Annotated in this window: 87 protein-coding genes (1 of these 87 cut by a window edge); 51 read left to right on the top strand and 36 right to left on the bottom strand. The window is 64.5% G+C overall.

Annotated features, from left to right (window positions below):
• The first annotated feature begins 139 nt into the window (after positions 1–139).
• Positions 140–1,894, top strand: coding sequence for a glucan ABC transporter ATP-binding protein/ permease (locus tag RM190_RS05775; protein WP_311758457.1), 1,755 nt, complete (start codon positions 140–142; stop codon positions 1,892–1,894).
• Between the two features lie 8 nt (positions 1,895–1,902).
• Here the strand turns inward: RM190_RS05775 and RM190_RS05770 are convergent, their stop codons facing one another.
• Positions 1,903–3,111, bottom strand: a complete 1,209-nt coding sequence (locus tag RM190_RS05770) for an MFS transporter (protein WP_311758456.1) — start codon at positions 3,109–3,111, stop codon at positions 1,903–1,905.
• 33 nt (positions 3,112–3,144) lie between these two features.
• Positions 3,145–3,591 carry a VOC family protein gene (locus RM190_RS05765; RefSeq protein ID WP_311758455.1) on the bottom strand — a complete coding sequence of 149 codons (447 nt, stop codon included), beginning with the start codon at positions 3,589–3,591 and terminating at the stop codon, positions 3,145–3,147.
• A 125-nt stretch (positions 3,592–3,716) separates the two neighbouring features.
• Here RM190_RS05765 and RM190_RS05760 point away from each other — a divergent pair, with 125 nt between their 5' ends.
• Positions 3,717–4,175, top strand: coding sequence for a MarR family winged helix-turn-helix transcriptional regulator (locus tag RM190_RS05760; RefSeq protein ID WP_311758454.1), 459 nt, complete (start codon positions 3,717–3,719; stop codon positions 4,173–4,175).
• Here RM190_RS05760 and RM190_RS05755 read toward each other — a convergent pair.
• From RM190_RS05755 to RM190_RS05740, 4 genes are all read right to left on the bottom strand, one after another.
• Positions 4,172–4,687, bottom strand: coding sequence for an isoprenylcysteine carboxyl methyltransferase family protein (locus RM190_RS05755; RefSeq protein WP_311758453.1), 516 nt, complete (start codon positions 4,685–4,687; stop codon positions 4,172–4,174). The genes RM190_RS05760 and RM190_RS05755 overlap by 4 nt on opposite strands.
• Entirely contained in the window at positions 4,687–5,757 is a 1,071-nt protein-coding gene (locus tag RM190_RS05750) for a type III polyketide synthase (RefSeq protein WP_311758452.1), read from the bottom strand. Before RM190_RS05750 ends, RM190_RS05755 begins: the two co-directional genes overlap by 1 nt.
• 90 nt (positions 5,758–5,847) lie before the next feature.
• A complete protein-coding gene (locus RM190_RS05745; RefSeq protein ID WP_311758451.1) occupies positions 5,848–6,237 on the bottom strand; it encodes a cupin domain-containing protein in 390 nt (129 codons plus the stop codon).
• 15 nt (positions 6,238–6,252) lie between these two features.
• Positions 6,253–7,083, bottom strand: a complete 831-nt coding sequence (locus tag RM190_RS05740) for a hypothetical protein (protein ID WP_311758450.1) — start codon at positions 7,081–7,083, stop codon at positions 6,253–6,255.
• Between the two features lie 96 nt (positions 7,084–7,179).
• On the opposite strand from RM190_RS05740, the gene RM190_RS05735 reads away from it, so the two are divergent.
• Positions 7,180–8,229, top strand: coding sequence for a linear amide C-N hydrolase (locus tag RM190_RS05735; RefSeq protein WP_311758449.1), 1,050 nt, complete (start codon positions 7,180–7,182; stop codon positions 8,227–8,229).
• A 28-nt stretch (positions 8,230–8,257) separates the two neighbouring features.
• Here the strand turns inward: RM190_RS05735 and RM190_RS05730 are convergent, their stop codons facing one another.
• Complete coding sequence (locus tag RM190_RS05730) at positions 8,258–9,913, bottom strand: flavin monoamine oxidase family protein (protein WP_311758448.1); 1,656 nt, start codon at positions 9,911–9,913, stop codon at positions 8,258–8,260.
• Positions 9,914–9,986: 73 nt separating this feature from the next.
• Between RM190_RS05730 and RM190_RS05725 the strand changes: the two genes are divergently transcribed.
• The 8 genes from RM190_RS05725 to RM190_RS05690 all read left to right on the top strand — a co-directional run bounded on the left by RM190_RS05725 (position 9,987) and on the right by RM190_RS05690 (position 18,757).
• Positions 9,987–10,766 carry a carbon-nitrogen hydrolase family protein gene (locus RM190_RS05725; protein WP_311758447.1) on the top strand — a complete coding sequence of 260 codons (780 nt, stop codon included), beginning with the start codon at positions 9,987–9,989 and terminating at the stop codon, positions 10,764–10,766.
• 338 nt (positions 10,767–11,104) lie between these two features.
• On the top strand, positions 11,105–12,688 hold the full coding sequence (locus tag RM190_RS05720) for an ABC transporter substrate-binding protein (RefSeq protein WP_311758446.1): 1,584 nt from the start codon (positions 11,105–11,107) through the stop codon (positions 12,686–12,688).
• Between the two features lie 117 nt (positions 12,689–12,805).
• Positions 12,806–13,735: an ABC transporter permease gene (locus tag RM190_RS05715; RefSeq protein WP_311758445.1), complete on the top strand. Its 930-nt coding sequence runs from the start codon at positions 12,806–12,808 to the stop codon at positions 13,733–13,735.
• Complete coding sequence (locus tag RM190_RS05710) at positions 13,735–14,625, top strand: ABC transporter permease (RefSeq protein WP_311758444.1); 891 nt, start codon at positions 13,735–13,737, stop codon at positions 14,623–14,625. The genes RM190_RS05715 and RM190_RS05710 overlap by 1 nt, the downstream gene beginning before the upstream one ends.
• A gap of 4 nt (positions 14,626–14,629) precedes the next feature.
• Entirely contained in the window at positions 14,630–15,643 is a 1,014-nt protein-coding gene (locus RM190_RS05705; protein WP_311758443.1) for an ABC transporter ATP-binding protein, read from the top strand.
• Positions 15,640–16,650 carry an ABC transporter ATP-binding protein gene (locus tag RM190_RS05700; protein WP_311758442.1) on the top strand — a complete coding sequence of 337 codons (1,011 nt, stop codon included), beginning with the start codon at positions 15,640–15,642 and terminating at the stop codon, positions 16,648–16,650. Before RM190_RS05705 ends, RM190_RS05700 begins: the two co-directional genes overlap by 4 nt.
• Positions 16,651–16,661: 11 nt before the next feature.
• Positions 16,662–17,177 carry a L,D-transpeptidase family protein gene (locus RM190_RS05695; protein WP_311758441.1) on the top strand — a complete coding sequence of 172 codons (516 nt, stop codon included), beginning with the start codon at positions 16,662–16,664 and terminating at the stop codon, positions 17,175–17,177.
• Between the two features lie 11 nt (positions 17,178–17,188).
• Positions 17,189–18,757, top strand: a complete 1,569-nt coding sequence (locus RM190_RS05690) for a D-aminopeptidase (RefSeq protein WP_311758440.1) — start codon at positions 17,189–17,191, stop codon at positions 18,755–18,757.
• Positions 18,758–18,761: 4 nt separating this feature from the next.
• Here the strand turns inward: RM190_RS05690 and RM190_RS05685 are convergent, their stop codons facing one another.
• The 3 genes from RM190_RS05685 to RM190_RS05675 form a co-directional block, all read right to left on the bottom strand.
• Positions 18,762–19,310 (bottom strand): GNAT family N-acetyltransferase, encoded by a 549-nt coding sequence (locus RM190_RS05685; RefSeq protein WP_311758439.1) that lies wholly within the window; start codon positions 19,308–19,310, stop codon positions 18,762–18,764.
• Between the two features lie 81 nt (positions 19,311–19,391).
• Positions 19,392–20,315, bottom strand: coding sequence for an MYG1 family protein (locus RM190_RS05680; RefSeq protein WP_311758464.1), 924 nt, complete (start codon positions 20,313–20,315; stop codon positions 19,392–19,394).
• A gap of 410 nt (positions 20,316–20,725) precedes the next feature.
• A complete protein-coding gene (locus RM190_RS05675) occupies positions 20,726–21,334 on the bottom strand; it encodes a TetR/AcrR family transcriptional regulator (RefSeq protein WP_311758438.1) in 609 nt (202 codons plus the stop codon).
• Positions 21,335–21,531: 197 nt separating this feature from the next.
• Here RM190_RS05675 and RM190_RS05670 point away from each other — a divergent pair, with 197 nt between their 5' ends.
• Both RM190_RS05670 and RM190_RS05665 read left to right on the top strand, forming a co-directional pair.
• Complete coding sequence (locus RM190_RS05670) at positions 21,532–23,280, top strand: CocE/NonD family hydrolase (RefSeq protein ID WP_311758437.1); 1,749 nt, start codon at positions 21,532–21,534, stop codon at positions 23,278–23,280.
• A 320-nt stretch (positions 23,281–23,600) separates the two neighbouring features.
• Complete coding sequence (locus RM190_RS05665; RefSeq protein ID WP_311758436.1) at positions 23,601–24,761, top strand: TCR/Tet family MFS transporter; 1,161 nt, start codon at positions 23,601–23,603, stop codon at positions 24,759–24,761.
• Between the two features lie 117 nt (positions 24,762–24,878).
• On the opposite strand, the gene RM190_RS05660 is transcribed toward RM190_RS05665, so the two are convergent.
• Complete coding sequence (locus RM190_RS05660) at positions 24,879–26,009, bottom strand: FAD-dependent oxidoreductase (protein WP_311758435.1); 1,131 nt, start codon at positions 26,007–26,009, stop codon at positions 24,879–24,881.
• A 76-nt stretch (positions 26,010–26,085) separates the two neighbouring features.
• On the opposite strand from RM190_RS05660, the gene RM190_RS05655 reads away from it, so the two are divergent.
• Complete coding sequence (locus tag RM190_RS05655; RefSeq protein WP_311758434.1) at positions 26,086–26,745, top strand: TetR/AcrR family transcriptional regulator; 660 nt, start codon at positions 26,086–26,088, stop codon at positions 26,743–26,745.
• A gap of 102 nt (positions 26,746–26,847) precedes the next feature.
• Here the strand turns inward: RM190_RS05655 and RM190_RS05650 are convergent, their stop codons facing one another.
• Both RM190_RS05650 and RM190_RS05645 read right to left on the bottom strand, forming a co-directional pair.
• The gene (locus tag RM190_RS05650; RefSeq protein ID WP_311758433.1) at positions 26,848–27,426 is read right to left on the bottom strand and encodes a nuclear transport factor 2 family protein; all 579 of its coding nucleotides are present in this window, start codon (positions 27,424–27,426) and stop codon (positions 26,848–26,850) included.
• Between the two features lie 721 nt (positions 27,427–28,147).
• Positions 28,148–28,459, bottom strand: coding sequence for an ETC complex I subunit (locus tag RM190_RS05645; protein ID WP_311758432.1), 312 nt, complete (start codon positions 28,457–28,459; stop codon positions 28,148–28,150).
• Between the two features lie 150 nt (positions 28,460–28,609).
• On the opposite strand from RM190_RS05645, the gene uvrB reads away from it, so the two are divergent.
• Positions 28,610–30,796: an excinuclease ABC subunit UvrB gene (gene uvrB / locus RM190_RS05640; RefSeq protein WP_311758431.1), complete on the top strand. Its 2,187-nt coding sequence runs from the start codon at positions 28,610–28,612 to the stop codon at positions 30,794–30,796.
• Here uvrB and RM190_RS05635 read toward each other — a convergent pair.
• The 3 genes from RM190_RS05635 to RM190_RS05625 all read right to left on the bottom strand — a co-directional run bounded on the left by RM190_RS05635 (position 30,793) and on the right by RM190_RS05625 (position 32,239).
• Positions 30,793–31,083 carry an I78 family peptidase inhibitor gene (locus RM190_RS05635; RefSeq protein ID WP_311758430.1) on the bottom strand — a complete coding sequence of 97 codons (291 nt, stop codon included), beginning with the start codon at positions 31,081–31,083 and terminating at the stop codon, positions 30,793–30,795. The two genes, uvrB and RM190_RS05635, sit on opposite strands and share 4 nt — an antisense overlap.
• A 105-nt stretch (positions 31,084–31,188) precedes the next feature.
• The gene (gene parA / locus RM190_RS05630) at positions 31,189–31,824 is read right to left on the bottom strand and encodes a ParA family partition ATPase (RefSeq protein WP_311758429.1); all 636 of its coding nucleotides are present in this window, start codon (positions 31,822–31,824) and stop codon (positions 31,189–31,191) included.
• A gap of 91 nt (positions 31,825–31,915) precedes the next feature.
• Positions 31,916–32,239: an antibiotic biosynthesis monooxygenase family protein gene (locus RM190_RS05625; protein WP_311758428.1), complete on the bottom strand. Its 324-nt coding sequence runs from the start codon at positions 32,237–32,239 to the stop codon at positions 31,916–31,918.
• A 110-nt stretch (positions 32,240–32,349) separates the two neighbouring features.
• Between RM190_RS05625 and RM190_RS05620 the strand changes: the two genes are divergently transcribed.
• Entirely contained in the window at positions 32,350–33,399 is a 1,050-nt protein-coding gene (locus tag RM190_RS05620) for a dipeptidase (RefSeq protein WP_311758427.1), read from the top strand.
• Between the two features lie 239 nt (positions 33,400–33,638).
• Here RM190_RS05620 and ppx read toward each other — a convergent pair whose 3' ends face one another.
• The 4 genes from ppx to RM190_RS05600 all read right to left on the bottom strand — a co-directional run bounded on the left by ppx (position 33,639) and on the right by RM190_RS05600 (position 39,481).
• Positions 33,639–35,180 (bottom strand): exopolyphosphatase, encoded by a 1,542-nt coding sequence (ppx, locus tag RM190_RS05615; RefSeq protein WP_311758426.1) that lies wholly within the window; start codon positions 35,178–35,180, stop codon positions 33,639–33,641.
• Positions 35,181–35,249: 69 nt separating this feature from the next.
• Positions 35,250–37,415, bottom strand: a complete 2,166-nt coding sequence (locus RM190_RS05610) for an RNA degradosome polyphosphate kinase (RefSeq protein WP_311758425.1) — start codon at positions 37,413–37,415, stop codon at positions 35,250–35,252.
• A 34-nt stretch (positions 37,416–37,449) separates the two neighbouring features.
• Positions 37,450–38,148 (bottom strand): DnaA ATPase domain-containing protein, encoded by a 699-nt coding sequence (locus tag RM190_RS05605; protein ID WP_311758424.1) that lies wholly within the window; start codon positions 38,146–38,148, stop codon positions 37,450–37,452.
• Positions 38,149–38,152: 4 nt separating this feature from the next.
• Positions 38,153–39,481, bottom strand: a complete 1,329-nt coding sequence (locus tag RM190_RS05600; protein ID WP_311758423.1) for an AI-2E family transporter — start codon at positions 39,479–39,481, stop codon at positions 38,153–38,155.
• 127 nt (positions 39,482–39,608) lie between these two features.
• Here RM190_RS05600 and proS point away from each other — a divergent pair, with 127 nt between their 5' ends.
• The 13 genes from proS to mnhG all read left to right on the top strand — a co-directional run bounded on the left by proS (position 39,609) and on the right by mnhG (position 53,465).
• Positions 39,609–40,961 (top strand): proline--tRNA ligase, encoded by a 1,353-nt coding sequence (proS, locus tag RM190_RS05595; RefSeq protein ID WP_311758422.1) that lies wholly within the window; start codon positions 39,609–39,611, stop codon positions 40,959–40,961.
• A 152-nt stretch (positions 40,962–41,113) separates the two neighbouring features.
• Positions 41,114–42,289, top strand: a complete 1,176-nt coding sequence (locus RM190_RS05590) for a lipase (RefSeq protein ID WP_311758421.1) — start codon at positions 41,114–41,116, stop codon at positions 42,287–42,289.
• A 98-nt stretch (positions 42,290–42,387) separates the two neighbouring features.
• Positions 42,388–43,431 carry a glycosyltransferase family 61 protein gene (locus tag RM190_RS05585; RefSeq protein WP_311758420.1) on the top strand — a complete coding sequence of 348 codons (1,044 nt, stop codon included), beginning with the start codon at positions 42,388–42,390 and terminating at the stop codon, positions 43,429–43,431.
• An 81-nt stretch (positions 43,432–43,512) separates the two neighbouring features.
• Complete coding sequence (locus RM190_RS05580) at positions 43,513–44,052, top strand: serine O-acetyltransferase (protein WP_311758419.1); 540 nt, start codon at positions 43,513–43,515, stop codon at positions 44,050–44,052.
• A complete protein-coding gene (locus RM190_RS05575; protein ID WP_311758418.1) occupies positions 44,045–45,628 on the top strand; it encodes an AMP-binding protein in 1,584 nt (527 codons plus the stop codon). The genes RM190_RS05580 and RM190_RS05575 overlap by 8 nt, the downstream gene beginning before the upstream one ends.
• 10 nt (positions 45,629–45,638) lie before the next feature.
• Complete coding sequence (locus RM190_RS05570) at positions 45,639–45,875, top strand: acyl carrier protein (protein ID WP_311758417.1); 237 nt, start codon at positions 45,639–45,641, stop codon at positions 45,873–45,875.
• The gene (locus RM190_RS05565; RefSeq protein WP_311758416.1) at positions 45,856–47,109 is read left to right on the top strand and encodes a type III PLP-dependent enzyme; all 1,254 of its coding nucleotides are present in this window, start codon (positions 45,856–45,858) and stop codon (positions 47,107–47,109) included. Before RM190_RS05570 ends, RM190_RS05565 begins: the two co-directional genes overlap by 20 nt.
• A gap of 172 nt (positions 47,110–47,281) precedes the next feature.
• The gene (locus RM190_RS05560) at positions 47,282–50,158 is read left to right on the top strand and encodes a monovalent cation/H+ antiporter subunit A (protein WP_311758415.1); all 2,877 of its coding nucleotides are present in this window, start codon (positions 47,282–47,284) and stop codon (positions 50,156–50,158) included.
• Complete coding sequence (locus RM190_RS05555; RefSeq protein WP_311758414.1) at positions 50,158–50,502, top strand: Na+/H+ antiporter subunit C; 345 nt, start codon at positions 50,158–50,160, stop codon at positions 50,500–50,502. The genes RM190_RS05560 and RM190_RS05555 overlap by 1 nt, the downstream gene beginning before the upstream one ends.
• Positions 50,499–52,223: a monovalent cation/H+ antiporter subunit D gene (locus RM190_RS05550; protein ID WP_311758413.1), complete on the top strand. Its 1,725-nt coding sequence runs from the start codon at positions 50,499–50,501 to the stop codon at positions 52,221–52,223. Before RM190_RS05555 ends, RM190_RS05550 begins: the two co-directional genes overlap by 4 nt.
• Positions 52,220–52,708, top strand: a complete 489-nt coding sequence (locus RM190_RS05545; RefSeq protein ID WP_311758412.1) for a Na+/H+ antiporter subunit E — start codon at positions 52,220–52,222, stop codon at positions 52,706–52,708. The genes RM190_RS05550 and RM190_RS05545 overlap by 4 nt, the downstream gene beginning before the upstream one ends.
• Entirely contained in the window at positions 52,705–52,989 is a 285-nt protein-coding gene (locus RM190_RS05540) for a K+/H+ antiporter subunit F (RefSeq protein WP_390907989.1), read from the top strand. Before RM190_RS05545 ends, RM190_RS05540 begins: the two co-directional genes overlap by 4 nt.
• Positions 52,986–53,465: a monovalent cation/H(+) antiporter subunit G gene (mnhG, locus tag RM190_RS05535; RefSeq protein ID WP_311758411.1), complete on the top strand. Its 480-nt coding sequence runs from the start codon at positions 52,986–52,988 to the stop codon at positions 53,463–53,465. The genes RM190_RS05540 and mnhG overlap by 4 nt, the downstream gene beginning before the upstream one ends.
• 7 nt (positions 53,466–53,472) lie before the next feature.
• On the opposite strand, the gene aroB is transcribed toward mnhG, so the two are convergent.
• Both aroB and RM190_RS05525 read right to left on the bottom strand, forming a co-directional pair.
• Positions 53,473–54,579, bottom strand: a complete 1,107-nt coding sequence (gene aroB / locus RM190_RS05530; RefSeq protein ID WP_311758410.1) for a 3-dehydroquinate synthase — start codon at positions 54,577–54,579, stop codon at positions 53,473–53,475.
• Complete coding sequence (locus RM190_RS05525) at positions 54,576–55,112, bottom strand: shikimate kinase (RefSeq protein ID WP_311758409.1); 537 nt, start codon at positions 55,110–55,112, stop codon at positions 54,576–54,578. Before RM190_RS05525 ends, aroB begins: the two co-directional genes overlap by 4 nt.
• 190 nt (positions 55,113–55,302) lie before the next feature.
• Between RM190_RS05525 and RM190_RS05520 the strand changes: the two genes are divergently transcribed.
• Genes RM190_RS05520 through RM190_RS05505 form a run of 4 tightly spaced genes read left to right on the top strand, consistent with a single transcriptional unit; the run spans position 55,303 to position 59,551 of the window.
• Positions 55,303–55,551 carry a hypothetical protein gene (locus RM190_RS05520; protein ID WP_311758408.1) on the top strand — a complete coding sequence of 83 codons (249 nt, stop codon included), beginning with the start codon at positions 55,303–55,305 and terminating at the stop codon, positions 55,549–55,551.
• The gene (locus tag RM190_RS05515) at positions 55,538–57,175 is read left to right on the top strand and encodes a hypothetical protein (protein WP_311758407.1); all 1,638 of its coding nucleotides are present in this window, start codon (positions 55,538–55,540) and stop codon (positions 57,173–57,175) included. Before RM190_RS05520 ends, RM190_RS05515 begins: the two co-directional genes overlap by 14 nt.
• Positions 57,176–57,182: 7 nt before the next feature.
• Positions 57,183–58,193, top strand: coding sequence for a site-specific tyrosine recombinase XerD (locus RM190_RS05510; RefSeq protein ID WP_311758406.1), 1,011 nt, complete (start codon positions 57,183–57,185; stop codon positions 58,191–58,193).
• Complete coding sequence (locus tag RM190_RS05505; protein ID WP_311758405.1) at positions 58,190–59,551, top strand: HlyC/CorC family transporter; 1,362 nt, start codon at positions 58,190–58,192, stop codon at positions 59,549–59,551. Before RM190_RS05510 ends, RM190_RS05505 begins: the two co-directional genes overlap by 4 nt.
• On the opposite strand, the gene RM190_RS05500 is transcribed toward RM190_RS05505, so the two are convergent.
• Positions 59,545–61,038: a nucleobase:cation symporter-2 family protein gene (locus tag RM190_RS05500; protein ID WP_311758404.1), complete on the bottom strand. Its 1,494-nt coding sequence runs from the start codon at positions 61,036–61,038 to the stop codon at positions 59,545–59,547. The genes RM190_RS05505 and RM190_RS05500 overlap by 7 nt on opposite strands.
• Before the next feature lie 337 nt (positions 61,039–61,375).
• Here RM190_RS05500 and tkt point away from each other — a divergent pair, with 337 nt between their 5' ends.
• The 6 genes from tkt to aat all read left to right on the top strand — a co-directional run bounded on the left by tkt (position 61,376) and on the right by aat (position 67,966).
• Positions 61,376–63,394: a transketolase gene (gene tkt / locus RM190_RS05495; protein ID WP_311758403.1), complete on the top strand. Its 2,019-nt coding sequence runs from the start codon at positions 61,376–61,378 to the stop codon at positions 63,392–63,394.
• A gap of 110 nt (positions 63,395–63,504) precedes the next feature.
• Entirely contained in the window at positions 63,505–64,431 is a 927-nt protein-coding gene (locus RM190_RS05490; RefSeq protein ID WP_311758402.1) for a DMT family transporter, read from the top strand.
• A gap of 10 nt (positions 64,432–64,441) precedes the next feature.
• Positions 64,442–65,338, top strand: a complete 897-nt coding sequence (locus RM190_RS05485; RefSeq protein WP_311758401.1) for a lysophospholipid acyltransferase family protein — start codon at positions 64,442–64,444, stop codon at positions 65,336–65,338.
• A 101-nt stretch (positions 65,339–65,439) separates the two neighbouring features.
• Positions 65,440–65,961: an acetyl-CoA carboxylase biotin carboxyl carrier protein gene (gene accB / locus RM190_RS05480; RefSeq protein ID WP_311758400.1), complete on the top strand. Its 522-nt coding sequence runs from the start codon at positions 65,440–65,442 to the stop codon at positions 65,959–65,961.
• A 7-nt stretch (positions 65,962–65,968) separates the two neighbouring features.
• Positions 65,969–67,324, top strand: coding sequence for an acetyl-CoA carboxylase biotin carboxylase subunit (accC, locus tag RM190_RS05475; RefSeq protein ID WP_311758399.1), 1,356 nt, complete (start codon positions 65,969–65,971; stop codon positions 67,322–67,324).
• A gap of 6 nt (positions 67,325–67,330) precedes the next feature.
• Positions 67,331–67,966 carry a leucyl/phenylalanyl-tRNA--protein transferase gene (gene aat, locus RM190_RS05470; protein ID WP_311758398.1) on the top strand — a complete coding sequence of 212 codons (636 nt, stop codon included), beginning with the start codon at positions 67,331–67,333 and terminating at the stop codon, positions 67,964–67,966.
• Here aat and RM190_RS05465 read toward each other — a convergent pair.
• The 5 genes from RM190_RS05465 to RM190_RS05445 form a co-directional block, all read right to left on the bottom strand.
• Positions 67,930–68,430, bottom strand: coding sequence for a DUF2155 domain-containing protein (locus tag RM190_RS05465; protein ID WP_311758397.1), 501 nt, complete (start codon positions 68,428–68,430; stop codon positions 67,930–67,932). The genes aat and RM190_RS05465 overlap by 37 nt on opposite strands.
• Positions 68,427–68,897 carry an outer membrane lipid asymmetry maintenance protein MlaD gene (gene mlaD / locus RM190_RS05460; RefSeq protein WP_311758396.1) on the bottom strand — a complete coding sequence of 157 codons (471 nt, stop codon included), beginning with the start codon at positions 68,895–68,897 and terminating at the stop codon, positions 68,427–68,429. Before mlaD ends, RM190_RS05465 begins: the two co-directional genes overlap by 4 nt.
• Before the next feature lie 3 nt (positions 68,898–68,900).
• Positions 68,901–69,275: an NADH:ubiquinone oxidoreductase subunit NDUFA12 gene (locus tag RM190_RS05455; RefSeq protein ID WP_311758395.1), complete on the bottom strand. Its 375-nt coding sequence runs from the start codon at positions 69,273–69,275 to the stop codon at positions 68,901–68,903.
• A gap of 192 nt (positions 69,276–69,467) precedes the next feature.
• Positions 69,468–70,733, bottom strand: coding sequence for an ATP-dependent Clp protease ATP-binding subunit ClpX (clpX, locus tag RM190_RS05450; RefSeq protein ID WP_311758394.1), 1,266 nt, complete (start codon positions 70,731–70,733; stop codon positions 69,468–69,470).
• 161 nt (positions 70,734–70,894) lie between these two features.
• A complete protein-coding gene (locus RM190_RS05445) occupies positions 70,895–71,524 on the bottom strand; it encodes an ATP-dependent Clp protease proteolytic subunit (RefSeq protein WP_311758393.1) in 630 nt (209 codons plus the stop codon).
• Between the two features lie 197 nt (positions 71,525–71,721).
• Here RM190_RS05445 and pth point away from each other — a divergent pair, with 197 nt between their 5' ends.
• Both pth and RM190_RS05435 read left to right on the top strand, forming a co-directional pair.
• Positions 71,722–72,447 (top strand): aminoacyl-tRNA hydrolase, encoded by a 726-nt coding sequence (gene pth, locus RM190_RS05440; RefSeq protein WP_311758392.1) that lies wholly within the window; start codon positions 71,722–71,724, stop codon positions 72,445–72,447.
• A gap of 67 nt (positions 72,448–72,514) precedes the next feature.
• Positions 72,515–72,883 carry a DUF2237 family protein gene (locus RM190_RS05435; RefSeq protein ID WP_311758391.1) on the top strand — a complete coding sequence of 123 codons (369 nt, stop codon included), beginning with the start codon at positions 72,515–72,517 and terminating at the stop codon, positions 72,881–72,883.
• On the opposite strand, the gene RM190_RS05430 is transcribed toward RM190_RS05435, so the two are convergent.
• Both RM190_RS05430 and RM190_RS05425 read right to left on the bottom strand, forming a co-directional pair.
• Entirely contained in the window at positions 72,880–73,251 is a 372-nt protein-coding gene (locus RM190_RS05430) for a YigZ family protein (protein WP_311758390.1), read from the bottom strand. The genes RM190_RS05435 and RM190_RS05430 overlap by 4 nt on opposite strands.
• The gene (locus RM190_RS05425) at positions 73,248–73,670 is read right to left on the bottom strand and encodes a Fur family transcriptional regulator (protein WP_311758389.1); all 423 of its coding nucleotides are present in this window, start codon (positions 73,668–73,670) and stop codon (positions 73,248–73,250) included. Before RM190_RS05425 ends, RM190_RS05430 begins: the two co-directional genes overlap by 4 nt.
• Before the next feature lie 237 nt (positions 73,671–73,907).
• Between RM190_RS05425 and RM190_RS05420 the strand changes: the two genes are divergently transcribed.
• The gene (locus tag RM190_RS05420; RefSeq protein ID WP_311758388.1) at positions 73,908–74,639 is read left to right on the top strand and encodes a VIT1/CCC1 transporter family protein; all 732 of its coding nucleotides are present in this window, start codon (positions 73,908–73,910) and stop codon (positions 74,637–74,639) included.
• On the opposite strand, the gene RM190_RS05415 is transcribed toward RM190_RS05420, so the two are convergent.
• The 5 genes from RM190_RS05415 to RM190_RS05395 all read right to left on the bottom strand — a co-directional run bounded on the left by RM190_RS05415 (position 74,636) and on the right by RM190_RS05395 (position 79,903).
• Positions 74,636–75,394 (bottom strand): ABC transporter ATP-binding protein, encoded by a 759-nt coding sequence (locus RM190_RS05415; protein ID WP_311758387.1) that lies wholly within the window; start codon positions 75,392–75,394, stop codon positions 74,636–74,638. The genes RM190_RS05420 and RM190_RS05415 overlap by 4 nt on opposite strands.
• 47 nt (positions 75,395–75,441) lie before the next feature.
• The gene (locus RM190_RS05410; protein ID WP_311758386.1) at positions 75,442–76,311 is read right to left on the bottom strand and encodes an ABC transporter ATP-binding protein; all 870 of its coding nucleotides are present in this window, start codon (positions 76,309–76,311) and stop codon (positions 75,442–75,444) included.
• A complete protein-coding gene (nikC, locus tag RM190_RS05405) occupies positions 76,308–77,216 on the bottom strand; it encodes a nickel transporter permease (RefSeq protein ID WP_311758385.1) in 909 nt (302 codons plus the stop codon). Before nikC ends, RM190_RS05410 begins: the two co-directional genes overlap by 4 nt.
• Positions 77,213–78,205: an ABC transporter permease gene (locus tag RM190_RS05400; protein ID WP_390908008.1), complete on the bottom strand. Its 993-nt coding sequence runs from the start codon at positions 78,203–78,205 to the stop codon at positions 77,213–77,215. The genes nikC and RM190_RS05400 overlap by 4 nt, the downstream gene beginning before the upstream one ends.
• Before the next feature lie 108 nt (positions 78,206–78,313).
• Entirely contained in the window at positions 78,314–79,903 is a 1,590-nt protein-coding gene (locus RM190_RS05395; RefSeq protein WP_311758384.1) for an ABC transporter substrate-binding protein, read from the bottom strand.
• A 187-nt stretch (positions 79,904–80,090) separates the two neighbouring features.
• On the opposite strand from RM190_RS05395, the gene RM190_RS05390 reads away from it, so the two are divergent.
• The 3 genes from RM190_RS05390 (at position 80,091) to eda (ending at position 82,673) form a co-directional block, all read left to right on the top strand.
• A complete protein-coding gene (locus tag RM190_RS05390; protein WP_311758383.1) occupies positions 80,091–81,314 on the top strand; it encodes a glutathionylspermidine synthase family protein in 1,224 nt (407 codons plus the stop codon).
• Positions 81,315–81,317: 3 nt separating this feature from the next.
• Positions 81,318–81,920, top strand: a complete 603-nt coding sequence (locus tag RM190_RS05385) for a DUF1190 domain-containing protein (RefSeq protein WP_311758382.1) — start codon at positions 81,318–81,320, stop codon at positions 81,918–81,920.
• A 111-nt stretch (positions 81,921–82,031) separates the two neighbouring features.
• Complete coding sequence (gene eda, locus RM190_RS05380) at positions 82,032–82,673, top strand: bifunctional 4-hydroxy-2-oxoglutarate aldolase/2-dehydro-3-deoxy-phosphogluconate aldolase (protein WP_311758381.1); 642 nt, start codon at positions 82,032–82,034, stop codon at positions 82,671–82,673.
• Between the two features lie 62 nt (positions 82,674–82,735).
• Here eda and xseA read toward each other — a convergent pair whose 3' ends face one another.
• On the bottom strand, positions 82,736–84,316 hold the full coding sequence (gene xseA / locus RM190_RS05375; RefSeq protein ID WP_311758461.1) for an exodeoxyribonuclease VII large subunit: 1,581 nt from the start codon (positions 84,314–84,316) through the stop codon (positions 82,736–82,738).
• Between the two features lie 104 nt (positions 84,317–84,420).
• Between xseA and purD the strand changes: the two genes are divergently transcribed.
• The 6 genes from purD to mrdA all read left to right on the top strand — a co-directional run.
• A complete protein-coding gene (gene purD, locus RM190_RS05370; RefSeq protein ID WP_311758380.1) occupies positions 84,421–85,683 on the top strand; it encodes a phosphoribosylamine--glycine ligase in 1,263 nt (420 codons plus the stop codon).
• Between the two features lie 330 nt (positions 85,684–86,013).
• Complete coding sequence (locus RM190_RS05365) at positions 86,014–87,576, top strand: 2-isopropylmalate synthase (RefSeq protein WP_311758379.1); 1,563 nt, start codon at positions 86,014–86,016, stop codon at positions 87,574–87,576.
• Between the two features lie 339 nt (positions 87,577–87,915).
• Positions 87,916–88,950, top strand: coding sequence for a rod shape-determining protein (locus RM190_RS05360; protein WP_311758378.1), 1,035 nt, complete (start codon positions 87,916–87,918; stop codon positions 88,948–88,950).
• A 13-nt stretch (positions 88,951–88,963) separates the two neighbouring features.
• A complete protein-coding gene (gene mreC / locus RM190_RS05355; RefSeq protein ID WP_311758377.1) occupies positions 88,964–89,926 on the top strand; it encodes a rod shape-determining protein MreC in 963 nt (320 codons plus the stop codon).
• Entirely contained in the window at positions 89,919–90,449 is a 531-nt protein-coding gene (locus RM190_RS05350) for a rod shape-determining protein MreD (RefSeq protein ID WP_311758376.1), read from the top strand. The genes mreC and RM190_RS05350 overlap by 8 nt, the downstream gene beginning before the upstream one ends.
• A gap of 1 nt (position 90,450) precedes the next feature.
• On the top strand, positions 90,451–92,316 hold the 5' portion of the coding sequence (gene mrdA / locus RM190_RS05345; RefSeq protein WP_311758375.1) for a penicillin-binding protein 2. It continues 78 nt past the right edge of the window; 1,866 of the gene's 1,944 nt are visible here — the first part of the coding sequence; it begins with the start codon at positions 90,451–90,453; its stop codon lies beyond the right edge, outside the window.

The following is a 92,316-nucleotide window of genomic DNA, read 5'->3' as shown; positions in this document are numbered from 1 at the left end:
AACCGACGCAGACTACCAGGACATGAGCGCTTTCCTCATGGGAATGAGGTGGAAGTTCTGAGCGGGCGCGGCGCGAGTTCCCGGCCGCATCCTCCGCTGCGCCGCGCGGTCCCATCCGTCTGAGCGGAGGATATCGCGCATGTCCCAGCCAGGAATGAGCACGGCGCAGGTCTATCGGCGCACCGTCGGCCTGCTTGGCGGGGAAAGGTGGCTTGCGACCGGGCTTTCGGCAACCGGTGTCGCGATTGCGATCGTGCAACTTGCAGAACCGGTCCTGTTCGGTCGCATGGTCGACAGCCTTGCCCGCGGCACCGGGGCATTTGCACTGATCGGCACCTGGGCCGCATTCGGGCTGGTCGGGATCTTTGCGTCGGCCATCACGGCGGTTTCAGCGGACCGGCTGGCCCATCGGGCGCGGCTTGCGGCGCTGGGGGCGGCATTCAGCCGGGCGATCACGCTGCCCATCTCATACCATGCCGAGCGCGGCACCGGCTCGGTCACGCGCGCGATCCTTGCCGGGACCGATGCGCTGTTCGTCCTGTGGCTGGGCATCCTGCGCGAGCAGCTGACCGCGCTGGCCGGGATCCTGTTGCTGATCCCGACAGCGATCAGCATCGATCCGCGAATGGCCGCGATCCTGGCCTTGCTGGGCGTCGTCTATCTGGCACTGAACATCCTGGTCATCCGCAAGACCCGCGAGGGGCAGGCCCGCGTCGAAAGCCATTCCGGCAGGCTTTACGGCCGCGTCGGAGACGTGCTGGGCAATGTCACCGTCGTGCAAAGCTATTCCCGCCTGGCGGGCGAGATGCAGGCGATGCGCCAGATGACCGCATCCCTTCTGGCCGCGCAATATCCGGTGCTGACATGGTGGGGGCTGCTGACGGTCCTGACCCGCGCGGCGGCGACCGTGACCATGGTCATCATCTTTGCCGCCGGGGCCTTGCTGGCGCAGAAGGGCCAGATCACCGTGGGCGAGATCGTATCATTTGGCGCCTTTGCGGGGCTGATGGTCGGGCAGCTTGACCGCCTGTCCTCGTTCGTCGGCAGCATCTTTCGTTCGACCCCCACGATCCGCAGCTATTTCGAACTGCTGGACGCGCCTGCCGAGGTTACGGACACCCCTCGCGCGGTGCCGCTGGTCCAGCCGGTGCTGGGTCACGTCGAATACCGCGAGGTAAGCTATCGTTTTCCGGGCAGCGAACAGGGGGTGTTCGACCTGTCCTTTACCGCCCTGCCCGGCCAGACCATCGCGCTGGTCGGCCCGACGGGTTCGGGCAAGACCACGACACTTGCCCTGTTGCAACGCCTGCGCCAGCCGGATCAGGGCAGCATCCTTGTCGATGGGCACGACATTGCCGGATTGACGCTGGCCTCGCTGCGCGACAATATCGCCGTCGTCTTTCAGGAAGCGGGGCTGTTCAACCGCTCGATTGCGGAAAATATCCGCGTCGGACGCCCCGAAGCCACGGATGCCGAGGTCGAACAGGCCGCGCGGCTTGCCGAAGCGCATCAGTTCATCCTGCGCAAGCCCGGCAATTACAGCTTCGTCATCGGCGAACGCGGCAATGCCCTGTCGGGGGGCGAACGCCAGCGCCTTGCGATTGCCCGCGCCGTGCTGAAACACGCCCCGATCCTGATCATGGACGAGGCGACCTCGGCCCTTGACCCCGCGACCGAGGCCCGCATCAAGCGCGCCATCGACAAGCTGCGCGCGAACCGCACCACGCTGATCATCGCCCATCGGCTTTCGACCGTGGCCTCGGCCGACCAGATCCTGGTGCTGGACGCGGGCCGGATCGTCGAACGCGGCAACTTTGCCGAACTGACGCGACAGGACGGGCTTTTCGCGCATCTGGTGCGCGAGGGCGAAATCGTCGAACCCAAGGCCGACTGACTCTGACTCTAGGCTGCCGCCATCTGCATTCCGCGTCGGGGGAACGGGCGGAAAGTCATCAGGATCAGCATCGCCGCCAGTCCCATCGCGCAGGAGCCGATATACATCAGCGCATAGCTGTCGAAGCGGTCATAGACCAACCCACCCAGCAGCGGCCCGGTCGACATGCCAAGGCTGCCCGCCATCGCGCTGCCGCCGATGATCGTGCCCATCATCCGCAGCGGAAAGTTCTCGCGGATGATGACGGCGTAAAGCGGCATGGTCCCGGCATAGACGAAACCCACCGCCATCGCCACGGCGTAAAAGCCCGCCAGCCTGCCGACGAAGACATAGGCCAGCACTGCGAAGGCCTGCGCAAGAAGACCAAGGACAAGCACGCGCTGTGCGCCGAAACGGTCGCCGGCGATGCCAAAGCCGATCCGGCCGAACATTCCTGCCAGCCCCTCGACGCTGTAGATCGTCACCGCCGCGATCATGGGAATACCGCAGGTCACGGCATAGCTGACCGTGTGGAAGATCGGCCCGGAATGTGTGGCGCAGCAGAAGAAATTCGCAAGCATCAGGACTGCGAACTGGGGCGAGCGGACGGCCGTGCTGACCGACATGCCACCCTGCGGGCCGCCATCCTCGGGTTGTGTATCGTCATGGGCCAGCGCAGGTGCCCGCCGCACCAGCAGCGAGGCGGGGATCATCAGCGCGGCAGCGATGACCGCCAAGGTCAGCATCGCCCCTCGCCAGCCCTGCCCCGTGACCAGCCACGCCGCCAGCGGCGCCATGGTCATTGGCGCCATGCCCATGCCAGCCGAAACCAGCGAGACCGCAAGGCCACGCTGCGTTTCAAACCAGCCGGTGACGCAGGCCATGATCGGGACGAAGACGGCGGCCGTTGCCGTTCCGACCAGCAGCCCGAACAACAGTTGAAACCCGATCAGCGTCTCGGCGCGACTGGCCAGCGCAAGGCTTGCAGCCAGGATCACGGAACCCGCCAGCAGAACCGGGCGCGGTCCGAAGCGATCCGACAACCCTCCCCAGACCATGCTGGCCAGGGCCATCGCCAGAAAACCGATCGTCATCGCCGTCGAGATCCCGGTGACTGACCAACCCGTCTCCTGCGCCATCGGGCGCAGGAACACGGGCAGCGAGAACATGGATCCGGCCGCGACGCAGCCCAACAGGCCGCCAGCCGCGACAATTACCCAGCGATAGGGATGGTTCATGGCATGCTCCTGTCAGACCGCGAGGACCGGGGATCACCCTTGGGATGGAGTCCAGCCCGCCGAAGGGATCGTGTTGATCATCCAGGGCACACCAAAGCAATCGACCAGCGAACCGAAACCCGGCGACCAGAAGGTTTCGGAAAAAGGCATGACCTGCCGGCCCGCTTCGGACAGATCCTCATACCAGCGCCGCGCCTTGGCGATGTCATCGGTATGCAGGGTGACGTCGAAGCCATTCTTCGGCTTGCCCACGTTCGGTGCCCAGGCGGAATCCATGTCCGCACCCATCAGCGCCTGATCCCCGACCTCAAGCCAGCAATGCAGAAGCCAGTTCTTGTGCTGCTCGCCGCTGACCGGCATGCCGGGGGGCGCATCGCTGTAGGGTATCGCTGCGGTGACCTTGCCGCCAAGCACCCTGGCGTAGAATTCGAACGCCTCGCGGCACTGGCCCTGAAAACTCAGGCTTGTCACGATCTTCATCGACCTCTCCTCTCTGGTCTGGCTTCAACGCGCATCGACGGATCGGATCGGGACCCTGGTACGGTTGACGCCGGGGTATCTATGTTGATATCAACTTAATTGTCCCCTACCTGTCAAGCACGACGATGCCCCCGCCCGATCCCACCCATGCCACGACGCTGATGGTCCGCGACACCTGCCTGTGCCTTCATGCGCAGCGCGCGGCGCGCGCCTTGGCACGCAGGTTCGACATCGCACTGAAGCCTGCAGGGCTGACCAGCGGGCAGTTTTCCTTGCTGATGTCCCTGAACCGCCCCGCCCCGCCCAGACTGGGAGAGGTGGCGGGGGTTCTGGCGATGGACCGCACGACCGTGACCGCAAACCTGAAACCGCTGGAGCGGCGCGGACTGGTTGCGACCGGCCCCGATCCCGAGGATCGGCGCAGCCGCCTGCTTCACCTGACCCCTTCCGGGCGCGAGGTTCTGGCCAGTGCCCTGCCCATCTGGCGACCGCTTCATGCCGAGATCGAGGCCGGGCTGTCCGACCCCACCCAGTTGCGCGACGATTTGCGGTTGCTATCCACCGTTCCTGAGTCCGCGGTCTAAGTGGGGCGCGCATGGCGCAATCCGGCAAGCGCGCGGTTCTCGGCCCGGATGCGGACGCAAAGCATCAGACCGTTCAGCACGGTAAAGACCAGTGCGACCGGCCACAGACCCAGGACCAGCGGCGCGACCGCGATCTCGGCCACGACGACGGCATAGTTCGGGTGGCGCAGCAGGCGATACGGTCCCCGCGCGACCAACGGCCGGTCAAGCACGATGATCCGCGTCGTCCATCGCGGACCAAGGCTTGCCAGCACCCACAGCCGCGCCAGCTGCAAAAACGCGAAGATCGCCAGCCACGGCAGGTGCAGGGGCTGGCCCCATCCGAAAACCGCAATGGCCAGCAGCCATGCGCCGTGCAGCAGAACGATCAGCGGATAATGCGCCGCGCCGTATTCGATCGCGCCCTGCGCCAAAAGCCGCGCAGTATTGCGGCGTGCCAGCACCAACTCGCCCAGCCGCTGAAGAAGCAGGAACGCGATGAAGGCCAACGCCCCAGCATCCGGCGCGGACATCATGGCACCTCCAGCGGCAGGGTCGACAGGGTGAAGCCCGGCCCCAGCGCCATCGTCAGCAATCGACCGCGCTGTCCCGATGCCAGCACATCCTGCAGGACGAACAGCACCGTCGGCGCGGACATGTTCCCGGCCCGCGCCAGGACGTCACGCTCGACCTGCAGGGTCCCCTCGTCCAGATCCAGCGAGGTTTCCAGTGCGGTGATGACCTTGGCCCCGCCCGGATGGCAGACGTAGCGGTCAAAGCGCCGCCCGGCAGCATTCCGATCCGGCCAAAGCGCATCCAGCGCGGGGCGCAGTTCCGTTTCGGCAAAGCTGGGAATGGCGCGGTCGAAGATCACTCCCAGCCCGGTTTCCTCTACGGACCAACCCATGATGGCCAGGGTATCGGGCCACATGTGCTGGCGACCGGGACTGACCTGCGCAAGCGCACCCTCGGTCTTGCCGGTGCGCAGCACGCAGGCGGCGGCTCCGTCACCGAACAGGGCCGTCGCGATGATGTCGGCCTTGGTCAGCCGATCCAGCCGGAACAGCAGGGTGCAGGCTTCGACCGCGACCAGCAACACGACCGCGCCCGGCCGCGCCGCCGCAAGGCTGCGCGCCACGGACAGCCCCGAGACACCGCCCGCGCAACCCAGCCCAAAGACGGGCACCCGCATTACGTCCGCGCGAAACCCCATGCGCCGCGCAACCAGCGCCTCAAGCGTCGGGGTCGCCACCCCGGTCGACGAAACGGTCACGATCACGTCGACCTGATCTGTCCGCAGCCCGGCGGCGTTCAGCGCCGCGTTGGCCGCATCGCAGAACATCGCGCTGGCCCCCGCGACATAGGCCGCGCTGCGGTCGGTCCAGCCATGCGGCTCGCGAAACCACGAAAAGGGCACGACCGAGTGGCGCTTGACGATGCCGGTATTCTCAAAGGCCGGGGCTAGCCGGTCGAACTGCGCGAAGCGGGGTTGAAGCACCGCGCGGGCTTCGGCAAGCACTTCTTCCTGCGTCAGGATATGTTCGGGCTGCGCGCTTCCGAGGCCAAGAAGCTGCACCGCCTGCCCCGGAATGTCGCCTGCCATGATCCCTCCCGATCACGAACTGCCCAGTCGATTGTAGCGCGTCGAATTCCCGATGGGGTCACGATCCCGGCACCGGGCGGATATTGCCTGCTAGTCCAGATCGGTCTGAATCCAGCGCGGTGAATGGTGAATGTCGATGGTCTGCAACCTGCCGGGACCAAGATTTTCGAACCGGTGTGGCACGCCCTTTGGACCAAGCACCACCTCGCCCACGCCCGCCTCGATCACCTCGTCCCCGACAAAGAACCGCGCGCGGCCGGCAACGACGACAAAGGTCTCGTCATAGGGATGGACATGCAGGCGCGGCCCCTCTCCGGGCGTGTCGTTGCCATAGGCCAGCACCGTCACCGGGCCATCAAGCGCCTCGCCCGGAACCGAGCCACGCCACGCCCCCGGCTTGGCCGGATCGAACAGGACGGCGCGGGCGGGCGGACGCCCGTCCGGTTGCACGGTATCAGGATCGAAATCCTTGCGGGCCATATCCCTTCCTCCGCTTCAGAAACGCCAGGTCGCGCCGATCACGGGCCCCTGCAACCGGGCATCGAAGACATGGCCGTCATCGTCGTAATCCACGTCCATGATCTTGTAGCCGAACGAGACCGAGCCATTGTCGGTAATGATGTAGTTGAAGGTGCCGAGCGCCGACCATGTCTGGTCGGATCCCATGCCGAAGCCCCCGACATCGGCCTGCGCCTGGAATGACCAGCGCTCGCTGATCCGGGCAAGGGCGCGCATGCCGATCACCGGGTCGACCCAGCTGAAGCTTTCCTTGAACCCGCGGGATTGTCCCAGGGCGCGCACCGTCAACTCGTTCGAGATGTGCCAGAACCGCAGCCCCGCCAGACCGTCAACCGTCAGCCCCGGCGCGTCGTGGAAACGATACCCGCCCTGCACCGTCGCCATGAACTGCGTGGTGTCGACATCGCCGCTGACCGGCAGGCCTGCGGGCAGTCCCGGCAGCGCGGGAAGTGTGCCCGCCTTACTGTCCGTGGTGTCGACGAACATCATGTCCCCCGAAAGCACGAACCTGCCGTTCCGCGCCCAGAAGTTGATGAATCCGCCAAGGTTCAGGCTGTCCATCACCTCCGAGAAGTCCTTCTCGATGCTGACGGTCGGCCCGCTGCGAAACGGAGAGACATCGCCATCCAGCCCCGTCGCCCAAAGATAGGGCGAGATCTGGACGATCCAGCCATCGGGACTGTCCTGCGCGATTGCAGGCGCAGTCCACAAAGCGGCCAGTCCCAGGAAGGGCAAAGCAATGAATTTCAAACCGTCCCCCATCTTCGCGTAATGCGGGTGCTTGTCCTGCCAGCATCCCGCACGCATAGTGCCGTCATTCGATCGGATTGTCTTGGCGGAAATTCGGCACCCGAACCTCGGCAACCAGCAGAATTCGTGGCGATTTCAACTGATGAGGCTGGCGTGAAACTGAACCGACCGATGATTTCCCTGATTGCAGCCGCGTGCCTGCTGCAGGCCGGGATTGCCGATGCCTGCACCCGCGTCGTCTATCTGGGCACGAACGATCAGATCATCACGGCCCGTTCGATGGACTGGAAGGTGGATGTGGGAACGAACCTCTGGGTCATGCCCCGAGGCATCCAGCGCAGCGGAGAGGCGGGGCCGAACTCGATCGAATGGACCGCGAAATATGGCAGCGTGATCGCCACTGGCTATGACGTCTCCACCACTGACGGCATGAACGAAGCCGGGCTGGTCGCGAACATCCTGTGGCTCGTCGAATCCGAATATCCTGAATATGACGGCAAGACACCGGGTCTTGCCATATCGCTTTGGGCGCAATGGGTGCTGGACAATTTCGCAACCGTGAATGAGGCCGTCGCTGCACTGGAGCAGGAACCCTTTACCCTGGTCACCGACAGCGTGCCGGGCGAGGACAGGCTTGCGACCCTGCACCTGTCGATTTCGGATTCCACCGGCGACAGTGCCATCGTCGAATATATCGATGGCAAGCAGGTCATCCATCACAGCCGCGACTACCAGGTGATGACCAACTCGCCGATCTTCGACAAGCAGCTGGCGCTGAACGAATACTGGAAAGAGATCGGCGGCACGGTGATGCTGCCCGGCACCAACCGTGCCGCGGACCGCTTCGCGCGGGCCTCGTTCTATGTGAATGCGATACCCAAGACCGAAGATGCCGTCGAAACGCTGGCCAGCGTTTTTGGCGTGATCCGCAATGCCTCGGTTCCGTTCGGGATCACGACGCCGGACCAGCCGAACATCTCGTCGACGCGATGGCGGACGGTCGCCGATCACAAGCGCAAGCTTTACTTCTTTGAATCCGCGCTGACCCCCAACACGTTCTGGGTGGACCTGAAGACGCTCGACTTTGCCGAAGGGGCCAAGGTGATGAAGCTGGATCTTGGCCCGAACCAGATCCACACCTTTTCGGGCGTCGCGAATGACGAGTTCAAGGAAGCCGAACCCTTCACGTTCCTGGGGCTTTAGGCATGCGTTTCGTGGTCCCCGCCCGCCCCTAATCCGGCAGGGCCACGGGACCAAGATCGGCCCACAGATCGCCCGGTCCCGGATTGTCGGCAGAGCTGGCGCCACCCAGATGGGTCATGATCCCCCAGACAGCGTTCAGCGCAGTCTGGACCGCGCCTTCGACCCAGGCGGGGGTCCAGCTGATACCGTCACCCGCCAGGAAGATGCCCCGCTGCTCGGACGGCATCGTGGCTTGCATGAAATGACCGTACATGCGGTGGTTATAGCGGTAATGGCCGGGCAACGCGCCCTTGAAGGCGCCCAGGAAATTCTCGTCCGATTCCCAGCTGACGCAGATCGGGTTGCCACGGATATGCTGGCGGATATCGACGCCGGGATAGACGCGCTCCAGTGCCGAAAGCGCCAGCTCGACGCGTTTCTCGGGGCCATAGGGCAGCACCTTCAGCGCGTCGGTCATCCAGCTGTAGGACAGGCAAATCACTGCCGGCCGATCCGGACCGTTGTCGAAGAAATAGGTACCGCGCGTATGCCGGTCGGTCAGCGTCATCGACAGAAGTGGACGCCCGGTGGCAGGGTCGATGTCATTCCAGAACGGCCGGTCCACCATGACGAAGGTCTTCGCCGCCTGCATATAGCGGGTGCGATCCAGCGCCATCCACAGCTTCTGGTCGAAAAGCGCTTCGTCCACCGCAACCGAGGTGGTCAGCAGGTGGCTCTGGCAGGTGACCAGCACCGCCGCATAGTCCCGCGACACGCCCCACAGGTCTGTGATCGTCAGCCCGCCCCCGGCATTGCGGCCGATCTTGACGGCCCGCCCCAGCGTCGCGCCTCCGTTCAATTGGGCCAGCGTCGTTCCCTGTGGCCAATGCGCGCAGGCGGCAGGCTGTCGCCACAGCCGGTGCAGGACATTTTCCACGCCGCCCACGACATAGCGCTGGTGGTCGTCCAGCTCGAGCAGGTTGACCCGAAGGATTTCGAGCATCGAGTTCGGAAAATCGCTGTCCCACCCCCCGGTGCCGAAGCCGACCTGCCCAAAGACCTCGCGATGGCGGAAGCTGAGATTGCGGAACGCCTGCGACGAGACGACAAAGTCATAAAAGGTCCGCTCGTCCCATTTTTCGACGAGGGGATCCCAGATCGCTTTCAACCGATGGGCGTCGCGGTCCCGAACCGCCTGCGTCAGCGCTGAAAAATCGGCGTGCTCCTCCAGCGCGGCGCGATAGGCGAAGGCGACCTCGTGGTAAAGCTGCGGCAGATCGCCGAGACCGCGGGCAAAATGGGTCTCGCCCTCAAGGTCGATCACGGTCGAGCCGGCGGCCGCTGTCAGCGGGTTCGGAAAGGGCCGCGTCGTCAGGCCAAGGGCGTCCACATAATGATAGAAGGCCCGCGACGAGACGGGAAAGCGCATCCCGCCCAGTTCGGCGATCACGTCCTCGGTCCCCTCGAAAAGCTCCGAGCGCAGGCGTCCGCCGAATTTTCCTGATTCATAGATCACCGGGCGCAGGCCCATCTTCATCAGCTCGTGCCCCGCGATGATGCCGGCGGCCCCTGCCCCGATCACTGCCACCGCCTGTCCGTGGCACTTTTCGGGTATGCTGCCCAGCCCGGCCGGATGGGCCAGCCAGTCGTCATAGGCAAAGGGAAAGTCGGGGCCGAAGGCGGTGACGGGACGGGACTGGCTCATGATCGACAGGGCTTCCTTGGCGGCGGGAAAAGGCGCAAACCTGTGGCTGATAATGCTTTTTGCGGAGGCAGGAGTGAAGCTGGCACTGTGGCAGACCGCGCCGACAAATGGACGGATCGAGGCCGGATTCGATGCACTTTGCATGCAGGTGCAGGCAGCAGCAGCAGCCGGGGCAAAACTGCTGCTGGCACCCGAACTGTTCCTGCCCGGTTACAACCGGCCCGATCTGCATGCCGCGCTGGCCCAGCCTCTGGATGGAGAATGGATGGGACGCCTTCGCGAGGTGGCGGCGCGGACGGGTTGCGGGATCTGTATTGGCTGGGCCGAACGCGACGGCGCGGCAGTCCATAATGCCGCGACGACGATCGGGCCCGATGGCGCGATCCTTGGCCACTACCGCAAGATCCAGCTTTACGGCGCAATGGAACAGGCAAGCTTTGCCCCCGGCGACCGCCTGTGCGCTCCATTCCGGCTTGAGGGACTGCGGGTGTCGATGCTGGTCTGCTATGATATCGAATTTCCCGGCCATGCGGCGGCGCTGAGCCGCGCCGGGATCGACCTGATCCTTGTTCCGACTGCGAACCCGGTCGGGTTCGAACATGTCCCCCGGCGACTGGTCCCTGCGCGGGCACATGAGAGCGACGCCACCGTGGCCTATGCCAACCTTGCCGGGGCCGAAGGCGACGTGACCTTCGGCGGTCTTTCCGTGATAGCCGGCCCCGACGGAGAGCCGCTGGCCAGCGCGGGTGCGCGCGGTGACGCGCTGCTGATCGTCGATCTGGCCGCCACCGCATCCATCCCGTCCCGGCTTCGTTCCGGCGGGGGACGTGATTACCGGCCTGCTCTGAAATGAACGAACAGCGCGCATTCCATCACAAAATCAGAACGCTGGCACCAGTATCCAAGAATATTTCTGGCTTCATGAGAGGTTCGCAGACAACGTGCCGCCACGTCGACCGTCCACAATTCGGGGGATAAGAGTCCGTGGGTCTGGTGGACCAAGGGCACTTCCGGTAATCCGCCCATATGTGGACATCCGCGAGATGCTGCGGCCGAAGCAGGTCGGTCCCGGCCCATGGGATCGACGAGGAGTGAGGAACGTCCGGGCTGTGCGACAGGCCCTGCCGTTGCAACGAAAGTCGCAGGGTGCCGTCCGACGGCAGAACCGCCAAACCGACATCGAGGTGTCACGTGACCAATAAAATGAAACTGCTTCTGGCTTCCGGCCTGGCCAGCCTCGTGCTGATGTCGCCGGCAATGGCCGAGAACATGCTGCGCGTCTCGTATCCCGAGGATCCCAAGACCGCCGATGTCCAGATGACCACGGATGCCTATACGCTTCCGCTGAACGTCTTCGACCGCCTGATCGAATCCGAAACCACCGGTCCCGGCCAGTCGGCGCTGGTTCCCGGTCTGGCCGAGAAATGGGAGGTTTCGGCGGACGGCCTGACCTATACCTTCCATCTGCGCGACGGCGTGAAGTTCCATGACGGCGCGGTGCTGACCGCCGATGACGTCGTCTATACCTTCGACCGGATGCTGAACCCGGCGACCAAGGCGCTGAACACCGACATCCTGACCTTCATCGCGGGTGCGCAGGACCGGCTGGACGGCAAGGCCGACAGCGTGTCCGGCCTCAATGCGGTGGATGAGCATACGGTCCAGATCACCCTGACGCAGCCCTATGCGGCTTTCCTTGCGCTTCTGGCCTCGCCCGGCGCGTCGATCTACAACCGCGCATTCACCGAGGCTGCAGGCGATCAGTTCGGCCTGACGCCTGAAACGACCAACGGCACCGGCCCGTTCATCCTGCGCGACTATACGCTGAACGACAGCCAGATGCTTGAGGCGAATGACGACTACTGGCGCGGCCGTCCCAAGCTTGACCGCCTGCTGATCCGCGTTGTCACCGATTCCGAGACGCTGCGTATGCTGTTCGAATCCGATGAGCTGGACGTTTTCGATCTGGACTATGCCCCCACGCAGACGCCCTATTTCTATGGCAGCGACCAGTGGAAGGCTCAGGTCCGCTCGGGCCCGCGCGTCGGAATGTATTACTACAACATCAACCAGGCGAAGAAGCCCTTCGACGACGTGCGGGTCCGCAAGGCCTTCCAGATGTCGATCGACCGGCAGACCATTCTGGACAAGAACTTCTACGGCAAGGGCAAGCTGGAAGACGGCGTGATGCCGCGCGGCCTGGCATGCTATGCCCCGGCGACGCCCATCGAATACAACCCGACCAAGGCCAAGGAACTGCTGGCCGAAGCCGGATATCCCGACGGGGTCGAGATCACGCTGCAGCAGGCATCGAACTGGTCGCAGCGCTGGTCGGACATGAACCAGATCATCCAGGCCCAGGTGGCCGAGGCCGGGTTCAAGGCCAACATCGTCACCAGTGACGAAGCTGCCTTCATGGCCGCCCGCAAGGTCGGCGACAGCGACAACTATACCCAGGTCTGGTCCGCGGATTTCAACGATCCCGACAACTTCTTCTATACCTTCTTCTCGGAATCCGGGACGAAGGTGCGCGCCTATAACAACAACGACCCCGAAGTCTTTGCCGCCATCGACAAGGCGCGCGGCATGACCGACCAGGAGGCGCGCTGCAAGCTGTACCAGGATTTGACCAGCCGGATCGTCGATACCGACGCCGCCTGGGTTCCGCTGTTCAGCCTTGACCACAGCTATGTCGTCCAGTCCCGCGTGAAGAACTTCACCGTTCCGTGGAACGGCTGGAGCGACATGAGCTATTACAAGGTCGAGGTCGAGTAAGGCCCCTGGACCGGGGCGTGCCCAACCGCGCGCCCCGGTCCCGCTTTGATCGACCGCCCTTCCGCCACGCCCCCCGCGCCACGCGGGCGCCGCAGAAAGAGCATCCCGCCCATGTTGATGTTTGCGCTTAGACGCATCCTGGTTTCGATTCCGGTCCTGATCGGGATCACCCTCATCCTGTTCATCATGCTGAACGTGGTCCCCGGAGACCCGGTCGCGCTGATGATGAAGGAACACGCCAGCGCCGAGGTGATCGCCCGCGTCCGCGCCCAGATGCATCTGGATGACCCGATGATCACCCGCTATTTCAGCTTCCTGTGGAATGCGGTGCAGGGCGATCTGGGCAATTCGATCAAGCTGAACCGGCCCGTCACCGACCTGATCCTGAAGGCGTTCCCGAACACGCTGATGCTGGCGGTCTGCGCCGCACTGGTGTCCTGGATCATCGGCATCCCGGCCGGAATCCTGTCGGCCGTGCGCCGCGACAGCCTGCTTGACCGTTTTTTCATGGGCTTCTCGCTTCTGGGCGTGTCGATGCCGATCTTCTGGTCGGCGCTGCTGCTGCAATATGTCTTCGCGATGAAGCTGAAGCTGCTGCCGGTCTCGGGTTTCTATGGCTGGAAATACATGATCCTGCCGGCAATCGTGCTGGGCTGGTCCTCGGCCGGGGTGATTGCACGACTGACGCGGTCCAGCCTGCTTGAGGTCATGCGCCACGACTATATCCGCACGGCGCGCGCCAAGGGTCTGCGGGAAACCGGCGTCATCAGCCGCCACGCACTGAAGAACGCCCTGATCCCGGTTGTGACCATCATGGCAATCCAGGTCGCAAGCCTGCTGTCCGGCGCGGTCATCACCGAGGCGATCTTCTCGATCCCCGGCGTCGGCCGCATCACCGTGAACGCCATCTCCTCTCGCGACATGCCACTGCTGCAGGGCGCGGTGTTGTTCGCGACGGCGTTGGTGATCCTGGGGAACCTGGTCGCCGATATCCTTTACGCGGTGCTTGATCCCCGCATCCGCGAACAGATGAAGAAAGCGTCGTGATGACCCATTCCCCCGACATCGCGGCCCCCGCCCCCGAGGCCATCGAGGAAGCTAGCTTCCTGCGCGACACCTTGCGCGCCTTCCGCAAGAACCGGATGGCGATGGTCGGGCTGGTCTTTGTCACGGTTCTGGTGCTGGCAGCCGCCTTCGCGCCCTGGATCAGCCCGCACGACCCCTATCGGGTCGCATTGGACGAACAGCTTTTGCCATCCTCGACGACCTACTGGCTTGGCACGGACAACTTCGGCCGCGACGTGCTGACGCGTATTCTTTACGGCGCGCGGGTCTCGCTGGTCGTGGGCATCGTCCCCAGCCTGATCTCGCTCAGCATCGGGACTGTTCTTGGCATCCTCAGCGGGTATCTGGGCGGCAAGACCGATTTCGCGATCATGCGCCTTGCGGACATGATGATCGCCTTTCCCTCGCTGCTGCTGGCGATGGTGGTGATGTACACGCTTGGCGCGAACCTGCTGAACATCTTTCTGGCGCTGGCGCTGGTTGGCTGGGCGTCGGTCGCGCGGGTGGTCCGCTCGCAGACGCTGGCGCTGCGCGAAAAGGAATTCATCGAGGCCGCCCGCGCCAATGGCACCAAGCGTGGCGTCATCATGTTCCGCCACATCTTTCCCAACGTGATCCCGACGCTGATCGTCCTGTTCTCGCTGTCGATCCCCGAGGCCATCATGTGGGAATCCAGCCTCAGCTTCCTTGGCGTTGGCGTTCAACCCCCCGGCGCAAGCTGGGGCCTGCTGGTCGCCAAGGGCAAGGAATACATGTTCCAGGCCCCGGCCGTCGCCATCGCCCCGGGCATCGCGATCCTGTTGACGGTGCTGGCCTTCAACTTCATCGGCGACGGGCTGCGCGATGCGCTTGACCCGTCGATGAAGGACTGACCCCATGACGGCATCTTCCGATACCATCCTTTCCGTGCGTGGTCTGCGGACCGAGTTCAAGGGCGACCGCGGCCATGTCCGGGTGCTGGACGATGTGTCCTTTGACGTGGGCCGGGGCAAGATCGTCGGACTGGTGGGCGAATCCGGTTCAGGCAAAAGCATGACGGCCCTGTCGCTGATGGGGTTGGTCCCAAAGCCGCAGGGCCATGTCAGCGCAAGTTCGATCCTGCTGGACGGCACCGACATATCCAGGCTGGACGCCGCCGGGATGCGCCGGATCCGGGGCCGCGACATCGCGATGGTCTTCCAAGAGCCGATGACATCGCTGAACCCTGTCCGTCGAGTCTGGGAACAGGTGGGCGAGCCGCTGGCAATCCACAAGGGCCTTGGCCGACGCGCCATCCGTGCCCGCGTGCTGGAGATGTTCGAACTGGTCGGCATTCCGGAACCCAAGACGCGGCTTGACGCCTATCCGCACGAACTGTCGGGCGGGTTGCGCCAGCGCGCGATGATTGCAATGGGCCTGATCTGCGAACCGAAGCTGCTGATCGCGGACGAGCCGACCACTGCGCTGGACGTGACCACGCAGGCGCAGATCCTGCGGCTGATGCGCGACCTGCGCGACCGCGTCGGCACCTCGATCATCATGATCACCCATGACCTGGGGATCATTGCCGAGATGTGCGACGAGGTGAACGTGATGTATGCGGGCCAGATGGTCGAGCAGGCCGATGTCTTCGACCTGTTCGAGCGCCCCTCGCATCCCTATACGCGCGGGCTGCTGGCCTCGATCCCGCGCGCGACCGAGCCGCGGACGGCGCGACGGATGCCCAGCATTCCGGGCATGGTACCGAACCTTGCAAAACTGCCGCCGGGCTGCCGCTTCAGCCCGCGCTGCGGTGACGTGATGCCCATTTGCCAGCGCGCCCCGGACCTTGTCGGGATCGGCAGCGGCCATGCCGCGCGCTGCTGGCTGCACGCCCCACAAGACGCCCTGCCGCAGGAGGGGACATCATGACCATGACCGCACAGAAACAGCCCGATTCCGGCGACCGGGACATCGTGCTGTCGACCCGTGACCTGACGAAGCATTTCCAGGTGGGCGGAGGTTTCCTGAACGGCCCGCCCCGAACCGTGCGCGCCGTCGACGGCGTGTCGCTGGACATCCGTGCCCGCGAAACCTTTGCGCTGGTGGGCGAATCCGGTTGCGGCAAGACCACGCTGGGTCGCGTCATGCTGCGATTGCAGGAGCCGACCTCGGGTCAGGTGCAGTACCGCGGCACCGAGCTGACCGATCTTGGCGAGGACGCAATGCGCGGCCTGCGCAAGAAGCTGCAGATCGTGTTCCAGGACCCCTATGCCTCGCTCAACCCCCGGATGCGGGTTGAGGAGATCCTGGCCGAGCCCCTGCGCAGCCACGGCTTCGGCAGCCCCGCCGACATCCGCGACCGTTGCGCCGAGCTGCTGGAAATGGTCGGGCTGCGCAAGCAATACCTGCGGAACTATCCCCATCAGTTCTCGGGAGGTCAGCGCCAGCGCATCGGCATCGCGCGGGCCTTGGCAAACAAGCCTGATTTCGTGGTCTGCGACGAATCCGTCTCGGCGCTGGACGTGTCGATCCAGGCGCAGGTGCTGAACCTGCTGACCGATCTGCAGGACCAGCTGAAGCTGACCTATTTCTTCATCACCCATGACCTTGCCGTGGTGCGCCAGTTCGCGGATCGGGTCGGCGTCATGTTCCTGGGTCGGCTGGTCGAGGTCGGCACGACCGAAGAGATCTTTGCCCAGCCGCTCCACCCCTATTCGATGCTGCTGATGTCCGCCGTGCCGCGCCCCGATCCGCGCCAGCGCGGGCGTGATCGGCCGATGATGCAGGGCGAGATTCCCAGCCCGATGAACCTGCCAAAGGGGTGCCGGTTCCACACCCGTTGCCCTTTCGCGCGGGATATCTGCCGGATCGAGGATCCGGCCCTGCAAAGCCGCGGCGACCGCGCCGTGGCCTGCCATTTCCCACTGGACGGCTGAAGAGGACAAGCATGGACCTGATCGTGAAGCGCCAGGGCGAAACCTGGCAGGCGAGCTTTGGCGGCAAAACCTGGCGCTCGGCCGTGGGTCGCAGCGGCATCGCGGTGAAGCAGGCCGAAGGCGACGGGGTCAGCCCGATCGGCTGCTGGCCGATCCGGCGCGTCCTGTATCGCGCCGACAAGCTGGGGGCCGCCCCCGCCACCGTCTTTCCGACCGCACCGATCGCGCCCGATGACGGCTGGTGCGATGCCCCCGACCATGCGGATTACAACCGTCCGGTGAAGCTGCCCTTCGATGCCAGCCACGAGGAAATGTGGCGCAAGGACGACCTTTACGACGTCGTCGTCGTCTTGGGGCAGAATGACGACCCCGTTGTTCCCGGCGCCGGCAGCGCGGTTTTCCTGCATGTGGCAAGCGAGGGGTATGGCTCTACCGCCGGCTGTGCCGCCCTGACGCGGGAAGACCTGCTGGAGTTCCTGTCGCTGGCGCTGCCAGACACCCGGCTTTGCTTTCAGGACGGCGAATAGGGGCACATCTTATGGCCGCGATCGACATGCAGGCGCTGGAACGCGCGCTGGACCTTTTGCCCGACCAGTATCGCGGTCCCGCCGGTGTCGCTGGCGTGGTCAAGGATGGCCGCGTGATCGCGCGGCGTGCCTGGGGCTATGCCGACATGGCGCAACGCGTTCCGATGACCCCGACGCGGCGAATGCCCATCTGCTCGATCTCGAAGCAGATGACCTGCGCCCTGCTGCTGGACCTTTTCGACGCCCCGGAGGCCCTTGATCCGCTGCTGCCGGAACTGCTGCCGCATTTTCAGGGCCCCCTGCCCAGCGTCTCGCAGCTTTGCCACAACCAGTCGGGCCTGCGCGACTATTGGGCGTTGACCGTCCTGCACGGCGCGACGCCCGAGGGACGTTTCACCGAAAGGGACGGCCTTGCCCTGCTGGGTCAGGCGCGTTCGGGCCAATTCGCGCCGGGCGCGCATTATTCCTATTCGAACGGCAATTACCGGCTGCTGGCCGAGCTGATCCGCCGCGCCTCGGGCCGCGATTTCGCCGAGCTTCTGCACGAACGGATCTTCCAGCCCGCCGGTATGCCCACCGCCCGCCTGGCCGCCGACACGCGCGAGCGCATCGACGCGGTGATCGGCTATGAGGGGAATGACGAGGTCGGCTTCCTTCCTGCCGAAAGCGCGATCACCTGGTTCGGGGATTCGGGCATCGCGGCCTCACTTGACGACATGCTGGCCTGGGAAAGCCATATCGACGCGACGCGCGACGACCCGGCCGGGCTTTACAACCGCATCTCGGCCCCGGTCAGCTTTGGCGATGGTCGACCCGCACCCTATGGCTATGGCCTGCGCCGCTATTGCCTGAAGAGCCACGCCGTGACGGGACATGGCGGGGGTTTGCGCGGTTTCTGCTCATTCCGGCTGCATGTCGCAGCCGAGCGGCTATCGGTGGTCGTGATCTTCAATCACGAAGCCAGCGCCATGCGTGCGGCCGAGGGCCTGATGACCGCCGCCCTTGGCGCGACCGCCGCCACGCCGGCAGCTCCTGGACAGGGTTGGGACGGGCTTTGGCTGGACCCCGAGAATGACCTTTTCCTGCGGACACGCGACGTGCCCGGTGGCGTGCGCCTGCATTACGCGGTCTCTCCGACGGTCCTGCCGGTGATCGACGAAAATCGCGCCGGAACCGTGGATCTTGACCTTCGGCGCGAAGGAGACGTCCTGCTGATGGATCGGCGGGCCGAAAACCTGAGCGTCCGCGCCGAGCGGCTGAAGCCGCTGGACCGCGCCGACGGGCATGCCATTGCCGGACGCTATCATTCGGACGAGATCGGCGCTGCGCTTCAGATCGAGGCCCGCGACGGCGCCGCCTATATCGGTTTCGAAGGGATGCTGGGGGCCGGTCCGATGGAACGGATGTATCCCTTGGCCCAGGATCTGTGGACCGTGACCTGTCGCCGCGCGATGGATGCGGCCCCGCCCGGCGAATGGACGCTTCGCGTCCTGCGTGACGATGCGGGCAAGGTCCGCGGTCTGAAGCTGGGATGCTGGCTTGCGCGCGGGATCGTTTACCACGGCCCCGAAGCAAAATGATCCTTTACCGGACTTTCGCGTAAAGGTAGCAGTCCCGCGGTTCATCCGAAACGGCTGGAGAGATCAGGCGGCGACGAAGCACCCCTTCGCGGACCATTCCCGCCTTCTCCATCACGCGGGCCGATGCAAGATTGTCGACGTCGCACAGCGCCTCGGTGCGATAGATCCGGGGATGCGCAAGCGCGTGGGCAATCTGCCATGACAGGATTTCGGTCATGCAGCCCTGCCCCCAGGCGGCCCGGCACAGGACATAGCCATAGCCGACCAGGCCGGCCCCCAGGCGCGCGTCGATCATCCCCAGAATCCGCCCCTCCTCTGCCCTGGGCGTGATGACCGAGGCAAAGCGCGTCCCCTGATCCCAATCTGCGCCGCATTGAATGACGTTGCTGCGCGTGTCCTCGGGGCTGGTCGCGGGCAGCCAGGTCAGGAAGCGGGTGACGACCGGGTCCGTCGCATAGCTGTGAAAAATCGGCTCTGCATCCGTCTCGCGAACGCGCCGGACAACATAGCGGTCAGTTTCAAAGATATCGGGGACGCGGTAAGGTTCGGTCATGGCACAGGTCCGGGCTGGATTGATGCGGTGCAATTTCAATAGTTTCGCCGAAAAGGCGAGTCCAGACCAGGGCCAAGGCTCTTAGCCCTCGGCCTCACGAACGGCCAGTTCCGCCATCTTCAACGCCGCATCACGCGTCGCTGCGACGGCGATGAAGCGGCCATTGTGGCAGAAGCGCGCGCCCTGGACGCCGGATGCGGCCTCCAGCGCCGCGTCGGTCAGGCCAGCCCATGCCGCGGGCAGATCGGCGCGCAAAGCAAAACCATCCTCGTCACGGCGAATGCCGGTCAGGGTCCAGTCCGTGTCGCGTGGATGGACGACGAACAGCAGGTGATCGGCCCCCGCCCGCACGACGGCCGAGCGAAAAGGCATGCCCATCGGCAGTTCCAGCACCCGGCCATCGCCCGCGGCGGCAATGGCGGTCTGGACCACAGCCTCTGCCCGGCGCTTCGCGGCCTTGCGATTGATCGAGGCCTCGACAAAGGCACGCGCAACCTCCATCGCCCGGTCAAAGGCGCGATCATCGGCATCGGGCGAGCGGTCGTCGAAAACCGGCTTCAGGCTTTCCAGCAGCATCGGCAAGGTCAGGTCAGCCAGCAGCGGTCCCGCTTCGGAGGGGCTGAGCGCACCGTTATCCATCAGATCGACCGGCAGGACGAATCCCGCATCGAACGAGGCATGGATGGATTCGACATCTGCCGCCGGCACGTCCAGCGCCCGCAGGTAGTCGCGCCCGAAATGTCGCCAGATCAGCCCGAACGAACTGTAGGGCTGGCCATCATCGCGTAGCGGCGGATTTTTCTGGTGGTGGTCAAAGATCAGGCCTGCCGCGTCGAAGTCCCGACCGACATCATAGATCACCCGGTCCCCGGCGGGCGTGATCCAGTCGGCCTCACGGGTGCGAACCAGCCGCGCATGCGGATAAAGGCGAGTCAGGACGACCGAGGACAGAAGTTCATCGGCGTGGAAACCACCGGAATGGGTGACAAGAAACTGGATGGCCATCATGGCGGTCTCCCGGACATGGCATGACCGCTCAGCGGGGCGGCCACGGTAATTCAACAACTTGCCAAACCATTGCGCCTTGCGGCCGAAAGCTGCATGACGATCCGACCACAGTTGCCGCCTAGGATCGAAAATTTCCAAACAAAATCAATGTCTGAAATTCGTTTCGGAGCAAAGGTTCGAACGGTTCGGGGCAATGGATTCGCAGCCCGTCTGTAGCCGGTTCGTCCGCCTACGGCAATGGAAAGGGCCCGCTATCGCAGGGTCCGTAATATATGGCATCGATAAGACGAAACCTAACAGCAGCTTGGCATCGATGCCCTTTCGGGGCCAGTGAACGGCGAGGGCGGAAAGAATACTAAGGGCACTGCTGCTGCGGCCGGGATACCGCCCCGTCCGAGTTTCTGGTCTCAGCGTCCCCGCAGCACAGCCTGAATCGACGGGCCGACGGACCGGGCAAGCTCTTCGCGGGAAATGCCCGCAACCAAAGGGATCTGGACCATGCTCCGCGAGAGCACCAGGCCCATCAGCATCGACACCACGATCCCCGCACGCTGTGCATTCCCAACGCCTTCGCCCAATTTCGGGCCTATGACCGACAGCAATCGAGCCTGGACAAATTCTCTCAATTGGGCGGCAGCGACTTCATTCGACGCGGCACCGCGCAGTGTGGCCATTAGTGGCTCGGCATCGGCGCCCTCTTCCCAGAGGCGGAGAAAGTTGTAGGTCAGCGTTTCTCCCATTCGGTCGGCAGGGCCATCAAAAGCCGCAGCGATGTGGCCCAGGCAGTCCTCCGACAGGGCGAGGCTGGCGGCGAACAGCCCATCCTTCGACTTGTAGAACTGCATGACCAATGCGGGGTCTACCCCCGCATCCGCGGCCACCTTGCGGATCGAAGTCGCCGTATAGCCGTCATGCGCGAACCGCTTCTTGGCCGCGTTCAGCACCGTTTCGCGCGTGCCGCTGTAACCTGCCCGTCTGCCGCGGCTGGCGTTGGCCGATGGCGAATTTGAACTCAATTGGCACCTTGCAAGTTTTATCAACGAACGTTGACATGTGGGGAGGCGCTAAATATATCAACACTCGTTGACATAAACAAGGACCAGACCCGAACCCTGCGCTCGCGCATGGACCGTTCCTGTCCGCGAGACCGGCTCCAGCATCACCTGATCGTTGCACACGTGGTCGGACCCCGTCGAATGAAAGGCCAGATACCATGAAAGATTACACTTTCGCTCTTCAGCCCGCACTTGCGGACGAGCCGGGCCGCCAAGGCCTGTTCAGTGGCTTTGCTCCGGGCACCGTCACACTGCCCAAGGGCTTTCGTGTCAGCGGGAAATTCAAGCCGCTGCCGGTCGACATCATCCTGGAAAAGGATGTCGCCGTGACCATGCGCGACGGCGTGACCATCTATACCGATGTGCTGCGCCCGGTGACCGATGAGCAGGTTCCCGTCATCGTCGCATGGAGCCCCTATGGCAAAAGCCGCGGCAACGCGCCGCAATACGATGACCTGTTCCGCCTGTTGGGCATGGACACCAGCGTGCTTTCGGGCCTGCATAAGTTCGAGGGACCGGACCCGGCCTATTGGTGCGCCAAGGGCTACGCCATCTGCCATCCCGATCCACGCGGAACCTACAACTCGGAAGGCGATGCCCGCTGGTGGAACCGCCTTGAGGGTGAGGATTTCCATGATCTGGTCGAATGGTGCGGTGTGCAGGACTGGAGCAACGGCAAGGTCGGCGCTTCGGGAAACTCTTACCTCACGGCCTCGCAATGGTTCATGGCGGCCGAGCGCACCCCGCACCTTGCGGCGATCGCGCCATGGGAGGGGATGTCCGACATCTACCGCGATCTTATCATGCGCGGTGGCATCCCAGACTACGGCTTCGCGGAAACGCTGCGCTATGCTTACATTGGCAAGAACCAGCGCGAGGATCTGATCCTTGACGCCAAGGCCCATCCGCTGCGGGACGAGCTGTGGGAACAGCGGGCACCGGAGTTCGCGATGATCGAAGTGCCGGCCTATGTGGTCGCAAGCTATTCCAATTCCATCCACACGCCGGGAACGTTCCGGGGCTGGCGCGAGATCGGCTCGACCCGCAAATGGCTGCGCGTCCACGCCACGATGGAATGGCCCGACTACTATGTCGAAGAACATCAGGCCGATCTGCTGCGGTTCTTCGATCGCTTCCTGAAGGACATTGACAACGGCTGGGACAAGACGCCGGCGGTGCGCTACACGCTCCACGATCTGGAGGGCAATGACCGCGTGAACCTGACCGCGACGCAGTTCCCGCCCACCCAGGCAGTCACGACGCAGTTCTACCTCGACGCGGGGACGGGCGCGATGGTGACCGGGGCTCGTCCGGCGGCCAAGGCCAGCTACGACGCCACCGCCCGGGACGGCAATGCGCAGTTCACCCTGACCGTCGACAGCGAGACGGCGTTCATCGGCTATCCCGGGCTGCGGCTTTTCGCTGAAGCAGAGGGCGCCGACGACATGGACATCTTCGTGCTGCTGCAAAAGCTGGATGCGGACGGGAACGCGCTGGGGCAGATCACGATCCCCAACAAAAGTCCCCAGATGCAAGCCATGACCCGCGAAGGTGCGTCGATCCTTCACTACAAGGGATCGAACGGACGGCTGCGGGCGTCGATGCGCCATCTCGACGACGAGAGATCGACCGAGGACCTGCCGGTGCACAGCTTCGACCAAGTGGAAAAGCTGGCCCCCGGCGAGATCGTCGCGCTGGATTTCGATCTTTTCCCCATGGGTATGCTGCTCTATCCCGGCCAACAACTGCGGCTGACTGTCGGCGGATATAACACGCTTGGCGGCGCGATGCCGGGAACCGAGAATCTAATGCCCGACAACCGGGGCCGGCACGTGATCCACACCGGCGGCGATCACGCGTCGTTCCTGCGGATGGGCACGATGCCGGGGCGAGCCGCTCTCGGCTGAAGCTGCCTCACGAAAATCCCGTGCGCGGAGTTGCTGCGCACGGAAGAAATCCGCGCAGGTTGTCACTCGCCACGACCGATGAGTTTTCATACCTCAAGACTTGCCGCGGCGCCTTATCCGTCTTAAGTGACCGGGATCGCGAAAAGCGACGGCTTCCCTGTCGAGAATTCAGACGGACGGGAAAGAAAGTCGAATACACGCCAGCGCGCATCTCAGCGTGGCTCGGTCAGCGTCTCCCTGAAATCGCCCCGCATCGGCTGGGCACCAGCGCCAATCGTTCGCGCCAAAAGCTGCGGGCGTTTTGCGTGGATCGGACGCAAATGAACAAATCACTCGTCATCATTTTCATCACCATCATGCTTGATGCCATTGGCATCGGGCTGATCTTCCCCATCCTGCCAGCACTGCTGCGCGATGTGACACATGCCGAAAACGTGGTGCCCTATATCGGTGCCATGGTCGCGCTTTATGCCGTCATGCAGCTTGTCTTTGCACCCGTGCTGGGCGCAATCAGCGACCGGATCGGGCGGCGCCCCGTATTGCTGGTCTCGCTTGGCGGGGCGGCCATCAACTATATCCTGATGGTTTTGGCGCCCAGCCTTTGGCTGCTCTTTCTTGGCCGCGCCATCGCAGGCCAGACCAGCGCCAACGTTTCCGTCGCAATGGCCTACATCACCGACATTTCAGCCGAGGATCAGCGCGCGCGTCGCTTTGGCCTGGTCAGCGCCATGTTCGGCATTGGCTTCGTCATCGGCCCGGTTCTTGGAGGTGTGCTGGGGGATCACTGGCTACGTCTGCCCTTCATCGTCGCTTCCGTCCTGAACGGCTGCAACCTTGCACTGGCGCTTTTCATGCTGCCGGAATCGCGCAAGCCGGGTGGTGAGAAAGTGGCACTTTCCACCCTCAACCCGCTGCGGCCACTGATGTGGGCGTTCAGGATGAAATCGGCTTTGCCGATCCTGCTGCTGTTCTTTCTGTTCAGCGCCACGGGTGAGGCTTACGCAATTTGCTGGGCGTTATGGGGCAGCGATACCTTTCACTGGAGCGGCCTGATGATTGGTCTTTCGCTTGGCACCTTCGGGGCCTTTCAGGCCCTGGCGCAGCTTTTCCTTCCCGGTCCCGCAGCCATGCTGCTGGGAGAGAGGGGCGCAATCCTTGCCGGAGTCGCCTGCGCCTGCACGGCCCTGACCACAATGGCTCTGGCCACGCACGGTTGGCTGGTCTTTGCAATCCTTCCACTTTTTGCGCTTGGCGGGATTGGAACGCCTGCGCTGCAGTCTTTGGCAACCCGGCAGGTCGATGATGCTTTTCAGGGGCAATTCCAAGGGGTGCTGGCCTCGGTGGTCAGCTTCGCCTCGATTGTTGCTCCGCTGGTGTTCTCCAGCGTGTATTCCGCCGTTCAGGCCCAATGGCCGGGCGCCATCTGGTTGGCCGTCACTGCCATCTACGCCCTGACCGTGCCGCTGGTCGTGCGACTGTGACCGGACGGCAGCCCAAGGATCGATGGTCCCGATGGACTGGGGTCGTCGCGGCCGCCCTTGGTGGTGCGATTTTGCGCGCGGGCGAAGCTGGCGTTCGCCCGCGGATCATCCGTCAAACTACACGCCAGATGCGGTGGCACCGGAGAGGAAGTCTATCAGGCCGAATGGCGCGCGTTGCCCCAGGCACAGGTCGACCACTTCCCGCGCGTCCCTGGCTAAAATCTCACTGCGCGAGAACATGTCATCCTCATACTGGGCGAATGCCGCCTCAACGTCGTCTGGATGCGCCGCGATGGCCAGCGCCAATTCGGCGCCGTCCAGCATCGCGAGGTTTGCGCCCTCGCCACCCGGTGGCGTCAAATGCGCCGCATCCCCCAGCAGGGTGACGCCGGGCACGCGTGTCCAGCGATGCCTGTCCGGCAGGCGGTGAATCATGCGCTTGACGGGGGTGGTCTCGCTTTCGGTAATCAGCGCGGTCAGCGCAGAGGACCAACCCTTGAAATGGTCCGCGACCAGCGACACGGAGCGCCGATCGTTCAGGTCGAGCTGGCTCGCCCAGGACTCGTCACAGACCAGCTGGATATAGGCGTGCAGAACGTTTCCAGCCTCTCGGTGAGCGACGATTCCCTTTCCCGGCGTCAGTGCATACATCGCCCCGGGACCCACCGCCTGCGCCGAAGCAGGATGCAACCGGTCGACGTCCCGCAGATAGGTTTCCACGAATATCATGCCAGCGAATTCCGGCCGCGCATCTGACAGAAGCGACCGGACTTTGGACCAGGCACCGTCGGCTCCGACGATGATATCAGCACTCGCATGCGTGCCATCCGCGAAGGTCAGCCTGTGTTGTCCGTCACCTGATTTGGCAATGTGGGCAAGCTTTTTACCCCAGTTCACCGTCCCTTCGGGAAGCGAAGCTATCAGAATGCGCCGAAGATCGCCGCGCAGCACTTCGGGGCGGGTGTTCATGCCGTCGTCGGCTTCCTCGAAAAGCACGACGCCTTGTGGATCAAGGACACGGGTGGCGGCGGCCCCATGATGAATGATGTCTTTGAATTCATCCAACAGGCCAGCCGCTACAAGCGCGACCTGCCCGTTATGGACGTGAATATCGAGTTGCCCTCCCTGGCCGCGCATATCGATCGAGGCCTCGGCTTCGAAAATCTTGGAGGGAATCCCGTGCAGGTGGAGGACGCGGGCAAGGACAAGGCCGCAGAGCCCCGCACCAATGATGGTTACGTGTTTCATGCTATCTCCTGACGGTTGGAATGTCGTTCCAAGCATTGGAGTTGGAACGATGTTCCAAATATGTCAAGATAGGGCTATGGAGAAAAAAGACGGCAAACGGCGCGACAAGGCTCTTTCACGCGATCAGGTCATCTCGGCGGCAATCGCCATCCTGAACGAGAGCGGAGAGAGCGGGCTGACCTTTCGAACCCTCGCACAGCGTCTGGCGACCGGGCCCGGGGCAATCTATAACCATGTGCAGAACAAGCAGGATCTGCTGGCCGCCGCCGCCGACGTGATGATCCAATCCGCCCTGTCCGTGAATCGGGACGAGCTTGCGCCGGGTGCCGCGATCCGGGCTGTCGCACTGGATGTCTTTGACATTATCGACGCACATCCATGGGTAGGCATGGAGCTGTCCCGAGCACCGTGGCAGCCCGCCATGCTTCTCATCTTCGATCGAATTGGGGCAAACCTTCAGGCACTCGGGGTGCCTGATATGGCGCAATTCCATGCGGCCTCGACTGTGACGAATTTCATCCTGGGCGCTGCGGCGCAACAAGCGGCGGCCATTCGCCTTCACGCCGACGGAGCCCAACGCGCCACGCTGTTGTCAGCGGCTGCGAGGGCGGCAATCCATCAGGACAAAAAGAGTTCCCCTTTCCTTCAGCGCATGGCGGGAAATCTGACGGAACATGATGACAGGGAGCAGTTCTCTGCGGGCGTCGATTTGATCCTCCGCGGGATCAGAGGGTAGGAACAGAAATTCCTCATGTCTGCCGACCATGCTCAAACTCCTGATGAGGATCCTCAAGCGAACCTCCCGTCGGGTGTCTTTCCGGGATATGGCCGAAGCGAGTTATGAGGGGTTCAGCCAAGCGGTGCCGGCGGACTTGATCTGGGTTTCCAGATCACTGCCGCGGGTGGGGAATTCGCGGACGATAGGAAATCCAGATTTTTCCAGCAAGTAGGCCAAGGCGGCATACTCGCGCGGATAGCGACGGACAGTCGTCTCGTCGACCTCCTGAACTTTGGCAAGAAAATTGAAATAGCTCATGTCGTAGATGCTCTGCCGCCGGGCGATGCGCCAGATACCGTCACGCTTTTCAACCTGATCCCAGAACCGGTTATGCGTGGTCGAACCTAGGTCGAGCGCGACATTCTCGGCGAAGACCATCGCGTTCGTCTGCACCAGTGCACGGTCGCCGTTGAAGGTGATCGAAGGATTCCCCACGAAGTGCTTCGTACGCAGATCGGACTCGCCCATGCGGGCAGAGCCCTCGACAAAATCGGTGGCCAGGCCGTCGAACCATGTGATTTCGATGGTGGCATCGGCGTGGAACAAGGCCCGAAGCTGGTCCCACTCGTTCAGGTCGCGGTGGATCCAACCGTTCATCAAGTCGGTGATCGCGATCCGGTCCTCGATGCGTGCGGCCATTGCGTGACTCCTGAGGAAGGATCCTGCTTCGCATTGGATCATACAGCCTTTCCCGCCAGGGCGCGAGCCGTCGACCGGTGTATCATGCAAGTGCCAGATCCCCCCTGCCGCTTCAAAACCGCCGCCAGCCGACGCCGATACGCATCGCGGGCTTCATGACCAGGACGATGGGTCAGCCATTCTGGACGGGATTCTCGGGCTTTGATGTCGAGAGTTGTCGATCCGCGGCGGGTTGAAAGCCTGACCAAGGGGGCACGACCGCCGCCAGCTACTCCGCAGCTGCAACTATGCGGCGCGCGCAGCCAGGGCGTCTCGGGAGAGTGTCGGCTTTGGGGCTAAAGCGACAGCGCTCGACTTCCGTCGGGGGGCACACATGTTCGTCGCCGTTGATGCTGACTGGACGATCTCAGGGACATCCCGTGCTGGGCGGCGGCGCAGTCTAGCCGGGCTACAGGTGAATCTAGTGTTGGCGACATTGTCGCGCCCAGCAATGCGGATCGCACGGTGCGCGGCCAAAGTGATGCGCTCCGCCTGACTGGCACTCTTCTGTCGGTGGGCGTCAGTGGAAAGATCAGTCCACCTGAGAAACGACATGACCGCCCACGCAGACGGTCATGGAAATTCAAAGACTTGTAAAACCTTTGCCCCGAACCGTTCGTAACTTACCCTATTTGGCGGTAACTTTGGTCCGATTGACAGTAACTATGGTCCGATTGACAGCTCAGTGCGTCCAAGGGGCGCGGCGGTCGGTGGCGAAGTTCTCGCCATAGCCGCGCGGGCGGACGTTCGCTGCGCGGGGATGTGGTTCGATCACTTCGAAATCCAGGCCCTTCTCGCGGGCGTAATCCTCGGCCTGCTTGCGGCTTTCAAAGGACAGGCGCACCTGACTTTGCGTGTCGTCGCTGCTGGTCCAGCCCATCAGGGGATCAATCTCGCGCCCATCCGCCGCCGGAAACTCAAGAACCCAGTTCCTGGTGCGGGCGGTGCCGGACTGCATGGCATTGCGGGCAGGCGTGTAAATGCGGACGCGCATGGGCGGGAAACCTCTGTTCTTGCTTGCCGGTCTTATCCCCCAACCGCGGGGCAGGATCAAGATGTGGCGGAAAGCGCGGTCAAATCCCGCGGGAAAGCTTGCATCCTGAACAATCCATGCCAGATTCAGCACCGGAACAAAGGTGAAACCATGGGTCACAACAACACGAACGCTCCGGTCATGCGCTTTGCCGAGGTCACCCGACCCAAGCTTGAGGGCGGCCGACGCTTCGTCATGCAGTCGGAATTCCAGCCAGCGGGCGACCAGCCGACCGCGATCACCGAACTGGCGCAGGGCGTCCGGGACGGCGAGCGCGATCAGGTCCTGCTGGGCGCAACCGGGACCGGCAAGACCTTCACAATGGCCAAGGTGATCGAGGAAACGCAGCGTCCGGCGATCATTCTTGCCCCGAACAAGACACTGGCCGCGCAGCTTTATGGCGAGTTCAAGGGCTTCTTCCCGGACAATGCCGTCGAGTATTTCGTCAGCTATTACGACTATTACCAGCCCGAGGCCTATGTCGCGCGCAGTGACACCTATATCGAGAAGGAATCCCAGATCAACGAGGCCATCGACCGGATGCGCCACTCGGCCACGCGCGCGCTGCTGGAGCGTGACGACGTGATCATCGTCGCCTCGGTGTCCTGCATCTACGGCATCGGCTCGGTCGAGACCTATTCCGCGATGACTCAGGACATGGTCGTCGGCCAGATGTATGACCAGCGCGAGTTTCTGGGCGAGCTGGTGGCGCAGCAATACCGGCGGCTAGACGCCGCCTTCCAGCGCGGTGGCTTCCGCGTGCGCGGGGACGTGGTCGAGGTCTGGCCCGCGCACCTTGAAGACCGCGCGTGGCGTTTCGACTTCTTCGGAAACGAGCTTGAGGCGATCACCGAATTCGACCCGCTGACGGGGCAGAAGACCGACAGCTTCAAGCAGATCCGCATCTATGCGAACAGCCACTACGTCACCCCCCGCCCGACAATGCAGCAGGCAATCAAAGGGATAAAAGCCGAACTTCAGGGACGGCTGAAGCAATTGACGGATGAAGGCAAGCTGCTGGAGGCCCAGCGGCTTGAGCAGCGGACGAATTTCGACCTGGAGATGCTGGAGGCCACCGGCGTCTGCAACGGGATCGAGAACTATTCCCGCTATTTGACCGGCCGCGCGCCGGGCGAGCCGCCGCCGACCCTGTTCGAATTCATCCCCGACAATGCCATCGTCTTTGCAGACGAATCCCATGTCAGCGTGCCGCAGATCGGCGGCATGTATCGCGGCGACTTCCGGCGCAAGTTCACGCTGGCCGAGCATGGCTTCCGCCTGCCCAGCTGCATGGACAACCGCCCCCTGAAGTTCGAGGAATGGGACGCGATGCGGCCGCAATCGGTCTTTGTCAGCGCCACTCCCGCGCAATGGGAAATGGACCAGACCGGCGGCGTCTTCACCGAACAGGTGATCCGCCCGACCGGCCTTCTGGACCCGGTGATCGAGATCCGGCCGGTCGAAACGCAGGTCGATGACGTCATGGACGAGGTCCGCAAGGTCTCGGCCGCAGGATATCGGACACTGGTCACGACGCTGACCAAACGCATGGCCGAAGACCTGACGGAATACCTGCACGAACAGGGAATCCGCGTGCGCTACATGCACAGCGACATCGACACGATCGAGCGGATCGAGATTCTGCGCGACCTGCGCCTGGGGGCGTTCGACGTTCTGGTTGGCATTAACTTGCTGCGCGAAGGCCTTGATATTCCTGAGTGTGGTCTGGTCGCGATCCTTGACGCCGACAAGGAAGGCTTCCTGCGTTCGGAAACCTCGCTTATCCAGACCGTGGGACGCGCCGCCCGGAACGTGGATGGGCGCGTCATCATGTATGCCGACCGCATCACCGGCAGCATGGAACGCGCCATGGCCGAGACCGAGCGGCGGCGTGAGAAGCAGATGGCTTATAACCGCGCGCATGGCATCACGCCCCAGACGGTGCGCAAGAATGTCGACGATGTTCTGGCCGGGCTTTGGCAGGGCGATACCGACCAGTCGCGGATCACGACCAAGGTGGACCGCCCGATGGTCGGCGCAAACCTTTCTGCCCATCTTGACGTCTTGCGCACGCAGATGCGGAAGGCAGCCGAGAATCTTGAGTTCGAGGATGCGGCGCGGCTGCGCGACGAGGTGAAGCGGCTTGAGGCCGTCGAGCTTGCAGTGGCGGACGATCCCCTTGCCCGTCAATCGGTGATCGAGGAAGCGGCCGAAGAAGCGGTCAAGTCGTCGGGCCGTTCCACGGCAGGCCGCGCCGGTCAACGCGGCGGCAACAAGCGGTCAAAGCGTCGGCATTAACCACAACTTACGCGCACCAGCTTGCCCGACTTGTCGTGTTCGAAGTTCAGGCGCTTCATGTTGAAGTCCATCGTCACCGGGTCGCCCGTCCGATAGCTGCGATAGGCGGTGTTGGCCGGAACGGTGATGGTCGGTGCCGTCTGCCCGATCAGCGCCTGAAAGTTGTTGGCGCCGCAGGTATCATCTGCAATCGGTCCCGCCGGCGCGACGGGTTCGGTATCGCTCGCCTCGGGCACGCAGGATGCCAGAAGCGGAACGATCAGCATGACAGGCAGGACGGCTTTCATCCGAGACGCTCCTTGACCGGGGATCCCGGTCGAACGCGGCAGTTCCGGAAAAGTTTCTTGTGTCCTGATCGGGTTGCGCCGTTGCGGCGGCAAACCGCCCAAGGCTCAGGGAATCCAGGTCAGGACCTCGTCGGTCAGGACGCCGATCTCGTCTCGCGCGGCCTTGCTGCGCGCATCATCCGAAGCGCCCAGCCCCTGTCCCAACGTTTCGGCATAGGCGACGCGGTTGGCGAGTTGGGCAATGGCGACCTCCGCCCCCAGCTCGGTCGCCTTTCCGGCGATTTCCTGCGCCAGCCGGGTGTTTGGCCGGGTGCGGTTCAGCACGATCAGGGTGTCGCATTTTTCGCGCCGGGCAAGGTCCAGCACCCCCTCGGTCGCCCAAAGATCCAGATGGCTCGCGGAAACGGGCACGACAACCAGATCCGCCACGCGCAGTGCCGGGCGCAGGTCGCTGTCGATCTTGGGCGGCGTGTCGATGATGACGAAATCGAAGCGCTTCTTCAGCTTTTCCGATTCGTAGCTGGCCCCCCAGGCCGAGGAGGTGCTGAAATCCAGCGCCTCGTCCTCGCCAAGTCGTTCCAGCCGTTCAAGGAACCAGCGACCCATGCTGCCCTGTGGGTCGGTATCCAGCAGCGCCACCCGATGCCCGCGGTGGCGCAGCGTCACGGCCAGATTGACCGCGATGGTGGTCTTGCCCGATCCACCCTTCTGCTGCGCAACGGTGATGATGCGTCCTGCCATGATCCTGCTGCCCCGCCCCGTTCTTGATCCCGAGACTAGGGCGTTCGCGCAGCCCATGCACCAGAAATCGGCATCGCGAGGCCCGGCAGACCTAGTCCTGCCATGTCTCGATCACCTCGTACATGACCGGCTCAAAATGGCGGCACATCGCGTGGATGGCGCGGTTGCGGTTGCGCATCTCGTCGCTGCGCAGCATGGCCTGGTAATCCCGGCGGTCGCGCCATTGCGAATAGGTGGCAATCCGGGTCTGGGCATCGTTCAGATGCACGGCCCCCGAAACATAACCCGCCTGGTGGCGGATCACCTGGTCATAGGCGTCCGCCAGCGCATCCAGCACGTCATGCGCGGTGCCCGGCGTCACCTCGAAGGTGCAGATCACGGTCTGGCCCTGAAATTCCTTGGCGATCGTAGTCACGGCTGGGTCTCCTCTACCTCGCGTGACATTCATGCTAGCGCGAAATTGCCGAGGTTGAAGGTCTTTCGCATCGGGCGCATGGTGCGGCCCTGTTTGAAGGGGACTGATCCATGATTCCGGTATTCGACGGCCACAACGATTTTCTGCAACGCATGGTCGAGGCGGGACCGAACCGCGACCGGCTTTGGCTGGAGGGTAACGGCAAAGGTCATCTCGACCTTCCCAGAATGCAGGCGGGCGGCATGGTCGGCGGCTTTTTCGCGATCTGGACGCCGTCGCCCGAAAGCCCCGACGATGTCGTGGCGACACTGATGAAGCAAAACCCGCCCTTTTCCGTGCCCCTTCCGCCAGAGGTCGCGCTTACCGACGCCCTGCCCCATGCGCTGGCCCAGGCCGGCCAGTTGATGGCGATGGAGCGCAGCGGCACGCTGGCCATCTGCCGCAGCGCCGCCCAGATCCGCGAGACAATTGCCGCCGGAAAGGTCGCGGCGATCCTGCATATCGAAGGGGCGGAACCGATCGCGGACATGGACGGGCTGCATGTCTGGCATGCGATGGGCCTGCGCTCGCTGGGGCCGGTCTGGTCGCGGCCGACGCGTTATGGTCACGGCGTTCCCTTTGCCTTCCCCTCCTCACCCGATACCGGTCCCGGCCTGACCGCCGAAGGCAAGGCGCTGGTGCGCGAATGCAACCAGCTTCGGATCATGCTGGACCTGTCGCACCTGAACGAAAAGGGCTTCGACGACGTCGCTGCGCTGTCCGACGCACCGCTGGTCGCCAGCCATAGCTGTGCCCATGCCGTCGCACCCAGCTCGCGCAACCTGACCGATCGCCAGCTTCAGGTGATCGCCGAAAGCCGTGGGCTGGTCGGGCTCAACTATGCCATTGGCTTCCTACACCCCGAAGGCAGCCGCGACCCGATGCACGGGTTCGAGGTGATGCTGCGCCATCTGGATCATCTGGTCGGCCTGCTGGGCGAGGATGGCGTGGCACTGGGATCGGATTACGACGGGGCCCAGATGCCCGAGGACCTGTCCGACGCCTCGAAGCTGCAATCACTGACCCAGGCGATGCTGGATCATGGCTTTGGTCAGGAACTGGTCGAAAAGATCGCCTGGCGCAACTGGCTGGGGGTTCTGGAGCGGATCTGGGGCGCCTGACGCCCCACCAGAAATTGGGGTCAGCCGGCACTTTGTATCCAGATGGTGTCAAGGGGACGGCTGGCCGTACAACGGAACTGATCAACCACTACATATTGACCTTCCGTCCCCTTGAAGCCTGTATGCCATGACAGCGCGTCGGGGAAAACCTGTCTGTTCCGTCAGGTTCGGAGCGCAGTTTTCTGTTTTCAGACAGTAACTTACTATCCCAAAAGACAGGTTCTGCCGCTTTTTGCGGCTTATTCTGAAATGACGACCGGTTCGGCCCCCAGCGCGGCGGCAAGCGACCGGAATCGCGCTTCGGCCACCTCGCCCATCAAAGCCACGCCGACCTTGGTCAGACGCAGTTGCAGGATCTTTTTCTTCGCCATGTATTTCAGCTCTCCGGCCTCGGCCGGATCCTTGACCGAGAACATGGCCCCAAAGCGCATCGCCTTGCCCAGGACCTCGGCGGTGCGGATCTGCTCTTCGTTCAGCAGGGCGAAAAGCGGCGCCATCGGCGAATTCGCACGACTGTTGCGATAGCGGTGCAGCAAGGAAAGCCCCAGGAAAATCCGCTCGGGATGGGACAGGGCCGCCATATTGGCGCGGGTGACATTGTCGAAGCAGGCGTCCGCGCGATAATCCGGGTGGGTGCGCCAGGTGGTGTCGTGCAGCAGGCAGGCGGCGCGGATCAGACGTTCCAGCTGCGGACCCGCGTTTTTGAAGATCGGCTCAAGGAACTGGTGCAGGCGCTTGCCGAAGCCGGGCATCCGGGCCATCTGCTGCTCGGCGAAACGCGCCGCCTCAAGCAGCGGGTCGCGCAGCCGCAGATTGGACGGCATCTGTTCGTAAAGCAGCCCCTCGCGGATGCCATAGGACGATACGGCCAGCGATTTCGGCTGAAAGCTCAGCACCACCTGCCGCAGGACCTGGCTGGCCAAGGGCACCAGTTCCATCCGGCTGGAGGAGATGCCGACCTGGCTGCGCATCTCGGACAGGTTCTGCTCGTTCAGCCACTTGACCGTCTCGACCACCTCACCCGGAGACATGCGGTATTCGTGCAGGACCGTCATGGGATAGTTCACGCGTTCCATATCAAGTCGCGCGATCGCCCGCCACGATCCGCCGACAAGATAGATCTGGTCGTGTTCCCGGCCCAGCTTATCGGCCGCCTCGTCCAGCACCGATCGGATAAACTCGCGCAGGCCCGCCTGCCCGCCCTTGACCTGTTGCAGGCGGAATGGTCCCAGCGGGGTCGATATGCGGCGGCCGACCTTGCCATCGCTGACCTCGGCCAGTTCCATCGAGTTGCCGCCGATGTCGCAGACCAGCCCCTTGGCGTCCGGCCAGCCCAGCAGAACGCCCTGGGCCGAAAGGCGCGCCTCTTCCTCGCCATCGATGACCCAAAGCTTCAGCCCGGTTTCCTGCTCGACCCGCTTGCGGAACTCGGGGCCGTCCTCGGCCTCGCGCACGGCGGCGGTGGCGACGCAGGTCAGGGGCCGGATCCCCATGCCGTCGGCCAAGGCCGCAAAGCGGCGCAGCGCCGCCATGCCCCGCTGAACGCCTTCGGGATTCAGCCGACCGGTCGACGCAAGGCCCTGCCCCAGTCCGGCCATGACCTTCTCGTTGTAGAAATAGGCGGGCGACCGTGCGGCGCCGTCAAAAACCACCATGCGGATCGAGTTCGAGCCGACATCCACCACCCCGACCCGGCTTAGCGCCCGTTCGGACGCGCGCTCGAACAGCGATCGCCCAAAGGGCTCGATGGTCTCTCCGCTTGCGGTCATCACACCGTTCATCGGCTTCCTCTCGATTCCGTTGTCTGGGTCAGGCAGCAGTTTTCGACATGGGCGATTCGGGTTTCTGCGTCAATCCACCGAATGGGTCAGCGCCGGCACATCCTTGGCGCCCTTGCTTCCCCGACCGGACAGAGAGGGGTTCTCCATGAAGAACCGATGACAGTTGAACAGATCGTCCCGTCCCGCGGGAAGATAGCGCAGGTAACGGCCATCCGGTTGCAGAAGCCAGCTTTGCGCCTCGTCCGCAAGGTTCGCGGCCATGATCTGGCTGGTGATCTGCGCCTTCACCGTCTCGTTGTGGCATTCGACCAGCGCCTCGACCCGGCGGCTCAGGTTGCGGCCCATCCAGTCGGCGGAACTGATGAAGACCCGCGCCTTTTTCGACGGAAGCCCATGACCATTCCCGAAGCAGACGATCCGGGAATGTTCCAGGAAACGACCGACGATGGACTTGACGCGAATATTCTCGGACAGGCCGATGATGCCGGGGCGCAGGCCGCAGATTCCACGGATGACCAGGTTGATCCGCACACCCGCCTGGCTTGCGGCGTAGAGCGCATCGATCACGTCCTTTTCGATCAGGCTGTTCATCTTGGCCCAGATCTCGGCCGGGCGGCCACGGCGGGCGAATTCGGCCTCGCGCCCGATCAGATGGACCAGCCGTTCCTTGAGATCGAGGGGCGAGATCGCGATATTTTCCAGCCCTTCCGGCTGGACATAGCCGGACAGGAAATTGAACACCTTGGCCGCATCGCGCCCCAGCGCCGCGTCGCAGGTGAACAGCGACAGGTCGGTATAGATGCGGGCCGTGATCGGGTGATAGTTGCCGGTCCCGAAATGGGTATAGGTGACAAGCTGGTCGCCTTCGCGCCGGACGACCGCGCTGATCTTGGCGTGGGTCTTGTATTGCATGAAGCCATAGACGACATGCGCACCCGCACGCTCCAACCGCCGGGACTGGCGGATATTCGCGGCCTCGTCGAAGCGGGCCTTCAGCTCGATCAGCGCGGTGACGGACTTGCCTGCCTCGGCAGCCTCGCAAAGCGCATCCACGATCGGGCTGTCGCGCGAGGTACGATACAGGGTTTGCTTGATCGCCACGACATTCGGATCGACCGCCGCCTGATTCAGGAAGCGCACCACCATGTCGAAAGTCTCATAGGGGTGGTGCAGCAGCATGTCCTTTTGCCGGATGGCGGCGAACATGTCCCCGTCATGATCCTGCACCCGCTCGGGCACGCGCGGCGTAAAGCCCGGCCATTGCAGATCGCGGCGGCTGTCCAGCACCAGTTCGCTGAGATCGGCCATGCCCAGCAACCCCTCGACCTCGACCACCTCCTCGGGATCGACGTGCAACTGCTGCATGATCAGGTGGCGCATCCGATCGGGCGCGCCCGCGGTGATCTTCAGCCGGATGACCGAGCCGCGGCGGCGGCGCTTCAGCGCCGTCTCGAACTCGCGGACCAGATCCTCGGCCTCTTCCTCGACCTCAAGGTCGCTGTCGCGCAGCACGCGGAAGGCGCAGTGCCCGATGGTGCGATAGCCGGGGAACAGGCTGGGCAGATGCATCAGCAGCAGGTCTTCAAGCCGCAGGAACCGCTTGCCGCCCGGCAGCGGGATAAAGCGCGCCGTCTGCTGCGGGATCGGCAGCAGGGCCTGCATCTGACGCCCGTCCCTTTCCGCCGCAAGCTGCACCGCCAGCGAGAAGCCAAGGTTCGGGATGAATGGAAACGGATGCGCGGGGTCGATGGCCAGCGGCGACAGGACGGGAAACACCTGGTCCTGGAAATACCGGTGCAGGAACTCTTCCTCGGCGCGGGTGACGCGCGACCGGGACAGGATCGAGATGTCGGCCAGTTCCATTTCGCGCCGCAGACCGTTCCAGACCGCCTGCTGCGCGCCCATCAGGCGGCGGGCGTCGGCATTGACCAGCACCAGCTGCTCGGCCATCGTCAGCCCATCATCGGACAGCGTCGCGTTCCCCTCGCGCACCAGCTCGCGCAGGCCGGCAACCCGCACGGTATAGAATTCATCCAGATTCGTCGCCGAAATCGACAGGAAGCGCAGGCGTTCCAGCAAGGGCACACGCGGATTGCGCGCCTCGTCCAGCACGCGCCAATTGAAGCTGAGCCAGCTGATTTCCCGGTTGAAGAAGCGCGACGGCCCGTCCGCCGTGACATCGTCAAGCTCGCGCGGGGTGGGAAAGGCGTTCCGGAGGTAATCGGCTTGCGTCATGGAATCTCGGTTCGGGCGAAGGGTCAGGCGGTCATCAGGCAGAGAATGCGTCCGGCGGCGTGATCTTGTCCAGCAGCTCGGCCGCAAGACGACGGGTTACGGGCCGGCGGTCGGCCAGCGACTGGCGGTCGATGGCGGCGACAAGGTGGCGGGCCAAACCAAGGTCACGCTCCATCCGGCTTGCAAGCCAATCGACGACATCGGGCGCGACCTGGATCTGGCGGTCGGCGAAAAGCTTGACCAGCACCGCAGGCAGCAGGGCATCGTCGGGCGGTCCCAGGACCGCCTGTGCTGCCGATTCCAGGCGCGACAGCAGGTCCGGCAGGCGCAGGCCCCAGTCGCGCGGCGCCATCCGCGCGGTGATCAGCAGCAAGGCGCGCCGCGCCCCGGCCAGATTCCACAGGTGGAACAGCGCGTCCTCGGCCTCGGAGATGCCAGCGATCTGGTGCGCGTTCTCGACCACAAGCGCGCCGCCCCAGCCGATCAGCGCATCGACATCGGCCGGCGAAATGGCCGAGGCGCGGATGATCTGCGCCTCGTTCTCTTCGGCCCAGAACCGCGCCAGATGCGATTTCCCCGCTCCGGCCCCGCCGATCAGCAGCAGGCGTCCGCCCGGCCAGCGCATCGGCTCGTCCAGCATCGCCAGCGCGTCGCGATTGGCCGAGGTCGTCAGGAAATCCTCCCGCGACAAGGCGGGGGGAATGGTCAGGTCCAGGGCCATCTGGCTTGCCAAGACGTCAGTCGCCCTTTCCCGTGGGTTGCTTGTCCTGCTGTTCGGCCAGCCGGGCCTCTTTGTGCAATTCGGCCGGGGAAGGCGGTCCTTCGGGCAGATGCTGCCGGGCTGGTTCTGCGTGCGCGCGGGCCATGCGATCATGCAGCAGGTCGGCAAGGTCGGCCTGCCGGCTCAGCTCGGCGACACGCACGTCGTGGGACAGCTGGGCCAGCCGCCGCTCGTGCGCCACGGTTCCACGCGGCACGATCTCGATCAGCGTCGCCGGGGCCGGAGGCGCGGGAACCTCGCGCCCTGTATAAAGCGCGCTTTCCTTGTAGCGGCCGACCATGTAGCGGACGAGCACGCCAAGCGCCGCAGCCATAGGCACCGCGACCAGCAGCCCGACAAAGCCGAAAAGCGAGCCGAAAACGGTCAGGGCCAGCATCAGCCAGACCGGGTGCAGGCCGACGCTGCCGCCCACGATCTTCGGTTGCAGGTAGTTCCCCTCGACCATCTGGCCGACGATGAAGATGCCGACGACAGCTGCGATCCAGAATGGCTCGCCCCAGAAACTGAAAAGCGCGACCCCGATCGCGGTCATCCCGCCGATCACCACGCCGACATAGGGGATGAAGGACAAGGACGCCGCCATCACCCCGATGGCCACGCCGAAAGGCAGGCCCACAAGTCCCAGTCCCAACGAATAGAACGTCCCGAGGATCAGGATGACGACGCCCTGCCCGCGCACGAACCCCGACAGGGCCGTGTCGATTTCGCCGGCAAGATGGCGGATCGTCGGAGCATGTTCACGCGGCAGAAGGTCGTCCAGCCGCGCCACCATCTTGTCCCAGTCAAGCAGCAGGTAGAATGCGACCACCGGCACGATGACGACCAGAGCCAGCATGCTGAAGACGCCCATGACCGAGCCAAGGACGCGGCTGACCAGTTCGCCGCCCCGGGCGCTGATGTTCTTGGCCGCATCGGTCAGCGCGTTGTTGACGGTGCTGCCCTCGGCAAAGACCTGCGGAAAGCGCGCCATCAGGAATTGCTGCAGACGTTCGGCCATCTCGGGCGCGGTGTTGACCAGTGCCGTGGTCTGGCGCACCAGCACCGGCACCACGACCAGGAAGGCCACGACCACGATCAGGATCACGGCCAGCGTGATGACCACGACCGACAGCGTGCGGGTCAGCCCCATCCGCTCCAGCCGGTCGGCGACGGGGTCCAGCAGATAGGCGACCCCAGCCCCCATGATGAAGGGCATGATCGCGTTCCCCAGGGTCCAAAGCGCCAGGAGCAGCGCCAACAGCGCCACACCCCAATACCAGACCTGCTTCTGTGCCGGCAGCCGCATGGTCGTGAAACTCCTTTACCGCGCGTCACGGTCTATTTGGAACGTCCTGACGGCGCTTGCAAGGAAGCCCGTTGCCCCGTCATGCGCTCTGCGGTAACTCCGTCCGGCCTATGATGAGGATTACGCCATGCGTCTGTCGCGCTATTTCATGCCCGTTCTGAAGGAAGACCCCAAGGAAGCCCAGATTGTCAGCCACAGGTTGATGCTGCGCGCCGGCATGATCAAGCAGCAGGCGGCGGGCATCTATTCCTGGCTGCCACTGGGTTTCAAGGTGCTGAACCGCATCCAGCAGATCGTGCATGAGGAACAGCAGCGCGCTGGCCATATCCCTATGCTGATGCCGACGCTGCAATCGGCCGACCTGTGGCGCGAAAGCGGCCGCTATGACGATTATGGCGAAGAGATGCTGCGCATCAACGACCGCCACAAGCGCGACCTGCTGTACGGGCCCACGAACGAGGAGATGATCACCGACATCTTCCGCTCGCACGTGTCCTCCTACAAGGATCTGCCGCTGACGCTGTATCACATCCAGTGGAAATTCCGCGACGAGATCCGGCCGCGCTTCGGCGTGATGCGGGGCCGCGAATTCCTGATGAAGGACGGCTACAATTTCGACCTGACCAAGGAAGACGCGCTGCACGCCTATAACCGCCACCTCGTCAGCTATCTGCGCACCTATGAGCGGATGGGCCTGCAGGCGATCCCGATGCGTGCCGATGGTGGCCCGATCGGCGGCGACTATACCCACGAATTCCTCGTACTGGCCGAGACCGGCGAATCCGAGGTCTTCTACGACAGCCAGATCACCGACCTGAAATTCGGCGATCGCCAGATCGATTACGACAGCGTCACCGAATGCAAAGCCGTGCTGGAAGAGTTCACCAGCCGCTATGCCCGCACCGACGAAACCCATGACGAGGCGATTTTCGGCCAGATCCCGGAAGAACGCCGCCGCACGGCGCGCGGCATCGAAGTCGGGCAGATCTTCTATTTCGGGACCAAGTATTCCGAGCCGATGGGCGCCACCGTCGTCGGCCCGGACGGGAACCGCGTGCCCGTCCACATGGGCAGCCACGGGATCGGTGTCAGCCGCTTGCTGGGCGCGATCATCGAAGCCAGCCATGACGACAAGGGCATCATCTGGCCCGAAGGCGTGACCCCCTTCCACGTCGGCATCGTCAACCTGAAGCAAGGCGACGTCGGGACCGACAGCGCATGCGAGGCGCTTTACGCCGAACTGAAGACGCAGGGCCTGGATGCACTTTATGACGACCGCGACGAACGCGCGGGCGCAAAATTCGCGACCATGGATCTTGTCGGCTTGCCTTGGCGCATCACCGTCGGCCCGCGCGGGCTGGCAAACAACAAGGTCGAGCTGACCTCGCGCCGGACCGGCGAGTCGGTGGAACTGTCGCCCCAGGAAGCCATCGCTCGCGTCAAAGAGATCTACCAGCCGGTCTTCGCCGCCGCTTTCTGATCTCGCGCATCGTGACCGGGCCGGCCCGCCAGAATGGCGGCGCCGGCCCTTTCATTTTTCGCTGCCGAAACCTGTCGATTTGGTGATGTGGACAGGCGAAGCTTTGCTGCCGCATCATCCCGGCCGTCTGCCAGCGGGGGGAGCCGGAATCGATGCGCAGGTTGCTGAGAAGACTTGCGTTCCTTTCGCTTGCCCTGACCGCCTGCGCGGCGGCGGGGCTGTGGTTCTGGTCCGAACCCGCACGGCCTGAAGTGCCCGTCCCTCCGATCCATGTCACGCTGGACGAAGGCCAATCCTGGTTCGCTGCGGAACTGGTCCAACCGCAGGATGGCTTGACGCAGCTGCCTTTGCTGACCAGCGGGCGCGCTTCGGCCGGGAAAAAGGACATGCTGATCCAGGAATGGCCCGGGTTTCACGCCGAGGCGCGGTTTCGAGGATCATCGGTGACGGTGCGCTTTCAGGACGGGCTGAACCGCTGGCGCATCCTGCTGAACGACGGCAAGGCTGGCCGGATCGACGTGGCGCGTCCCGGCATGTCCGACCTGCATATCAGCGGCCTCGCGCCCGCCGAGTACCGGATCCGGGTCGAGAAGATCAGCGAATCCTCGATGCCCGCCAGCTTTGGCGGCATCCTGATCGGCCCGACCGTTCAGCCCTTGCCCGCGCCGCGCGCCCTGCCCCGGATGATCGAGTTCATCGGGGATTCCGACACGGTGGGCTTTGCCAACACCGCCTCGACCCGCGACTGTACCGAGGAAGAGGTTTTTTCGGCCACGGATACCAGCCGCAGCTTTGGCCCGCAGGTCGCGTCGCGTCTGGGGGCGGATTACCGGATGATCGCGCGCTCGGGGATCGGGCTGCTGCGTAACTATGACGGGGCCGCACCCCTGGCCACGATGACCAGCCGCTATGCGCTTGCACTGCCCAGCGAACCCGCAGCCATGCGCCTGCCCGAACGCGCCGCCGACGTGGTCGTCACCGGGATCGGCTCGAACGACTTCGCCGCCGCATTCGCAAAGGACGAGATCTGGCAGGACGATGACAGCCTCAGCCGCGATTTCGGCACGGCCCTGCTGTCCTTCCTGCGCGACCGCGTGCGCGAAAACCCCGGCGCGGTGCAAGTCCTTCTGGCCTTTGGCGAATATGGCGACCGGCTTGTGCGCCCCTATCGCGCGGCCGAGGCTGCCTTGCGCGCCGATGGTGTCAGGGTCGTTCTGGTGACGCTGCCCAAGTTAAAGCGCGACGCCTGCTTCTGGCATCCCTCGCAGGAGGATCACAGGCTGATTGCGGACTGGCTGGCCACAGCGATCTCCAGCGCCGGGACCTGAAAAAGTCCTGAGTCTTTTTGGCGGATCAGGCTATGCTTTCCGCCGTTGTGTAACGAGTATTCCAAGGGAATCCCCTTGTCATGTTGTCACTGCGTCCCTTGACCTATCGCCTTGGCCTGATGCTGGGGCTGGGTACGCCCGAAATCGCCCTTGCCGCCGAGGAGAGATGGGAGATTGCGCCCGCCGAAATCCGGCGCGTCCTGCCCGCGATCATCCTGCCGGGCCAGGCCGAGCGGATCACCCGCGCCGAATTCACCACCATGCCCCATCTGTTGACTTCGCTGAAGGGCGATCCCGCCGAACTTGTCGGCCCGACGATGGGATACAGGTTGCGTGATGTCGATGTCGTGGACGGTGTCGTCTATTCGAACGGCATGACCCTGCACCTGCGGCAGCGGCGCAGCAAGCTGGGCCTTGGCAAGCTCAGGGACATGGGCCGCGGTGCCATGTACGAATCCTGGGTCGGCAACCGCTGGTTCGGCAACTGGTTGACCGACGATTGTCTGACCTATCGTCTTGCCGAGACGGCGGGCCAGCCGATCACCACCCGGCAGGCCGGTGCCGGCCATGTTCCGCGCTACGAGGAGCTTCTGTCCATGGCGCCGGGACGGATGACCGATGCCCATCTGGACGAAGCCATCCTGTTCGACGACCATCCCAACAACGGCCATCGCATCGACCGCGCGCAGGACATGCGCAGCCGCCTGCTGGGCGCGCTGCCCGTGGCCGGGCCGCAATCGGTCTTTCTGCTGCGTGGTCATTCCGGCGATCATCGCATTCTGGAAAACGAACGCGAGATCGCCGAGCGGCTTGAGCGGGACCTGGGCTTCCGCATCATGTTCCCAGAGGATCACAGCGTGGACGATCTGATGGCCGCCTGCGCGAACGCACCTATCGTCGCCGGGGTCGAGGGAAGCCAGCTGAACCACGGGCTTGTCGCCATGCCCCCAGGCAGCACGCTTCTGACGATCCAGCCTCCCGACCGCGCGACCACTGCAATGAAATTGTTGACCGATCGGTGGCAGCAGCGCTTCGCGATGGTGATCGCCCATGGCAACAGCAGCAGCTTCAGCGTCGATTGGCAGGACCTCGTGCGGACGGTGGATTTGATACACACGTCCGGCGCGAAAAATTCGTCTTAAACGGCAGGTTGCACTTGTTTGCCTTACGCGTGATCATCGATTCGAGATTCAGTTTCAACCGGGTTTTATTGAGTGACTCACATGAGGTTGTTTGACGTAATCCGGGGGGATTACAACAGGCACGGAAGTTCCCTGACCGAACCTGCCTTCGTCTCGCTGGCCATCTATCGCTATGGCCGCTGGGCCGTCAGCTTGCGCAATCCCGTCGCTCGCCGGGTGGCAAGCAGGTTCTATGGCCTGCTGAAATTCCTGATCCTGAACGTGACCAAGATCTGGATCCCGCCGCAGGTCCGCATCGGCGAGGATTTCCACATCATCCACGCCGAAGGGTCGCTTTCCATCCATCCGGAGGTCGTCATCGGGGATCGCTGCGGGGTGATGCATAATGTCACCATCGGCACCAATATGCGCGGTCGCGCGCCCGTGATCGGCAATGATGTCTTTATCGGCGTGAATTCGACCGTGCTGGGTCCGATCCGCATCGGGGACCGGGTCCGCATCGGCGCGAATACCGCGGTCACGACGAATGTGCCCTCGGATTCGGTGGTGGTCGGCTCTCCCGCCAAGATCTATCCCAGCCTGACCGCGACCGCCCGCAAGCGCGAGACGGCTGATGCCTGAGGAGGATTTCGACCGCTGCATGTGGCGGCTGCTCGCAGACAACCTGCCCCATCGGGCAGACAAGATCGCCGCGATCGACACCGACCGGCGCGTCACCTATGCCGAACTCGCGGCCGAGGCCGGACGGGTGGCGGACTGGCTGATCTCACGCGGCATCCGGCCCGGCGACAGGGTCATCGTCCACCTGCGCAAGGGCATCGACGAGGTGGCCGCGATGCTCGCCGCGTGGAAGATCGGCGCGGTCGCGGTGAACGTGAACCTGCGCTGGACTGCGCAGCAACTGGCCTATGTGGCCGCGGATTGTCGCGCGCGCGCCGTCATCCTGGGCGCGGGCGCAATGAAGGGGCTGGTCGGCACCCATGCGTTGCCGCCCGAAACCGCCTTCCTGGTTCAGGGCAAGTCCGAGGGACTTGTCCAGGGTGTGGCGTCCTGGTCCGACCTTCCGGCGGACCGGGACGCCGCGCCCGACGAATGCGCGCCGGATGACCTGGCGATGATCATCTATACCTCGGGCTCGACCGGCGCGCCCAAGGGCGTCATGCTGAGCCATCGCAACATCCGCATCGGCGCGATCTCGGTCGCGCAATACCTGAAACTGACCGAGGAAGACCGCCTGATCTCGGTCCTGCCCTACAGTTTCGACGCCGGGTTGAACCAGTTGACGACGATGCTGCTGAAGGGCGGAACCATCGTCCACCAGCCCCTGACCATGCCGGCCGAGATCATGCGAATGGTCAAGGCCGAGGGCGTGACGGGCATGGCCGGTGTTCCGCCGATGTGGAACCAGATCGTGCGGCTGCTGGACGAAAGCCCGATGGAGCTTCCCGAATTGCGGCGGGTGACGAATACCGGCGGCAAGATCCCTCCCAACATCCTGGCGCTGATGCCGAAGGTTTTTCCCGATACCGAAATCTACCTGATGTATGGCCTGACCGAGGCGTTCCGCTCGACCTATCTCGCGCCGGGGAAGTTCACGCAGAAGATGGGCTCGATCGGGCGGCAGATCCCGAATGCACAGGTCTTTGCAATCAAGCACGGCGTTGGGGTCGCCGGTCCGGGCGAACAGGGCGAGCTGGTCCATGCCGGCCCGCTGGTCAGTCTGGGATATTGGGAAAAGCCCGACCTGACAGCTCAGAAGATACGCCCCTGCCCCGAGCTTTCGCACCTGATCGGCGATCAGCCCGTGGTCTATTCCGGTGATCTTGTCCGCGTGGATGAGGAAGGCGACCTGTGGTTCGTCAGCCGATTGGACGAGATGATCAAGACGCTGGGCTTCCGGCTGTCCCCGACCGAGGTCGAGGATGCGCTGTCCCAAAGCGGCCTCGTGGCCGAGGTCGTCGCCTATGGAGTCGAGGACGACGATCTTGGCCAGGCCGTTCACGCCGCCGTGACTTATTTGCCAGAGGCGACCGAGTCCGGGCTTGTCGTGCATTGTGCCCGCGCGATGCCGCATTATATGCGGCCTCGACGGATCCACGCATGGCAGGGCCTCATGCCCAGAACGCCCAGCGGGAAACTTGACCGGCCCGCGATCATCGCAGCCGCCAGGGCCGCCGCCGTTGCGATGCAGTCATGAGGCAAGACGTATGAGCCTGAGCCGGGAAGACCTGATTTCCTATTTGCGGGACGACCAGAACATCCATGAACCGATCGGGGCCGAAACCGAACTGTTCTCCAGCGGCCTGCTGGATTCGGTTTCGATGGTCGGGCTGATCGGCTTCATCGAAGAGCAGACCGGCTCGGCCATCCAGCCCGCGGATGTCACGCTTGAGAATTTCGACACCGTGGACAGGATCCTTGCCTATGTCACTGGACTTGGCTGACGCCCAGAATATCGATCTGCGACTGACCGAAGCTGCCGAACGCTTTGGCACCCCGGCCTATGTCTATTTCACCGACATTGCCGAAGCGCGCCTGTCGGATCTGCGCGCCGCCTTCGGGAAATGGTTCGCAATCAGCTATGCGGTGAAAAGCAACCCCAACCCGGCGCTGCTGGACTGGATGCGGGACCGGCTGGACTACCTGGACATCTCATCGGGGGGTGAATTCCGCCTGAGCCAGCAGGCCGGATGGGATCCGGCGCTTGTCAGCTTCACCGGACCGGCCAAGCGGGAAGCCGAGTTGCGACCCGCGATCTCTGCCGGGCTGGGCGAGCTTGTAATCGAAAGCCTGCGCGAGGCGCGGTTGGCCGACGCCATCGCGGCAGAGCTTGGTCGGGTCCAGCCTGTCCTGATCCGCATCGCGCCAGACCACGTGCCCAAGGGCTTCGGCGACCAGATGGCCGGTCGCCCCAGCGCCTTCGGCATCGACATCGAGGACGCGGCCGACATCCTTCCCCGGATCGCCGCCTTGCCGAACCTGCGGATCATTGGGCTGCACATCTATTCCGGCACCCAAAGCCTCAAGCCCGGCGCCATCTGCGAGAATTGGCGCATCTTCATCGACATTTTCCGTCGCCTCTGTGCGCAAATCGATATCCAACCCCGGAAACTGATCTTCGGATCGGGGCTGGGTATCCCCCATCATCCGGGCGAGACCGAGCTTGACCTTCAGCAGGTCGCCGACGGGATCGGGGCCGAACTTGACGCTTTTCGCGCCGAGCCCAGGTTTGCGGGGACGCGGCTGGTGCTCGAACTGGGTCGCTACCTGATCGGGCCGGCCGGCTATTTCGTGACGCGCGTGGTGTCGATCAAGACCTCTCGCGGCAGCCGCATCGCGATCTGCGATGGCGGGTTGAACGGCAACCTTGCCGCTTCGGGCAACTTCGGCATGGTAATGCGGCGCAATTACGCGATGCACCGGATCGGCGAGGATGACGATGGCTCCCGCCCCGAGGAAAAGCATGACCTGAGCGGACCGCTTTGCACCTCGATCGACAAGCTGGGCAGCGGAGTGCTTCTGCCGCGGCTGGAAGAGGGCGACCTGATCGCGATCCATGCCGGGGGGGCTTATGGCCCGACCGCCAGCCCGCTTCACTTCATCAGCCACCCCTTGCCGGTCGAGGTAATGGTGACGAATGGCCAGCTTCGGGACATCACGCGCCTGCGCGGCGAGTGACCCGAAAATCCGTTCCTGCACGATCCGCAAGGCTGCGGCAAGTTCATTTCAATCACGATAAATTTTCTCTGGTTTGTGTGGGATAAGGCCGGATATTCGCGACCGGATCGGTTGTGTTTCCCGTCCCCCTCGCCCTATGATGGGGCACAGCCCGAACTCCCGAAGGATCCCGATGGTCGAACAGAACCTGTTGCTGCTACTTGTTCTGACGCCATTCGTTTCATCCGCGCTGGCAGCCACGCTTCCCGTGGGTTCGCGAAATGCCGAAACTTGGCTGGCCGGGCTGACGATGGCTGTCGCCCTTGCGATCCTTGCCGTACTTTATCCGGCGGTCGCCGAAGGCGGCAAGATCGTCGAGACCGTTGAATGGGCCAGCAGTGCCGGGCTTGACCTGACCTTTCGCCTGGACGGATTTGCTTGGCTTTTCATGATCCTGGTCGCCGGGATCGGCATGCTGGTGCTTGTCTACGCGCGATATTACATGGCGGCCGACGACCCGGTGCCGCGGTTGTATTCCTGCCTTCTGGCCTTTGCCGGTTCGATGGCGGGGCTGATCCTGTCGGGCAACATCATCATGATGGTGGTGTTCTGGGAATTGACCAGCCTCGTGTCGTTCCTGCTGATCGGCTACTGGTACCACCGCCAAGACGCGCGCGAAGGTGCGCGCATGGCGCTGGTCGTGACCGCCTCGGGCGGGTTGTGCCTGATGGTCGCGATGATCCTGATCGGCCAGATCGTCGGCAGCTATCAGCTTGAGGACGTGCTGGCCGCCGGTGCCCAGATCACCGGCCACCGCCTTTACCCGGTCGTCCTGATCCTGTTCCTGGTGGGCGCATTCACCAAGTCGGCACAGTTCCCGTTCCATTTCTGGCTGCCGAACGCGATGGCCGCGCCCACGCCCGTGTCGTCCTATCTGCATTCGGCGACGATGGTGAAGGCCGGGGTCTTCATCCTGCTACGCTTCCAGCCGGCGCTTGGCGGGACGGATGCCTGGTTCCAGATCGTGACAGGCGCGGGGTTGATCACCATGCTGATGGGCGCTTTCGTCGCGCTGTTCCGGCATGACCTCAAGGGGCTTCTGGCCTATTCCACAATCAGCCATCTTGGCCTGATTACCGCGCTGGCGGGGATCGGCACACCGCTGGCGATCATCGCCGCGATCTTTCACATCGTGAACCACGCGGTCTTCAAGGCCTCGCTGTTCATGGCCGCGGGGATCATCGATCACGAGACGGGAACGCGCGACATGCGCCGCCTGTCGGGTCTGGCCAAGGCGATGCCGGTCACGGCGGCGCTGGCCATCATCGCTTCGGCCTCGATGGCGGGGGTGCCGCTGCTGAACGGCTTCCTGTCCAAGGAAATGTTCTTCGAGGCGACCTATGTCTGGAACAACGGCAGCCCGCTCGACAATGCCGCGCCCTATGTCGCGGTGATGGCCGGGGCGTTCAGCGCCGCCTATTCCCTGCGCTTCATCGTGACCGTGTTCTTTGGCCCGGTGGCGACCGACCTGCCGCGCGAACCGCATGAGCCGCCGGCCCTGATGCGCCTGCCGGTCTTCGTGCTGGTGGTCGCCTGCCTTGGCGTCGGCATCGCGCCGCAGGCCACGCTGGGCAACTGGCTGGAAAGCGCCAGCATTGCCATCCTTGGCCCCGAGCTTCCTCATTTCAGCCTGAAGATCTGGCACGGCGTCAACCCGGCCCTGATCATGAGCGTCATCGCCACATCGCTGGGCATCCTGATCTATCTCGTACCACGGCGCTGGATCGACCGGGGCGAGGAAGGCCTGCGCGGGATCAGGGCGCTGGATTTCGGTCGCGCCTTCGAATGGCTGCTGCAATTCTTCAGCCTGCGCCTGCCGCGAAGGTTGCTGCGCATCCTGTCGGCGCCGGGCCTTCAGGCCCAGTTGCGCGTGATGATCCTGATGTCCGTTGCCGCGTCCACCTTTGCGCTGGGTCCGCTGGACTGGAACATCCCCTTCCCCGAGATCCATTCCCGCGAGCTGGTCTTTGGCCTGCTGTGGATCATCGGCTGCGGCTGCGCGCTGGGTTCTGCCTGGCAGGCCAAGTATCACCGCTTTGCAGCCTTGATCCTGATGGGAGGGGTGGGGCTTGTCACCTGCGCGACCTTCGTCTGGCTATCGGCTCCCGATCTTGCGGTGACGCAACTTCTGGTCGAGATGGCGACCACGACCCTGCTGCTTCTGGGTCTGCGCTGGTTGCCCAAGCGGGATGAGGAAATTGTCGGCGACGGCAACCGCGCCGCCCGCATGCGGCGACTACGCGATCTTGCCCTTGCCGTGGTCTGCGGCGCGGGCATGACCGCCATCGCGCTGGCCGTCCTGCTGACCAAGCCCGGCAACTCGGTCGGGGACTGGTTCCTGCGCCATTCCTATGTCGAGGGCGGTGGCACCAACGTCGTCAACGTCATCCTTGTGGACTTCCGCGCCTTCGACACGTTTGGAGAGATTACGGTTCTGGCGATCGTCGGGCTGACGGTCTATGCGCTGCTGCGCCGCTTCCGCCCCGCCCTTGAAAGCGCCGAGCGTCCCCGTCCCCAGGTCGAGGCCGAGGAGCAGGCGCTGGAAGCCTATCTCTTCGTGCCAGCCGTGCTGATGCAATGGATGTTCGCGCCGATCATCACGCTGGCAGCCTATCTGTTCTTCAGGGGGCACGATCTGCCCGGCGGCGGCTTTGCCGCGGGCGTGACGTTCGCCCTGGGCCTGCTGCTGCAATATGTCGCGGCAAATGTCCGCTGGGTCGAGGCGCGTCTGACCATCCTTCCGGTGCGGTGGATGGGAACCGGGCTGATCGTCGCCGCGGCCGTCGGGGCGGGATCCTGGGTCTTTGGCGTCCCGTTCCTGACGACGCATTACCAGTATCTGGAAATCCCGCTGATCGGAAAAGTGCCTGCCTCGACCGCGATGCTGTTCGATCTTGGGGTCTTTTCGCTGGTCGTGGGCGCGATCGTGCTGATGTTGATCGCAATCGCCCACCAGTCGCTGCGCGTCGCGCCGCGTCCCCGTTCCACCGATGGCGAGGGGGAAGCCTGATGGAGTTGATCTTTGCCCTGGCAATTGGCGTTCTGACCGGTTCCGGTGTGTGGCTGCTGCTGCGGCCCCGTTCGTACCAGGTCATTATCGGCCTGTGCCTGCTTGCCTATGGCGTGAACCTGTTCATCTTCTCGATGGGCCGGCTTTACGTCGGCGCGGCCCCGATCATGCCAAAAGGCGGCTTCGTCGATCCGACGGCCTATGCCGATCCCTTGCCGCAGGCCCTGGTGCTGACAGCCATCGTCATCAGCTTCGCCACGACCGCGCTGTTTCTTGTCGTCATGATCGCGTCCCGCGGGATCAGCGGAACCGACCATGTCGATGGGAAGGAGCGCGACCAATGAACCCCGAGACCCTTCCCCATCACATGATCATCGCGCCCATCCTGATCCCGCTGGTCGCGGGCGCGATCATGCTGTTCTACAACGACCGCAACCGCCAGACCAAGCTGCTGATGGGACTGGTGGCCGTGGGCCTGATGTTTCTCAGCTCGACCGAGTTGATGAACGATGCCAAGGCGCTGACCGGCGACGGCAAGACCATCGTGCAGCTTTACCGGCTGGGCGACTGGCCGGTGCCGGTTGGGATCGTGCTCGTGCTGGACCGGCTGGCCGCGATGATGGTCATGCTGACCTCGCTGCTGGCGATCCCGTCACTGATCTATGCCGCGGCGGGCTGGCACGGCAAGGGACAGCACTATCACAGCATGTTCCAGTTCCTGCTGGCGGGGGTCAACGGCGCCTTCCTGACGGGCGACCTGTTCAACCTTTTCGTGTTCTTCGAGGTGATGCTTGCCGCCTCTTACGGTCTCATGCTGCACGGATCGGGACCGGACCGGATCAAGGCCGGGCTGCAATATATCGCGGTCAACCTTGCCGCCTCGCTGTTCTTCCTGATCGGGGTGGCACTGGTCTATGGCACGACCGGGTCGCTGAACATGGCCGATATCGCGCGCGAGGTCGCGACCCTCCAAGGTCCGCAAAGGTTGCTGTTCCACGCCGCGGCGGGCTTCCTTGGGGTTGCCTTCCTGGTCAAGGCGGCAGCCTGGCCCCTGTGCTTCTGGCTACCGTCGACCTATGCCTCGGCCTCGCCCCCTGCGGCCGCGATCATGGCAATCATGACCAAGGTCGGGGTCTATGTCATCATGCGCCTGTCGCTGCTGATCCTGGGACCCGAGGCCGGGGCCTCGGCCGGGTTTGGCGCGCCCGTGCTGATGATCGGCGGCGTCATGACCATGGCCTTCGGCACCGTTGGCGTGCTGGGTTCGCCCGAACTGGCGCGAAAGGGCGGGTATCTGGCGATCGTCTCGTCGGGCACCGTGCTTGCGGCCATCGGCTTTGCACAAGCGGGCGGCGGCCCCGAGATACTGGGGGGCGCCCTTTACTACCTGATCGGGTCGACGGCCGCGATTTCCGCGTTTTTCCTGATGGCAGAGCCCGTCTCGCGCGATGACCGCGGCGAGGTGGAACCGACCGAGGAAGCTGCCCGCGAACATCTGGCCGAACGTTGGGACTGGACCCCGATGGGCCTTGATTCCGTCGAGGACACGCCCGGCCCCTCCGGCATGCGGACCGTGTCCTGGTTGACCATGGGGATCTGCTTTTCGCTGATCGCCGCCATGTTGGCCGGGCTGCCGCCAATGCCCGGTTTCATCGGCAAGTTCGCGATCCTCAGCGGCGCGATCCGCAACAATGTCGGTCTGAACGGGCAGTTGCCGGTAATGCTGTGGATCTTTGCCGCGATGCTGATCCTGTCCGGGCTGGGCGCGCTGATCGGGCTGGTGCGGGTCGGCATTCGTCGCTTCTGGGCGGATGACAACCCGCCCCCACGCATCTTTGCGCTTGAGGTGATCCCGGTCGTCATGCTGCTGGGCATGATCCTGATGATGACTGTCCGCGCGGACGCGGTGCTGAACTATACCCGCCAGACGGCACATGTGCTGATCGATCCCTCGATCTATCGCGACGCGGTCCTGCGGGACGCAGAACGTCTCGACGCCACGCCTCCGCAAAGCTTCGAGCCCGTGGCGACCGAAGACAGCAAGAAACAGGAGGATGCAGAATGAGCCGCATGATTCCGCATCCCCTGATGACCGCCGCACTGATTCTGATGTGGCTGATCCTTACCCGTTTCTCGCTGGGCCATCTGGTCCTTGGGACCGTGATCGCACTGGTCGCTGGCTGGGCTGTCGAAAGGCTGCAACCCGCACGTCCGCGCATCCGGCGGTGGCGCGCGATTCCGCAACTTGTGGCGATCGTCACCTGGGACATTCTGAAGTCGAATGTCACAGTCGCCCGCGTCCTGCTGCTGGGTCCGAACCATCCGGCCTATCATTCGGGCTTCGTAGAACTGAACCTGCGGCTGCGCGACCAAAACGCGCTGGCGCTGCTGGCGATCATCCTGTCTTCGACCCCCGGCACCGCTTGGCTGGAATATGAACGGGACGACGGCCGCCTGCTGCTGCACGTTCTTGACCTGCGCAGCGAAGACGACTGGCAGCACCTGATCCGCAACCGGTACGAGGCCCTGCTTCTGGAGATATTCGAATGATCCCGATGCTGATCCTGGAATACGCGCTGAGCTATGCCCAGATCGCCATGGTCGTGGCCGTGGGTCTGTCCTGCTGGCGGATGATACGCGGACCCCGAGCGCAGGACCGCGTGCTGGCGAGCGAGACGATCTATGTCAATGCGATGCTGCTGTTCCTGCTGATCGGGATGGGAAATGGCAACGTCTTCTTCTTTGAGGCGGCATTGGTCATCGCCGTGCTGGGTTTCATCACCACCGTTTGCGCGGCCAAGTTCCTGATGCGCGGCGAGGTGGTCGAATGAACCAGGTCACCGGACTTCCCCCCGTCGCCGCCATCCTGATCTCGTTGTTCGTGGTGGCCGGTTCGTCGCTGGCGCTGCTGGGCAGCCTGGGGCTGGTACGGCTGAAAAGCTTCTACCAACGGCTGCACGCGCCGACGCTGGGCTACAGCTATGGCACATTGCTGATCGTGCTGGCCTCGATGGCGATGTTCTCGCTTCTGGAAAAGCGCCCGGTCGTGCATGAGATCATCATCGGGGTCTTCATGCTGATCACCACGCCCATCAGCCTGCTGATGCTGGGCCGGGCGGCATTGCGCCGCGACCGGGACACCAAGTTGGGCCATGACGAGGTCGTGCCGCCACGCTTGCCGCACGAGGATCCGGGCCCCATCCAGCCCCGCGACCTGTCCAATTATGGCGAGGGGCTGATCGATCGCGGCCTTCTGGGCAAGGCACCGCCCCATGATCCCGACCGCGATCAAGAGCCCCGCGAATGACCCCGGCCTAGCCGCGCGATTGCGCCAGCACGGCGCGCAGGTCTGACAGATCGACCTGGTCGGTGACGAAGGCGCGGCCAATTCCATGCGCCAGGATAAAACGCAGCTTGCCGTCCTGAACCTTCTTGTCCTGCCCCATCAGCGCGATCAGCGCCTCGTCATCGGACAGATCGCCCGGAATGTCCCCGATGCATGCGGGCAGACCCATGGCGCGGAAATGCGCAGCCACGCGCGACGGGCTTTCCTGGCTGCACAGGCCCATCCGCGCCGAAAGCTCGAACGCCAGGGTGCAACCGATCGCCACGCCCTCACCGTGCAGCAGCCGGTCGGAATAGCCAGTCGCGGATTCCAGCGCATGGCCAAAGGTGTGGCCAAGGTTCAGCAGCGCGCGTTCGCCCTGCTCGGTCTCGTCGCGCTCGACGATGCCGGCTTTCATCTGGATCGAATGGCGCACGGCGCGTTGAAGCGCCTCGGGGTCCGAGGCAAGCCGCAAGCCGTTCGCCTCCAGCCATTCGAAGAAATTCTCGTCGCCGAGAAGCCCGTATTTCGCCACTTCGCCATAGCCCGCACGGAAATCGCGCGGCGTCAGCGTGCCCAGAACGTCGATATCGGCAAGGACCAGCGCTGGCTGGTGAAAGGCGCCGATCAGGTTCTTGCCCTGAGGGCTGTTGATCCCGGTCTTGCCACCGACCGAGCTGTCGACCTGCGCCAGCAGGCTGGTCGGGATCTGGACGAACCGCACCCCGCGCCTCAGGACCGAGGCGGCGAAGCCCGCAAGGTCGCCGATCACCCCGCCACCAAGGGCGATGACAAGATCCTTGCGCTCGATGCGCTGCGCGATCAGCCATTCGGTCGCATGGCCAAGCTCGGCCCAGCATTTCGTCGCTTCGCCCGGCGGCAGCTCCAGCGCCGGGGCATCGATCCCCTGCGCGGCCAGTGCCGCCCGCAGATCGGCCAGATGGTGCGATGCCACCGTCCGGTCGGTCACGATCGCGACACGGCGGCGTCCTGCAAGAGCCACGATCTCGGCACCGGCACGGGCGATCAGGCCGCGACCCACCCGTACGTCATAGGATCTGTCGCCCAGTTCGACGCGGACGGTCTCGATGCTCATTTCGCCTCCAGAATGATCGGTTGCCGGTCCTGGATCGCCGCGATCACCTGTGTCGCGGTTTCCTCGACCGCGTCCTTGCGCAGGGCGCGGACGTGGATGTCGGCCAGCGCATAGACCGGGCTGCGTTCGGCCAGCAGCCGTTCAAGCGTGCCGCGCGGATCGGCGGTCTGCAGCAGGGGCCGCGTCGGGCGGCTGCGCACCCTTTGCCACAGCGTCTCCGCATCGCAATCCAGCCAGACCGACACTCCGTTCCCGGCGATACGGCTGCGGTTCGCCTCGCGCATCCACGACCCACCGCCGGTCGAGACGATGCTGTCCCCTCCGGCCAGCACGCGTGCCAGCACCTCGGTTTCACGGGCGCGGAAGAACTCCTCGCCGTCGCGGGCAAAGATCTCGGGGATGGTCATGGCGGCCGCGCGCTCGATCTCGGCATCGGTGTCCCAGAACGGACGACCCAGCCGGCGCGAAAGCTCCGCCCCGATCGCGGTCTTGCCCGCCCCCATCATCCCGACCAGAACGATATTCCGCCGCATCAGCCACCCGTCAGCCACTTCCCTGCCCCACATCTTCCCTTGGTTTTGTCTGCGGCCTGTTCCGCATCGCCGCCGGACAAGATATTGGAGGCACTGAATGGCGTGATCTTTCCGGAAATGCCATATATATTTCGCGCGTGCCGGCGTCAGACCGGCAGAGAAAACGCTTTCGAGGCGAGAAGGACAGGCTATGAAGCTTTTGTGGGTTGTGGTCGTGCTGGTGATTCTGCTGCTGGGCGGATTGACCGGTTATGCCTATTTCGGCGACATGCAGGCCGACCCGCGCGAAACGCGCCTGCCGGTCGAGCTTGACCTTGGCCCTGCCACGGCCTCTACTCCGATTGTCGGAACCGTGTCCGAGGCTCCGGCTGCGGAACAGCCCGCGCCCGAAGCGCAGGAAACCGGTGCCGCCACGACGGAGCAAAATGATCTCGATTAATCCGGGCTCCCGCGCCACATGGGCGCTGACGGTCTTCCTGGCGGGTCTTGCACTGCTGCCGGGTTCCGGCAATGCGCGCCCTCCGCTTTCGGCCAGCGACTGGCTGTCGGGCAGCATCCGGCAGCCCGATGCCGTTTCGGCCTGGAGACCGGGCGATGGCCGCCCGCCCGAGTTGAAGTCGCGCAGCCGCAAGGAAATCGCGCCCAGTGGCGCCGTCGAGCCCGTCGGCGTCACCCGTCTGGGTGAGGGAAATGCCGACAGCAAGGGCACCGTATCCCCCCGCGCGGCGGGCCTGCCCGCCAGCCTGTGGGGGGATTCCGACAGTGCGACGCTGGCGCGGATGGTCCTGTCCTCGGATCCGCGCCTGCCAGCTTTGCGCCGGTTGGAACGCCGGGTCCTGGCGACCCAGTTCATTCCGCCCAAGGCCCAGCCCGGCGCGGATGGCCAGCTTTTCCTGGCCCGTGTCGACAAGCTGCTGGACATGGGTGCGACAGGCGCGGCCAAGGAATTGCTTCAGGCCGCCGGTCCCGCCGATCCCGAGCGTTTCCGCCGCCTGTTCGACATCGCGCTTCTGGCCGGGGACGAGGCGCAGGCCTGCCAGATCATGGACCGCACCCCCGGCGTCGCGCCCAGTTTTCCGGCGCGGATCTTCTGCCTTGCACTAGGCGGCGACTGGGCCGCGGCGGCCCTGGTCTTTCACGGTGCCGATCTGAACGGCATGATCGACCCGCAGATGGCGACCCTGCTGGGTCATTACCTTGACGATTCCTATTCGGACGAAAGCGACATCCTGCCGCCTCCGACCGTGGTGACGCCGCTGGATCTGCGCCTGCACGAGGCGATCGGCCAGCCCCTCCCCTCGGCCAATCTGCCGCTGGCTTTCGCGCTGGCCGACCTGGACGAGAATGGCGGCTGGAAGGCGCGGCTGGACGCGGCCGAGCGACTGGCCCGCGGCGGCGCCATCCCCGCTTCGCAACTGCGCGGGATCTATGGCGAGCAGAAGCCCGCGGCCTCGGGCGGGGTCTGGGACCGGGCGGCTGCCGTGCAGGCGCTGGACGTGGCTTTGGCCGGTGGTCAGATGGCCCAGGTCGAGCAGACCCTGCCGCCGGCTTTCGACGCGATGGTCGCAGCCGGACTGGGTCCGGCATTCGCAGACATGGTGGGAGGCGATGTCGCGGCGCTGCCGCTGACTGGCCGTGCGGGGCAGATCGCCCTGTGGCTGGCGCTTCAGGCCGGGGATTGGCGGATGGTCAAGCAGACGCCAGGCGACGCACAACCCTTCGACCTGTGGCTTCTGGATTTTGCCAGCGGCCTTGCCGCCGCCGTGCCCCCTGCCGGCCCCGGCTCTGACCGGGCCGAGCAATTGCTGACCGCCTTCGTCGCGGACCGTCCATTGCCTCAGGCGACCAGCGACCAGTTCGCACAGAACCGCAAAGGCGAGGCAATGCTGACCGCGATTGCCGATGCGGATGCGGGGATCGACGGCGATCTTGCCCGCGCAGCGCAGGGCCTTGCCGTGCTTCGGGCGCTGAACCAGGGCGAGATTGCCCGCCAGGCCGCCATCGAACTGATCCTTGCCCCGGTCATCGGGGCCTCACCCGGTGCCTATCCGGCCAATCCCTGAGCGAGCCATGCCCAAGACCGACGGACCATTCGACGGCAAGACCGGACCAGTCCGGGGCCAGGCTGACGACCGCCGCCGGATCGCCGCATTTCTGGACGCGCTGGCCGCGGAATCCGGGGCGGCGCGGAACACGCTGCTGGCCTATGGCCGCGACCTGCGGGATTTCAGCGACTGGCTTGGAGCGCGCGAACTGACCATCCTGACCGTGCCCCGCGAGGGGATCGAGGACTATCTGGGCCATTGCGATGCGCAGGGCCTGTCCCGGGCCACGCGTGCGCGTCGGCTGTCCGCTGTGCGCCAGCTGACCCGTTTCGCGCTTGAGGAAGGCTGGCGCGACGATGATCCTGCCGGACGCATCGCCGGGCCGGGCCGGGCCAAGCGCCTGCCCAAGACGCTGAACCGGGACGAGGTCCAGGCGATGATGGACGCCCTGCCCCAGCTGGGCCGCAACCAGATCGAACAGGCCCGCAACCTGGTTCTGGTCGAACTGATCTATGCCACCGGGATGCGGGTCAGCGAGCTTGTCTCGCTGCCGGTCACCGCCTGTCGGGGCAATCCCGCCGTGCTGTTGATCCGCGGCAAGGGCGGGGTCGAACGGATGGTGCCGCTGAACGGGCCATCGCGCGCGGCGCTGGCTGCCTGGCTGGTCCTGCGCGACAATGCTCCTGCGCAATCGCCCTTGGGGCGGCTTGTGGCGGGACGCGGATCGCGCTGGCTGTTTCCAGCCCCCAGCGCAGAAGGACACATGACGCGGCAGGCGGTGAACGGGCTGATGAATCAGCTTGCGCTGGCCGCCGGGATTGATCCCGCCCGTGTTTCACCCCACGTCATGCGCCACGCCTTTGCGACCCACCTGCTTGAGGGCGGCGCGGATCTGCGCGCGATCCAGATGCTGCTGGGCCACTCAGACTTGGGCACGACCGAGATCTATACCCATGTCCTTGACAGCCGGATGCGCGATCTGGTGCTGAACCATCACCCGCTGGCGCAGACACCGCCCGGAAAGCCCAGGGAATGACCACGCCCGGGCTGGCGGCCGGAACCGCGTCTGCACATGATCTGGCGACCTGGCTGACGGTCGCGGCGATCGTCCTGCTGCTGGCAGTCTCGGCCTTCCTGTCCGGGTCCGAGGCCGCGCTGATCGCGTCCAGCCGCGCGCGCCTTCGCAACCGCGCCGAGCGTGGCGATGACGGCGCTGCGGTGGCGCTGGAACTGACCGAGGACAGTGAGCGTCTGATCGGCGCGCTGCATCTGGGCCGGATCATCGCGAACGTCCTGACCGCAAGCCTTGCGACCGGCCTGTTCCTGCATCTTTACGGCTTGGGTGGAGAGGCGGTGGCCGTGCTGATCACCGTCATTCTGGTGCTGGTCCTGGCCGAGATCCTGCCCCGCGCGCTTGCGGCCCGCGACCCCGAGGAAACTGCATGCCGGGTCGCGCGCGCGGTCCGCGCCTTCGCGACACCGCTTGCGCCCGTGGTCGCCATCGCGCGGCTGGCCGTCAGCGGCTTTCTTGCCCTGTTCCGGCATGCCCCCGATCCAGAGGCGCGGCTGTTTTCGGTTCAACGGGAAATCGTCGACGCGCTCGACCTTGGCCATTCCAGCGGCACCGTCCTCAAGGAGGAACGCGACCTGCTGCGGGGCGCGCTGGATCTGGGCGATCGCGCCGTGGAAGAGATCATGCTGCACCGTTCCCGCATCGAGATGATCGACGCGGACCTTCCCACACAGGCGGTGCTGGACCGGGTGCTGAAAAGCCCCCATACCCGCCTGCCCATCTTTCGCGGAGAGCGGGAAAACGTCATCGCCGTGATCCATGCGAAGGACCTGCTGCGCGGGGTCAGCCGCGCCGTGGGCGAAGGCGGCAGCGACGCGCTGGAAGGCTTCGATATCCTCAGCGTGGCAATGCCCCCCTATTTCGTGCCCGACACGACCCCGCTGGATGAGCAGATGCGCGAGTTTCTGGCGCGGCGCACCCATTTCGCGCTGGTGGTCGACGAATATGGCGACCTGCGTGGCTTGATCACGCTGGAGGATATCCTTGAAGAGATCGTGGGCGAGATCACCGACGAACATGATACCGACATCGCTCAATCCCTGACCCCGAATGACGCGGGCGATTACAGCGTCGACGGGGCAACCACCATCCGCGACCTGAACCGCGCGCTGGACTGGTCCCTGCCCGATGACGAGGCGAATACCGTCGCCGGTCTGGTCATCCATGCCGCCCAGTCGATTCCCACGCCCGGGCAGGTATTTTCCTTCCACGGCTATCGGTTCGAGGTCGTCGCGCGGCGCGAGAACCGGATCACGCGGTTGCGGATCCGGCCTCTTGTCGCGCCGCCCCCGTCCGGCGACGAGGGTCGCAGCGGTCAGTGATCGACAAGGCTTGCCGCACGGCGGGCATCGTCGGCGCTGCCACCACGGGTACCGTTGAAGAAGGCGTTCAGCACCACCGCCGCGATGGTCGCCAGCAGGATGCCGGATTCAATCAGCGGGTGAATCGCATGCGGCATCCATTGCTTGAAGTCCGGCGCGATCAGCGGAATCATTCCGAAGCCCAGCGAAACGGCGACGATGAACAGGTTGTTGCGATTGCTGGCGAAATCCACGGTGGACAGGATGCGGATGCCCGTCGCCGCAACCATGCCGAACATCACCAGCCCCGCCCCGCCCAGAACCGAGGTCGGCAGCGACTCGACCGCCGCGCCCATCTTGGGCACCAGTCCGAACAGGATCAGGATCACGCCGCCCACCACGCAGATATAGCGGCTCTTGATCCCGGTCACGCCGACCAGACCGACGTTCTGGCTGAACGAGGTATAGGGGAAGGTGTTGAAAATCCCTCCAAGCAGTGTCCCCAACCCGTCGGTGCGCAGACCCGCGGTCAGCCGTTCCTGCGTGATCTTGCGGCCGGTCATCTCGCCCAAGGCCAGGAACATGCCCGTGGATTCGATCATGACCACGATCATCACCAGCACCATGGTCACGATCAGCACCGGGTCGAAGATCGGAGTTCCAAAATGGAAGGGCGCGACCACCCCGAACCAGGCGGCATCGGCCACCTTGGCAAAGCTCATCTGACCCAGCAGGATGGTCAGGATCGCGCCGATCACCATGCCCAGCAGCACCGCGATATTCGCGATGAAGCCCCTGCCGAACCGCGCGATCATCAGGATCGCGACCAGCACCACCGCCGAGATCACGATATTGACGGGGCTCGCGTAAAGCGGGTTCTGCACGCTGGCCGCCGGGGCAAAGTTCTGGGGCAGCGCAGGGACCACGCCGGTCGCCTGCATCTCTTTCAGCTGGTTCAGCCAGCCCAAAGCGACGGGGTCCACGATCTTCGGCGCGGTCGGGCCGACCGGATTGCCGAAGATCCAGTTGATCCCGATCCGCATCAGCGACACGCCGATCACAAGGATGATCGTGCCGGTGACGATCGGCGGAAAGAATTTCAGCATCCGCCCGACAAAGGGCGCGATCACCATGGCGATGATCCCCGCCCCGATGATGGCGCCAAAGATCATTCGCGCGCCGTCGGGGCCGGGGTTGGCATTGGCCATTGCCACCATCGGTCCGACCGAGGCGAACGTGACCCCCATCATCACCGGAAGCTGGATCCCGAAATAGCGGGTCGCGCCCAACGACTGGATGATGGTCGCAATGCCGCAACAAAACAGATCCGCCGAAATCAGGAAGGCGACATCCTCGGGCGCAAGTTTCAGCGCGCGTCCCACGATCAGGGGCACCGCCACGGCCCCTGCATACATGACAAGCACGTGTTGCAGCCCCAGCATGGTCATGCGGGCCGGCGGCAGGATCTCGTCCACCGGATCGCGAGCAGCGGGTGCGGTCTGTCCCATGAAGTCCTCCGTGTCAGGTCATTATCATTGTGTCCTGAAATTTAAGCGCAGGGGTTTGATTCAACGCAACGAATTTATGCCGAAAGATGCCCCGGCAGCAGGTGCGGCCCGGTTCGCGGGCAGGCCGAGGCAAAGGGGTGGAAATCGCCTTGCGCCGCGCCTCGCGATCCAGCACCCTTCGCAGCAGCCGGGTGAAAGAGCCCGGCCCGGTCGCCGATCCTGCGGCCCGGGACGAAAAATGCCGTTCGGGCAGTCGGGCAAGGCCGCGGTCGCGGGTTGCAACAGGGCGTCCGCCTGAATATCAGAAGCTGCGCATCCACCAGCACGGAAATCCACAATGGACATCGCCGAACGCCGCAAGGCCAATCCCGACCACTGGCGCCTTGCCTCCGCCATCCGCGCCCTGTCGATGGACGCAGTCGAGGCCGCGAATTCGGGCCATCCCGGCATGCCGATGGGCATGGCCGACGTGGCCACGGTCCTGTTCCGCAATCACCTGAAATTCGACGCATCCGCTCCGAACTGGTTCGATCGCGACCGCTTCGTGCTGTCGGCCGGCCACGGCTCGATGCTGATCTATTCGCTGCTGCACCTGACCGGGTATGAGCAGATGTCGATGGACCAGATCCGCAACTTCCGCCAATGGGGCGCGATCACGGCGGGCCATCCGGAATACGGCCATGTCGAAGGTGTCGAGACGACGACCGGTCCGCTGGGCCAGGGCATCGCCACCTCGGTCGGCATGGCCATCGCCGAAGAGGCGATGCGCGCCCAGTTCGGCGCCGATCTGTGCAACCACAAGACCTGGGTCATCGCCGGCGACGGCTGCCTGATGGAAGGCATCAGCCAGGAAGCCATCGCGCTGGCCGGTCACCAGAAGCTGAAGAACCTGATCGTCCTGTGGGACAACAACGACATCACCATCGACGGCCGCGTCTCGCTGTCGGACAATACCGACCAGATGAAGCGGTTCGAGGCCTCGGGCTGGCGCGTGCTGGCTTGCGACGGCCATGACGCCGCCGACATCGACCGCGCGCTGACCGACGCCGCAAGCGGTGCCGACGACCGCCCGGTGCTGGTCTCGTGCAAGACCATCATCGGTTATGGCTCGCCGAAGAAGCAGGACAGCTCGGGCGCTCATGGCTCGCCGCTGGGGGCCGAGGAAATCGTCGCCGCCCGCGCCGCCTATGGCTGGGAATCCCCCGCCTTCATCATCCCCGAGCATATCCTGTCGGATTGGCGCGCGATCGGCGCCCGCGGCAAGTCCGCGCGCGAGGCGTGGAATGCCCGCGTCGACGCCAGTGCGAACCGCGAGGAATTCGCGCGCCGTATTTCGGGCGAGGGCAGCGACCGGCTTGCGCCGACCATCGCCGCGCTGAAGGAACAGGCGCTGTCGAGCAAGCCCAAGATCGCGACCCGCCGCGCCAGCGAGATGGTGCTTGAGGTCGTGAACCCGGAATTGCCCGAGACTCTGGGTGGTTCGGCCGACCTGACCGGCTCGAACAACACCAAGACCAAGGATCTGGGCATCTTCACGCCCGAGAACCGCACCGGCCGCTATATCCACTACGGCATCCGCGAACACGGCATGGCCGCCGCGATGAACGGCATCTGGCTGCATGGCGGTTTCCGTCCCTATGGCGGGACGTTCATGTGCTTCACCGACTATGCCCGCGGCGCAATGCGCCTGTCGGCGCTGATGGGCCTGCCGGTTGTCTATGTCATGACCCATGACAGCATCGGCCTGGGCGAGGACGGCCCGACCCACCAGCCGGTCGAGCATCTGGCAATCTGCCGCGCCACGCCCAATACGCTGACCTTCCGCCCCTGCGATCTGGTCGAGACCGCCGAGGCCTGGGAAATCGCGCTGAGCGAGGACAGCTCGCCCTCGATCCTGGCCCTGTCGCGTCAGAACCTGCCGACGCTGCGCGAAACCGCGGGCGAGAACCTGACCGCCAAGGGCGCCTATGTCCTGCGCGAAGCCAGCGACACGGCGAAAGTCGTGCTGATGGCCACCGGTTCCGAGGTCGAGATCGCGGTCGCCGCGCGCGACCAGCTTGAGGCGCAGGGCGTGCCGACCCGCGTGGTTTCGGTCCCGTCGATGGAACTGTTCCGCGATCAGGACGTGGCTTACCGCAGCTCGGTCCTGCCCGCGAACACCGTGCGCATCGCCATCGAGGCCGCCGTCCGTCAGCCCTGGGAATGGCTGCTGCTGGGCGAACGCGGTCGCGAGGAAACCTCGGGCTTCATCGGCATGACCGGCTTTGGCGCATCGGCCCCGGCCCCGACCCTTTACAAGGAGTTCGGCATCACCGCCGAAGCCGCCGTCGCCGAGGCCCGCCGCCTGCTTGGCTGAGCAATGGCGACATGAAAACGACGGCCGCGCCATTCGCGCGGCCGTCTGCATTCCGGGGCATGGACCTTGTCACCGCGCATCGGCATAACGCGCGGCAAGGGAGTCCCCAGATGAGCCAGCCAGACAGCCCCCCTCCGGGGATTCCGCCGATCCTTGCCCCCGCGGGCAGCACGGTCCGTTCGACGCAATTGCAGGGCATCCTGCTGCTGCTGCTGTCGATCTTCATCTTCACGATGATGGATGCCACCGCGAAGCACCTGGCCGAGCGTTACCACCCCGGCCAGATCGTCTGGGCGCGCTTCTCGATCAACTTCCTGATCGTCGCGGTGATCTTCGCGCCGCGCTTTCGCCGGACGATGGTCACGAAACGCCCGGTCGTGCAGCTGTTCCGCGGCATCACCCAGCTTGCCTCGGGCGGGCTGTTCTTCACCTCGCTGCAATGGATCGGGCTCGCCGAGGCGACGGCGATCATGGACATCAACCCGGTGCTGATCACGCTTGGCGCCGCAATTTTTCTGGGCGAGCGGATCGGCATCCGCCGCGCATTGGGCATCATCACGGCGCTTTGCGGCGCAATGATCATCATCCGCCCCGGTCTTGGCGTCTTCCAGCCGGCAGCGCTGTTGCCGCTGGTTGCGGCCTTCACCTATGCGGCGGGCGCGATCCTGACGCGGGTGGCGCGCGAGGATTCGACCGCAACCTCGATCCTGTGGTCGGCGACGGTCGGCACGGTCATCACCACGCTGGCCGTGCCCTTTGTCTGGCAACCCATTGCCAGTACCGACATCTGGGCCTTCCTGCTGATCGGTTCGCTGGGAACCGTGGCGCAGGCGATGCTGATCCGCGCCTTTGCCCTGGCCGAGGCCGCCGCAATTGCCCCCTTCGGCTATACCGGGTTGATCTGGGCCGGGTTGTGGGGCTGGCTGTTCTGGGGCACCCTGCCCGACCGCTGGACTTTGGCCGGTGCGTTGATCATCGTTGGCGCGGGCATATATGTCTGGCTGCGCGAAGCGCGCGCCATGCAGAAGGCAGGATAGACGGAACCGAATGAGCGAGAAAGACGAAGACAGGGTCTCCCTGACCGACCGGATCGCGAATGGCACCTTTCTTGCCATCATGGGCGTGGCCCGGATCCTGCCTTATGAGCGTCGCATTCCCGCAATGGGCTGGTTCTTTGCCCATGTGCTTGGTCCCGTTGCGGGCTGGCGCAAGCGCATCCGGACGAACCTTGCCAAGGCACGGCCGGACCTGACCCCGGCCGAGGTGCGCCACCTGACCCGCGCGGTGCCCGACAATGCCGGTCGCTCGCTGACCGAGATCTATTCGGGGACCGAGTTCATCGGCCGCATCCATTCGGCCGATCCGCTCTGCGGCCCCGGCCTGCCCGCACTGGAGCAGGCGGCCGCCGCAGGCAGGCCGGTGATCCTGGCCGTGGCGCATTTCGGCAATTACGACGCGATGCGCGCTGCCCTGACCGGTCGGGGCTGGCCGGTGGGCGCGCTTTACCGCCCCATGAACAACGAGGCGTTCAACCGCCATTACATCCCCGCGATGCGCGCCATAGCCGAACCGATGTTCCCGCGCGGACGCTCGGGCCTGGCCGCCATGCTGCGATTCCTGAAGGGCGGCGGTTGGCTGTCACTGGGCTATGACCAGTTCGACGGCCATGGCGCACCACTGAAGTTCTTCGGCCTGACGACGAAGACCGTCCTGACCCCGGCCGAGCTTGCCATCCGCTACGAAGCGCTGATCCTGCCGATCGCCGGAATCCGCCAGCCGGACGGGTTGAGCTTTCGCGTCGAAGTCGGCGAACCCATTCCCCATTCCGATCCCGCGACCATGATGCAGGATCTGAACGATCACCTTGAGGCGCAGGTGCGCGCCCATATGGATCAATGGTTCTGGGTCCATCGCCGCTGGAAAGAACGTGGCGACGCGCGCTAGTCGCCGGGGAAACCCTTTCCCTCGCGTCATATGACAGGCTATAAGCGCCCCAACCGCCGCGCCGGACGCGCGGCACTCAACGACAAAATCCAGAGGACGGCATGAGCGACGATCACAATCACGCAGGTCAGGACGAAGGCAATGGCAAGGGCGACGTCGCCTTCATCCAGGCCCTGGCCGAACTGCTCAACCGCAACGAGCTGACCGAACTTTCCGTCAAGCGCGAATACGGCGAAAACGACCGGCTGACTGTCAGCCTGTCGAAACAAGGCAAGCAGATCATCCAGACTGTCGCGGCCGCGCCCGCGGCTGCCCTGCCCCTCGCGGCCGCCGCACCTGCCGCAGCCGCACCCGCCGCCCCTGCCGCGAATGAGGATCCGACCAGCCTTCCGGGCATCGTGACCTCGCCCATGGTTGGCACCGCCTATCTGTCGCCTGAACCGGGCGCCACGGCCTTCGTCAGCGTCGGCCAGCAAGTCAAGGAAGGCGATACGCTGGTGATCGTCGAGGCGATGAAGACCATGAACCACATCCCCTCGCCGCGCTCGGGTACGGTCAAGCGCATCCTCGTCGACGACGGCAGCCCGGTCGAATTCGGTGCGCCCCTGATGGTCGTCGAGTGAGGCCGGGATGTTTGACAAGATCCTGATCGCCAATCGCGGCGAGATCGCCCTACGGGTGGTCCGCGCCTGCCGCGAGATGGGCATCGCCTCGGTCGCGGTCCATTCCACTGCCGATTCCGATGCCATGCATGTCCGCATGGCCGACGAATCGGTCTGCATCGGACCGCCGCCTTCTGTCGACAGCTACCTGTCGATGTCCGCGATCATCGCCGCCTGCGAAATCACGGGCGCGCAGGCGATCCATCCGGGCTATGGCTTCCTGTCGGAAAATGCCGGCTTCGTGCAGATGGTCGAGGATCACGGCATCGCCTTCATCGGCCCCTCGGCCGAACATATCCGCATCATGGGCGACAAGATCACCGCCAAGGACACCGCCAAGGCGCTTGGCATTCCGGTCGTCCCCGGCTCGGAAGGTGGTGTCCCGGACGTCGCCTCGGCCTACCGCGTCGCGGCCGAAATCGGCTATCCGGTCATCATCAAGGCGACGGCAGGCGGCGGTGGCCGCGGCATGAAGGTCGCCGAGAATGAGGATGGGCTGGAAATCGCCTTCCGCACCGCCCGGACCGAAGCCAAGGCCGCCTTCGGCAATGACGAAGTCTATATCGAGAAATATCTTCAGCGCCCGCGCCATATCGAGATCCAGGTCTTCGGCGACGGCAAGGGCCGCGCGGTGCATCTGGGCGAGCGGGACTGTTCGCTGCAGCGCCGCCACCAGAAGGTGCTGGAAGAGGCTCCCGGCCCCGCAATTTCGCCCGAACAGCGTGCCCGCATCGGCGGCATCTGTGCGGATGCGATGTCAAAGCTGGGTTATCGCGGCGCCGGCACGATCGAATTCCTGTTCGAGGATGGCGAGTTTTATTTCATCGAGATGAACACCCGCCTGCAGGTCGAGCATCCGATCACCGAAGCCATCTTCGGGGTCGATCTGGTGCGCCAGCAGATCCGCGTCGCCGCCGGTGAAGAGATGGAGTTCCGCCAGGAAGATCTTGAGATCCGCGGCCACTCGATCGAAGTGCGGATCAATGCGGAAAAGCTGCCGAATTTCACGCCCTCGCCGGGCAAGATCACGCAATACCACGCGCCGGGTGGCCTGGGCGTTCGGATGGATGCCGCGATCTATGACGGCTACCGCATCCCGCCCTATTACGACAGCCTGATCGGCAAGCTGATCGTGCATGGTCGTGACCGGCACGAAGCGCTGGCGCGCCTTGACCGTGCGTTGGGCGAGTTGATCGTCGATGGTGTCGATACCACCGTGCCGCTGTTCCGGGCGCTGCTTGAAAACCCGGATATCCAGCGGGGTGACTATTCGATCCACTGGCTGGAACGCTGGCTGGCCAAGCTGGCCGATCCGAACAGCTGATCGGGAATGGTGGAACTGACGGCGGAAAGACTGCTTTTGGCCTATGCCCAGGGCGTCTTTCCCATGGCCCGTTCAGCCGCCGATCCCGAACTTTACTGGTTCGACCCGCCCGAGCGCGGCGTCCTGCCGGTGGGCGGGGTCCATGTCTCGCGCTCGATGCACCGCTTCCTGCGCCAATGCGGGTGGCGGGCCAGCATCAACTCCGATTTTGACGGGGTTGTGGCCGGTTGTGCCGACCGCGAAGAGACATGGATCAATGCCGACCTGATCGAGCTCTACCGCGAGCTGTTTCAGCTTGGCCATGCGCATTCCCTTGAAATCTATGACGGCGACGAACTGGTAGGCGGGACCTACGGTGTTTCGCTGGGTGCGGCCTTTTTCGCGGAAAGCATGTTCTCACGCAGGCCGAACGCCTCAAAAGTGGCACTGATCTGGATGTCGTCGCACCTGCGCCGGACTGGGTTTCAGCTTTGGGATACGCAATATCCGACGGAACACCTGACTTCGATGGGGGGGCGCGCGATCCTGCGCGGGGAATACCGACGCCGTCTGGCGCAGGCGATCCGCAGTGGTGCGGACTTCACCGCGGCCGGGCTGCCGGACCGTCAGGCGTTGTTGCAGGAGATGACCCAAACGTCGTAGCGCGGATCATCCATCGCTGACAGCGCCGGCGAGGATGCGATCATCCAGCCCGAAAACACGGTATTGTTCGCGCGCGTATCGACCACGGTCAGCTCGGCATAGGCGTCGGATGCAGGGTTGTTCGCCGGAAAACGGCATTCGCCCAGCCGCACCTGAAGTCGTCCGAACTCGGTCGACTGTCCGTTCTCCAACCCGAAATCGTGAGTCTGCCCGGTGACCTTGTCCAGACCGCGCAATTTCGCGCCCTTGCCCTGCGCGGTATCCGGCCCGCGCGCGCCTGCAATCGCAGCCTCGCGTTCGGCGGCCGATGGCTCGATCACCACCACGGCATTAGGATCGTCGCTGAAGGCGGGGTCGACCATCAGGCTTTCGTCGGAAAGCGACCCATCCTCTTCCTGCGCCACAACGGGCACGGCGCCCATCAGCAGGCAAAGCAGCGCGGGTGCGAGGATACGACGGGTCATTTCTGGTCTCCCCCCGCCTGCGCATCAACGAATTTCATCATCAGCGACAACAGGCTGACGGCACCCTGCACATCCTCGATCTCGTCACCGGGGGCAAGGTTGTCCGGCGCGCCGCCGGGCTGAAGCTCGATATAGGCACCGCCGAGAAGCCCGTCGGACTGTATCAGCGCGGCGCTGTCGCTGGGCATCTGGATTTCGGCGGGGATGCGCAACCGCGCTTCGGCCAGATAGGTCTGGGGGTTCAGGTCGATGCCGGTCACTTTGCCGACCTTGACACCTGCGACGCGGACATCGGTCCCGACGTCGATCCCGTCCACGCTCGGGAAGGCCGCGCGCAATTCGTAACCGTCACCGCCCAGCCCACGCCCGAAGCCGCTTCCCGAACCGGTCCAGATCAGAAAGCCCGCCGCGACGGCCAGGACCGCCGTTCCAACCCAGAGTTCGGCCCGTTCGGCGGCGCTTTGCATGGCTTACTCGGGCTGCCAGGCGTCATAGTCGCGGCGACGCGCGGGTTCTGCGCGATAGATCGAGCCCGCGGGGTGATAGGCCTCGTCGGTCCCGGTCGGGTTCGCGACATGCTCTTTTTCCCAGGGCTTGTGGACCATCGGCGCCGTGGTCGGCGGCTGTTTATAGGTGTGGTGCAGCCAGCCATGCCAATCGGGCGACACGCGGCTGGCCTCGGCCTCGCCATTATAGATCACCCAGCGCCGCTTGCCGCCGCCCGACTGGTAGTAGACGTTCCCTTGGTCGTCTTGGCCGACCTTTTCACCGTAAAGCCTGGTCCAGACTTGGGTGTTGATCGTCTGGCTGTTCCACCAGGTCAGGGCGCGCAGCAGAAAGGACATGGTCGTGAACCTTCGTCAGTCGGATTTGGGATGAGATATGGCGCAACTTGCCGCCAAGGTCCAGAGAGCGCGAGCCCCCAAGCCCCCAATTCGCGGCCGCGCGCGTCCCTGTGAACGGAAGCGGCCCCGCCAAAACGGCAACGGCCCGCGACGTTTTCCGTCGCGGGCCGCAATTTCCCTCACGGCCAGCGATCAGCCCGCCGTCGCGGTTTCCTTTTTCGCGTCGGCATGGATCAGCAGCGGCGTGGCGCTGGGATTGTCGACCGCTTCTTCGTTCACCACCACCTCTTCGACGCTGTCGAGGCCGGGCAGTTCGAACATGGTATCCAGCAGGATATCCTCCATGATCGAGCGCAGGCCCCGGGCGCCCGTCTTGCGCTTGATGGCGCGCCGCGCGATGGCGACCAGCGCATCCTCGGTAAAGGTCAGCTTCACGTCCTCAAGATCGAAAAGACGCTGGTACTGCTTGACCAGGGCGTTCTTCGGCTCGGTCAGGATGGTGATCAGCGCGCCTTCGTCCAGGTCGCCCAGCGTTGCGATGACCGGCAGACGCCCGACGAATTCGGGGATCAGGCCGAATTTCAGCAGGTCTTCCGGTTCAAGCTGCTTGAACAGCTCGCCCACGCCCTTGTCGTCATTTTCCTTGACCGCGGCGCCGAAGCCCATCGCGGTGCCCTTGTTCCGCTGCGCAATGATCCGATCAAGCCCGGCAAACGCGCCACCGCAGATGAACAGGATATTCGTCGTGTCGACCTGCAGGAATTCCTGCTGCGGATGCTTGCGGCCACCTTGCGGGGGAACGCTGGCAACGGTGCCTTCCATGATCTTCAGCAGAGCCTGCTGCACCCCCTCGCCCGAAACGTCGCGGGTGATCGAGGGATTGTCGGACTTGCGGGTGATCTTGTCGACCTCGTCGATATAGACGATGCCGCGCTGCGCCCGCTCGACATTGTATTCCGATGCCTGCAGCAGCTTCAGGATGATGTTCTCGACATCCTCGCCGACATAGCCCGCTTCGGTCAGGGTGGTCGCATCGGCCATGGTGAAGGGCACGTCAAGGATGCGCGCCAGCGTCTGCGCCAGCAGCGTCTTGCCGCAACCCGTCGGGCCGATCAGCAGGATGTTAGACTTCGACAGCTCGATATCGGTCTTGGAGCTGTGGTTCAGTCGCTTGTAGTGGTTGTGCACCGCAACCGAAAGCACGCGCTTGGCATGTTCCTGGCCGATGACATAATCGTCGAGAACATTGCAGATCTCGCGCGGGCTGGGGACGCCGTCACCCGACTTCAGCGCCGAGGACTTGGTCTCTTCCCGGATGATGTCCATGCACAGCTCGACACATTCGTCGCAGATGAACACGGTCGGACCGGCGATCAGCTTGCGTACCTCATGCTGGCTCTTGCCGCAGAAGCTGCAATAAAGCGTGTTCTTGCTGTCGCCGCCTGTCGGATTAGCCATTAATTCGATCCTCGCATTGCCCCGGGGGCCCGGCCCACCGCCGGACGCCCGCCTGTCTTTGGCGCGAATTTTGCCGCACCACGCATCTTATGACATGTTACGGGCCGCCTTGGCCCGTCACAATCCCCAAAAAAGCCGTAACCGGATGGGTTCATGCGCCCTCAGGTCGACGGCTCGGCCTTGCCGCGGGCCACCAGAATCTCGTCGATCAGGCCCCATTCCTTGGCCTCTTCCGGCGACATGAAGCGGTCACGCTCCAGCGCCTCTTCGACTTCTTCCAGCGTCCGCCCGGTATGCGCCACATAGATCTCGTTCAGGCGGCGCTTCAGCTTTTCGGTTTCGCGCGCGTGGATCAGGATGTCGGTCGCCTGACCCTGGAACCCGCCCGAGGGCTGGTGGACCATGATGCGGCTGTTGGGAAGCGAGAAGCGATGACCGGGCTGGCCAGCGCACAGAAGCAGCGACCCCATCGAGGCCGCCTGACCCACCACCAGCGTCGAGACGCGCGGCTTGATGTATTGCATCGTGTCATAAATCGACAGGCCAGCGGTCACCACACCGCCGGGGCTGTTGATATACATGCTGATGTCCTTGTTCGGATTTTCCGCCTCAAGGAACAGCAACTGCGCCGAGATCAGGGTCGCCACACCGTCATGCACCGGGCCGGACATGAAGATGATGCGTTCCTTCAGCAGGCGCGAGAAAATGTCATAGGCCCGTTCGCCACGGCTGGTCTGTTCGACGACCATGGGAACGAGCGTGTTCATGTAGAATTCTGCCGGATCTTGCATGTCTTTCCCTGCTTTTTTCCCTGCCTGGCCTGCCCGTTTCCCGAATCGCCAAAGCGGGATGCATCCGCCTTGGCTCGTTCGTAGAGACGAAGAGTTGACAGAGTCTTAGTAACGCCCGCCCCCGAGGACAAGAGAGCGTAAGAATTTGCCCCTGCCCGCCGTGACGGATAATCTGGCCCCCAGAGACGGAGAATGTGATGAAACTGATCGTCGGCCTGGGAAATCCCGGCGCGAAATACGAAAAGAACCGCCATAATGTCGGTTTCATGGCGCTGGACCGCATCGCCTCGGACCACGGGTTCGGGCCGTGGCGCGCGCGATTCCAGGGCGAGGTCTCTGAAGGACGACTGGGTCAGGAACGGGTGGTGCTGCTGAAACCCGCGACATTCATGAACCTCTCCGGCCAGTCCGTCGGCGAGGCGATGCGCTATCTGAAGATCGAGCCCGGCGATGTGATCGTGCTGCATGACGAACTGGACCTTGCCCCGGGCAAGGTGCGGCTGAAACTGGGCGGCGGTCATGCCGGGCATAACGGCCTGCGCTCGATCCATCAGCATATAGGCGAGACGTATCGCCGGATGCGCATCGGGATCGGCCATCCCGGACACAAGGACCGCGTCGCGGGCTATGTCCTGTCCGACTTCGCCAAGGCCGAGGAAAACGGGCTGGACGATCTGCTGCGCGGCATCTCGGACGGCGCCGAGGCGTTGGCGGCGGGTGACGACGCACGCGTGATGAATGCCGTCGCGGCCCGTGTGTCGCCTGCGCGAAACAGCGGCCCCCGCCCTGCCGCGCCCCCCAGTGCCGGGGCACCGGTGGCAAAGCCCGCCCCCGCCAAGAAGGACGCCACGCCGCCCGAGACACCCGCAAAGCCGGAAACCTTGTCGGACAGGCTGCGCGCGCTTGGCGAGCGGTTCAGATGACACGTCTGCGGACGGCAAACCTGCCGACGCCCGCAGGACGAATTGCCGGATCAATGGAGGATTGACGATGGACCCTGCCCTGAACGTCCTTGGCGGTCCCCTGGAGACCTGTTCGACCGCGCCCCTGACCGGGTTCTTCCGCGACGGATGCTGCAATACCGGGCCGCAGGATTCCGGTCGACACACGGTCTGCGTCATCGTGACCGCAGAATTCCTGGCGGTTTCGAAATATCTCGGCAACGATCTCAGCACACCGCGGCCAGAATACCGCTTTCCCGGTCTGAAGCCGGGAGATCGCTGGTGCCTTTGCGCCGCGCGTTTCCTGCAGGCAACGCAGGAATTCGCCGCGCCCAAGGTCGCGCTGGAGTCCACCCACCAACGCACCCTGGATATCGTGCCGATGGAACTGCTGCAGGCGCACGCGGTCGAAACCTAAGCCCCAGCCGAAAGATCCGCCTGCGCAAGATAATGGCGGACGGCATCGACGACGTGGCGGAAACGGTCGCCGCCCAGATGCTTGCCACCATACCAACGCGTCACGACGATGACGTGATTGTCCAGGCCGGCGCGTTCCAACATCTGCTGGATGATCTGCGCCGCGCCGCTTTCGCCGTCATCGTCGCGAACCGCCTCGCCGCCCAGCATGGCGGCCCAAGTGTTGTGCGTGGCCTTGGCAAAGCGCTTGTTGCGCTTCAACTCGGCCAGCAGCGCTTGCACGTCTTCACGGCTCCGCGCCGGCCCGCCCGACACGGCATAGCGCGATCCCCGGTCGGAGATGATCTTGTCGAAAACGGCCAGCGTCATGTCTTGCGCCGGACATACAGCTCCAGCCGGTGACGGACGATCTCATAGCCCAGTTCGGCAGCGATCTCGGCCTGCAGCTTTTCGATACGTTCGCTGACGAATTCGGTGACTTCGCCGGTCTCGATATCAATGATGTGGTCGTGGTGCTTGCCGTCGGCAGGCTCGAAGCGCGCGGCCTCGCCCTCGAATTCCAGTTTCAGGATGACGCCCTGCGCCTCAAGCGCGGACAGGGTCCGATAGACGGTCGCAAGGGAAACCCCGGCCCCCGCCTCGGTCGCGCGCAGGTAAAGCTGGTTCGCGTCGGGGTGATCCTCTGCGCCGGCAAGGACGCGCAGCAGGGCGGCACGCTGGCGCGTGATCCTGACTCCCGCCCGACGCAAGGCGCGCTCGAAGGATTGGGCTCGGGCTTCGTTCTCCATGCCGCTTTCTTACTCAGGAACGTGCGAATTACAACGAGGTTGACGGTCCGGATACGGTCCCGCCCATGTGTCCACCCACGTCCTGGGCCCGCGGGGGCACTTGCGCGAACCTTTGCCACGAAGCGGCCAGGCTGCGGCATATCATCGCCCACCGGTATCGGCGCTCTGGCCAACGCGCGGTTGCGGGCGATATGCTGGGGCCATCACCTGCCTCGTTGCCCACTGTGGAGTACCCGCATGAGCCTGACGACCAGCCCGATCGCCCCTGCACCGGCAAGCGCGCATCCCGACGACCCCCATTACGTCACCCGCATGGGCTGGCTGCGCGCCGCGATCCTCGGCGCGAATGACGGCATCATCTCGGTCGGGGCGCTGATCGTGGGCGTCGCTGCCGCAAATCCGGGGCGCGAGGCGATCCTGATCGCAGGCTCGGCGGGGCTGGTTGCGGGTGCGCTGTCGATGGCCTTGGGCGAATATGTGTCAGTCAGTTCGCAATCGGATACCGAACGCGCCGATATCGCGCGCGAAGGTGCCGCTCTGCGAGACATGCCCGAGCAAGAGCTGCACGAGTTGGCCGCGATCTATGAATCCCGCGGCATGGCGCCCGGAACCGCCCTGCAGGCCGCGCGCGAAGTAACAGAGCATGACGCGCTGGGTGCCCATCTGCGCGATGAACTGGGGCTGAGCGAGGCAACCGCGCCCAATCCCTTGCAGGCGGCGGTAGCCTCGGCTGCGACCTTCAGCATCGCGGCGGCACTGCCGCTGCTGGCGGCCGTCCTTTCTCCAGCCAGCGCCGTCATCCCCACGGTCCTTGTCGCGGTCTTGCTGGCACTGGCGCTGCTTGGCGCGCTGGGGGCCTGGGCGGGCGGTGCCCGCCCCGGTCGCGCGGTCCTGCGCGTTGTGGCGGGCGGCATCCTTGCCATGACGATAACCGCCGGCGTCGGCTGGCTTTCGGGCGTCGCGGTCTAGGGCGTCTCGCGTTCATAGCTGCTGCTCGCGGTCAGCAGCTCGCGCGCGTAATCCGTCGCCACCTGGCCCGAGCGCAGCGCCCCGACCTCCAGCATCTCGACAACCTGGCCACCCCGCATCACGGCCACGCGGTCGCACATATGGGCGACGACGCCCAGATCGTGGCTGACCATGACATAGGTCAGTCCGCGGTCACGGCGCAGGTCTGACAAGAGGTTCAGGATCTCGGCCTGGACGCTGACATCCAGCGCGCTGGTCGGCTCGTCCAGCAGCAGAAGCCGCGGTTCGGCCGCAAGGGCGCGCGCGATCGCCACGCGCTGCCTTTGACCGCCCGAAAGCTGGTGCGGATAGCGGAAGCGGAACCCCCGACCCAGCCCGACGGAATCGAGCAGGCGCGGGATGCGCGCGTCGATCTGGTCCATGCCCTGCAATTGCAGCGTCTCGGACAGGACTCGGTCAACCGAGTGGCGCGGATGCAGGCTGGCATAGGGATCCTGAAAGACCATCTGCACGGTCTTGTGGAAACGGCGCGAGCGGTGGCGGGCGTGGACCTCTTCTCCCTCAACGGCGATGCGGCCCGACCAGCTGCCGATCAAGCCCGTGATGGCGCGCAGGATCGTCGACTTGCCGGAACCGGATTCGCCGACGATCCCGAAGCTTTCCCCCTGCCCGACGCGAAGCGAGGCCGATCTGACCGCATCGACCCGTTCCGGGGGATCGCCGAACCAGACGTGCAGGTTTTCGATCTCAAGCATGTCAGCAGCCTTGCGAATGGGTATTTGAGAAACGGTGACAGCGCATGTCACAACCCTCCGGGCAAGGGTGTCGCCAGCTGGTCGTCACGCCAGCTGTCCTGGCGTTCAAGAACCGGAAGGCGCTGGACCGGGTGGTCCAGCCGCGGCTGGCTGTTCAAAAGGCCCTGGGTATAGGGATGGCGCGCCAGATGCAGGTCGCGGGCCGCCAGCTCCTCGACCACCCGGCCGGCATACATGATGAGCACCCGGTCGCAGAACTGCGCGACCAGGTTCAGGTCATGGCTGATGAAGATCAGCCCCATGCCCCGTTGGGTCACAAGGCGATCCATGATCCGCAGCACCTCGTTCCTGACCGAAACGTCCAGCGCCGAGGTCGGCTCGTCCGCGATCAGGATCTCGGGGTCGGGTGCCAGCATCATGGCGATCATGATGCGCTGACCCATGCCGCCCGAAACCTCGTGCGGATAGGCGTCGAAGACCCGTTCCGGATCGCGGATCTGGACCGCGCGCAGCATTTCCAGCGCCTTGTCGCGGGCGGCGCGGCCGCCTTCGCCGGAATGCAGGCGATAGGCCTCCATGATCTGCTGGCCGACGGTCATCACCGGGTTCAGGCTGAACTTCGGATCCTGCATCACCATGCTGATGCGCGCGCCACGCAAGGCGCGCATCCGGCGTTCGGGCAGGTTCAGGATCGACTCGCCATTCAGGGTCATCCGTTCGGCCGAGACCTTGCCCGGTGGGCGGACAAGGCCAAGGATGGCGCGCCCGGTCATGGACTTGCCCGACCCGGATTCGCCCACGACCCCCAGCCTTTCGCGGCCAAGATCGAAGCTGACGCCCCGCACCGCATCGAAGCGGCCAGAACGGGTCGGGAAACTGACGCGCAGGTCGCGAACTGACAGCAACGGTTCGGTCATTCTTTCGCCCCCTTGGGGTCCAGGACGTCGCGCAGGCCGTCGCCAAGCAGGTTGAAGGCCAGGCTGACGATAAAGATCGCCATGCCGGGCATTGCCGCGACCCACCAGAAATCGAGGATATAGGTCCGCCCGTCCGAGATCATCGCACCCCATTCCGGCATCGGCGGCTGCGCCCCGAGACCAAGGAAGCCCAGGCCGGCCGCCGACAGGATGATCCCCGCCATGTCCAGCGCCACCCGCACGATCAGGGACGAAACACAAAGCGGCCAGACATGGCCGATCAGCAGACGCAGGGGTCCCGCGCCCTGAAGGCGGGCGGCGGCGATGTAATCGGCATTGCGGATCGTCAGCGTCTCGGCCCGGGCAAGGCGCGCATAGGGCGGCCATGACGTAATGGCGAGCGCGAGCACGGCATTGCCGATCCCCGGTCCCAGTGCCGCGACGAAAGCCAGCGCCAGGATCAGCTTCGGGAACGCCAGGAAGATGTCGGTGATCCGCATCAGGGCCTGGTCGACCCAGCCTCCGGCAAAGCCTGCGACCGTGCCGACGAAAAGACCGATCACCGGCGCGATCAACGCCACCGTACCGACGATGAACAGCGTGATGCGCGACCCGTGGATCAGCCGCGACAGGATGTCCCGTCCCAGCGCATCCGTTCCCAGCAAATGCGCCGATGACGGCGGCTTCAGCCGGTCTGCCAGGTTCTGCGCAAAGGGATCCTGCGGCGACAGCCAGGGTGCGAAGATCGCCATCAGCACCAGCAGGACCAGGATCACCAGTCCCAGCATGGCCAGCTTGTTCGCCCGAAAGGTCAACCAGCCCTGATAGATTGCTCCCAGCCGCGCCTGTCGGCGGGTTTGCGGCGCGTCGGACAGAAGCCAGGCGCGTGTCGTCATCTCGGTCATTTCGCCCTCGGGTCCAGCACGCGATAGAGAATGTCGGACAGCAGGTTCAGCGCGACGAAGCAGGTGCCGATCAGCACCGTCCCGCCCAGGACCGCATTCATGTCGCCCGCAAGCAGCGCCTTGGTGATGTATTGGCCGATGCCGGGCCAGCTAAACACGATCTCGGTCAGGACCGAGCCTTCCAGCAGCGACCCGAAGCTGAGCGCGATCACCGTGACCAGCGGCACCAGAATGTTGCGGAAGGCATGACCCCAGACCACGCGCCGCTCGCTGAGGCCCTTGACCCGCGCGGTGGTGACATATTCCGAAGAAAGTTGCTCGAGCATGAAGCTGCGCGTCATGCGGCTGATATAGGCCAGGCTGAAATATCCCAGCAGGCTGGCGGGCAGGATGATGTGGCTGAAGGCATCCGTGAACGCGCCCCAATCCCCGGCCAGCAGGCTGTCGACAAGGATCATGCCGGTTGTGACGGGAACCATGCCGTCAAAGATGATCCCCTGCCGTCCCGGCCCCCCGATCCAGCCGAGGATGCCGTAGAACAGCAAAAGCCCCATCAGCCCCAGCCAGAAGATCGGCATCGAATAGCCGACAAGCGCCACGACGCGTGCCACCTGGTCCACCCAACCGCCGCGCCGCGCGGCCGCGATCACGCCCAGCGGCACCCCCACGAAGACACCGATCAGCGTGCCCAGCATCGCCAGTTCCAGCGTGGCCGGGAATACCCGGCGCAAATCGTCGATCACCGCATGCCCGGTCGAGATCGAGCGTCCGAAATCGCCCCTCAACACCTCGCCCATATAGCGCAGGAACTGTTCCCACAGCGGAAGGTCAAGCCCCATCGCCTGATAGGCGGCATCGTACTGGGCCTGGGTCGCCCGCTCTCCGACGACTTTCAGGACGGGGTCGATCGGCATGACCCGGCCGATGATGAAGGTTACCATGAGCAGGCCAAGCAGCGTCAGGCACAGCGACAGCGCCACGCCCCCCACGCTTCTGGCCCTGCGGCGCAGTCGGCTGCGCCCCTTGGGCGCGCCGCGCGGGCCCTGGGGCAGGTTGTCCTGCCCCGAAGCCCGCGCAAGGTCGGTATCGGTCAACGTTTATTCCTTCGTGACCTGGCGGTAATAGACCGAGGCGACGGCGCCGCCCGCGTTCCAGTGCTTGACGTTCTTCTGCATACCCGCCTGCTCGATACGCTGGAACAGCGGGATGATCGGCGCGATGTCGCGGTATTCCTTCTGGATGTCCTGATACATCTGGACCCGCTTCTCGGTATCGCCTTCCAGTGTGGCGGCAACCGTGGCCTTGTTCATGTCGTCCGGCACTGCCCAGCTGTTGCGCCAGGCAAGCTGCGACAGCTTCGCGTCATCGGCATTGTTGGGGTTATAGGCGAAGGTGGAGGCGTTGGTGTTCGGATCTGCGTAATCCGGGCCCCACTCGCCGATGAAGATCGGGACAGAACGCGCACGATAGGCGTCCAGCACCTGCGCGCCGGTCATCTGCTGGATTTCCAGCGTCAGTCCGACCTGCGCCATCGATGCCTGCAGGGTCTGGGCGATGTTCACGTATTCCTGAATGTCGCGGACCGAGGTCTTGACCGTCCCCGAGGTGATCCCGGCATCGGTCAGGATCTTCTTCGCCTTCGCGATATCATAGGTCCAGGGATTCTCGTCCGATGCGCCAAGATAGCCCTCGGGCAGGATGTTCTGGTGGATCTTGAACTGCCCCTTCAGGAAGCTGCCCTCGATCCCCGAGTAATCGACCAGGTACTTGATCGCCTCGACCACCTCGGGCTTGGACAGCAGCGGGTCTTTCTGGCTGAGGCCCATGTAGAGGATGCGGCCACGCGGTTCGGTCCCGACCGCCAGCTTGTCATTGCCGGTGATGCCATCCACGTCGGTCGGCGTCAGGTTGCGGGCAACGTCGATGTCGCCCTGCTCCAGCAGCAGACGCTGTGCACTGCTTTCCTGGACGTGGCGGACGATCACGCGCTTCATGACCGGCGCGCCCTGCCAGTAGTCATCGAAGGCGGCGAACTGGACAGCCTCGTTCGGGCGCCAGGCGGCCAGGGTATAGGGACCGGAGCCGGCCTCGTTCGTGGAAAGCCACGCATTGCCCAGGTCATCGCCCTCGACATGGGACATGACGGTTTCCTTGTCGACGACCGCAGCCACGTTCGAGGCCAGGCAGTTCAGGACGAAGGATTGGGCATAGGGCTGGTCAAGCTTCAGGATCAGCTTGTTGCCGTCAAAGGTGACCATCTGGTCCACGTTCTCGGGCGTGAAGCCGAATTGGTTCAGGATGAAGGCGGGCGACTTGTTCAGCTTGACCGCACGCTGCAGCGACCAGGCGGCATCCTCGGCCCGGACAGGGTTGCCCGAGTGGAACTTGACCCCGTCCCGCATGGTCAGGGTGATGGTCTTGCCACCATCGGTGACTTCCCACGACTGCGCCAGGCTGGGCTTGAACCCGGCATTCAGGTCCGTCGGGTCGAAATCGACAATGCGGTCGTACAGGTTGTTGTCGACGTCATTGCCCGAGAATTCGAAGCTTTGCGCGGGATCGAGGCTGATGATGTCGTCGATCTGCGCCGCGACGACCAGAGTGTCTGCCGGGGTTTCGGCGAAAGCCGCAGGAGCCAGCGCCACCGAGGTTGCCAGCAGGATCGCGCGAAGCGAAAACTGTTTCATGATAGGTTTTCCCTGTTGTCGCACCGCGTTCAGAAGCGGCTTGATGCCCATACCTTGGCGCGAAGATATGGTCTGGGCAAGTGCCCGCAATGCAAGCAATGGCTTGCAAGCCACCCGGACACGACGAATTGCCCAGCAGGGTTGCGCATCTGGCAGCAGTCCTCCATGTCGGAAGCAAGGAGTGACCATGGAAAAACGCAATCTGCCCGAGCGCCCCGGCTGGCGCGACGAGGCCCGCGAGCTGGGCTTCACCTTCGCCGACATGGGCGGGGAACCCTATTGGGACGAAACCAGCGCCTATCGGCTGACGCTTCGCCAGGTCGAGGAGGATCTGGAAGCCCCCTGCAACGAATTGCACCAGATGTCGCGCGAAGCCGTGGCCCGCGTCATCGCAGATGACGAATGGCTGACGCGCCTTGCCATTCCGGCCGAGCACTGGGACTTCGTCGCGGAAAGCTGGCGTCAGGGCGAACCCGAACTCTATGGCCGTTTCGATCTTTGCTATGATGGCGAGGGACCGGCGAAGCTGCTGGAATACAACGCCGACACGCCGACATCGCTTTACGAATCGGCCTCCTTCCAATGGCTCTGGCTGGAACAGCAGCAGGCCTTGGGCGTACTTGGTCCGGACACCGACCAGTTCAACTCGATCCACGAGGCGATGGTCGCGCGCTTCGGCGAAATCATCGCTGCGGGCGAAGAGGTCCATTTCGCCGCCGATGCGCAGAACCCCGAAGATTATGCCACTGTCGAGACGCTGGCGTGGGCCGCGCGCGAAGCAGGCCTTGGCGCCCATTTCACCGATCTCGCGCAGATCGGGCTGTCCGAGGAAGGGCAGTTCGCGGATGCCGAGTCGCGCGTCATAGGAACTTTGTTCAAGCTTTACCCTTGGGAAGACATGCTGCGCGACGATTTCGCGGAGCAATTGCAATCCTCGGGGACGCGCTTTCTTGAACCGCCGTGGAAGGCGATCCTTTCGAACAAGGGCCTTTTGCCACTGCTGTGGGAAATGTTCCCCGGCCACCCGAACCTGTTGCCCGCCTTCTTCATGGACGAGGTCGCCGCGGTCTTGTCGGGCGGCACCCCCGCCGCGCGGATCGCCCGAGGCTGGGACGTCGCGCAATCGCAGCTTCGCGCGGGCCATGTCACCAAGCCGCTCTTTTCGCGCGAGGGAGCGGGAGTCAGCATTTTCCAGGATGGGCGCGAGACGGCCTCGACCCCGGATGACACCTACTCTCATCACCCGATGATCCTGCAGGCGCTGGCGCCACTGCCGGAATTCGACGGCTTCCACCCGGTTCTGGGCGCATGGATGGTGGGCGAGGAGTGCTGCGGGCTCGGCCTGCGCGAAGACCGGGCGCGCATCACCCACAACCTGTCCCGGTTCAAACCACATTTCATCGAGGGCTGACAGATGATCTCACGCAAACGCTCGCGCCATGTCGCCCTGGTCCTTGCCGGAACCGCGACCCTTGCCCTGGCCGGATGCAAGGAGGACCAGGTCGATGCCCAATCCTTTCCCGACCTGGAAAGCTGCGTCGCTGCCAGCAAGGAAAACAGCATGTGGTTCACCGAGGACGACTGTCGCAAGAACTTCGCCGCCGCGCAGAAAGAGTTCGCCGAGACCGCGCCGCGCTATGCCTCGAAAGAGCTTTGCGAACAGGAACATGGCGAGGGGAATTGCGGTGGCGATCCGGCTGCGCAGCAATCGGGAGGCGGATTTTCCTTCATGCCGCTTCTGGTCGGCTACATGATGGGGTCGATGCTGTCGCGGGGTGGCGGCATCTTTTCCCAGCCGATGGTGCGGACTGCGGACGGGCGCTATGCCACGCCCAAGGGCGACCAGACCTTTGCCAGCAACCGCGGCACGGGCAAGGTGCCGTCGCAGACCTTCCAGCGCGCGCCGACGACGCTGGGCAAGCCGCCGATGAGCGCGACCGAAGTGCGCCAGCGGGGTGGCTTTGGCGCGGCGCGGACCGCCCAGCCCAGCAGCGGCAGCCGGACGTTCGGGGGCTGATCGTCCTACGCGACCGGTTGCTAACGCTAACACGTGATCTTGATCCCGCCCGTGGAAAGGCGCAGTCTGCGCCCGAACCTTACCGCCCTGCCTGACAGTCGAGGAATGCCCATGACCCCCGAAATCCAGTCCCGGAACAGCCGCGCACTTTGCGAACTCGCCCCGGTCATCCCGGTTCTGGTGATCGGCGACGCCGCGCGGGCCGAAGGGCTTGCGACCGCGCTGGTCGCGGGCGGACTGCCGGTGCTGGAAGTCACCCTGCGCACCCCTGCCGCGCTGGACGCGATCCGCGAAATGGCGAAGGTGCCGGGCGGGCATGTCGGCGCCGGGACCGTCCTGACCCCGGACGACGCGAAGCGCGCCAAGGATGCGGGCGCCAGCTTTGCCGTCTCGCCCGGCGCGACCGACCGCCTAGTCCGTGCCTGCGAAGAAATCGGCCTGCCCTTGCTGCCGGGTGCCGTCACGGCCTCGGAGGTGATGCGCGCGATGGAATATGGCTACTCCATGCTGAAATTCTTTCCGGCCGAGGCAGCGGGCGGGGCGAAATCGCTTAAATCTCTGGCGGGGCCCCTGCCCCAGGTCAGCTTCTGCCCGACCGGCGGGGTCACGCCGACGAATGCGCCCGACTATCTTGCCCTGCCGAACGTCATCTGCGTCGGTGGCAGCTGGATTTCGCCCGATGCAGAGGTGGCAGCCGGAAACTGGTCCGCGATCGAAGAACGCGCCCGCGCTGCGGCCGCGCTGCGCGGCTGATTCCGCGCCGGGGGCGCTGCCCCCGGACCCCCGGGGTATTTCCAAAACGGTGAGATGTGAGATCAGAACAGGGACTTCTGGTCCTTGCCCTGCCCTTCGCTGCCATCCTTGGGGTCCTTGCGGGGCGGCTTTGCGGGCGCGTCGGGGCGCGCCTGCATGCGGTCGTCATTCGCGAACTCGATCTCGAAACGCGGCGTTTGCATGGCCTGCGCAGCGCTGGTGATCAGCCCCTGCGGCCCCCGCACGATCGCATAGCCCCGGCGAAGGGTCTCGTTATATCCAAGGGTCTGGCGCAGGCGGTCGATGCGTTCCAGCCTTTCGCGGCGGGGCGGCAGCAGCCTTGCGCCCGCCGCAATCAGCCTGCGGGTCAGCGCCGAGATGCGATCACTCTCGCGCGCGATGTCGCGCTGCGCCTGGGCCAATGTGCGCTGACGGGCACGGTCCAGACGTTCCGAAAGCCCCGCCAGCCGTTCGCGCTGACGCGCCTGCTGTCGTTCGGCGCAAAGCGGCAGGCGGCGGGCCTGATCCTCAAGCCGTTCGCGCCGGCCGCGCAACCCGCTGCGCAATGCCGAAAGCGACAAGGGAAGCGCGTTCAGACGATCCCTGCGACTGCGGACAAAGGCCCGCAGGGCCGGTTCCAGCCGTTCCGCGAACAGGTCGAAACGCTGCCGCGCGGGATCGGTCAGCGCCTGCGGACGGCCGAGCGCACGGGCCAGATCGGTCAGTCTTTGCCGGTGGCGGTCATGGCGCGATCGCGCCGCGCGGATCATGCGGATCCCGCTTTCGCCCAGCCGGGCCGCAAGCTCGGCGCGCACCGGAACCGCGATTTCGGCCGCTGCGGTGGGGGTCGGGGCGCGACGGTCCGAAGCGAAGTCGATCAGCGTGGTGTCGGTTTCGTGCCCTACCGCCGAAATCAGGGGAATACGGCTGGCCGCGGCAGCGCGCACGACCGTTTCCTCGTTGAAGCCCCAAAGGTCTTCCAGGCTGCCGCCGCCCCGCGCGACGATGATCAGGTCCGGCCGCGGGATCGGACCAGCGGGATCAAGTGCGTTGAAGCCCTGGATTGCCGCCGTGACCTGCGGGGCGCAGCCTTCGCCCTGAACGGCCACCGGCCAGATCAGCACGCGGGTCGGAAAACGGTCGCGCAGCCGGTGCAGGATGTCGCGGATGACCGCCCCCGAAGGTGAGGTCACGACACCGATCACGCGCGGCAAAAACGGCAGCGGACGCTTTCTTGCCTCGTCGAAAAGCCCTTCGGCGGCCAAGGCCTTGCGGCGCTTTTCCAGCATCATCATCAGCGCCCCGGCGCCTGCCGGCTCGATCTCGTCGACGATCAACTGGTATTTCGACTGGCCGGGAAAGGTGGTCAGGCGACCGGTCGCGATGACCTCGATCCCCTCTTCGGGGCGGGTCGAGAGGCGCGCGGCCTGCCCTTTCCAGGTGACTGCCGCGATGACCGAGCGGTCATCCTTGAGATCGAAATACAGATGCCCCGACGAGGGGCGGGAGACGCGCCCGATCTCTCCACGAACGCGGACGCGGCCGAACTCGCCCTCAAGCGTGCGTTTGACGGCGCCGGAAAGCTCCGACACGGTGAATTCATGCGCATTGCTGCCGGGGGCGTCTTCGAACAGTTCCATGATCCGGTTCTGGCGCGCCTGCGGGCCGGGATCAAGGGCAGTTTCGGATTGATCCGGAGCGGGGCAATTCCTAGAAGGCGCGAGACATCGCAAGGAAGGGCCATCGCATGAATATCCTGATCCTCGGCAGCGGCGGGCGCGAACATGCGCTGGCCTGGGCGGTCCGGCAGAATCCGAAATGCGACAGACTGTTCGTCGCCCCCGGCAATCCCGGCATGGCCGCTGTCGCACGCCTGGCGGAACTGGACATCCTGTCGGGCGCTGCCGTCATCGGCTTTTGCGAGGAGAATGCAATCGACTTGGTGATCGTCGGACCCGAGGCGCCGCTGGCGGCCGGCGTCGCAGATGATCTGCGCAGTGCCGGGATTCTGGTCTTTGGCCCCTCGGCAGCGGCAGCGCGGCTTGAGGCGTCGAAGGGCTTCACCAAGGAAATCTGCGATGCCTGCAATGCGCCGACGGCCGCCTGGGCGCGCTTTGACGCGGCCGGGCCCGCGCGCGACTATATCCGTGCCAAGGGCGCGCCGATCGTCGTCAAGGCAGACGGTCTGGCCGCCGGCAAGGGCGTCACGGTCGCCATGACCGAGGATGAGGCCCTGAGCGCCATCGACGACGCGTTTGGCGGCACGTTCGGCGATGCCGGGGCCGAGGTCGTGATCGAGGAGTTCATGTCGGGGGAAGAGGCAAGCTTCTTCATCCTGTGCGACGGCACCGACTGCCTGCCCATCGGCACGGCGCAGGATCACAAGCGCGTCGGCGAGGGCGATACCGGCCCGAATACCGGCGGCATGGGCGCCTATTCCCCTGCCCCGGTCCTGACGCAGGCAATCCAGGATCGCGTGATGGCCGAGATCGTGCAGCCCACCGTGGCCGAGATGGCCCGCCGCGGCACGCCGTTCCAGGGAATCCTTTACGCCGGGCTGATGATCGAGGACGGGCACGCGCGGCTGGTGGAATACAATGTCCGCTTCGGCGATCCCGAATGCCAGGTGCTGATGATGCGGCTGGGCGCACAGGCGCTGGACCTGATTCTGGCCTGTGCCGAGGGACGCCTGGCCGAGGCCGCCGTCACCTGGGCCGAGGATCACGCACTGACCGTGGTGCTTGCTGCTCGGGGCTATCCCGGCACCTATCAGAAAGGCACTGAAATCGGAGGGCTGGACGGGCTGCCCGAGGATTCGACCCGCATCGTCTTTCATGCCGGAACCGCGCGGCAGGACGGCAAATGGCTGGCGAACGGGGGGCGCGTGCTGACGGCGACCGGTCGCGGCGCGACGCTGGCCGAGGCGCATGAGCGCGCCTATGCGCTGGCCGATGCGATCGACTGGCCGGGCGGGTTCTATCGCCGGGACATCGGTTGGCGCGCGCTTTGAGAGGACAGCTCCGGCGGCGCGGTCACGGGGTATTTGAGAAACGGTGAAACCGGGGCGGGGCGCGCGGATTGCCCCGCCTTTTTCATGGTCGGGTTCAAAATTCTACCGCAGCGTCAATTTCTGCCTTTTCAAGCCGGTGAGAGCGGTCTTATATTCCGCGCCATGACTCGGATGCGACACATCGCCACCACCCGGAACGCGCAGATCGGCGCGCGTTTTGCCGTGAGTCTCCGCGGTCTTCTCCTTCTTACGCTGCGCTGAGCGGGTCTCCGGGCCACCGCTCAGTTTGGCTGCGCCCGGACCAGCAAGCGTAAAGAAGGATTCCCGAAAATGACCGACAAGAACCGTGTATTGATTTTTGATACCACGCTGCGCGATGGCGAGCAGTCGCCTGGTGCCACGATGACCCATGCCGAGAAGCTGGAAATTGCCCAGATGCTCGATGAAATGGGCGTCGACATCATCGAGGCAGGCTTTCCCATCGCCTCGGAAGGCGATTTCGCCGCCGTCAGCGAGATCGCCAAGCTGTCGAAGAACTCAGTCATCTGCGGTCTGGCCCGTGCGCAACTGCCCGATATCGACCGCTGCTGGGAGGCCGTGAAGCACGCCCGCCAGCCGCGCATCCATACTTTCATCGGCACCTCGCCGCTGCATCGCGCGATTCCCAATCTGGACATGGACCAGATGGCCGAGCGCATCCACCAGACCGTGACCCATGCCCGCAACCTGTGCGACAACGTGCAATGGTCGCCGATGGACGCGACGCGAACCGAACACGACTATCTGTGCCGGGTGGTCGAGATCGCGATCAAGGCGGGTGCGACCACGATCAATATCCCCGATACCGTAGGCTATACCGCGCCGCGCGAATCCGCCGCGCTGATCCGGATGCTGCTGGAGCGGGTGCCGGGCGCAGACGAGATCATTTTCGCGACGCATTGCCACAACGACCTGGGCATGGCGACGGCAAACAGCCTCGCCGCGGTCGAGGCGGGCGCGCGCCAGGTCGAATGCACGATCAACGGCCTGGGCGAGCGCGCCGGGAACACCGCGCTTGAGGAAGTCGTCATGGCGCTGAAGGTGCGTCACGACATCATGCCTTTTGACACCGGCATCGACACGACCAAGATCATGGGCATCTCGCGCCGCGTCGCGGCTGTGTCGGGATTCCCGGTCCAGTTCAACAAGGCCATCGTCGGCAAGAACGCCTTCCTGCACGAATCCGGCATCCACCAGGATGGCGTGCTGAAGAACGTCGAGACCTTCGAGATCATGCGCCCCGCCGATATCGGCCTGAACGAGGCGAATATCGCGATGGGCAAGCATTCGGGCCGTGCCGCCCTGCGGGCCAAGCTGCGCGACCTGGGCTATGAGGTCGGCGACAACCAGTTGAAGGACGTGTTCGTCCGCTTCAAGGCGCTGGCTGACCGCAAGAAGGAAGTCTATGACGACGACCTGGTCGCGCTGATGCAGGACAGCAGCGCCAATACCGACAGCGACTATCTGCAGGTCAAGCACCTGCGGGTCGTCTGCGGCAGCGACGGCCAGTCCGCCGACCTGACCATGGTGGTCGGCGACGAGGAAAAGACCGTCCATGCAGAAGGCGACGGCCCGGTTGATGCCTGCTTCAACGCCGTGAAGGCGATCTGGCCGCATAATGCCGTGCTTCAGCTCTATCAGGTCCATGCCGTGACCGAGGGCACCGACGCGCAGGCCACGGTCAGCGTCCGCATGGAGGAAGAGGGCCGCATCGCCACCGGCCAGGCCGCCGACACCGACACGATCCTGGCCAGCGTCAAGGCCTATGTCGGGGCGCTGAACCGCCTGAAGCTGCGCCGCGAGATGGTCGGCGAAGGCGCCGACTCCAAGCAGGTCAGCATGTATTCGCACTGAACGAATCCGTGAACACGAATTACGGGGCGGCCTGCGGGGCCGCCCCTTTTCTTGCGCCTGCCCTCGATGCCTGCAAAACTGGGTCGCAACCTGCGCGAAACCCAGCTATGTCAGCGAATTGGGGCGCGAAATTCAGGTAAGACCGCGCCCCGCGGGACCTTGAAACGACGCAACGGCCCCCACGCGCTCAAGCGAAAATACCGGGTTTCCGCGGCGGAAATCGCGGCCTATATGAAGCCAATCCAAGATGAGGCGACTCATCGGGGCAATCGGACAATGACCGTCGGCAAACGACGGGGATCACGCCGTCAAGGCAGGGACGGCAGAAGGGATAATCACATGGCCTTTGGCGGGTTGTTTTCCACCGATATCGCAATCGACCTGGGGACCGCGAACACGCTGGTCTATGTGAAGGGCAAGGGCATCATCCTGAACGAGCCTTCGGTCGTTGCCTATCATGTCAAGGACGGCAAGAAGCAGGTCCTCGCCGTGGGCGAGGATGCCAAGCTTATGCTGGGCCGGACCCCCGGCTCGATCGAGGCGATCCGTCCGATGCGCGAAGGCGTCATCGCGGATTTCGACAGCGCCGAAGAGATGATCAAGCATTTCATCAAGAAGGTGTTCCGCCGGACGACCTTCTCGAAGCCCAAGATCATCGTCTGCGTCCCGCATGGCGCGACCCCGGTCGAGAAACGCGCGATCCGCCAGTCGGTCCTGTCCGCGGGCGCCCGCAAGGCCGGCCTGATCGCCGAGCCGATTGCAGCCGCCATCGGTGCCGGCATGCCGATCACCGAGCCGACCGGCAGCATGGTCGTCGATATCGGCGGCGGCACCACCGAAGTCGCGGTCCTGTCGCTGGGCGACGTGGTCTATGCACGTTCGGTCCGTATCGGCGGCGACCGCATGGATGACGCGCTGATCAACTATCTGCGCCGCAACCACAACCTGCTGATCGGCGAATCCACCGCCGAACGGGTCAAGACCCAGATCGGCACCGCCCGCATGCCCGACGACGGCCGGGGCGCAACCATCATGGTGCGCGGCCGCGACCTGCTGAACGGGATCCCCAAGGAAATGGAGATCACCCAAGCCATGGTCGCCGAGGCGCTGGCCGAGCCGGTGCAGCAGATCTGCGAGGCCGTCATGGTCGCGCTGGAAGCCACCCCTCCGGACCTGGCCGCCGACATCGTCGACCGCGGTGTGATGCTGACCGGTGGCGGCGCGATGCTGGGCGAACTCGATCTGGCGCTGCGCGAGCAGACTGGCCTGTCGATCAGCCTGGCCGACCAGCCGATGAGCTGTGTCGCACTGGGTACGGGCAAGGCGCTGGAATATGAAAAGCAGCTGCGCCACGTGATCGACTACGACAGCTGATCAGGTCAGGCCCATGGCGCGCAAGGGCCCAGACTACGCGGCTCCGGTCCGCCGCATCCTCGTCTCGCTGCTGCTTCTGGTGCTGCTGTCGATCTTCCTGTTCTGGCAGATCGACAGCCCCAGGGCCGAGCGGATGCGTTCGGCGGTAATCGACCGCTTCGTCCCCAGCTTCGAATGGATCATGAACCCGGTCACGCGGCTTAGCCGCATGGTCGCCGGCTTCGAATCCTATGCCCGGCTTTACGAGCAGAACCAGGAATTGCGGCGCGAGCTGCAGAAGATGTCGGCCTGGAAAGAGGCCGCCGTCCAGCTTGAACAGGAAAACGCCAAGCTTCTTGCACAGAACAACGTGCGCATCGACCCGGCCCTGACCTCGGTCTCGGGCGTGGTGCTGACCGACAGTGGGACAGCGTTCCGGCAATCCGTGTTGCTGAACGTGGGTTCGCGCGACGGTATCCTTGACGGCTGGGCGACGATGGACGGGTTGGGTCTGGTGGGCCGCATCTCGGGCGTGGGCGAGACGACCAGCCGCGTCATGCTGCTGACCGATCCATCCAGCCGCATCCCGGTCACGATCCTGCCATCGGGCCAGCACGCCCTGCTCAGCGGGGACAATACCGCCTTCCCGGCGCTGGACTTCATCGAAAGCCCCGAGAACCTGCGCCCCGGCGACCGGGTCATCAGCTCCGGCGATGGCGGGGTCTTTCCGCCCGGCCTGTTGGTCGGGCAGGTGGCGCAGGCCAGCGACGGACGCCTGCGGGTCCGCCTGGCCGCCGATTACGGGCGCCTTGAATTCCTGCGCGTCCTGCGCAGCCATCCGGCCGAGCGGCTGGCCGATACCGGCCTGCTGATCCCGCCCCCTCCTGCCGAATTCATCGGACCGCCGATGCCCGCGGCCATGGACATCGATCCCGCGATCCAGGGCCCCGCCACCGCCGAGCCGGAAGCCGCCCCCGAGGAGACCGAGGATGATTGAGCCGCAGCGCCGTCGACGGCTCGCGGGTCAGATCCTGTTCGTTCTGCTGTTTCTTGCGATCCTGTTCCTGCGGCTGATGCCGCTCAATCCCGGCCGGGTCGCCTGGCCGGGGCCAGATCTGGCGATCTGCCTGACCATGGCCTGGTTGCTGCGGCGCCCCGAACAGGTTCCCGTCCTGATGATCGCGCTGATGTTCCTGCTGGAGGATTTCCTTCTGCTGCGCCCGCTGGGGCTGTGGACCGCGATCGTCGTCATGGGCACCGAGGCCGCAAGAAATCGCGAGCAGCGTTGGCGCGAGCTGCCGTTCATGGTTGAATGGCTGCGGGTGGTCATCCTGCTCGCCCTGATGATGCTGGGATACCGGCTGGTGCTGGCGGTCTTCTTCCTGCCCCTGCCCCCCTTGGGACAGGTGATCCTGCAATTCATCGCGACCATCGGGGCCTATCCGCTGACCGCCGGATTGCTGCGCTGGCCCCTTGGGCTGCGCCGCAGTCCCATCGATACTGACACAAGGCGTCGCTGACATGCGCAAGTCCCAGAAGGAAATCGCCGAGAGCAGCCGTTCGATCTCGCGCCGGCTGCTGATGCTGGGCGTGGTTCAGGCCTCGGTCATCAGCGTGCTGGGACTGAAGCTGCGCTCGATGCAGCTTGAGCATGCCGATCAATACCGGATGCTGTCGGACGGCAACTCGATCAAGATCCGCCTGCTGCCCCCGGCGCGGGGCCTGATCCTGGACCGCAACGGCATCATCATCGCCGGGAACGAGCAGAACTATCGCGTCACTCTGACCCGAGAGGATGCGGGCGACATCTCGACCGTCGTGGCCCGTCTGCGGCGCATCATCCCGATGTCCGACAAACAGGCGGCCGAACTGATTGCCGAGATCCGGCGGCGCAGCGCGGTCACGCCGGTCATGGTCGCGGACCGGCTGACCTGGCAGGAATTCTCCTCGGTCGCACTGAACGCGCCGGCCCTGCCCGGCGTGACCCCGGAATCTGGCCTTTCGCGCAGTTATCCGCGCGCTGGCGATTTTTCCCATGTCCTGGGCTATGTCGGCCCGGTTTCGGATTTCGACCTGTCCAAGATCGAGAACCCCGATCCTGTCCTGCGCCTGCCCGAATTCCAGCTGGGCAAGGTCGGGATGGAGGCCAAGCTTGAGGAATCCCTGCGCGGCAAGGCCGGCAACCGCCGTGTCGAGGTGAACAGCGCGGGGCGCGAGATGCGCGAACTGTCGCGGCAGGAAGGCCAGCAGGGCGCGACCGTCCAAACCACGATGGACGCCCGGCTTCAGAACTTCACGGCGCAGCGGCTGGGCGTCGAAAGCGCCGCCGCAGTGGTCATGGACGTGACGAATGGCGACATTCTGGCCATCTCGTCCTCTCCGGTCTTCGATCCGAACAAGTTCGTGCGGGGCATCAGCTCGTCCGATTACCGCGAACTGATGCAGCATGACCACCGGCCGCTGGCCGACAAGACGGTGCAGGGCGCCTATCCCCCCGGCTCGACCTTCAAGCTGGTTACTTTGCTGGCCGGACTGGATTCGGGCGTCATCAACCCCGGAACGCGCTTCTTTTGCCCCGGTTACGTCCAGGTCGCCGGGCGTCGCTTCCACTGCTGGAGCCGTGGCGGGCATGGCACCGTCGATGCGATCCGCAGCCTCGAACATTCCTGCGACGTCTATTATTACGAACTCGCGCAGCGCGTCGGCATCGACCGCATCGCCGCGATGGCGCGCCGCCTTGGCATCGGGGTCCGTCACGACCTGCCCATGTCCGCGATCACTGAAGGCATCGCCCCCGACCGCGCCTGGAAGATGGAGCGCTACAAGCAGGAATGGCAGATCGGCGATTCTCTGAATGCCTCGATCGGACAGGGCTATGTGCTGGCCTCTCCGCTGCAACTCGCCGTGATGACCGCTCGCGTCGCGACCGGGCGCGCGGTGGTGCCTCGGCTGGTCCGGTCCATCGACGGCGCGGTTGAACAGGTGCCGGAATTCCCCGAACTTGGGATCAATCCCCTATTCCTGCGCACCGTGCAGGGGGGCATGGACGCGGTGATGAACTCGGCCCGCGGGACCGCCCGGCGCGCCCGCATCCAGACCGAGGAATGGCGCATGGCCGGCAAGACCGGCACCAGCCAGGTCAGGAACATCACCGCCGCCGAGCGTGCGCGCGGCGTCATATCGAACGACCAGTTGCCGTGGAACCGGCGGGACCACGCGCTGTTCGTGTGCTTCGCCCCCTATGACATGCCACGCTATGCCGTCTCGGTCGTGGTCGAACACGGCGGCGGCGGCGGCTCGGTCGCGGGCCCGATTGCGCGCGACATCCTGCTGTTCGCGCTGGCAGATGGCCTGCCCCCGCTTTCGGCCTATCCCGACGGAGAGCGC

This window comes from Paracoccus broussonetiae, from assembly GCF_031854425.1.
GTDB classification, from domain to species: Bacteria; Pseudomonadota; Alphaproteobacteria; order Rhodobacterales; family Rhodobacteraceae; genus Paracoccus; species Paracoccus broussonetiae.
The sequence above is the reverse complement of the archived record's forward strand: the minus strand, read 5'-3'. Positions and strand labels throughout refer to the sequence as shown.

What these genes read in the sequence shown, in the direction of transcription:
- RM190_RS05775 (WP_311758457.1), top strand. Translation starts at nt 140, where the DNA reads ATGTCCCAGCCAGGAATGAGCACGGCGCAGGTCTATCGGCGCACCGTC.
- RM190_RS05770 (WP_311758456.1), bottom strand. Translation starts at nt 3,111, where the DNA reads ATGAACCATCCCTATCGCTGGGTAATTGTCGCGGCTGGCGGCCTGTTG.
- RM190_RS05765 (WP_311758455.1), bottom strand. Translation starts at nt 3,591, where the DNA reads ATGAAGATCGTGACAAGCCTGAGTTTTCAGGGCCAGTGCCGCGAGGCG.
- RM190_RS05760 (WP_311758454.1), top strand. Translation starts at nt 3,717, where the DNA reads ATGCCCCCGCCCGATCCCACCCATGCCACGACGCTGATGGTCCGCGAC.
- RM190_RS05755 (WP_311758453.1), bottom strand. Translation starts at nt 4,687, where the DNA reads ATGTCCGCGCCGGATGCTGGGGCGTTGGCCTTCATCGCGTTCCTGCTT.
- RM190_RS05750 (WP_311758452.1), bottom strand. Translation starts at nt 5,757, where the DNA reads ATGGCAGGCGACATTCCGGGGCAGGCGGTGCAGCTTCTTGGCCTCGGA.
- RM190_RS05745 (WP_311758451.1), bottom strand. Translation starts at nt 6,237, where the DNA reads ATGGCCCGCAAGGATTTCGATCCTGATACCGTGCAACCGGACGGGCGT.
- RM190_RS05740 (WP_311758450.1), bottom strand. Translation starts at nt 7,083, where the DNA reads ATGCGTGCGGGATGCTGGCAGGACAAGCACCCGCATTACGCGAAGATG.
- RM190_RS05730 (WP_311758448.1), bottom strand. Translation starts at nt 9,913, where the DNA reads ATGAGCCAGTCCCGTCCCGTCACCGCCTTCGGCCCCGACTTTCCCTTT.
- RM190_RS05715 (WP_311758445.1), top strand. Translation starts at nt 12,806, where the DNA reads ATGTTTGCGCTTAGACGCATCCTGGTTTCGATTCCGGTCCTGATCGGG.
- RM190_RS05710 (WP_311758444.1), top strand. Translation starts at nt 13,735, where the DNA reads ATGACCCATTCCCCCGACATCGCGGCCCCCGCCCCCGAGGCCATCGAG.
- RM190_RS05705 (WP_311758443.1), top strand. Translation starts at nt 14,630, where the DNA reads ATGACGGCATCTTCCGATACCATCCTTTCCGTGCGTGGTCTGCGGACC.
- RM190_RS05700 (WP_311758442.1), top strand. Translation starts at nt 15,640, where the DNA reads ATGACCATGACCGCACAGAAACAGCCCGATTCCGGCGACCGGGACATC.
- RM190_RS05695 (WP_311758441.1), top strand. Translation starts at nt 16,662, where the DNA reads ATGGACCTGATCGTGAAGCGCCAGGGCGAAACCTGGCAGGCGAGCTTT.
- RM190_RS05690 (WP_311758440.1), top strand. Translation starts at nt 17,189, where the DNA reads ATGGCCGCGATCGACATGCAGGCGCTGGAACGCGCGCTGGACCTTTTG.
- RM190_RS05685 (WP_311758439.1), bottom strand. Translation starts at nt 19,310, where the DNA reads ATGACCGAACCTTACCGCGTCCCCGATATCTTTGAAACTGACCGCTAT.
- RM190_RS05680 (WP_311758464.1), bottom strand. Translation starts at nt 20,315, where the DNA reads ATGGCCATCCAGTTTCTTGTCACCCATTCCGGTGGTTTCCACGCCGAT.
- RM190_RS05670 (WP_311758437.1), top strand. Translation starts at nt 21,532, where the DNA reads ATGAAAGATTACACTTTCGCTCTTCAGCCCGCACTTGCGGACGAGCCG.
- RM190_RS05665 (WP_311758436.1), top strand. Translation starts at nt 23,601, where the DNA reads ATGAACAAATCACTCGTCATCATTTTCATCACCATCATGCTTGATGCC.
- RM190_RS05660 (WP_311758435.1), bottom strand. Translation starts at nt 26,009, where the DNA reads ATGAAACACGTAACCATCATTGGTGCGGGGCTCTGCGGCCTTGTCCTT.
- RM190_RS05655 (WP_311758434.1), top strand. Translation starts at nt 26,086, where the DNA reads ATGGAGAAAAAAGACGGCAAACGGCGCGACAAGGCTCTTTCACGCGAT.
- RM190_RS05650 (WP_311758433.1), bottom strand. Translation starts at nt 27,426, where the DNA reads ATGGCCGCACGCATCGAGGACCGGATCGCGATCACCGACTTGATGAAC.
- RM190_RS05645 (WP_311758432.1), bottom strand. Translation starts at nt 28,459, where the DNA reads ATGCGCGTCCGCATTTACACGCCTGCCCGCAATGCCATGCAGTCCGGC.
- uvrB (WP_311758431.1), top strand. Translation starts at nt 28,610, where the DNA reads ATGGGTCACAACAACACGAACGCTCCGGTCATGCGCTTTGCCGAGGTC.
- RM190_RS05635 (WP_311758430.1), bottom strand. Translation starts at nt 31,083, where the DNA reads ATGAAAGCCGTCCTGCCTGTCATGCTGATCGTTCCGCTTCTGGCATCC.
- parA (WP_311758429.1), bottom strand. Translation starts at nt 31,824, where the DNA reads ATGGCAGGACGCATCATCACCGTTGCGCAGCAGAAGGGTGGATCGGGC.
- RM190_RS05620 (WP_311758427.1), top strand. Translation starts at nt 32,350, where the DNA reads ATGATTCCGGTATTCGACGGCCACAACGATTTTCTGCAACGCATGGTC.
- ppx (WP_311758426.1), bottom strand. Translation starts at nt 35,180, where the DNA reads ATGAACGGTGTGATGACCGCAAGCGGAGAGACCATCGAGCCCTTTGGG.
- RM190_RS05610 (WP_311758425.1), bottom strand. Translation starts at nt 37,415, where the DNA reads ATGACGCAAGCCGATTACCTCCGGAACGCCTTTCCCACCCCGCGCGAG.
- RM190_RS05600 (WP_311758423.1), bottom strand. Translation starts at nt 39,481, where the DNA reads ATGCGGCTGCCGGCACAGAAGCAGGTCTGGTATTGGGGTGTGGCGCTG.
- proS (WP_311758422.1), top strand. Translation starts at nt 39,609, where the DNA reads ATGCGTCTGTCGCGCTATTTCATGCCCGTTCTGAAGGAAGACCCCAAG.
- RM190_RS05590 (WP_311758421.1), top strand. Translation starts at nt 41,114, where the DNA reads ATGCGCAGGTTGCTGAGAAGACTTGCGTTCCTTTCGCTTGCCCTGACC.
- RM190_RS05580 (WP_311758419.1), top strand. Translation starts at nt 43,513, where the DNA reads ATGAGGTTGTTTGACGTAATCCGGGGGGATTACAACAGGCACGGAAGT.
- RM190_RS05575 (WP_311758418.1), top strand. Translation starts at nt 44,045, where the DNA reads ATGCCTGAGGAGGATTTCGACCGCTGCATGTGGCGGCTGCTCGCAGAC.
- RM190_RS05570 (WP_311758417.1), top strand. Translation starts at nt 45,639, where the DNA reads ATGAGCCTGAGCCGGGAAGACCTGATTTCCTATTTGCGGGACGACCAG.
- RM190_RS05565 (WP_311758416.1), top strand. Translation starts at nt 45,856, where the DNA reads ATGTCACTGGACTTGGCTGACGCCCAGAATATCGATCTGCGACTGACC.
- RM190_RS05560 (WP_311758415.1), top strand. Translation starts at nt 47,282, where the DNA reads ATGGTCGAACAGAACCTGTTGCTGCTACTTGTTCTGACGCCATTCGTT.
- RM190_RS05555 (WP_311758414.1), top strand. Translation starts at nt 50,158, where the DNA reads ATGGAGTTGATCTTTGCCCTGGCAATTGGCGTTCTGACCGGTTCCGGT.
- RM190_RS05550 (WP_311758413.1), top strand. Translation starts at nt 50,499, where the DNA reads ATGAACCCCGAGACCCTTCCCCATCACATGATCATCGCGCCCATCCTG.
- RM190_RS05545 (WP_311758412.1), top strand. Translation starts at nt 52,220, where the DNA reads ATGAGCCGCATGATTCCGCATCCCCTGATGACCGCCGCACTGATTCTG.
- RM190_RS05540 (WP_390907989.1), top strand. Translation starts at nt 52,705, where the DNA reads ATGATCCCGATGCTGATCCTGGAATACGCGCTGAGCTATGCCCAGATC.
- mnhG (WP_311758411.1), top strand. Translation starts at nt 52,986, where the DNA reads ATGAACCAGGTCACCGGACTTCCCCCCGTCGCCGCCATCCTGATCTCG.
- aroB (WP_311758410.1), bottom strand. Translation starts at nt 54,579, where the DNA reads ATGAGCATCGAGACCGTCCGCGTCGAACTGGGCGACAGATCCTATGAC.
- RM190_RS05525 (WP_311758409.1), bottom strand. Translation starts at nt 55,112, where the DNA reads ATGCGGCGGAATATCGTTCTGGTCGGGATGATGGGGGCGGGCAAGACC.
- RM190_RS05520 (WP_311758408.1), top strand. Translation starts at nt 55,303, where the DNA reads ATGAAGCTTTTGTGGGTTGTGGTCGTGCTGGTGATTCTGCTGCTGGGC.
- RM190_RS05515 (WP_311758407.1), top strand. Translation starts at nt 55,538, where the DNA reads ATGATCTCGATTAATCCGGGCTCCCGCGCCACATGGGCGCTGACGGTC.
- RM190_RS05510 (WP_311758406.1), top strand. Translation starts at nt 57,183, where the DNA reads ATGCCCAAGACCGACGGACCATTCGACGGCAAGACCGGACCAGTCCGG.
- RM190_RS05505 (WP_311758405.1), top strand. Translation starts at nt 58,190, where the DNA reads ATGACCACGCCCGGGCTGGCGGCCGGAACCGCGTCTGCACATGATCTG.
- RM190_RS05500 (WP_311758404.1), bottom strand. Translation starts at nt 61,038, where the DNA reads ATGGGACAGACCGCACCCGCTGCTCGCGATCCGGTGGACGAGATCCTG.
- tkt (WP_311758403.1), top strand. Translation starts at nt 61,376, where the DNA reads ATGGACATCGCCGAACGCCGCAAGGCCAATCCCGACCACTGGCGCCTT.
- RM190_RS05490 (WP_311758402.1), top strand. Translation starts at nt 63,505, where the DNA reads ATGAGCCAGCCAGACAGCCCCCCTCCGGGGATTCCGCCGATCCTTGCC.
- RM190_RS05485 (WP_311758401.1), top strand. Translation starts at nt 64,442, where the DNA reads ATGAGCGAGAAAGACGAAGACAGGGTCTCCCTGACCGACCGGATCGCG.
- accB (WP_311758400.1), top strand. Translation starts at nt 65,440, where the DNA reads ATGAGCGACGATCACAATCACGCAGGTCAGGACGAAGGCAATGGCAAG.
- accC (WP_311758399.1), top strand. Translation starts at nt 65,969, where the DNA reads ATGTTTGACAAGATCCTGATCGCCAATCGCGGCGAGATCGCCCTACGG.
- aat (WP_311758398.1), top strand. Translation starts at nt 67,331, where the DNA reads ATGGTGGAACTGACGGCGGAAAGACTGCTTTTGGCCTATGCCCAGGGC.
- RM190_RS05465 (WP_311758397.1), bottom strand. Translation starts at nt 68,430, where the DNA reads ATGACCCGTCGTATCCTCGCACCCGCGCTGCTTTGCCTGCTGATGGGC.
- mlaD (WP_311758396.1), bottom strand. Translation starts at nt 68,897, where the DNA reads ATGCAAAGCGCCGCCGAACGGGCCGAACTCTGGGTTGGAACGGCGGTC.
- RM190_RS05455 (WP_311758395.1), bottom strand. Translation starts at nt 69,275, where the DNA reads ATGTCCTTTCTGCTGCGCGCCCTGACCTGGTGGAACAGCCAGACGATC.
- clpX (WP_311758394.1), bottom strand. Translation starts at nt 70,733, where the DNA reads ATGGCTAATCCGACAGGCGGCGACAGCAAGAACACGCTTTATTGCAGC.
- RM190_RS05445 (WP_311758393.1), bottom strand. Translation starts at nt 71,524, where the DNA reads ATGCAAGATCCGGCAGAATTCTACATGAACACGCTCGTTCCCATGGTC.
- pth (WP_311758392.1), top strand. Translation starts at nt 71,722, where the DNA reads ATGAAACTGATCGTCGGCCTGGGAAATCCCGGCGCGAAATACGAAAAG.
- RM190_RS05435 (WP_311758391.1), top strand. Translation starts at nt 72,515, where the DNA reads ATGGACCCTGCCCTGAACGTCCTTGGCGGTCCCCTGGAGACCTGTTCG.
- RM190_RS05430 (WP_311758390.1), bottom strand. Translation starts at nt 73,251, where the DNA reads ATGACGCTGGCCGTTTTCGACAAGATCATCTCCGACCGGGGATCGCGC.
- RM190_RS05425 (WP_311758389.1), bottom strand. Translation starts at nt 73,670, where the DNA reads ATGGAGAACGAAGCCCGAGCCCAATCCTTCGAGCGCGCCTTGCGTCGG.
- RM190_RS05420 (WP_311758388.1), top strand. Translation starts at nt 73,908, where the DNA reads ATGAGCCTGACGACCAGCCCGATCGCCCCTGCACCGGCAAGCGCGCAT.
- RM190_RS05415 (WP_311758387.1), bottom strand. Translation starts at nt 75,394, where the DNA reads ATGCTTGAGATCGAAAACCTGCACGTCTGGTTCGGCGATCCCCCGGAA.
- RM190_RS05410 (WP_311758386.1), bottom strand. Translation starts at nt 76,311, where the DNA reads ATGACCGAACCGTTGCTGTCAGTTCGCGACCTGCGCGTCAGTTTCCCG.
- nikC (WP_311758385.1), bottom strand. Translation starts at nt 77,216, where the DNA reads ATGACCGAGATGACGACACGCGCCTGGCTTCTGTCCGACGCGCCGCAA.
- RM190_RS05395 (WP_311758384.1), bottom strand. Translation starts at nt 79,903, where the DNA reads ATGAAACAGTTTTCGCTTCGCGCGATCCTGCTGGCAACCTCGGTGGCG.
- RM190_RS05390 (WP_311758383.1), top strand. Translation starts at nt 80,091, where the DNA reads ATGGAAAAACGCAATCTGCCCGAGCGCCCCGGCTGGCGCGACGAGGCC.
- RM190_RS05385 (WP_311758382.1), top strand. Translation starts at nt 81,318, where the DNA reads ATGATCTCACGCAAACGCTCGCGCCATGTCGCCCTGGTCCTTGCCGGA.
- eda (WP_311758381.1), top strand. Translation starts at nt 82,032, where the DNA reads ATGACCCCCGAAATCCAGTCCCGGAACAGCCGCGCACTTTGCGAACTC.
- purD (WP_311758380.1), top strand. Translation starts at nt 84,421, where the DNA reads ATGAATATCCTGATCCTCGGCAGCGGCGGGCGCGAACATGCGCTGGCC.
- RM190_RS05365 (WP_311758379.1), top strand. Translation starts at nt 86,014, where the DNA reads ATGACCGACAAGAACCGTGTATTGATTTTTGATACCACGCTGCGCGAT.
- RM190_RS05360 (WP_311758378.1), top strand. Translation starts at nt 87,916, where the DNA reads ATGGCCTTTGGCGGGTTGTTTTCCACCGATATCGCAATCGACCTGGGG.
- mreC (WP_311758377.1), top strand. Translation starts at nt 88,964, where the DNA reads ATGGCGCGCAAGGGCCCAGACTACGCGGCTCCGGTCCGCCGCATCCTC.
- RM190_RS05350 (WP_311758376.1), top strand. Translation starts at nt 89,919, where the DNA reads ATGATTGAGCCGCAGCGCCGTCGACGGCTCGCGGGTCAGATCCTGTTC.